The 111455-nt window shown below is 73.0% G+C and carries 112 protein-coding genes and 1 pseudogene (1 of these 113 running past the window's edge); 47 read left to right on the plus strand and 66 right to left on the minus strand.

Translation table 11 applies throughout. The features are described 5' to 3' along the window. A partial coding sequence (locus tag BAW75_RS32555) for a hypothetical protein (RefSeq protein WP_208635169.1) occupies positions 1–213 on the plus strand: 213 nt, incomplete at its 5' end. 34 nt (positions 214–247) lie between these two features. On the opposite strand, the gene tatC is transcribed toward BAW75_RS32555, so the two are convergent. The 5 genes from tatC to BAW75_RS02440 all read right to left on the minus strand — a co-directional run bounded on the left by tatC (position 248) and on the right by BAW75_RS02440 (position 4029). Next, the gene (gene tatC / locus BAW75_RS02420) at positions 248–1201 is read right to left on the minus strand and encodes a twin-arginine translocase subunit TatC (protein WP_104112470.1); all 954 of its coding nucleotides are present in this window, start codon (positions 1199–1201) and stop codon (positions 248–250) included. Between the two features lie 21 nt (positions 1202–1222). Next, positions 1223–1552: a Sec-independent protein translocase subunit TatA gene (gene tatA / locus BAW75_RS02425; RefSeq protein WP_104112471.1), complete on the minus strand. Its 330-nt coding sequence runs from the start codon at positions 1550–1552 to the stop codon at positions 1223–1225. A gap of 216 nt (positions 1553–1768) precedes the next feature. Next, positions 1769–2011: a hypothetical protein gene (locus tag BAW75_RS02430; protein ID WP_409073879.1), complete on the minus strand. Its 243-nt coding sequence runs from the start codon at positions 2009–2011 to the stop codon at positions 1769–1771. A 15-nt stretch (positions 2012–2026) separates the two neighbouring features. Continuing rightward, a complete protein-coding gene (locus tag BAW75_RS02435; protein ID WP_043324373.1) occupies positions 2027–3034 on the minus strand; it encodes a helix-turn-helix transcriptional regulator in 1008 nt (335 codons plus the stop codon). After that, positions 3031–4029: a helix-turn-helix transcriptional regulator gene (locus BAW75_RS02440; RefSeq protein ID WP_104112472.1), complete on the minus strand. Its 999-nt coding sequence runs from the start codon at positions 4027–4029 to the stop codon at positions 3031–3033. The genes BAW75_RS02435 and BAW75_RS02440 overlap by 4 nt, the downstream gene beginning before the upstream one ends. 104 nt (positions 4030–4133) lie before the next feature. Between BAW75_RS02440 and BAW75_RS02445 the strand changes: the two genes are divergently transcribed. Then, positions 4134–5123, plus strand: coding sequence for a cation diffusion facilitator family transporter (locus BAW75_RS02445; protein WP_043324375.1), 990 nt, complete (start codon positions 4134–4136; stop codon positions 5121–5123). A gap of 44 nt (positions 5124–5167) precedes the next feature. After that, positions 5168–6253 carry a DUF3866 family protein gene (locus BAW75_RS02450; RefSeq protein WP_104112473.1) on the plus strand — a complete coding sequence of 362 codons (1086 nt, stop codon included), beginning with the start codon at positions 5168–5170 and terminating at the stop codon, positions 6251–6253. Between the two features lie 12 nt (positions 6254–6265). Here the strand turns inward: BAW75_RS02450 and BAW75_RS02455 are convergent, their stop codons facing one another. Next, positions 6266–6814, minus strand: coding sequence for a carboxymuconolactone decarboxylase family protein (locus BAW75_RS02455; RefSeq protein WP_104112536.1), 549 nt, complete (start codon positions 6812–6814; stop codon positions 6266–6268). Between the two features lie 239 nt (positions 6815–7053). Between BAW75_RS02455 and BAW75_RS02460 the strand changes: the two genes are divergently transcribed. Further along, a complete protein-coding gene (locus tag BAW75_RS02460) occupies positions 7054–7998 on the plus strand; it encodes a hypothetical protein (protein WP_104112474.1) in 945 nt (314 codons plus the stop codon). Between the two features lie 7 nt (positions 7999–8005). Here the strand turns inward: BAW75_RS02460 and BAW75_RS02465 are convergent, their stop codons facing one another. The 8 genes from BAW75_RS02465 to arc form a co-directional block, all read right to left on the minus strand. Next, the gene (locus tag BAW75_RS02465; protein ID WP_030504132.1) at positions 8006–8224 is read right to left on the minus strand and encodes a hypothetical protein; all 219 of its coding nucleotides are present in this window, start codon (positions 8222–8224) and stop codon (positions 8006–8008) included. A gap of 62 nt (positions 8225–8286) precedes the next feature. Then, positions 8287–9645, minus strand: a complete 1359-nt coding sequence (gene pafA / locus BAW75_RS02470; RefSeq protein WP_030504131.1) for a Pup--protein ligase — start codon at positions 9643–9645, stop codon at positions 8287–8289. Between the two features lie 148 nt (positions 9646–9793). Next, a complete protein-coding gene (gene prcA / locus BAW75_RS02475) occupies positions 9794–10627 on the minus strand; it encodes a proteasome subunit alpha (protein ID WP_043324381.1) in 834 nt (277 codons plus the stop codon). A gap of 63 nt (positions 10628–10690) precedes the next feature. Continuing rightward, complete coding sequence (gene prcB / locus BAW75_RS02480) at positions 10691–11530, minus strand: proteasome subunit beta (RefSeq protein ID WP_030504129.1); 840 nt, start codon at positions 11528–11530, stop codon at positions 10691–10693. Continuing rightward, positions 11449–11931: an endonuclease VII domain-containing protein gene (locus tag BAW75_RS02485; protein ID WP_104112475.1), complete on the minus strand. Its 483-nt coding sequence runs from the start codon at positions 11929–11931 to the stop codon at positions 11449–11451. Before BAW75_RS02485 ends, prcB begins: the two co-directional genes overlap by 82 nt. A gap of 191 nt (positions 11932–12122) precedes the next feature. Further along, positions 12123–12329: a ubiquitin-like protein Pup gene (locus BAW75_RS02490; protein WP_030504127.1), complete on the minus strand. Its 207-nt coding sequence runs from the start codon at positions 12327–12329 to the stop codon at positions 12123–12125. A gap of 107 nt (positions 12330–12436) precedes the next feature. Then, positions 12437–13954, minus strand: a complete 1518-nt coding sequence (gene dop, locus BAW75_RS02495; protein WP_104112476.1) for a depupylase/deamidase Dop — start codon at positions 13952–13954, stop codon at positions 12437–12439. A 167-nt stretch (positions 13955–14121) separates the two neighbouring features. Then, positions 14122–15903: a proteasome ATPase gene (gene arc, locus BAW75_RS02500; RefSeq protein ID WP_043324384.1), complete on the minus strand. Its 1782-nt coding sequence runs from the start codon at positions 15901–15903 to the stop codon at positions 14122–14124. Positions 15904–16080: 177 nt separating this feature from the next. Here arc and BAW75_RS02505 point away from each other — a divergent pair, with 177 nt between their 5' ends. Continuing rightward, complete coding sequence (locus BAW75_RS02505) at positions 16081–16374, plus strand: ferredoxin (protein WP_043324386.1); 294 nt, start codon at positions 16081–16083, stop codon at positions 16372–16374. A 61-nt stretch (positions 16375–16435) separates the two neighbouring features. Here BAW75_RS02505 and BAW75_RS02510 read toward each other — a convergent pair whose 3' ends face one another. The 3 genes from BAW75_RS02510 to BAW75_RS02520 form a co-directional block, all read right to left on the minus strand. Next, positions 16436–17008, minus strand: a complete 573-nt coding sequence (locus BAW75_RS02510) for a hypothetical protein (protein ID WP_043330176.1) — start codon at positions 17006–17008, stop codon at positions 16436–16438. Between the two features lie 175 nt (positions 17009–17183). Next, complete coding sequence (locus BAW75_RS02515) at positions 17184–18128, minus strand: tRNA (adenine-N1)-methyltransferase (RefSeq protein WP_043324388.1); 945 nt, start codon at positions 18126–18128, stop codon at positions 17184–17186. Beyond that, the gene (locus tag BAW75_RS02520) at positions 18125–19267 is read right to left on the minus strand and encodes a M50 family metallopeptidase (protein WP_402927317.1); all 1143 of its coding nucleotides are present in this window, start codon (positions 19265–19267) and stop codon (positions 18125–18127) included. Before BAW75_RS02520 ends, BAW75_RS02515 begins: the two co-directional genes overlap by 4 nt. A gap of 118 nt (positions 19268–19385) precedes the next feature. Between BAW75_RS02520 and BAW75_RS02525 the strand changes: the two genes are divergently transcribed. The 4 genes from BAW75_RS02525 to BAW75_RS02540 all read left to right on the plus strand — a co-directional run bounded on the left by BAW75_RS02525 (position 19386) and on the right by BAW75_RS02540 (position 24898). After that, positions 19386–20300, plus strand: a complete 915-nt coding sequence (locus tag BAW75_RS02525) for a RecB family exonuclease (protein WP_043324392.1) — start codon at positions 19386–19388, stop codon at positions 20298–20300. Positions 20301–20639: 339 nt separating this feature from the next. Further along, the gene (locus tag BAW75_RS02530; protein WP_064446104.1) at positions 20640–21323 is read left to right on the plus strand and encodes a response regulator; all 684 of its coding nucleotides are present in this window, start codon (positions 20640–20642) and stop codon (positions 21321–21323) included. A 261-nt stretch (positions 21324–21584) separates the two neighbouring features. Continuing rightward, the gene (locus BAW75_RS02535) at positions 21585–22349 is read left to right on the plus strand and encodes an ABC transporter ATP-binding protein (protein WP_104112477.1); all 765 of its coding nucleotides are present in this window, start codon (positions 21585–21587) and stop codon (positions 22347–22349) included. Then, positions 22349–24898: an ABC transporter permease gene (locus BAW75_RS02540; RefSeq protein WP_104112478.1), complete on the plus strand. Its 2550-nt coding sequence runs from the start codon at positions 22349–22351 to the stop codon at positions 24896–24898. The genes BAW75_RS02535 and BAW75_RS02540 overlap by 1 nt, the downstream gene beginning before the upstream one ends. 43 nt (positions 24899–24941) lie before the next feature. On the opposite strand, the gene BAW75_RS02545 is transcribed toward BAW75_RS02540, so the two are convergent. Together BAW75_RS02545 and BAW75_RS02550 are read right to left on the minus strand one after the other, a co-directional pair. Next, positions 24942–25580 carry an HAD family hydrolase gene (locus BAW75_RS02545; RefSeq protein WP_104112479.1) on the minus strand — a complete coding sequence of 213 codons (639 nt, stop codon included), beginning with the start codon at positions 25578–25580 and terminating at the stop codon, positions 24942–24944. A 115-nt stretch (positions 25581–25695) separates the two neighbouring features. Then, a complete protein-coding gene (locus tag BAW75_RS02550) occupies positions 25696–26436 on the minus strand; it encodes a neutral zinc metallopeptidase (protein WP_104112538.1) in 741 nt (246 codons plus the stop codon). Between the two features lie 165 nt (positions 26437–26601). On the opposite strand from BAW75_RS02550, the gene BAW75_RS02555 reads away from it, so the two are divergent. Then, positions 26602–26967, plus strand: coding sequence for a hypothetical protein (locus tag BAW75_RS02555; protein WP_104112480.1), 366 nt, complete (start codon positions 26602–26604; stop codon positions 26965–26967). 9 nt (positions 26968–26976) lie between these two features. Here BAW75_RS02555 and BAW75_RS02560 read toward each other — a convergent pair whose 3' ends face one another. Next, on the minus strand, positions 26977–27156 hold the full coding sequence (locus BAW75_RS02560) for a hypothetical protein (RefSeq protein WP_043324402.1): 180 nt from the start codon (positions 27154–27156) through the stop codon (positions 26977–26979). Between BAW75_RS02560 and BAW75_RS31950 the strand changes: the two genes are divergently transcribed. From BAW75_RS31950 to BAW75_RS02590, 7 genes are all read left to right on the plus strand, one after another. Continuing rightward, a complete protein-coding gene (locus tag BAW75_RS31950; protein WP_146074789.1) occupies positions 27155–27334 on the plus strand; it encodes a hypothetical protein in 180 nt (59 codons plus the stop codon). The genes BAW75_RS02560 and BAW75_RS31950 overlap by 2 nt on opposite strands. A 79-nt stretch (positions 27335–27413) precedes the next feature. Then, positions 27414–27749, plus strand: a complete 336-nt coding sequence (locus BAW75_RS02565; RefSeq protein ID WP_104112481.1) for a YnfA family protein — start codon at positions 27414–27416, stop codon at positions 27747–27749. A 72-nt stretch (positions 27750–27821) separates the two neighbouring features. Then, on the plus strand, positions 27822–28823 hold the full coding sequence (locus BAW75_RS02570; RefSeq protein WP_420914975.1) for an RNA polymerase subunit sigma-70: 1002 nt from the start codon (positions 27822–27824) through the stop codon (positions 28821–28823). 5 nt (positions 28824–28828) lie between these two features. Next, entirely contained in the window at positions 28829–29509 is a 681-nt protein-coding gene (locus BAW75_RS02575; RefSeq protein ID WP_244205995.1) for a DUF6069 family protein, read from the plus strand. Between the two features lie 146 nt (positions 29510–29655). Then, positions 29656–30057 (plus strand): hypothetical protein, encoded by a 402-nt coding sequence (locus BAW75_RS02580; RefSeq protein ID WP_069089801.1) that lies wholly within the window; start codon positions 29656–29658, stop codon positions 30055–30057. A gap of 71 nt (positions 30058–30128) precedes the next feature. Continuing rightward, a complete protein-coding gene (locus BAW75_RS02585) occupies positions 30129–30530 on the plus strand; it encodes a hypothetical protein (protein WP_104112484.1) in 402 nt (133 codons plus the stop codon). A 110-nt stretch (positions 30531–30640) separates the two neighbouring features. Further along, positions 30641–30847, plus strand: coding sequence for a hypothetical protein (locus BAW75_RS02590; RefSeq protein WP_104112485.1), 207 nt, complete (start codon positions 30641–30643; stop codon positions 30845–30847). A gap of 115 nt (positions 30848–30962) precedes the next feature. Here BAW75_RS02590 and BAW75_RS32205 read toward each other — a convergent pair whose 3' ends face one another. After that, entirely contained in the window at positions 30963–31136 is a 174-nt protein-coding gene (locus BAW75_RS32205) for a hypothetical protein (protein ID WP_167435514.1), read from the minus strand. Then, positions 31133–31459, minus strand: coding sequence for a hypothetical protein (locus tag BAW75_RS02595; RefSeq protein WP_244205996.1), 327 nt, complete (start codon positions 31457–31459; stop codon positions 31133–31135). The genes BAW75_RS32205 and BAW75_RS02595 overlap by 4 nt, the downstream gene beginning before the upstream one ends. Positions 31460–31758: 299 nt before the next feature. On the opposite strand from BAW75_RS02595, the gene BAW75_RS02605 reads away from it, so the two are divergent. Continuing rightward, positions 31759–32001 (plus strand): winged helix-turn-helix domain-containing protein, encoded by a 243-nt coding sequence (locus BAW75_RS02605; RefSeq protein ID WP_104112488.1) that lies wholly within the window; start codon positions 31759–31761, stop codon positions 31999–32001. A 322-nt stretch (positions 32002–32323) separates the two neighbouring features. Here BAW75_RS02605 and BAW75_RS02610 read toward each other — a convergent pair whose 3' ends face one another. Next, on the minus strand, positions 32324–32635 hold the full coding sequence (locus BAW75_RS02610; protein ID WP_146074790.1) for a hypothetical protein: 312 nt from the start codon (positions 32633–32635) through the stop codon (positions 32324–32326). A 903-nt stretch (positions 32636–33538) separates the two neighbouring features. Here BAW75_RS02610 and BAW75_RS33400 point away from each other — a divergent pair. Then, positions 33539–34576 (plus strand): LPO_1073/Vpar_1526 family protein, encoded by a 1038-nt coding sequence (locus BAW75_RS33400; protein ID WP_409074271.1) that lies wholly within the window; start codon positions 33539–33541, stop codon positions 34574–34576. 49 nt (positions 34577–34625) lie between these two features. On the opposite strand, the pseudogene BAW75_RS02615 reads toward BAW75_RS33400, so the two are convergent. Next, a pseudogene (locus tag BAW75_RS02615) lies at positions 34626–35456 on the minus strand (IS5 family transposase); the annotation flags it as partial. A 667-nt stretch (positions 35457–36123) separates the two neighbouring features. Continuing rightward, a complete protein-coding gene (gene metH, locus BAW75_RS02630) occupies positions 36124–39639 on the minus strand; it encodes a methionine synthase (RefSeq protein ID WP_208635171.1) in 3516 nt (1171 codons plus the stop codon). Between the two features lie 241 nt (positions 39640–39880). Between metH and BAW75_RS02635 the strand changes: the two genes are divergently transcribed. Further along, entirely contained in the window at positions 39881–40750 is an 870-nt protein-coding gene (locus tag BAW75_RS02635; protein ID WP_030504102.1) for a PAC2 family protein, read from the plus strand. 115 nt (positions 40751–40865) lie between these two features. Beyond that, positions 40866–41657, plus strand: a complete 792-nt coding sequence (locus BAW75_RS02640; RefSeq protein ID WP_104112492.1) for a GntR family transcriptional regulator — start codon at positions 40866–40868, stop codon at positions 41655–41657. 431 nt (positions 41658–42088) lie between these two features. Here BAW75_RS02640 and mshC read toward each other — a convergent pair whose 3' ends face one another. The 4 genes from mshC to BAW75_RS02660 all read right to left on the minus strand — a co-directional run bounded on the left by mshC (position 42089) and on the right by BAW75_RS02660 (position 45591). Then, positions 42089–43327 (minus strand): cysteine--1-D-myo-inosityl 2-amino-2-deoxy-alpha-D-glucopyranoside ligase, encoded by a 1239-nt coding sequence (mshC, locus tag BAW75_RS02645; RefSeq protein WP_043324419.1) that lies wholly within the window; start codon positions 43325–43327, stop codon positions 42089–42091. A gap of 67 nt (positions 43328–43394) precedes the next feature. After that, positions 43395–44213, minus strand: coding sequence for an SCO1664 family protein (locus tag BAW75_RS02650; RefSeq protein WP_104112493.1), 819 nt, complete (start codon positions 44211–44213; stop codon positions 43395–43397). Beyond that, entirely contained in the window at positions 44210–44791 is a 582-nt protein-coding gene (locus BAW75_RS02655; RefSeq protein WP_104112494.1) for a DUF3090 domain-containing protein, read from the minus strand. Before BAW75_RS02655 ends, BAW75_RS02650 begins: the two co-directional genes overlap by 4 nt. A gap of 86 nt (positions 44792–44877) precedes the next feature. After that, on the minus strand, positions 44878–45591 hold the full coding sequence (locus BAW75_RS02660; protein WP_104112495.1) for a histidine phosphatase family protein: 714 nt from the start codon (positions 45589–45591) through the stop codon (positions 44878–44880). Positions 45592–46420: 829 nt separating this feature from the next. On the opposite strand from BAW75_RS02660, the gene BAW75_RS02665 reads away from it, so the two are divergent. Continuing rightward, positions 46421–47014: a hypothetical protein gene (locus BAW75_RS02665; RefSeq protein WP_104112496.1), complete on the plus strand. Its 594-nt coding sequence runs from the start codon at positions 46421–46423 to the stop codon at positions 47012–47014. A 56-nt stretch (positions 47015–47070) separates the two neighbouring features. Here the strand turns inward: BAW75_RS02665 and BAW75_RS02670 are convergent, their stop codons facing one another. Both BAW75_RS02670 and BAW75_RS02675 read right to left on the minus strand, forming a co-directional pair. Next, the gene (locus BAW75_RS02670; protein ID WP_043324430.1) at positions 47071–47907 is read right to left on the minus strand and encodes an undecaprenyl-diphosphate phosphatase; all 837 of its coding nucleotides are present in this window, start codon (positions 47905–47907) and stop codon (positions 47071–47073) included. Next, positions 47904–48956 carry an LLM class F420-dependent oxidoreductase gene (locus BAW75_RS02675; protein WP_043324433.1) on the minus strand — a complete coding sequence of 351 codons (1053 nt, stop codon included), beginning with the start codon at positions 48954–48956 and terminating at the stop codon, positions 47904–47906. The genes BAW75_RS02670 and BAW75_RS02675 overlap by 4 nt, the downstream gene beginning before the upstream one ends. Positions 48957–49119: 163 nt before the next feature. Here BAW75_RS02675 and BAW75_RS02680 point away from each other — a divergent pair, with 163 nt between their 5' ends. Continuing rightward, on the plus strand, positions 49120–50088 hold the full coding sequence (locus BAW75_RS02680) for an aldo/keto reductase (RefSeq protein WP_104112497.1): 969 nt from the start codon (positions 49120–49122) through the stop codon (positions 50086–50088). Positions 50089–50158: 70 nt separating this feature from the next. Beyond that, positions 50159–50350 (plus strand): DUF5703 family protein, encoded by a 192-nt coding sequence (locus BAW75_RS02685; protein WP_043324435.1) that lies wholly within the window; start codon positions 50159–50161, stop codon positions 50348–50350. Between the two features lie 54 nt (positions 50351–50404). Here the strand turns inward: BAW75_RS02685 and BAW75_RS02690 are convergent, their stop codons facing one another. Together BAW75_RS02690 and BAW75_RS02695 are read right to left on the minus strand one after the other, a co-directional pair. Then, positions 50405–51058: a hypothetical protein gene (locus BAW75_RS02690; RefSeq protein WP_030504008.1), complete on the minus strand. Its 654-nt coding sequence runs from the start codon at positions 51056–51058 to the stop codon at positions 50405–50407. Between the two features lie 62 nt (positions 51059–51120). After that, entirely contained in the window at positions 51121–52449 is a 1329-nt protein-coding gene (locus BAW75_RS02695) for a M20/M25/M40 family metallo-hydrolase (RefSeq protein ID WP_104112498.1), read from the minus strand. Positions 52450–52576: 127 nt separating this feature from the next. Here BAW75_RS02695 and BAW75_RS02700 point away from each other — a divergent pair, with 127 nt between their 5' ends. The 3 genes from BAW75_RS02700 to BAW75_RS02710 are packed head-to-tail and all read left to right on the plus strand — an operon-like array spanning position 52577 to position 54485. Continuing rightward, positions 52577–53194: a hemerythrin domain-containing protein gene (locus BAW75_RS02700; RefSeq protein ID WP_104112499.1), complete on the plus strand. Its 618-nt coding sequence runs from the start codon at positions 52577–52579 to the stop codon at positions 53192–53194. A 47-nt stretch (positions 53195–53241) separates the two neighbouring features. Beyond that, complete coding sequence (locus BAW75_RS02705) at positions 53242–54228, plus strand: LysR family transcriptional regulator (protein WP_104112500.1); 987 nt, start codon at positions 53242–53244, stop codon at positions 54226–54228. 20 nt (positions 54229–54248) lie between these two features. Beyond that, entirely contained in the window at positions 54249–54485 is a 237-nt protein-coding gene (locus tag BAW75_RS02710) for a hypothetical protein (RefSeq protein ID WP_043324442.1), read from the plus strand. Between the two features lie 47 nt (positions 54486–54532). On the opposite strand, the gene BAW75_RS02715 is transcribed toward BAW75_RS02710, so the two are convergent. From BAW75_RS02715 to BAW75_RS02720, 3 genes are all read right to left on the minus strand, one after another. Continuing rightward, a complete protein-coding gene (locus BAW75_RS02715) occupies positions 54533–54883 on the minus strand; it encodes a DUF3140 domain-containing protein (RefSeq protein ID WP_043324444.1) in 351 nt (116 codons plus the stop codon). Continuing rightward, positions 54883–55053 carry a hypothetical protein gene (locus BAW75_RS32210; protein ID WP_166456064.1) on the minus strand — a complete coding sequence of 57 codons (171 nt, stop codon included), beginning with the start codon at positions 55051–55053 and terminating at the stop codon, positions 54883–54885. Before BAW75_RS32210 ends, BAW75_RS02715 begins: the two co-directional genes overlap by 1 nt. A gap of 62 nt (positions 55054–55115) precedes the next feature. After that, on the minus strand, positions 55116–57665 hold the full coding sequence (locus tag BAW75_RS02720; RefSeq protein ID WP_104112539.1) for an ATP-dependent Clp protease ATP-binding subunit: 2550 nt from the start codon (positions 57663–57665) through the stop codon (positions 55116–55118). Positions 57666–57777: 112 nt separating this feature from the next. Between BAW75_RS02720 and BAW75_RS02725 the strand changes: the two genes are divergently transcribed. The 5 genes from BAW75_RS02725 to BAW75_RS02745 all read left to right on the plus strand — a co-directional run bounded on the left by BAW75_RS02725 (position 57778) and on the right by BAW75_RS02745 (position 62811). After that, on the plus strand, positions 57778–58155 hold the full coding sequence (locus tag BAW75_RS02725; RefSeq protein WP_104112501.1) for a hypothetical protein: 378 nt from the start codon (positions 57778–57780) through the stop codon (positions 58153–58155). Between the two features lie 174 nt (positions 58156–58329). Continuing rightward, positions 58330–58590, plus strand: a complete 261-nt coding sequence (locus BAW75_RS02730; RefSeq protein ID WP_030504016.1) for a hypothetical protein — start codon at positions 58330–58332, stop codon at positions 58588–58590. Between the two features lie 9 nt (positions 58591–58599). Continuing rightward, positions 58600–59478 (plus strand): hypothetical protein, encoded by an 879-nt coding sequence (locus BAW75_RS02735; RefSeq protein WP_104112502.1) that lies wholly within the window; start codon positions 58600–58602, stop codon positions 59476–59478. Further along, positions 59471–62143, plus strand: a complete 2673-nt coding sequence (locus tag BAW75_RS02740) for an FtsK/SpoIIIE domain-containing protein (protein ID WP_104112503.1) — start codon at positions 59471–59473, stop codon at positions 62141–62143. Before BAW75_RS02735 ends, BAW75_RS02740 begins: the two co-directional genes overlap by 8 nt. Continuing rightward, positions 62140–62811, plus strand: a complete 672-nt coding sequence (locus BAW75_RS02745) for an intermediate filament family protein (protein ID WP_104112504.1) — start codon at positions 62140–62142, stop codon at positions 62809–62811. The genes BAW75_RS02740 and BAW75_RS02745 overlap by 4 nt, the downstream gene beginning before the upstream one ends. An 83-nt stretch (positions 62812–62894) precedes the next feature. On the opposite strand, the gene BAW75_RS02750 is transcribed toward BAW75_RS02745, so the two are convergent. Beyond that, entirely contained in the window at positions 62895–64169 is a 1275-nt protein-coding gene (locus BAW75_RS02750; protein ID WP_104112505.1) for a cupin domain-containing protein, read from the minus strand. Between the two features lie 3 nt (positions 64170–64172). Next, on the minus strand, positions 64173–64475 hold the full coding sequence (locus BAW75_RS02755; RefSeq protein ID WP_026268594.1) for a hypothetical protein: 303 nt from the start codon (positions 64473–64475) through the stop codon (positions 64173–64175). Between the two features lie 187 nt (positions 64476–64662). Between BAW75_RS02755 and BAW75_RS02760 the strand changes: the two genes are divergently transcribed. After that, positions 64663–65406 (plus strand): PIG-L deacetylase family protein, encoded by a 744-nt coding sequence (locus BAW75_RS02760; RefSeq protein ID WP_104112506.1) that lies wholly within the window; start codon positions 64663–64665, stop codon positions 65404–65406. 77 nt (positions 65407–65483) lie between these two features. Here BAW75_RS02760 and BAW75_RS02765 read toward each other — a convergent pair whose 3' ends face one another. From BAW75_RS02765 to BAW75_RS02810, 9 genes are all read right to left on the minus strand, one after another. Then, positions 65484–65912: a DUF2267 domain-containing protein gene (locus BAW75_RS02765; RefSeq protein ID WP_064446508.1), complete on the minus strand. Its 429-nt coding sequence runs from the start codon at positions 65910–65912 to the stop codon at positions 65484–65486. Positions 65913–66208: 296 nt separating this feature from the next. Beyond that, positions 66209–67078 carry a DUF72 domain-containing protein gene (locus BAW75_RS02775; RefSeq protein ID WP_104112508.1) on the minus strand — a complete coding sequence of 290 codons (870 nt, stop codon included), beginning with the start codon at positions 67076–67078 and terminating at the stop codon, positions 66209–66211. Between the two features lie 47 nt (positions 67079–67125). Continuing rightward, on the minus strand, positions 67126–67524 hold the full coding sequence (locus BAW75_RS02780) for a TraR/DksA family transcriptional regulator (protein ID WP_043324464.1): 399 nt from the start codon (positions 67522–67524) through the stop codon (positions 67126–67128). 182 nt (positions 67525–67706) lie between these two features. Continuing rightward, positions 67707–68336: a nucleoside/nucleotide kinase family protein gene (locus BAW75_RS02785; RefSeq protein WP_069089814.1), complete on the minus strand. Its 630-nt coding sequence runs from the start codon at positions 68334–68336 to the stop codon at positions 67707–67709. Between the two features lie 95 nt (positions 68337–68431). Next, positions 68432–69037, minus strand: coding sequence for a winged helix-turn-helix domain-containing protein (locus BAW75_RS02790; RefSeq protein ID WP_030504027.1), 606 nt, complete (start codon positions 69035–69037; stop codon positions 68432–68434). A 291-nt stretch (positions 69038–69328) separates the two neighbouring features. Beyond that, entirely contained in the window at positions 69329–69898 is a 570-nt protein-coding gene (locus BAW75_RS02795) for a winged helix-turn-helix domain-containing protein (protein ID WP_043324471.1), read from the minus strand. A 51-nt stretch (positions 69899–69949) separates the two neighbouring features. Beyond that, on the minus strand, positions 69950–70444 hold the full coding sequence (locus BAW75_RS02800) for a rhodanese-like domain-containing protein (protein ID WP_069089869.1): 495 nt from the start codon (positions 70442–70444) through the stop codon (positions 69950–69952). Positions 70445–70482: 38 nt separating this feature from the next. Then, positions 70483–70935 carry a cysteine dioxygenase gene (locus tag BAW75_RS02805; RefSeq protein ID WP_104112509.1) on the minus strand — a complete coding sequence of 151 codons (453 nt, stop codon included), beginning with the start codon at positions 70933–70935 and terminating at the stop codon, positions 70483–70485. A gap of 106 nt (positions 70936–71041) precedes the next feature. After that, on the minus strand, positions 71042–71419 hold the full coding sequence (locus BAW75_RS02810; RefSeq protein WP_064446127.1) for a cupin domain-containing protein: 378 nt from the start codon (positions 71417–71419) through the stop codon (positions 71042–71044). Positions 71420–71489: 70 nt separating this feature from the next. On the opposite strand from BAW75_RS02810, the gene BAW75_RS02815 reads away from it, so the two are divergent. Both BAW75_RS02815 and BAW75_RS02820 read left to right on the plus strand, forming a co-directional pair. Beyond that, complete coding sequence (locus BAW75_RS02815; RefSeq protein WP_104112510.1) at positions 71490–71882, plus strand: ankyrin repeat domain-containing protein; 393 nt, start codon at positions 71490–71492, stop codon at positions 71880–71882. A gap of 47 nt (positions 71883–71929) precedes the next feature. Next, on the plus strand, positions 71930–72886 hold the full coding sequence (locus BAW75_RS02820; RefSeq protein WP_205796651.1) for a DUF3500 domain-containing protein: 957 nt from the start codon (positions 71930–71932) through the stop codon (positions 72884–72886). On the opposite strand, the gene BAW75_RS02825 is transcribed toward BAW75_RS02820, so the two are convergent. The 6 genes from BAW75_RS02825 to BAW75_RS02850 form a co-directional block, all read right to left on the minus strand. Further along, positions 72864–73616: a class I SAM-dependent methyltransferase gene (locus BAW75_RS02825; protein ID WP_104112512.1), complete on the minus strand. Its 753-nt coding sequence runs from the start codon at positions 73614–73616 to the stop codon at positions 72864–72866. The two genes, BAW75_RS02820 and BAW75_RS02825, sit on opposite strands and share 23 nt — an antisense overlap. Positions 73617–73668: 52 nt before the next feature. After that, entirely contained in the window at positions 73669–74172 is a 504-nt protein-coding gene (locus tag BAW75_RS02830; RefSeq protein WP_104112513.1) for a DUF2231 domain-containing protein, read from the minus strand. Positions 74173–74248: 76 nt separating this feature from the next. Beyond that, a complete protein-coding gene (locus BAW75_RS02835; protein ID WP_104112514.1) occupies positions 74249–74989 on the minus strand; it encodes a GAF and ANTAR domain-containing protein in 741 nt (246 codons plus the stop codon). Positions 74990–75157: 168 nt separating this feature from the next. After that, a complete protein-coding gene (gene secA2, locus BAW75_RS02840; RefSeq protein ID WP_043324478.1) occupies positions 75158–77452 on the minus strand; it encodes an accessory Sec system translocase SecA2 in 2295 nt (764 codons plus the stop codon). A gap of 158 nt (positions 77453–77610) precedes the next feature. After that, on the minus strand, positions 77611–78699 hold the full coding sequence (locus tag BAW75_RS02845) for a zinc-binding dehydrogenase (protein WP_104112515.1): 1089 nt from the start codon (positions 78697–78699) through the stop codon (positions 77611–77613). After that, positions 78692–79714: a Gfo/Idh/MocA family protein gene (locus BAW75_RS02850; RefSeq protein WP_104112516.1), complete on the minus strand. Its 1023-nt coding sequence runs from the start codon at positions 79712–79714 to the stop codon at positions 78692–78694. Before BAW75_RS02850 ends, BAW75_RS02845 begins: the two co-directional genes overlap by 8 nt. A gap of 202 nt (positions 79715–79916) precedes the next feature. Here BAW75_RS02850 and BAW75_RS02855 point away from each other — a divergent pair, with 202 nt between their 5' ends. The 5 genes from BAW75_RS02855 (at position 79917) to ctaD (ending at position 85619) form a co-directional block, all read left to right on the plus strand. Continuing rightward, positions 79917–80948, plus strand: coding sequence for a glucosyl-3-phosphoglycerate synthase (locus BAW75_RS02855; RefSeq protein WP_208635172.1), 1032 nt, complete (start codon positions 79917–79919; stop codon positions 80946–80948). A gap of 19 nt (positions 80949–80967) precedes the next feature. Next, positions 80968–82122 (plus strand): glycosyltransferase, encoded by a 1155-nt coding sequence (locus BAW75_RS02860; protein WP_104112517.1) that lies wholly within the window; start codon positions 80968–80970, stop codon positions 82120–82122. An 87-nt stretch (positions 82123–82209) separates the two neighbouring features. After that, entirely contained in the window at positions 82210–82662 is a 453-nt protein-coding gene (locus BAW75_RS02865; protein ID WP_043330186.1) for a DUF4383 domain-containing protein, read from the plus strand. A 134-nt stretch (positions 82663–82796) separates the two neighbouring features. Next, positions 82797–83528, plus strand: coding sequence for an ATP-binding protein (locus BAW75_RS02870; protein ID WP_043324490.1), 732 nt, complete (start codon positions 82797–82799; stop codon positions 83526–83528). Positions 83529–83615: 87 nt separating this feature from the next. Then, complete coding sequence (gene ctaD / locus BAW75_RS02875; RefSeq protein ID WP_104112518.1) at positions 83616–85619, plus strand: aa3-type cytochrome oxidase subunit I; 2004 nt, start codon at positions 83616–83618, stop codon at positions 85617–85619. Between the two features lie 103 nt (positions 85620–85722). Here the strand turns inward: ctaD and BAW75_RS02880 are convergent, their stop codons facing one another. The 4 genes from BAW75_RS02880 to BAW75_RS02900 form a co-directional block, all read right to left on the minus strand. After that, positions 85723–86856, minus strand: coding sequence for a SigB/SigF/SigG family RNA polymerase sigma factor (locus BAW75_RS02880; RefSeq protein ID WP_104112519.1), 1134 nt, complete (start codon positions 86854–86856; stop codon positions 85723–85725). A gap of 244 nt (positions 86857–87100) precedes the next feature. Then, positions 87101–88510 carry a hypothetical protein gene (locus BAW75_RS02885; protein WP_104112520.1) on the minus strand — a complete coding sequence of 470 codons (1410 nt, stop codon included), beginning with the start codon at positions 88508–88510 and terminating at the stop codon, positions 87101–87103. Positions 88511–88929: 419 nt separating this feature from the next. Continuing rightward, positions 88930–90678, minus strand: a complete 1749-nt coding sequence (locus BAW75_RS02895; RefSeq protein WP_104112521.1) for a thiamine pyrophosphate-binding protein — start codon at positions 90676–90678, stop codon at positions 88930–88932. Beyond that, on the minus strand, positions 90671–91795 hold the full coding sequence (locus BAW75_RS02900; protein WP_104112522.1) for a baeRF2 domain-containing protein: 1125 nt from the start codon (positions 91793–91795) through the stop codon (positions 90671–90673). Before BAW75_RS02900 ends, BAW75_RS02895 begins: the two co-directional genes overlap by 8 nt. 142 nt (positions 91796–91937) lie before the next feature. On the opposite strand from BAW75_RS02900, the gene BAW75_RS02905 reads away from it, so the two are divergent. Next, a complete protein-coding gene (locus BAW75_RS02905) occupies positions 91938–92486 on the plus strand; it encodes a hypothetical protein (protein ID WP_208635175.1) in 549 nt (182 codons plus the stop codon). Positions 92487–92522: 36 nt separating this feature from the next. Further along, the gene (locus BAW75_RS02910; RefSeq protein ID WP_104112541.1) at positions 92523–93413 is read left to right on the plus strand and encodes an alpha/beta fold hydrolase; all 891 of its coding nucleotides are present in this window, start codon (positions 92523–92525) and stop codon (positions 93411–93413) included. On the opposite strand, the gene BAW75_RS02915 is transcribed toward BAW75_RS02910, so the two are convergent. After that, a complete protein-coding gene (locus tag BAW75_RS02915) occupies positions 93394–93735 on the minus strand; it encodes a DUF3817 domain-containing protein (protein WP_104112523.1) in 342 nt (113 codons plus the stop codon). The two genes, BAW75_RS02910 and BAW75_RS02915, sit on opposite strands and share 20 nt — an antisense overlap. A 187-nt stretch (positions 93736–93922) precedes the next feature. Here BAW75_RS02915 and BAW75_RS02920 point away from each other — a divergent pair, with 187 nt between their 5' ends. Beyond that, entirely contained in the window at positions 93923–95401 is a 1479-nt protein-coding gene (locus BAW75_RS02920; protein WP_104112543.1) for a glutamate-cysteine ligase family protein, read from the plus strand. A 12-nt stretch (positions 95402–95413) separates the two neighbouring features. On the opposite strand, the gene bla is transcribed toward BAW75_RS02920, so the two are convergent. The 3 genes from bla to BAW75_RS02935 form a co-directional block, all read right to left on the minus strand. Further along, positions 95414–96319, minus strand: coding sequence for a class A beta-lactamase (bla, locus tag BAW75_RS02925; protein ID WP_409073982.1), 906 nt, complete (start codon positions 96317–96319; stop codon positions 95414–95416). A gap of 166 nt (positions 96320–96485) precedes the next feature. Then, on the minus strand, positions 96486–97094 hold the full coding sequence (locus BAW75_RS02930; RefSeq protein ID WP_104112525.1) for a DUF6518 family protein: 609 nt from the start codon (positions 97092–97094) through the stop codon (positions 96486–96488). A gap of 50 nt (positions 97095–97144) precedes the next feature. Further along, positions 97145–97435 (minus strand): helix-turn-helix domain-containing protein, encoded by a 291-nt coding sequence (locus tag BAW75_RS02935; RefSeq protein ID WP_069089831.1) that lies wholly within the window; start codon positions 97433–97435, stop codon positions 97145–97147. A gap of 66 nt (positions 97436–97501) precedes the next feature. Between BAW75_RS02935 and map the strand changes: the two genes are divergently transcribed. Continuing rightward, positions 97502–98275: a type I methionyl aminopeptidase gene (map, locus tag BAW75_RS02940; RefSeq protein ID WP_104112526.1), complete on the plus strand. Its 774-nt coding sequence runs from the start codon at positions 97502–97504 to the stop codon at positions 98273–98275. An 18-nt stretch (positions 98276–98293) separates the two neighbouring features. On the opposite strand, the gene BAW75_RS02945 is transcribed toward map, so the two are convergent. Then, positions 98294–98941, minus strand: coding sequence for a maleylpyruvate isomerase family mycothiol-dependent enzyme (locus BAW75_RS02945; RefSeq protein WP_104112527.1), 648 nt, complete (start codon positions 98939–98941; stop codon positions 98294–98296). A gap of 234 nt (positions 98942–99175) precedes the next feature. Here BAW75_RS02945 and BAW75_RS02950 point away from each other — a divergent pair, with 234 nt between their 5' ends. Then, positions 99176–99790, plus strand: a complete 615-nt coding sequence (locus BAW75_RS02950; RefSeq protein ID WP_104112528.1) for a calcium-binding protein — start codon at positions 99176–99178, stop codon at positions 99788–99790. A gap of 123 nt (positions 99791–99913) precedes the next feature. Continuing rightward, a complete protein-coding gene (locus BAW75_RS02955; RefSeq protein ID WP_104112529.1) occupies positions 99914–102730 on the plus strand; it encodes an AfsR/SARP family transcriptional regulator in 2817 nt (938 codons plus the stop codon). 4 nt (positions 102731–102734) lie between these two features. Here BAW75_RS02955 and treZ read toward each other — a convergent pair whose 3' ends face one another. From treZ to glgX, 3 genes are read right to left on the minus strand one after another with little or no spacing between them, the layout of a single operon-like run. Then, a complete protein-coding gene (gene treZ / locus BAW75_RS02960) occupies positions 102735–104468 on the minus strand; it encodes a malto-oligosyltrehalose trehalohydrolase (protein ID WP_104112530.1) in 1734 nt (577 codons plus the stop codon). Then, complete coding sequence (treY, locus tag BAW75_RS02965; protein ID WP_104112531.1) at positions 104465–106765, minus strand: malto-oligosyltrehalose synthase; 2301 nt, start codon at positions 106763–106765, stop codon at positions 104465–104467. The genes treZ and treY overlap by 4 nt, the downstream gene beginning before the upstream one ends. A gap of 3 nt (positions 106766–106768) precedes the next feature. Continuing rightward, positions 106769–108889: a glycogen debranching protein GlgX gene (glgX, locus tag BAW75_RS02970; protein WP_104112544.1), complete on the minus strand. Its 2121-nt coding sequence runs from the start codon at positions 108887–108889 to the stop codon at positions 106769–106771. Positions 108890–109202: 313 nt separating this feature from the next. On the opposite strand from glgX, the gene BAW75_RS02975 reads away from it, so the two are divergent. Next, entirely contained in the window at positions 109203–110600 is a 1398-nt protein-coding gene (locus tag BAW75_RS02975) for a glycosyltransferase family 4 protein (protein WP_104112532.1), read from the plus strand. A gap of 192 nt (positions 110601–110792) precedes the next feature. Here the strand turns inward: BAW75_RS02975 and BAW75_RS02980 are convergent, their stop codons facing one another. Further along, positions 110793–111455: the 3' portion of a citrate synthase gene (locus BAW75_RS02980; protein ID WP_069089839.1), read on the minus strand. 621 nt of this gene lie beyond the right edge of the window; 663 of the gene's 1284 nt are visible here — the last part of the coding sequence; its start codon lies off the right edge, out of view — the gene reads right to left on this strand; it ends in the stop codon at positions 110793–110795.

Here is a 111455-nt window from a genome sequence, read left to right on the forward strand (position 1 = left end):
GGCAGGAAGTGCATCGTCGCCGGCCCCGGCCCCGGCCCGGCGATCTTGCACTTCCTGCCCGGGCAAAGTGCGGAAACCGGTCATCCGAGGGGCAGCAAGTCCATGATCAACGTGAGGGCGGGCCGTCGCGCGGGCATCGAGTTCAAGGTCGGCGGAGGGCACTCGGCGCGGCGGCGAGGGGCGGCTGCGGAAACGCGGACGCCGCCCCCGTGAGGTGGGGACGGCGTCCGGAGGTGAGCGGGGTCGGTCAGGTCATGTCGTCGTAGCGGCGTTCGATCGGCTTCGGGGCGACGACGGGCTCGGGCGCGCCGATCGGCACGGACGCCTCGATCCGGCCCCCGGCGGGCACCGGCTCGGTCGACAGGTCCAGCGGTGACACCTCGTCGTCGGCGATGCCGGCGTAGACCTCACGCCCGCGACCGCGCCGCTTGTCGTTGATGAACGCCACCCCCACCGCGGCGAAGTAGAGCGCGCAGAGGCAGATCGCCAGCGCGGTCATGCCGAACGGGTCGGGTGTCGGCGTGACCACGGCGGAGAACGCGAAGAACACGAACACCGCCACCCGCCACCAGCTGAGCAGCCGCTTGGCGCTGGCCAGGCCGACGAAGTTGAGCATCAGCACGATCAGCGGGAACTCGAACGCCACCCCGAACAGCATGATCAGGTTCGTGACGAACGAGATGTAGCGGGTCACCTCGAGGGTGGTCGCGATGTCGTCGCCGGAGATGTCGAGCAGGAACTCGAGTCCCTTGGTGGTGACGAAGAACGCCAGCACCGCGCCGGCCGCGAACAGCGGGGCCGCCAGGGCGGTGAAGACATACGCGTACCGCCGCTCGTGCCGGTGCAGGCCGGGCGCGATGAACGCCCAGAGCTGGTAGAGCCAGATCGGCGCCGCGATGATCAGACCGACCCAGAGACCGATCTTGAGGTTCAGCAGGAAGACGTCGGCGACACCGAGCTGCACGAAGTTGCACTTGCCGGTGTCGGGGTCGAGCGACTGCGGCAGCTCGCAGTAGGGCTTCGACAGCAACTCCCGGACCGGCTCGGCCAGCCAGATGCCGAAGCCGAAGCCGACCAGGATCGCCAGCGACGCCCGGAACAGCCGGTTGCGCAGCTCACGGATGTGCTCCATGAGCGTCATCGAGCCGTCGGCGGCCCGCGCGAAGTTGCTCGGGCCGCGCTTCTTCAACCCGAAGGCCACGGTGGTTGGGGCCCTCTCGGATCAGTTCTCGCGGACGCGCTGCACCGGGTCGGCCGGCGGCGCGACCGGCTGCTGCGGCTGCGGCGCGTACGGCTGCTGCGTGTACGGCTGCTGCTGCGCGTACGGCTGCCCCTGCACCGGTTGCTGCGGCGGGAGCGGCTGGTAGCCGGCCTGCGCGTCCGCCTTCTCGGCGAGGTTACGGTCGTCGTCCTGCAGGCTCTTGGTCTCGGCCTTGATGATCCGCAGGGATCGGCCCAGCGAGCGGGCCGCGTCGGGGAGCCGCTTCGCGCCGAACAGCAGGATCAGCACGACCACGAGTACGGCGATGTGCCACGGCTTGAGGGCACCCATGGGAAGCTCCAGTCGCTCTGTGTCGGTGAGGGTGGGTCGCCGCCCATCGTACGTGCGTCGCAGCGGCTTGCCACCCCGGTGGGCCTGCTGGTGCGAGCCCGATCGGTGAAGTTTCGACCAACCCGAAGTGTCCCGTCAACCGTCCAGGTCCGCGCATTTCTGCGCGCAACCGCCCGGTTACGCGCAAACGACGCTCACCGGGCCGGGGGCCGTCGATCAGTCGCCGCGCTTGGCCTTGATCAACGTCATCCGCTCCTGCGCGACGACGATCCGTTCCTGGAGCGACTCGGCCCGCGCCTGCAGCTGTTCGGCGGCGGTACGCAGCGACTCCGCCTCGGCCGCCCGGCGCTGCAACGCCAGCGCGGAACGGCGCAGCCCGGACAGGCGGCTCACCACCGGACGGACCGCCAGCGCCAGGACGACAAGCGCGAACAGCACGACCCCGAGCACGATCCACATCACCACGCGGTCAGCCTATCGGGTGACGCCGGCGGCCGCCGGGTCGGCGGTGCCGGCCGGGGTCGCATACGCGTCGAGCGCGGCCACGGCCTGGGCGCGTACCTGCTCGGCCAGCTCGGCCGGGGCGACCACCGTCACCTCCGGGCCCAGCCCGAGCACGAACCGCCGGGCCCACCCGAGGTCGGTGACGCGCAGCGACACCAGCCACTGCTCGCCGTCGGCCTCGACGCGCTCGCACGGATAGTATTCGGTGATCCACCGCTCGCCCCGGCCGATCCGCAGCGTGATCAGCGGCAGGTCGGCCGACGGGCGGAACACGCCGTCACTGAGGTCGTGCGGGCGGGCCTGCGGCGGCACGACCGCCTGCTCCGGCAGCTCGGCCACCGCGTCGATCCGGTCGGCCCGGAACAGCCGCACCGCCTCGGCACGGCGGCACCACGCCTCCACGTACGCCCGGCCGCCGACCATCAGCATCCGCAGCGGGTCGATGGTGCGCTCGGTGGTCTCGTCCCGCGCCGCGGTGTAGTAGGTGATCCGCAGCGCCCGGCCGCGCTCGACGGCGGCGCGCAGCTCGCGTACCCGGGCGCTGTCGCCGGGCAGGCGGACCTCCACCGGCGCGCCGGCCAGGTCACCGGCGGCGTTCTCGATCTTGGCGAGCGCCCGCTCGACCGCCTCCCGGTTGGCCACCCCGGGCGTCTCGGCGATCATCCGCAACGCCACCACCAGGGCCAGCGCCTCGTCGGGGGTGAGCCGCAGCGGCCGGTCGATGCCGGCGTCGTAGGTGATGGTGACCCGGTCGCCGTCGAACGCCATGTCGATCAGGTCACCGGGGCCGTAGCCGGGCAGCCCGCACACCCAGAGCAGTTCCAGGTCCTCCCGGAGCTGCTTCTCGGTCACCCCGAGGTCGTGCGCCGCCTCGGCGATCTCGATGCCGGGGCGGGCCAGCAGGTAGGGCACCAGGTTGAGCAGCCGGGCCAGCCGGTCGGCGGAGGCACGGCCGGCGCGGGCGGCCGGGCGGGTCACCGGGCACCCCCCGCGGTCGCCAGCTCGTCGTGCCGGGCGGCGACCCTCTTCAGCCGCTGGATGACCGCCTCCCGTACCTCCGGTGGCTCCAGGACCCGCACGTCCGGGCCGTACCCGACGATCTGGCCGGCGAGGTAGTCGGCGTCGGCGTACGGCAGCACCAGCCGGTCGCCGTCCGGACCGGCCTGGCACTCCACCGCCCAGCGGCGCAGCCCGGCGGCGCGGCCCGGAGTGGCCAGCACCGTGGCCCGGCCGGTGCGCTCCACCGGCCCGGACCAGCGGGCCACGTGGCTGATCAGGTCGACGCCGACGGGCGGCTCGTAGGCGCCCGGCTCGCCGGTCGCCCGGACCGTGCCGACCACCCGGGACAGCCGGAAGCAGCGGGTCGCCGCGCGGTCCAGGTCGTGACCGACCACGTACCACCGGCCGCGCCAGCAGACCACGCCCCACGGTTGCACCCGGCGGCGGGTGGGCGCGTCCCGGTCCGGCACCCGGTAGTCGAAGCTGACCTCGCGGCGGTCCCGCGCAGCGGCGGTCAGCGGCGCGAACGCCGGGTCGACGGTGACCATCGGCTCCAGGCCCAGCGTGGCCTGCGGGTCCACGTCGATGCCGGCGGCGCGCAGCTTCGCCAGCCCGGACGACGCGGCAGCGGCCAGCCCGGCGTGCTGCCACAACCGCGCGGCGATGCCCACGGCCGCGGCCTCGTCCGGTTCGAGCGGGATGTCGGGCAGCGCGTACGCGCGCGGCGCGATCCGGTAGCCCGGCTCGGCGTCGAAGACGCTGGCCGTGCCGGTCTCCAACGGCACGCCCAGCTCACGGAGCTCGGCCTTGTCGCGCTCGAACTTGCGCTGGAACGCCTCGTGGTCCTTGGCGTCGTCCGGGTCGTGCTCGTAGCCGGGCACGGTCGCGGCGATCTGCGCGGCGGTCAGGAAGCGTCGCGTCGACAGCAGGCAGATCACCAGGTTGACCAGGCGTTCGGTACGGGTCCGGGACACGTGCAAACGCTAGCAGCCCGCGCATGGCGCGCGGGCACCCGCGCGGCGCGGCGCGGAGGTCTTCCCGACCGGCGACGGGCATCGACCGGTCATAGGGTGAGCGCATGGTGGAAGCGGAGGTCAAGACCGAGAGCGTCGGCACGGTCGTGGTGGCCGGCGCGGCGAACCTCGCCATCGCCGTCGCCAAGCTGGTCGCGGGCCTGATCTCCGGCTCCGCGGCGATGCTCTCCGAGGCCGCCCACTCGCTCGCCGACACCACCACCGAGGTGCTGCTCTATCTGGCGCTGCGCCGGGGCGCGCGGCCCGCCGACACCCGGCACCCCTTCGGGTACGGCAAGGAGAGCTACGTCTGGGCGTTCCTCGCCGCGCTGTTCACCTTCGTCGCCGGGGCCGGCTTCGCCATCACCCACGGCGTCACCACCATCCTGGTGCACGAGCACAGCGGCGAGTACCTCGTCGCGTACGTGGTGCTGGCGGTCTCGTTCGCCATCGAGTCGGTGTCGCTGGCCCGGGCGGTGCGGCAGGTGCGCGGCGAGTCGCGCCGCTGGGGCACCACCCCTCGCCGCTACCTGCGCCTGACCGCCGACACCACGGTCAAGGCGGTCTTCCTGGAGGACAGCGCCGCGCTGGTCGGCCTGCTGATCGCCGCCGCCGGGCTCACCCTGTCCCACCTCACCGGCGACGAGCTGTACGACGGGATCGCCTCGATCCTCATCGGCGTGCTGCTGCTCGTGGTCGCCGTCGTGCTGGCCCGCAGCAACATCTCGCTGCTGGTCGGCCGTTCCGTCTCCGACCGCCTGCACCGGCGCATCGAACGGGAGCTCGCGGACGTGCCGACGGTGGACCGGATCGACACGCTGATGACCATGTTCCTCGGCCCCGACGACATCCTCGTCGCCGCCAAGGTCGACTTCCACGACGACGCCACCGGCGCCGACATCGAGGCCGCCGCCGACGAGGCCGAACGCCGGCTCACCGGGCGCTTCCCGGAGATCGCGTACGTCTTCCTCGACCCCACCCGCTCCCGCACGGCCGGGCGGCCCGCCCGCACCACCCAGGACGAGACGGGTCGCCCGCTAGACGGCGACACCTGACCCGCCCCCGGCCCGCCCGCACCCCGGCCGATACCGTGCACCGCATGGTGCGATGGCGGTCCGGCACGGTTACGGCGGTACGGCGACGATGGGCCGGCGCCGTCGAACTCGACGTCGACCTGCCCGACGGCGTCCGGATGCGCGCCCTGGCCTACCCGGCGCTGGTCGGCGAGCCCGAGCCCGGCGACCGGGTGCTGCTCAACGCCGGGGCGCTGCTGATGGGCCTCGGCACCGGCGGCTACGCGCTGGTCGTCGCGCTGCCCGACCGGCTGCCCGCCGACCCGCCGCAGGCCGGCGACAGCCGCGACGCCGGGCACCTGGTCAAGGCCCGCTACACGCCGCTGCAGCCGATCCTGCTGGGCGTGGACGAGGAGGCGTCGCCGCACCACGAACTGCTCGCCGCCGCCGAGTCGGTCGACGGCATGCCGGTGGTCACCGCCGACCTGCACTCCGCGCTGCCGGCGATCCTGGCCGGGGTACGCGCCGCCGCGCCCGACGCCCGGGTCGCGTACGTGCTCACCGACGGCGGGGCGCTGCCCGCCTGGTTCTCCCGCACCCTGGCCGGCCTGGCCGGGCACCTCGTGGGCACGGTGAGCGTGGGTCAGGCGTTCGGCGGCGACCTGGAGGCGAGCACGCTGCACAGCGGCCTGCTCGCCGCCCGGCACGTACTCGGCGCGGACCTGACGATCGTCGCCCAGGGCCCCGGCAACCTCGGCACCGGCACCCGCTGGGGCTTCTCCGGCGTCGCCGTCGGCGAAGCCGTCAACGCGGTCGCCACGCTGGGCGGGCGCCCGGTCGGCTCGCTGCGCATCTCCGACGCCGACGCCCGGCCCCGGCACCGTGGCGTCTCCCACCACAGCCTGACCGCGTACGGCCGGGTCGCGCTGGCCCCCGCGGAGCTGGTGGTGCCGGACGGCCTCGACCCCGCCCTCGCGGCGGAGGTCGCCGCGGCGCTCGCGCCGCTGGCCGACCGGCACACGATCGTCACAGTGCCCACCGACGGCCTCGACGCGGCGCTGCGGGCCGGCCCGGTCGGCCTGTCCACGATGGGCCGGGGCCTGGACGCCGACCACGCCTACTTCCTGGCCGCCGCTGCCGCCGGCCGCCACGCGGCCCGCCTGCTGGGCTGAGCCCCGCCGCCCTCAGATCGCCAGGTAGCCGTTCGCGACCAGGTGGTCGGCGGCCCGCGCGAACACCTCGGGATCCTGCGGCGTCCACGTGCCCAGCCCGTCGACGTAGCGGTTGAACATGCAGAACGCCGCCGCGATCAGCACCGTGTCGTGGATCTCCAGGTCGGTGGCGCCCTCCGCGCGTGCCGCTTCCACCAGCTCGGTGGTGACCTCCCGGCCGCTGCGCCGGACCGCGGCGGCGATGTGCAGCAGCGCCCGCAGCTTCGCGCCGACCGGCGCGGTCGCCACGTCCGCGCGCACCCGGTCGACGAACTCCATCCCCGCGGGCAGCTGCGCGGCGGCGAACGCCGCGTGTGACGAACAGCAGAAGTCGCAGTCGTTGAGGCCGGAGACGTACGCCGCGATCAGCTCCCGCTCCCCCGGCGTCAAGGTGGGATGCGGAGCGCGCAACAGCACCTCCGCCAGCTCGCCCAGCGGCTTCGCCGTCTCCGGACGGAACCGCAGCGGCCCCTGGATGCCCGGATAGGCCTTCTCGTCCAGCCCGAGATCGATGTGTGCGATGACGTCACGCTCCCCTGTCCGTGCCGGCCCGGTCACGCCGGCGACCCGCCGTCCAGAGTGCCGCCACCCCCGCCGCCCGGGCCAGACACCGGAGACAGGTCAGCATGGTCGAAGAACCAGGGCCCTGCGCGGCCTCCCCATACTGTCCGGGAAATCGACTCCGGCCATCCCGTCACCGCCGTCCGCGCCAGGCAGCCGCGCGGGAAACGCGGCTGGCCGCCGTTAGGAGGCGACCCCCCATGGCACTGCGACAACTCCCGAACGCGGCCCCCGACGCCGGGATCTCCACCCACCGCCCGCCGCATCCCCTCCGACTCGCCCTGATCAGCGCGGCAGCCGGCGTGCTGCTGGCCGTCCTGTGGTCCTTCGAGCTCGTCGACAAGGTCATCGGCGACAACGTCGCCAACACCGTGCTCGGCCACGACGCCAAGGAGACCGCCATCACCGGCGCCGTCGCCGGGATGCTCTTCGCCTTCGTCTCCGGCTTCGCCGGCACCTTCACCGCCTGCAACATCGCCGTGGCGGCCTCGGTCGGGCCGATGAGCCAGGTCTCCGGCGCCGACCCCGCCGGCGGCACCCGGTCCGCGCTGCGCGCCCTGCTGCGCCCGGTCGGCTGGCTCGCGCTCGGCGTGGTCGTCGTCTCGGCCGCCTACGGCATCATCGGCGTCCTGCTCGGCGACCGGCTGCCCCAGCTGTCCACCGAGACGGTCGGCACCGTCCCGGTACGCCTCATCCAGTCCTCGGTCGTCTTCGGCGTCATCGGACTCGCCCTCACCTACCTCGGGCTCGCCGCGCTCAAGCTCGTGCCGGACATCTTCGCGCACCGGCCCGTCGCCCGGGTGATCACCATCGGCGCGCTCGTCGGCGGGTTCCTCGTCGGCCGCCCCTACCCGATGTTCAACAAGCTGTTCCACTGGGCCGTCGACACCGGCAACCCGCTCTACGGGGCGCTGGCGTTCACGCTGCAGTCCCTCGGGAACATCCTGCTCGTCACGGCCGTCTTCGCCCTGGCCGTGGCGATCAGCCGCGGACGCTTCCTCGCCTGGATGGCGGACCCCCGCCGCGCCGCCGCCGTCACCGGAGCGCTGCTCGTCGCGCTCGGCGTCTTCACCGTCATCTACTGGGACATCCGGGTGCCGGCCATGTTCGGCTTCGGCTGGTTCCCCCGGATGCCGTACAACTGAGCCGAACTCAGCCGAGCAGCAGGATCAACGCCAGCCACCCGCCGACGATCAGCACCAGCGCCGCCGCCAGCACCCACGTCGGGACCGTGTAGTCACCGCGCCGGTTGCGCTCGATCTCGGCCCGGATCTTCTCCCGGCGGCGATCGATCCAGTTGAGCTTCTCGCCGCCGTCGCGGCCGGAGGACGTCTCACGGTCGGGGCGACCGGCGGATTCGGAAGTGTTCATCGCGACGACAGCCTACCCGTGCCACGGGCGGCCGGTGCCGGGCACCGGCCGCCCGTGGGCGGTCACATGCTGGCGATCAGGCGCTCCACCCGCTCGTCGTAGGCCCGGAACGGGTCCTTGCACAGCACCGTGCGCTGCGCCTGGTCGTTCAGCTTCAGGTGCACCCAGTCCACCGTGAAGTCACGCCGCTTCTCCTGGGCGTGCCGGATGAACTCGCCGCGCAGCCGCGCCCGGGTGGTCTGCGGCGGCGTCTCCTTCGCCTCGAAGATCTCCGGGTCCGTGGCCACCCGGTCCACCTCGCGGCGACGCTCCAGCAGCCCGTACAGGCCGCGCCCGCGCCGCAGGTCGTGGTACGCCAGATCCATCTGCGCCACCCGCGGGTGCGACAGCGGCAGGTCGTGCTTGCGCTGGTACCGCTCGATCAGCTTCAGCTTCGTGACCCAGTCGATCTCCCGGGCCACCGGGTCCAGATCGCCGGTCTCGACCGCGCGCAGCACCCGCCCCCACAGATCGACCACCCGCTTCGCGGTCTGGTCACCGCCCCGGCGCTCCACGAACTCCGTCGCCTTGGCCAGGTATTCCTGCTGGATCTCCAGCGCCGAGACCTCCTTGCCGGCCGCCAGCCGCACCTTGCGCCGGCCGGTGATGTCGTGCGACACCTCGCGGATCGCCCGGATCGGGTTCTCCAGCGTGAGGTCCCGCATCACCACGCCCGCCTCGATCATCCGCAGCACGATGTCGGCGGTGCCGACCTTCAGCAGCGTGGTGACCTCGTTCATGTTCGAGTCACCGACGATCACGTGCAGCCGGCGGTACCGCTCCGCGTCCGCGTGCGGCTCGTCCCGGGTGTTGATGATCGGCCGGCTGCGGGTGGTCGCCGACGAGACGCCCTCCCAGATGTGCTCGGCCCGCTGCGACAGGCAGTAGACCGCGCCGCGCGGCGTCTGCAGCACCTTGCCCGCGCCGCAGATCAACTGCCGGGTGACCAGGAACGGGATGAGCACGTCGGCGAGCCGGCCGAACTCGCCGTGCCGGGACACCAGGTAGTTCTCGTGGCAGCCGTACGAGTTGCCGGCCGAGTCGGTGTTGTTCTTGAACAGGTAGATCTCACCCGCGATGCCCTCGTCGTGCAGCCGCTTCTCCGCGTCGACGAGCAGCCCCTCCAGGATCCGCTCACCGGCCCGGTCGTGCGCCACCAGGTCGGTCACCGAGTCGCACTCCGGCGTCGCGTACTCCGGGTGCGAGCCCACGTCCAGATAGAGGCGGGCGCCGTTGCGCAGGAACACGTTGCTCGACCGGCCCCACGACACCACCCGCCGGAACAGGTACCGCGCGACCTCGTCGGGGGACAGTCGACGTTGCCCGCGATAGGTGCAGGTGACGCCGTACTCGGTTTCGAGGCCGAAGATTCGCCGCTCCATGATGAGACATTAGCCGCCCGGAGCCTCCGATGGGCATCGCCGACGCTCACCGCTTGCGATCTCCCCCACGCGGACCGGGAAGCCGGCGGCCTCACGTACGCGAAAGACCCCGCCACCGCGGCGCGGCGACGGGGTCTGAGCGCAGGTGTCACTCGGCGGGCTTGTCCTCCGCGTTGCCCTCCAGATCGGCCGAGCCCGCCGACGTGGTCGGCTTCTTCGCCTCCTCCGTCGGCACCGTCGGCGTCTTCGCCCGGCCCGGCGCCGGCGCGGTGTCGGCCTCCGCGTCACCGTCCAGCAGCGCGGTCAGCGCCGCGCCGGTGACCCGCCGGAACGTACGCCCCACCCGGCGTCGGTCCAGGACCGCCACCTCCAGCTGGTTCGCGGCGATGGTACGGGCCGCCCCGCCCTCGCCGCCGACGCTGCTCAGCGCCTTCATGGCGGCGCGGACCGCCTCCGACAGCGACATCTCCGGCCGGTGCTCGTTCTTCAGCACCCCGCTGATCGCCTCGGCCTGGCCGCCCATCGCCATCCGGCCCGGCTCGTCGTTCACCGAGCCGTCGTAGGTCACCCGGTAGAGGGAGTCGTCCTCGGGCGTGGCGCCCACCTCGGCCACGCAGATCTCCACCTCGAACGGCTTCGACTGCTCGGTGAAGATCGCGCCCAGCGTCTGCGCGTACGCGTTCGCGAGCGCCAGGCCGGTCACGTCCCGCCGGTCGTAGCTCAGGCCGTTGAGGTCGGCCATCCGCACGCCCGCGCGGCGCAGGTTCTCGAACTCGTTGTACCGGCCGACGGCGGCGAAGCCGATCCGGTCGTAGATCTCGCTGACCTTGTGCAGCGTGCTGGACAGGTTCTCGGCGACGAAGAGCACCCCGCCGGCGTAGCTCAGGACCACCGCGCTGCGGCCCCGGGCGATGCCCTTGCGGGCCAGCTCGGAGCGGTCGCGCATGATCTGCTCGGGCGAGGCGTAGAACTGCATGGCCACGGCGGCGGTTCTCCTTCGGACCTGATGGTGCGGGACTGCTGAGTCGGTGGACGGGAAGCGGGATCAGCCGCCGGGGTTCTCCATCCGGCCGGCCACCACGCTCTCCGCGATCGCCGCCGTCTCGGCGTCGGTGAGCCGGTGCGTGCCCTCGGCGGTCGCGGTCATCACGACCGGGTAGATCCGCCGGGTCAGGTCCGGACCGCCGGTGGCGGTGTCGTCGTCCGCCGCGTCGTAGAGCGCCTCGACCGCCAGCCGCGTCGCGTCCTCGACCGACAGGCCGGTCCGGAACCGCTTCTTCAGCGCCGACTTGGCGAACAGCGAGCCGGAGCCGATCGCGTCGTAGCCGGTCTCCTCGTACGGGCCGCCGGTCACGTCGAAGCTGAAGATCCGCCCGGCCCGCGCCGGATCGCTCGCCGCCAGGTCGAAACCGGCGAACAGCGGGACCACGGCCAGGCCCTGCATGGCCGCGCCCAGGTTGCCGCGGATCATCGAGGCGAGCCGGTTGGCCTTGCCGTCGAGCGAGAGCATCGCGCCCTCGATCTTCTCGTAGTGCTCCAGCTCCACCTGGAACAGTCGCATCAGCTCGATGCCGATGCCCGCGGTGCCCGCGATGCCGACCAGCGAGTACGCGTCGGCCGGGTGCACCTTCTCGATGTCGCGCTGGGCGATCAGGTTGCCCATCGTGGCGCGCCGGTCGCCGGCCATGACCACGCCACCGGCGGCCGAGATGGCCACGATGGTGGTCGCGTGCGGCGCCATGTCGGCGGCCATGCCGGGCGGCAGCGGCCGACGGCCGGGCAGCATCTCGGGGGCCACCTTGCTCAGGAACGCTGTGAAGGAGGACGTCCCCGCGTTGGTGAACACATCTGGAAGACGCCCGGATGGATCAAAACCCGCTGCCACGTGGTTCCTCTCAGGTACGTGATCGCCCTGGCCAGGACTTCGGCGTTGTCCTTGAACTGGCCAAGACCACCGTTGCAGTTGAAGCAGAGTATCCCGCGCACCCATCCGGTGCGATGATCGTGGTCCAGATGTTCCGGATCGGGGCGCCGACAGATCGCGCACACGCCGCCCTGCTCGGTCAGGAGCTCCTGGAACTCCTTCTCCCCGACCCCGTAGCGGCGGCGCAGGTGGTACTCGCGATTGCCACCGTAGAGCCGCTGCTTCGTCTCGTTACCGCGGGCGATGTGGCACGGCTTGCAGTAGCTGTGCCGACCGCTGGCGTTGGTCGTTCGGGGGAAATCGTCAACGGGCTTGATCTGCTCGCAGTCGGGGCACCACTTGAGGCCGTCCGCTACCGGCACGGCAGCCCTTCGCTGCGGCGCGATGCCACGTTTCCGGCGACTCGCCTCTGAGCGAGCAGCGGCACACGTCTTGCAGTAGAACGCCAGCCCGTCTGGACGACGCCGATTACGGTGGAACGCCGACGCGGGAAGCGAGCGGCGGCACTGGGGGCAAAGCTTGTCCGAAGCCTCCGGCAAATCGGACATAAGCCTCATTGACCCCCCTTCTGCACATATCCCCTCACGAACTCCTCTGCGTTCTCCTCCAGGACGGAGTCGATCTCGTCGAGCAGGTCGTCGACGTCCTCGGTGATCTCGGCGTGCCGCTCGGCCACCTCGGGGTTCGCCTCCGCGGTGACCTCGTCGACCTCCTCGCGGGACTTGCCGGACTGGGTCTGCCCACCCTCTTGGGTCGCCATGGTGGTGCCTCCTCCACGATCGCCTGCGATCAACTTACCTCGCGGGAGCGACGAAAGGCCCGCCGCGCGCCCGGTTCCGGCACCCGACGGGCCTTCCGGCATCCGGGTCACCCGCCGGTGAGCGTCTCCAGCAGATCCTTGGCGCTCTCGCAGCGGTCGAACAGCTCACCGACGTGCGCCCGGGTGCCCCGCTCGGGTTCCATCATCGGCACCCGCACCAGCGACTCCCGGCCCACGTCGAAGATGACCGAGTCCCAGCTCGCGGCGACCACCTCGGAGGCGTACTGCGCCAGGCAGCGGCCCCGGAAGTAGGCCCGGGTGTCCTCCGGCGGCTCGGTCATCGCGGCGCGAGTCTGCTCGTCGCTGAGCATCGTCTTCATCGAGCCACGCTGCACCAGGCGGTGGTAGAGGCCCTTCTCCGGCCGCACGTCGGAGTACTGCAGGTCGACCAGCTGCAGCTTGTGCGAGCCCCAGCCGAGCTTCTCCCGCTCCCGGTAGCCCTCCAGCAGCCGCAGCTTCGCCACCCAGTCCAGCTCGTCTGCGCACTCGAACGCGTCGCGGCCGAGCCGGTCCAGCACGCTCTCCCAACGGCGCAGCACGTCGGCGGTCTGCGCGTCCACGTCCTTGCCGTAGCGGTCGTCCACGAAGGAGCTGACCCGTTCCAGGTACGCCCACTGCACGTCCAGCGCGGTGAGCTTGCGGCCGTCGCGCATCCGCATCAGGTGCTTCAGCGACGGGTCGTGGCTGACCGCGCGCAGCTCCCCCACCGGGTCGGCGATGCCCAGGTCCGCGCCGAGCGCCTTCTCCTCGATCATGGTGAGGATCAGCGCGGTGGTGCCGACCTTGAGGAACGTGGAGATCTCGGAGAGGTTGGCGTCGCCGATGATGACGTGCAGCCGGCGGTACTTGTCGGCGTCGGCGTGCGGCTCGTCGCGGGTATTGATGATGGGCCGCTTGAGCGTCGTCTCCAGCCCCACCTCGACCTCGAAGAAGTCGGCCCGCTGGGAGATCTGGAAACCGGTCTGGCCGCCGTCCTGGCCGATGCCGACCCGCCCGGCGCCGCAGACGATCTGCCGGGTGACGAAGAACGGCGTCAGGTACGCCACGATGTCGGCGAACGGCGTCTGCCGGCGCATCAGGTAGTTCTCGTGCGCGCCGTAGCTGGCGCCCTTGTTGTCGGTGTTGTTCTTGTACAGGTGGATCGGCTGGGTGCCCGGGATGGTCGCGGCCCGCCGGGCCGCCTCGGCCATCACCCGCTCCCCCGCCTTGTCCCACCGGACCACGTCGAGGGGGTTGGTCACCTCGGGCGTGGAGTATTCCGGGTGGGCGTGGTCGACGTAGAGCCGCGCGCCGTTGGTGAGTATGACGTTGGCGAGGCCGAGGTCCTCGTCGGCGAGCGCCTCGGCCGGGTCGTACGCGGCGCCGGAGTAGGTGAACCCGCGCGCGTCGCGCAGTGGCGACTCCTCCTCGTAGTCCCAGCGGGCCCGGCCGCCCCGGTTGAGTTCCGGCCGCGCCCCGTAGGCGTTTACCACCTGGGAGGAGGTGACCATCGGGTTGGCTCCGGCCTGACCGGGCACGGAGATGCCGTACTCGACCTCGGTGCCCATGATCCTTCTGACGCTCATCGACCTGCCCGCTCCCGCTCGCCGTCCCGGTCCCCGTCATGTCGAGCGTAGTCGGCGTGACGCGCCGAGGGGGCGTGGCGGCAGCGCCGGGTCCGGTGTGGCGGCTTCCCTGCGTACGCGCGAAGGCCCGTGGCGGGTGCGCCACGGGCCTTCGTCGCAGGGTCGGACTACAGGTACTGGCCGGTGTTGCTGGCGGTCTCGATGGACCGTCCGGCCTCGGCGCCCTTGCCGCCGGAGACGAGCGTGCGGATGTAGACGATCCGCTCGCCCTTCTTGCCGGAGATGCGGGCCCAGTCGTCGGGGTTGGTGGTGTTGGGCAGGTCCTCGTTCTCCCGGAACTCGTCGACGCAGGCGTCGAGCAGGTGCTGCAGGCGCAGCCCCTTGCGGCCGGAGGTGAGGAACTCCTTGATGGCCATCTTCTTGCCCCGGTCGACGATGTTCTGGATCATCGCGCCGGAGTTGAAGTCCTTGAAGTAGAGGACTTCCTTGTCGCCGTTGGCGTAGGTGACCTCGAGGAAGCGGTTCTCCTCGGTCTCGGAGTACATCCGCAGGACCACCGCGTCGATCATCGCCGCGACGGTGGCCTGGGCGTCGCCGCCGTGTTCGGCCAGGTCGTCGGCGTGCAGCGGCAGGCCGGCGAGGATGTACTTGGAGAAGATGTCCTTCGCCGCCTCGGCGTCCGGCCGCTCGATCTTGATCTTCACGTCGAGCCGGCCGGGACGCAGGATCGCCGGGTCGATCATGTCTTCCCGGTTGGAGGCGCCGATGACGATGACGTTCTCCAGGCCCTCCACGCCGTCGATCTCGCTGAGCAACTGCGGGACGATGGTGTTCTCCACGTCCGAGGAGACGCCGGAGCCGCGGGTGCGGAACACGGAGTCCATCTCGTCGAAGAACACGATCACCGGAGTGCCCTCACCGGCCTTCTCCCGCGCCCGCTGGAAGATCAGCCGAATGTGCCGCTCGGTCTCGCCGACGTACTTGTTGAGCAGCTCCGGGCCCTTGATGTTGAGGAAGAAGCTGGTGTGCCGCTCCTTGCCCTCCCGCTCGGCGATCTTCTTGGCCAGCGAGTTGGCCACCGCCTTGGCGATCAGCGTCTTACCGCAGCCGGGCGGACCGTAGAGCAGGATGCCCTTCGGCGGCCGGAGCTGGTGCTCACGGAACAGGTCGGAGTGCAGGAAGGGCAGCTCCACCGCGTCGCGGATCTGCTCGATCTGCGCCTGGAGGCCGCCGATGTCCTCGTAGTTGACGTCGGGCACCTCCTCCAGGACCAGTTCCTCGACCTCGCTCTTCGGGATCCGCTCGTAGGCGTACGCCGAGCGGGGCTCGATCATGAGCGAGTCGCCGGCCCGGATCGCGCTGCCGATCAGGGTCTCGGCGAGGTGCACGATCCGCTCCTCGTCGGAGTGCGACACCACGAGCGCCCGGTCACCCGGCGCGCCGTCCGGGCCCGCCAGGATCTCCTTGAGCATCACGACCTCGCCGACCCGCTCGAAACCGAACGCGTCGACGATGTTGAGCGCGTCGTTGAGCAGGACCTCCTGGCCACGGCGCAGCTCGTCGGCCTCCAGCGACGGCGAGACCGCCACCCGGAGCTTGCGCCCGCCGGTGAACACGTCCACCGTGCCGTCGTCGTGCTTGGCCAGGAAGACGCCGTAGCCACTCGGTGGCTGGGCGAGCCGGTCGATCTCCTCCTTGAGCGTCACGATCTGCGCGCGAGCCTCCTTGAGGGTGCTCACGAGCCGTTCGTTGTTCTCGGTCAGCCGCGCCAACTGGGCCTGGGTGGCCGCCAGCCGCTCTTCGAGCTGCCGGACGTGTCGAGGGCTTTCGGTCAACTTGCGCCGCACCAGAGCGAGTTCCTCTTGCAGGAACGCGACCTGCGTGGAGAGATCGTGGGCTTCCTTTTCCCACCGTGCGGCGCGCGAGTCCGCGTCGTCGCTGCGTGCCACGTCCCACCTCCCCGGGGGGCTTGAACGTTCTGACCTAACACTAGCCGCTATGAGCCCGATTCGGTCCACAGCAACGCGCTCGTCACCGAAGCTTGATCGCGAAGGGCTGGTCGCGGGGTGGGTACGGGCGTTCGGGTACCGTCGGAGCGTGGGACGGGAGAACATGGGGGGTGCTTCGTGACCGACGTCGCGACCGACCAGTTGCAGGTCTGGGTCGACCAGGACCTCTGCACCGGTGACGGGCTCTGCGTGCAGTACGCGCCGGAGGTCTTCGAGTTCGACGTCGACGGCCTGGCGTACGTCAAGGGCCCCGACGGCGAACTGCGGCAGGCCCCCGGCGCCCGGGTGGACGTGCCGGAGCACCTGCGCCTCGAGGTGATCGACTCGGCGAAGGAGTGCCCGGGCGAGTGCATCCACGTCGTGCGCGGCAGCGACGGCGTCGAGGTGGCCGGCCCGGAGGCCGACGACTGAGGCCCGGACAGCTGCACGACGGGCCGGGGACCACACGTCCCCGGCCCGTCGTTCGTCCGCCTCAGAGCAGGGGCCGGCCGACCACCGAGGCGACCAGCCGGGCGAACTCCTCCAGCCGGGCGATCTGCCCCGCCCCGCCGTCGTCGAGGGTCTTGCCGAAACGCAGCGCGTCGTGCCGGGGCGCGCCCGCCACCTCGTCGCTGGGCGGCGCCTCGTCCAGGGAGCTGAGCAGCAGGTACACGTCGATGCTGTCGACCCGTACGGTGCCGTTCTCGGCCCGCATGAGCCGCCGCCGGCAGCCGACCTCGGTGACGGTGGACAGCGGCACCACCCGCAGCGACGAGGTCATCGCGCCGGGCGGCCCCTCCCCCGGTGGCACGTCCTCGCCGTGCCAGAGCACCAGCCGGCTGCCGTCGCAGACGACGACCTCCTGCCACACGCCGTTCACCTCGTTGACGAACCGTTCCAGCGTGAAGCCGAGCACGGAGGCGCCGCGCAGCACGCCGTCGAGCGCCTCCAGCGCGATGTCCGGGTCGCGCAGGTACGCGCGGGCGGCCGACTCCAGGTCGGTGTAGGGCGACCAGTCCGGGAAGACGGCGGGCAGGTCACCGTTGCCGTAGCCGGGGTTGCTCACGCCGCCTCCCACCGGGCCGCGCCGCCGTGCTGCCACCGGTCCAGGTCACCGGCACGGGCGCGCCGCCCGACGCGCGCCCCGATCCGCTCGCTCATGCCACCGTCTCCACCCGCTCAGGTGTCGTGCCCACCGGCACACATGATCCGCCCGTACGCGCGCGCCCGCGCGTCGGGGGTCAGGACTCCTGCGGCTCCTGCTCCGCGCGGGCCGCGGCGGCGGCGCGCAGGGCGTCGCGGCGCTGCGCGTACGCCTCGGCGCCCTTGCTGGGCTTGCGGCGGCGCGGCGGCGCGGTGACCCCGGGGGCGAGCTTGCGGGCGGAGACCAGGAACGCGGTGTGGGCGATCATCCGGTGGTCCGGGCGGACCGCCAGCCCTTCGGCGTGCCAGTCGCGCACCAGCGACTCCCAGGCGCGCGGCTCGGTCCAGCCGCCACGCTCGCGCAGCGCCTCGACCAGCTCGGACAGCTGCGGCGTGGTGGCCACGTAGCCGATCAGCACGCCGCCGGGCACCAGCGCCCGCTCGACCATGTCGAGCATCTCCCACGGCGTCAGCATGTCCAGGATGATCCGGTCGAAACCGGTCTCGGCGCAGTCGGCGACGTCGCCGACGTGCAGGTTCCAGGCCGGGTGCGGGCCGTTGAAGAACGCCTCCACGTTGCGGCGGGCGATCTGGGCGAAGTCGTCGCGCAGCTCGAACGAGTGCAGCTCGCCCTCGGTGCCGACGGCCCGCAGCAGCGAGCAGGACAGCGCGCCGGACCCGGCGCCGGCCTCCAGCACCTTGGCGCCGGGGAAGATGTCGCCCATGGCGACGATCTGCGCCGAGTCCTTCGGGTAGATCACCTGGGCGCCCCGCGGCATGGAGAGCACGTAGTCCGACAGCAGCGGCCGCAGCGCCAGGAACGCGGTGCCGCCGCCGGCGGTGGTGACCACGCTGCCGTCGGGCAGGCCGATCAGGGTGTCGTGCTTGAGGATCCCCCGGTGGGTGTGGAACTCCTTGCCGGGCTCCAGCGTCACGGTGTGCATCCGGCCCTTGGGGTCGGTCAGCTGGACCCGGTCGCCCGGCCGGAACGGCCCGCGGTGGACCGGGGGCAACGCCGGGACGGTGGAGATCTCTACGGTCACGTGTTCGTCTTCCGTTTGGGTTCCAGGAGCTGGGCGAGATCCGCGATGTGCAGCACGCCGACCACATCTTCGCCTGCCGTCACGACGTACTGCGCGCCCGGGTGGGTGCGTACGGTCTCCAGGACCCGCTCGCCGTCCGCGCCGACCGGCAGGGCCGGCACCGCGGACAGGTCGCGGGCCACCTCGTCCACCGCGACCCACGGCCTCCGTTCCGGGGGTACGGCGGCGGCGCGCGCCGGGTCGACCACGGCGGTGGTACGGCCGGCGGAGTCGACGACGCCCAGCGCCGCGTGCGGGGTGGCCGCCTCGTCGCGGCGGCGCTGGGCCTCGGCCAGCGGCGTGCCGGTGGGCACCGGCAGCAGCGGGCGGGCCAGCCGGGCCAGGTCGACCAGGTGCAGGCGCCGGCCGATACGGGCCAGCCGGATGGACTGGCCGGCGCCGCGCCACAGCGTCAGCGCGACGAGCAGCAGCAGCGGCAGGGCCAGCGGGGCCAGCGCCCGGCGCATGGTGAGCACCACGACCAGCGCCAGCGTGCCCAGCGCGACGGCCCGGCCGACCCAGCCGGCCACCTCGGTGCCGCGGTGCCGGTCGCGGGTGAGCGCCCACACCGCGGCGCGCAGCGCCCGCCCGCCGTCCAGCGGCAGACCGGGCAGGCTGTTGAAGATCGCCACCACGACGTTGCTGACCGCGAGCTGGAAGGCGAGCTGGTGGCCGAGCGTGCCGGCGGGAAGCGCGAGGGTGGCGGCGACCGCGCCGGCGCCGAGTACGGCGGACACGGCCGGCCCGGCCAGCGAGATCAGCAGCTCGATCCGCGGCGTGGGTGCGTCGCGGTCCATCTCGGTGTACCCGCCGAGCAGTTCCAGCGTGATCCCGCGCACACCGATGCCGTAGCGGCGGGCGGTCAGCGCGTGCCCCAGCTCGTGCAGCAGCACCGAGCCGAGCAGCGAGACCACGAAGCCGAACCCGACCAGGTAGCCGCCGAGCGGGCCGAGGTCGAGCTGGCGGCGGGCCAGCGCCGCGTACAGCACCGTGACGACGACGGTGAGCAGCAGCATCGAGGCGTCGACGCGCAGCGGCACCCCGAGCACCCGGCCGAGGCTGAGCCCCGGCCGGCGGGGTCCTCGGCTCCGCTGCTGCACCGGCCCGATGCTACGTGAGCGTGCGCGGCGGGCCGCCGCGGTCACTGAGAGGGAGATCCGATCATGCTCCGGTGCGGCGACGGTGGCGGTGTCACAGGCGTGGCCTAACCTTCCGGGCATGACGGCGGAACCGATGATCGACAGCCACGGCGACCAGACGGCACCGGCGCCGGTCACGGTGCGGGCGTCGCTGTCGCCGTCCCGGGCGGCCGACTTCAAGACCTGCCCGCTGCTCTACCGGTTCCGCAGCATCGACCGGCTGCCCGAGCGGCCGACTGTCGAGCAGGCCCGGGGCACGCTCGTGCACGCCGTGCTGGAGCGGCTGTTCGACCTTCCGGCCGCCGCGCGCACCCCGGAGTCGGCCGGTGATCTGGTCGCGCCGCAGTGGGACCGGCTGGTCACCGAGGAGCCGGAGCTGGCCTCGCTGTTCGCCGACGGCGACACCGCCGGTCCGCAGGAGTTCCTCCGGTCGGCGACGGCGCTGCTGGACGGCTACTTCGCGGTGGAGGACCCGCGCCGGCTGGAGCCGGCCGAGCGCGAGGCGCTGATCTCCGCGGTGGTGGACGACGAGCTGCTCATCCGGGGTTATCTCGACCGGCTCGACGTGGCGCCCGACGGCGCGCTGCGAGTGGTCGACTACAAGACCGGCGGCGCGCCGCGCGAGGCGTTCGAGGCGCGGGCGCTGTTCCAGCTCAAGTTCTACGCCCTGGTGCTGTGGCGCACCCGGGGCGTGGTGCCGCGGGTGCTGCGCCTGCTCTACCTCAAGGACGCCGAGGTCTGCGACTACGCCCCCGACGCCGACGAGCTGGTGCGCTTCGAGCGCACAGTGGTGGCGCTGTGGCGGGCGATCGAGCAGGCCACCGCCCGGCAGGACTTCCGGCCCCGCCCGAGCCGCCTGTGCGACTGGTGCAGCCACCAGGCGCTGTGCCCGAGCTACGGCGGCACGCCGCCGCCGTTCCCGGTGGCCGCCGCCGCGCCCGACCCGCTGGTGGACGCCCGCTCCCGCCCGGTGGCGCCCGGCGCCGACGAGTAACCTCCGGCCCCAGCCGTCGAGTATTCGGCGCTGGCCGGAGGGCGCCCGGGCTGACGCCTGGCCGGACCGCCCCGGACCGGCGGGCCATTCCGCGCATGACCGGCGCGCAGACCGCCCGCTATCCCGCGCGGACCCGGCGCGCAGAGCGCCTGCGATCCCGCGCGGGCCTGAGCGCGCGGAGCCCGGCCAACCTGCGGGATCGGGGCGGCCTGATCGGCGACCGCGCGACCGGTGACCTCTACGGTGGTTACCGCGGCCCGGCTCACGCCGGGCGGATCGCGCGCGTGCCGGCGCCGACGGGTCCCGGCCGGACCGCCGCCCGGACGACGAGGGGGACGCATGACCGACGGCGCCGTGTCCCGGCCGGTGCGGGTTCTGCTCGCCGACGACCAGCCGCTGCTGCGTACCGGATTCCGGATGGTGCTGGGCGCGGAGGACGACCTGGACGTGGTGGGTGAGGCCGGCGACGGCGCGGAGGCGGTGGACCTGGCGCGGCGGCTGCTGCCCGACGTGGTGCTGATGGACATCCGGATGCCGCGGATGGACGGGGTGACCGCGACGCGCGCGATCGTGTCCGCGCGGCTACCGGTTCGGGTGCTGGTGCTCACCACGTTCGAGCAGGACGAACACGTCGTCGGGGCGCTGCGGGCCGGCGCCAGCGGGTTCCTGACCAAGGATGTGCCGGCCGAGGACCTGGTCGCGGCCATCCGCACGGTGGCGGCCGGGGACGCGGCGATGTCCCCGCGCATCCTGCGCCGACTGCTGGACCGCTTCGCCGAGTTGCTGCCCGACCCGGCCGCAGCGCCGGCGCGGGCGCTGGACCCGCTGACCGACCGGGAGCGGGAGGTGCTCACCCACATGGCGCGCGGTCTGTCCAACGCGGAGATCGCCCGGGTGCTGTCGGTCAGCGAGACGACTGTGAAAACCCATGTCGGGCACGTGCTGACGAAGCTACGGTTGCGCGACCGGGTTCAGGCGGTCGTGCTCGCGTACGAGACGGGTCTGGTTCGTCCGGGGCGGTGAGGTGGCGCGGGTCACCTACCGTGACCAGCGGCGGGGCTGATGTGTTGACCATCACGCCGGGTGAGGCTCTAGCGTCGGCGTCGCCGGCCGGTCAGGGGCCACCCTGAGCCCGGATGGGGGTCGACCCTCACCGGAAGATCGGCACGGATTCCACCCCAGGTCGGAGGGCTTTCGGGCTCGCGACCCCGAGGATGGATTCCGCCGCACCGACCAGCGGGGGCGGTGCGGCGTTGAGAACGACAGACGGAAGAGGTACATGACGTGACCGCGACGGTAGGCCAAGAGCAGGCCGCGGCCCGGGCGAACGATGTGTGGAAGGTGTACGGCAGCGGCGAGGCGCAGGTCGCCGCGCTGCGGGGGGTGAGCGCCGAGTTCGAGCGCGGCCGGTTCACCGCGATCATGGGGCCGTCGGGTTCCGGGAAGTCCACACTGATGCACTGCCTCGCGGGTCTGGACACGGTGACCAAGGGCACCGTGATGATCGGCGACACCACTGTGACCGGTCTCAACGACGCCGGTCTGACGAAGCTGCGCCGGGACAAGGTCGGCTTCATCTTCCAGCAGTTCAACCTGCTGCCGACGCTCACCGCGCAGGAGAACATCCTGCTGCCGCTGTCGATCGCCGGGCGCAAGCCCGACCCGGCCTGGTACGACGTCGTGATCGACACGGTCGGCCTGCGGGACCGGCTCGGGCACCGTCCGGCGCAGCTCTCCGGTGGCCAGCAGCAGCGCGTGGCGTGCGCCCGGGCGCTCGTGGCCCGCCCCGAGGTGATCTTCGCGGACGAGCCGACCGGCAACCTGGACTCCCGCTCCGGCGCCGAGGTGCTGAAGTTCCTGCGCAACTCGGTACGCGAGCACGGCCAGACCATCGTCATGGTCACGCACGACCCGACCGCCGCCGCGTACGCCGACCGGGTGGTCTTCCTCGCCGACGGGCAGATCGTCTCGGAGTTGATCGAGCCGACCGCCGAGACGGTGCTGGACACGATGAAGAAGCTGGACGCCCCGGTCGAGGTGGGCAACTGATGCTGCGGGCAACGCTCAAGAGCCTGCTGGCGCGCAAGCTGCGCCTGCTGCTGTCCGGGCTGGCGGTGGTGCTCGGCGTCATGTTCGTCTCCGGCGCGTTCGTGCTCACCGACACGCTCGGGCGTTCCTTCGACGCGGTCTTCGCCGACGCGTACGCCGAGGTCGACGTGAGCGTCGAGGCCAAGCCGAAGATCGACGTCTCCACGGCGGAGGGGATGCCGCTGAGCACTCCGATGCCGGCGTCGGTGCTGGACCGGGTCAAGGCGGTGCCCGGCGTCGCCGACGCCGCAGGCGTGGTGGCCGCCGAGGGCGCCCGGATGATCGGCAGCAACGGCAAGGTGGTCACCTCGTTCGGCCCGCCGCAGCTGGGCCAGAACTGGCTCGGTGAGAGCGACCTGCTGGAGCTGCGCGAGGGCCGCGGCCCGCAGGCCGACGACGAGATCGTGATCAACGCCGCGCTGGCCGAGGCGGGCAAGGTCAAGGTCGGCGACCGGGTCGGCGTGCTGACCCTCGCACCGAAGAAGGAGTTCACGCTCGTCGGCGTGTTCGGCTACAGCGGCGGCCGGGACTCGATCGGTGGCGCGAACGAGGTCTACTTCACCACCCCGGTGGCGCAGCAGCTGATGCTGGGCAAGCCGGACGTGTTCAGCAACATCAGCGTCCAGGCCGCCGACGGCACCACGCCGGCCGCGCTGCGCGACGAGCTGGCCCGCACGCTGGGCGCCGACTACCAGGTCAAGACCGGCGAGCAGCTCGCCGCCGACGCCTCGGCCGGCCTCAAGGAAGGGCTGTCGTTCTTCAACAAGATCCTCCTCGGGTTCGCCGCGGTGGCGCTGCTGGTCGGCACGTTCCTGATCCTCAACACGTTCTCGATCATCGTGGCGCAGCGCACCCGTGAGCTGGCCCTGATGCGCGCGATCGGGGCCAGCGGCAAGCAGGTCATCGGCTCGGTGGTGCTGGAGGCGCTCGCGGTCGGCCTGATCGCCTCGGTGCTGGGGCTCGCCGCCGGCATCGGCGTGGGCGCGCTGCTGGCGTACCTGTTCGGTCAGCTCGCCGGGGGTCTCACCCTGGCCGGGCTGGGCGTGCCCGCCTCGGCGGTCTTCGGCGCGTTCGCGGTCGGCATGCTCATCACTGTGGTCGCCGCGCTGCTGCCCGCGCTGCGCGCCTCGCGCATCCCGCCGATCGCCGCGATGCAGGACGTCGCCACGCCGGACCGGCCGCTGACCAAGGTCACCATCGGCGGTGCCGTGGTCACCGGCATCGGCGCGGTGCTGCTGTTCCTCGGTCTCGGCGGGCACGCCGGCGACAGCACCCTGGCGACCATCCTCGGCGGCGTGCTGTTCGCGTTCATCGGGGTGGCGCTGCTGACCCCGATCATCAGCCGGCCGGTGGTCTCGCTGCTCGGCGCGATGTTCTCCTGGTCGGTGCCGGGCAAGCTGGGCCGGCTCAACTCGGGCCGCAACCCGCGCCGTACCGCGATCACGGCCGCCGCGCTGATGGTGGGCATCGCCCTGGTCACCGGCGTGACGGTGATCCTGGACTCGGCCAAGGGCAGCATCGGCGCGCTGGCCGAGGACACCATCAAGGCGGAGCTGGTGATCTCCGGGTCCACGTCCGGGCCGCGTCCGGCGAGCTTCGACCCGGCGGTGCTGGAGAAGGCCGCGGCGATCCCGGGCGTGCAGATGGTCGACGGCGAGTACGGCGACATGGCAGTGGTCGGCGGCCAGCGGACCTGGGTGGCCGTGTCGAGCAACGTGGCCGCGCTGCAGCAGATCTTCGGGGCGAAGGCCGCCGCCGGTGACATCAGCAAGCTGGCGCCGGACCAGATGCTGGTCAGCTCGGACACCGCGAAGGCACGCAACCTCAGCGTCGGTTCGACGGTGCCGGTGCAGCTGTCCCGTGGCGACGCCCGCACCTACACGGTCAGCGGCATCTACGAGAGTTCTCAGCTGACCAACCCGGTGACGCTGCCGCCGCAGGCAGCGGCGGACTTCGCCATCCCGCAGCCGATCCAGGGTTTCCTGCAGCTCGCCCCCGGCACGTCGGTGGACGCGGTGCAGCCGCAGATCGAGCGGCTGCTGGCGGACAGCCCCGAGGTGTCGGTGGCCGACCGGGCCGGGTTCATCGAGCAGCAGACCGGTCAGCTGGACTCCCTGCTCCAGATGATCCAGATCCTGCTGGCGCTGGCCATCGTGATCGCGGTGCTGGGCATCATCAACACGCTCGCGCTGTCGGTGCTGGAACGCACCCGGGAGCTGGGCCTGCTGCGGGCGATCGGCCTGCGCCGCGCCCAGACCATGCGCATGATCACGGTCGAGGCGGTGGTGATCTCCATCTTCGGCGCGCTGCTCGGCGTGGTGGTCGGCACCGGTCTCGGCGCGGCGGTGGTGGAGGCGCTCAAGGACGAGGGCATCACCGACCTGATCCTGCCCTGGGGTCAGATGGTGACGTTCCTGATCCTCGCCGCGATCATCGGCGTGGTCGCCGCGGTGCTGCCGGCGATCCGCGCCGCGCGGATCAACGTCCTGGGCGCCATCGCCCACGACTGACACAGCAGGAAGGGGCCCCTCTCGGTCGAGAGGGGCCCCTTCGCTACCGGTTGAGCAGCGCCGCGAGCAACTCCAGGTCCGCCCCGAGCAGGCTCTCCATCTGGTGTACGCCGTCGGCGGGCGCGAGCGGCACCTCGGCCGGTACGGCCAGCACCGCCGCACCGGCGGCGAGGGCGCTCGCCACGCCGGTCGGTGAGTCCTCGATCGCCACGCACCGCTCGACCGGCACGCCCAGCAGACGCGCGGCGGTCAGGTACGGCTCCGGGTGCGGCTTGGCCGCGTCCACCTCGTCGCCGCAGACCACCGCGTCGAAGCTGTCCCGGCCCAGCGTGTCGAGGGCCACCTCGACCAGGGACCGGCCGCTGGAGGTGACCAGCGCGGTGGGGATGCCGGCGTCCCGTACCGCCCGCAGCAGCGCCAGCGCGCCCGGACGCCAGCGCAGCCCGGTGCGGAACAGCTCCAGGATCCGGGCGCTGATCCAGTCGGCGCTTTCCTGCACGTCCCGCTCCGGCTGGCCCAGGTCGTCGTGCACGATCCGCATGGCGTCGGCCATCCCGGTGCCGACGATCGCGCGGCGGGCGTCGTCGGACAGGACACCGCCGTACACGGCGGCCAGTTCCTGCAACGCGACGTCCCACAGTTTCTCGCTGTCGACCAGGGTGCCGTCCATGTCGAAGAGCACGGCGGCGGGGTGCTTGCTGCTCAGCGGGGGCCTCCTTCGATACGGGTACCCCGCCGATCCTGCCAGCCGCGCCGGGCCCGCCCGTCACCGTCCCCGCCCCTGGTGACCCGCGGCATCACCCGAGACCGCACGCGCCCAGCGACTTCTCGTATCCCCGGAAGAACGAATCGCTGCGCTGCTCGGCGGTGCCGTGCGAGCCCTCGGCGAACCACGGCTGGTCGGGGTCGTCGCCGACCGCCAGCAGCCCTTCCCGGAACTCCTCCAGGTCGCCGTCCTCCAGCTCCAGCACCCCGGCGCGCACGCTGTCCCCGAGGTACGCCCCGGCCATGCAGTCGGCCTGTAGCTCCTGCTGGATGGTGAAGTTGTAGCGGATGCCGAGCCGCACCTGCATGCCGTGGGCGTACTCGTGGCCGAGCAGGTAGAACAGGAACGCGTCGCCGATCTGCCGGAACGCCGCCACCGACCAGTTCACGTCGTAGGCGATGAAGTCGCCGGCCGAGCAGTACACCGCGTTGTTGCGCGGCAGGCCCTGCCCGGCACAGGCCACCTCGCCCTCCCGGCTGTAGGCCACCACCCGCCGGATCGGGGTGAACCGCTGACCGGAGGCGCGGAACTGCTGCGCCCAGTACCGTTCGGCCAGCCGGACCGCGTCCTCGATGTCCTGCTTGAACTCGGCGACGCTCGTGGTGCCGTCCGCCCGGGTGGTCTGCGACTCGGGCTGCGCGCTGCGCGGGGGTGCGGGCTGCTGCGGCTCGCCCTGGTCGACGCCGCCGGCCATGCAGCCGGCCGCGACCAGCGCGGCCACCACCAGCCCGACGATCGGCCCGCGCCCCTGACGTCCCGCCCTGTCCCCCACCATGACCTCCCGGTTTTCGTACCCGTGTCCCGCAGCAGTACCCCCGGCGGACGCCGGTGATGCTCACCGGCTCACACGCACGGCCGCCGGGAAACGTTCACCGGGCGACGGCGTCCCGGGCGCCCGCGCCGGTCACGCTGGATCGGCCCGGGTACCGTCGCCGGGATGGAGCCGCACCCGTCGTACGCCGGAATTGTCTACTGGCGACGTAGCCTCTGGAACGGCCTGCGGTGCGTGCCGGTGCTGATGACCCTCGACGAGGGCCGGCTGGCGGCCGGCGACCGGCGCGGCGCGGAGGTGTTCGCCGCGCCCGTCGGGCAGGTCGAGGCCCGGGGAACGATCTTCGGCACGATGCTGCTCACCGTCGGCGGCCACCGGTACGCCCTGGTCGGCGTGGGCGCCACCGTCTCACCGTCACCGAGCAGGGAACAACTGCGGCGGCTGGACGAGCTCACCGCCCGCGCCGAGCCGGTGCCCGACCTCGCGTCCTGGTGGGAGACGCTGGCGCGGGCCGGCGTGACGGTGCGCTGAGCGGCGTGGTCAGTCCAGGCCGCGCATGATGTGCGGTTCGCCGTCGTCGTCGCCGAAGCAGCGGTGCAGCACCTGGGCACGCGCCCACAGGTCCAGGCTGCTCGGCGGTCCGACCGGCCCGGTGCCGGCGGGCGCGCTCAGCACGGGAGCCGGGTCCGGCGGGACCTGCGACGTCACCTCGTCGGTCATGTCCGCCCCTTTCGTCGTACCCATGCTCGCCCTCGGGCGTTTCCGCCACGTCAACGCCGACGGCGGGGGCGTGGACGCCGCGCCTGATCCGGCGTCGGCCCGTACTCCGGTGACGGTAGTCCGCCGGGCCGCCGAGCACAGCCGTATTCCCGACGTCGCCGCAGGTGGCGGCCGGTGATCACGCCTGCGGACCGGGCGGGCCGCAGGTGTCGCCGCGCCGGGCGTCGCGACCCTCGCGCCCGGCTACGGTCTGACGCATGACTGTCGTCCGGTCCATCCTGCTGTTCCTGCTCGCCGCGCTCGCCGAGATCGGCGGCGCCTGGCTGGTGTGGCAGGGCTGGCGGGAGAACCGCGGCCTGCTCTGGATCGCCGCCGGGGTGATCGCGCTCGGCGCCTACGGATTCGTCGCCACGTTCCAGCCGGACCCGAACTTCGGCCGCATCCTCGCCGCCTACGGCGGCGTGTTCGTCGCCGGGTCGCTCGCCTGGGGCATGGTCGTCGACAAGTTCCGGCCCGACCGCTACGACCTCGCCGGCGCGGCCATCTGCCTGGTCGGCGTCGCGATCATCATGTACGCGCCGCGCGCGAGCTGACGGCGCGGTGATGAGTTTCCGCGCCCGTTCCCGTCACACAGACGACGGGACACGACGACGCGGGAGGATGACGTGATGGGTGCGGAGCCACGGCGGGCGGAGCTGGGCGTACGCGATCTGGGTGAGGTCGACGAGCCGGCGTTCGCCGGGCTGGCGCAGCGGCACCGGCGGGAGCTGCACGTGCACTGCTACCGGATGCTCGGATCGTTCGAGGACGCCGAGGACACCGTCCAGGAGACGTTCCTGCGCGCCTGGCGGCGGCGCGAGACGTTCGCCGGCCGCTCCACGTTCCGGGCCTGGCTGTACCGCATCGCCACGAACGCCTGCCTGGACCTGCTGGCCAAGTGCCGGCCCGAGCCCGCGACCGGCGGCGAGGTGCGGTGGCTGCAGCCCTACCCGGACCGGCTGCTCGACGAACTGCCCGCGGCCGGCGCGGACGAGCCGGAAGCCGTCGCGGTGGCGCGGGAGACGATCGAGCTGGCGTACCTGGTCGCGGTGCAGCACCTCGCGCCACGCCCGCGTGCCGTGCTGATCCTGCGCGACGTACTCGGCTGGCCGGCCAAGGACGTCGCGGAACTCCTGGGCGACTCGGTCAACTCGGTGAACAGCGCGTTGCAGCGCGCCCGCGCCGGCATGCGGGAACACCTGCCCGCGCAGCGGCAGGACTGGACCGGCGACGAGACCGACACCCGCACCCGCGAGCTGGTACGCCGCTTCACCGACGCCGCCGTCGCCAAGGACGTCGCCGCTCTCGCCGCCATGATGCGCGACGACGTGCGCTGCTCGATGCCCCCCACCCCGGGGCTGCAGATCGGCCGGGACGCGGTGGTCGCCGACTGGGTCGCGGACGGCTTCGAGAGCCTGGGCAGCATGCGGGCCGTGCCCACCGCCGTGAACCGGCAGCCCGCCGTCGCGTTCTACCTGTGGCAGGAGAGCGACGGCGCGTACCTGCCGCTCACCGTCGACGCCCTGCGCGTCACCGGCGGGGCGATCACCGAGATCGTCACGTTCCACGCCGACCAGTTCCCGCGCCTCGGGCTGCCCGAGCGCCTGCCGGCCGACCGTACCCCGTAGTGCCGGTGCGGACGCTCGCGCTGCCCGGCGGCGCGCGCGTCGCGGTGGTCGCGGCCCAGTGGCAGCACGCGTACGGCGTGGTCACACGCGGACGGGTGCAGCTGGAGCTACGCGACGGCGCGCCCGGGCCGGTCCTGCGCCGCGACGCCGGTTTCTGGCTGCGCGACACCGGAGTACGCGCGCTGCGCAACCCCGGCCGTCGTACCGCGACGGTACGAGTCCTGACCCCCGACTTCTGGAGGAGCGACATGATCAGCAGCACCGGCACCGGCGTGGGCTCTCGCCGTTCGCACGGCTTCCGGCGGCTCGCCGTCACCGGCGTCGTCGCCACACTCGGCGCGATGACTGCAACCACGCTCGGCGCGGCGCTCGCGCGGGCCGCCGGCGTCGACTTCGCGATCCCGGACGGCGGTGACGAGGCCATCCCGCTCGGCGGCTTCACCGTGGTGACCGGATTCTTCTCCCTCGTCGGGGTCGTCATCGCCGCCGTACTGCTGCGGTTCAGCGCGCGTCCCGCGTCGCGGTTCGTGTGGACGGCGGTGGCGCTGACCGCGCTGTCGCTGGCGCCGCCGTTCCTCGTCGGGGCCGCCGCCACGACGAGCGTCACGCTGGTCGCGCTGCACCTGGTCGCGGCGGCGGTGATGATCCCCGCCCTGACGCGAAGCCTGGGCGCGAGGACCGACTGACACTCCGCTCCCGGTGAGTGGGCTGGGCCACAAAACATTCTCGATTCGCAGGGTTCGATCGAAGACGTGCGGGCACTCCGATATGGACCGAACGCCGGGCGCCGCCAGTCGGCGCCCGGCGCCACGTTCGACCGAGAGGTGACACCATGACCTTCCGCGCCAGGCTCGTCGGAGCCGCACTCGCCGGGACGCTCGCCGCCGGTGCATCGGCACTGGCTGGGGCCTCCGCGGCCAGCGCGCAGGCCGAACCCTGCGTTCAGCGCATCGCCGTGGTGAACAACGCCGCCTTCGTGATGTCCTTCAGCGTTCAGGCGAGCAACGGTCTGGAGACGGCGAACACCGACAACTACCCGATCAACCAGTCGCGGACGATCGATCTCACCACCACGGCGCTGCCGGTCGGCGCCGACGTCCGCCCGGTGGTCGACGCGGTGGCCGGCGCGACGCGGACCCCGAGCAGCTTCGTGTCGTACTGCGAGAACGGGCAGACCGCCACGTACTCGGTGACCGGGACGACGTACGACTACTCGGTCACGCTGATCGGCTGACCGGCACGTCGACGCTTCGGGGCGTCCGCCGCCATGGCGGGCGCCCCGCGCTCGTACGCTACTTTGACCGGGTGCCCGTACCCCGGCTGATTCCCATCGCGCACGAGCCCGGCCACCGGACGGACACGATCGGCCGCTACGACGAAGGGCTGTTCCTCGCCTCGGCGTGGGACCACCACGCGTACGTGCACCTGTTCGACCACGACGGGACGTACCGGAACTCGACCATTACGCGGGTTCCGCATCGAGGCGCGCTGAGCGAGGCGCTCGACGGGCTGCTCGCGAGCCTGCCCGGCAGGTCGTACGGCGACATCGCCGTACGACCGTTCCAGACCCGTCAGGACGGCGTCGTGTTCGGTCTGGTCGACGAGTCCGGCGACCGGGCAGGCGACGGCAGCCACGTCGACTGGGTCGAGCTGTATCCGGATCGCCTCGGATTCCACGAGCCATGGGACGGCCTCTACGACACGTGACGGTTGGCGTTGTGGTCCTCACAGGTCGGAGCTCCGCCAACCGCTCGTTGACGCCGACCCGTTCGTCTTGCCGGTCAGGGTGCGAGGAAGAAGTACGCCACGACACCCTTGTGATCGGAGTTCGTGTCCCCGGCGGTGCGGGCGAGAACATCAAGGCGCTGTCCCTGTACCTCGACCACGCCGACCTAAGCTTCACGCTGCGGGTCAACACCTACCTACTGCCGACAAGCGAGGACCGCGCCCGCCGAGTGATTGAGCTTCTGCCGTGCCGGGTAACCATCGGTCACACATCGGGCATGGTGACCGCTTCGGTGTGAACTGTCGGCGAGCCGGTCGGATCAGATCCGATGCGACGTCAGGCAGCCTGTTGGTGTACTGCTCGGCCGGGTTCGGCTGGCACGGTTGCTGTACTTCGCTGCTGTACTGCTGGCCTCAGATCAGACGCTGGATGCGGACCTTCGGGCGCTCATTTCTGAGGTGGCCTTGCTTGTGCTGGCGGACCTGCTCCTCCCAGACCTCCTGGTCGTAGTCCAGGTCCGGCGGGGTCCACCTGTGGGAGCCGTCGCTGTAGTGGAACTTTTCGTCGCCGGGTCGCAGGATGCTCATCGGGTCCAGCCGAGAAATCGGTGGTGCAGGTGGCCGGCGGGAACGTGGGCCAGGTCCTGGGCGGCGTCGACGAGCTGGGCGGCAAGGTAGAGGGCCAGCGACACGGGGGCGCGGTCATAGTCAGCGCGCAGTTCCCGCCGCCGAGTTTGGCAGGGCCACTCTCCCGCACAACCGCCGCAGGTCCAGGCCGGTTTGATCGGGTGGTGGGTCGTCATCGCGGGCCGTCCTGGCTGGGCCAGTGGCCGCGGTTGATCGGGATGCGGTGGCGGCTTCGGCAGGGCAAGCTGCTTCCGCAGCGGCAGACGTGCTGCCAGTGCCGCCATGACCAGACGGGCCGATGACGGCGGGCGAGGGTGAGCGCCACCGCCGGGACGTACTCGTCATAGGAGACGCGCTTCATCGGCTTGCCGGAGCCGTTGGGGCGACTCTTCGCCGCGTCATGGGATCGGAAGGGAGCACTGCCGTCTCCTCGTGCCGCAGGTGTCCGGGGGCGTGGATGCCCGATCACGGGGGATGCGCCGGACATCCACGCCGGTGAGGACGGCCCACAGCGCCAACCGGGGGAATCGACCTCCTCGGCAACCTCCCACAGGTACCGTTGGGTAGTCAAGGGCTGACGTAGGTGGTCTACTCGTGTTGCCAACCGAGGGGAACACCGTGCCACCGCTACGAGCAGATCGCCGACGACCTCGCCGAACGCATCGCTACCGGCGAGTTCCCGCCGGGCTCCAAGCTGCCCAGCCGTCGAGAGTTGATCGAGCACTACGGCGTAACGGAGCCCGTGATCGACCGCGCCATGCAGGTGCTACGGATCAAGGGCATGACCGAGACCCTGCCGGGCGTAGGCGTCTTCGTCGCCGAATAATCGCCCAAGGTCCGCCAGCCGGCCTGGACCCCTCGCTTGTAAGTTCTGGGCGCTTCGTCTGGTGGCGTCCATCCGCGTACGCGACCTCGGGCGACTGTCCGCGCTCGGCAGCCGGCGGCCGTCCTCGTTCATCCCGTTGCTGTCACCGTTGCTGTCGCCGGCCGCTATGCCTCCGACTCGGGAGTCATAGTGTCGAAGCCCGCTTGCTCGGTGTAGAGGATCGCAGCCCACCGGTCGAAGGTGAGCCTGTGAATGGCTCGCACGATCGCCCAGTCCAGCAGGTAGCCAGACGTAGCGACCTCCGCGAGCGTGTCACAGAAGGTCAGGTCAACGGGCCCCCTTGGTCAAGCCCGTGATCGATGGCGCTCTTGACGGCATCGGGTTGGGTAACCAAACGCAGGACAATAGGAGACGTTTGCTCGCCGGCGGCCACGGCCGTCGGATATCGGTCGCGGGCTTCCGCAACAACGTCGCGGTCGCTGGACAGCTCGTACGATGCCCAACCGACACCATCCCCAGCCGGCGTAGCAGCCACCACCGGGTACCGCCTTCGAATCTCCGCGACCAGCTCGTCCAGGAGGCGCTGCGCCACTGGCTCGCCGGACCGCATGAACAAGGTCATCACTTCCGCCACGCAGACATCCTTGCTCAGCCTGCACACCACTGGCACGCAGACGAACCCACCCTCAGCTTGGGAATCCGGTTGAGTCGCCGCTCATGGTCCCGGTAAAGGCTGGTCGTGGGTGCTCGGGCGGTCCGACCCAGCGCTGCGACGGACCTCCGCTGGCCCGTGTTGACCGCTGTATCGGGCACGTATCGGGCACAGACTCAGGTGAAGCCATGCTTGAACCTCTGTCTTGCAAAGGCTGCTCGGGACCATGGAGGCTCGGCAATCGATGTCAAGGACTGACTGTGAGCATGGTGGGGCCGGCTCGGAAGTGGTGAGCTGCTAGTCGGCAGCGGTAGGGGTGACTCTAGGTCTGACTGGCTTTATCTTCAGGGACTTTGCTGTCCTGAACCAGCGGGCTGGTGTGCCGTTGTCGAACTTCTCGCCGACTTCCGCTGTCTGGCGACCGCCAGTCGCCCATCCCCCGGCCGAATCCCGCCGGGGTTGCGGACTGCACTTTTCGACCACTGCTGATGGCTGGCGACCCTCGTCGATGAGCAGATGCGGGGCACCGTTGGTTCACCCTGAGGGCCGGCCACATCGAGGCTCATGCTGCCTCCCTGCTGCATCGCTGCACGACGCCTAGCTGCTTACAGCTGCGGTTCCCACTATGCTGACCCTCTCAGGGTGCGTGGGAGGGATGAGGATGGACTGGCTTTTTCAAGGCCTCGGAACGCTGCTCGTGGGCATCATCCTCGGGGCTACCGGTGATCGGTTGTACATTAACGCAAGTCGCAAGAAGAGCCTACGGATGACCCAAAAGGCGGGCCGCAACTCAAACCTGTCCCAGGTTGGGCGTGACTCTTACACGTCCGTAGATCCCCAGTTTCAAAGGTCGGGCGGAAGTGAGCAAGATAGCGAGGTTTAGGAGTGGGGGATCGCCTAGTTCAGCGAGGGGGAGACAATTCCACACTCTATCAGGCAAGCGTTGCCCACTATGGGATTTCATACGCAGACGCAAAAGAGATCGCGCTCGACGTCTTTCAAAAGAACTTCCTTCAACTATCGGAAGAGGCTGCCGAAGTGGCGGCGCGTCGAGCCGAGGCGGCCACCGAAGCCTTTTTTAAGCAATTGCAAAGCAAATATCCTGAGGCTATCGCGGCAGCACGTGAGCCAGGCTTCCAGCGAGCGCTATTCTCAGTGCAACTCAATGCCGCATGTTCAGAAGACGGAGCAATGGATGGGCTGCTAGTAGAGGTCTTAGTAGAACGCGCAAACGAGATTGGGAAATCGCTCCGACGCATCGTCCTCGACGAAGCCCTCCTCACTATCCCCAAGATTACCACAGCCCAGATGGAGACGCTGTCACTATGCTTCTACCTGAAACAAGTTGCACACTCGGGCTTCTCGCACTCGCATGACAGTGCACTGGAAGCCTTGCACCAGATGCTTAGGATCTGCGTTGCACCCTTCCAAGATGCTGCAATTTCTCTGAAGGAACTTCGCCACTTACAGTACGCCGGGTGTATTTCTATATCCGCTGGCTCTTCCACTGTCGGCGAGACGTATGCGAGAACGTATCCTGGCTTGTTCTGCAATCCCATTAATCCCCATTCCGTCAAGGACGTACTGCGGCCTGCCTTTATTCCACATCCCGAACATCGTGCCAGCCTTCGAATACCGGTTGTCAAACGCGAGGATCTCGACCCCTACCTTGAAGGAAAGGGCATGATCGAGCATCGTTCCGACATCGAAAGCATTCTGTCCGCGAACTCAATGCCCCACAATCTTGTTCTCGACAAGTTGTGCGAGGCGGGCGGAGCGGTGGAGACAGTCCTTCGGAAATGGGAAGCCGACCCCCGCAACATGAGCTACGTTGAGCTAACGTCCGTAGGCACAGCGATCGGTCACGCCAATCTGGTACGTGCGACCGCATTCTCAACGCCGTTAGAAGTTTGGATTCCCTGAGAGGACGTCTGATTCGCGTATTTTGCATGTGTTGTGGTTTTAGGGGTTCTCGCCGGGTTGGGGTGGTTTCGGTGGTGAGGCGTTTGGCGAGGTTGTCGATCATGGCGAGGGTGATCATGCTGGCGGAGTTGTCGGGGCGGGTTTCGTAGTCGCGGACGAGTCGGCGGTGGTGCATGAGCCAGCCGATGGTGCGTTCGACGACCCATCGGCGTTTGACGACGCTGAAGCCTTTGATCTGTGGGTCTTTGGTGACGATCTCAACGTCGACGCCGAGGGCGGCGCCGTGTTCGACGACACGGTTTTTGAAGCCGGCGTCGACCCAAGTTTTGGCCAGGGTGGGGTAGGTGGTGGCCTGGTCGAGCAGGTCGATGCCGATGGTGTTGTCGCTGGCGCTGGCGGCGGTGACGATGACGGCGAGGAGCAGGCCGAGGGTGTCGGTGATGATGCCCCGTTTGCGGCCGACGATCTTCTTCCCTGCGTCGGTGCCTTGGGTGGACAGTGGGACGTTGGTGGAGGTCTTCACACTTTGGCTGTCCATGATGGGTGCGATGGTGCGGCCGTGGTGGTCGCGGACGAGGCCGGTGAGCTGGTAGTTGAGTTCGGTGAAGATGCCTTCCTTGCTCCAGGCGGCGAAGTAGCCGTAGACCGTCGCGTGGGGCGGGAAGTCGTGGGGCGGGAAGTCGTGGGGCAGGTAGCGCCAGGCGATGCCGGTGCGGTTGACGTACAGGATGGCGTTGAAGATGTCGCGCAGGTCGTGGCTGGGGGCGCGGCCGCTGACGCCGGCGTCGGTGCGGGCCTGCCGCCAGGCGGTCAGGCGGGGTGCGATCAGCGCCCACCGGGCGTCGGACAGGTCGGACGGATAGGGTCGCCGTGCGGTCATGACTCAGGCGTACGGTGCCGGGACGCGGGCTCGACGGACTTCATGTCCGTCGATGTCGGGGTAAAAGTGAATTAGACACGATCGCGGGCGGAATGCGCTGATTCCGGTCAGGGATGAATCGACCGGGATGCATCATTTCCCGGTCAAGTCGGGCACTTGCACCCCTCGATTACTCGAGACGCAAATCGGCCGCTACTGACGTGAAGATGAAGCAAACGTCCAGTAAGGGGTGCGGGCGGCGAAGTCGGCGCGGAGGGCGATGTAGACGTCGCGGACGATGTAGCGCCTGAGGTAGCGGAGGAATTCTTGCTTGTTGAGGCCTTCGGTGATGCGTCACTGCTGGTAGGCGTGAGTGCGTGGGTCGTAGCGCAGGCGGTAGAGGGCGATGGTGTGCAGGGCGTGGTTGGTGCCGCAGTCGCCTCCTCCGGATCGTGCAGCCGGGCCGGCAACGGAAGATCATCAACGGGCACGCCGATGAGGGTAGTCCGGGGTAAGCCTCCGAGCACCACGCTGCGCGTCTACACCCACCTCCTGCCGAGCAGCGAGGACCGCACCCGCCGAGCGATCGACGCCGCCTTCGGGCACGGCCCGACCGACCCCGACGGCCTGGCGACGGCCCAGCCGGGTGCCGGAAGAGTGTTTGCGCAGCTCAGGAAGGGTGACGGCGTCACTTGGCGTTGAAGTAGCTCGCCTCCGGGTGGTGCACCACGATCGCGTCGGTGGCCTGCTCCGGCACCAACTGGAACTCCTCCGACAACTGCACCCCGATCCGCTCGGCCCCCAGCAGCTCCACGATCTTCGCCCGGTCCTCCAGGTCCGGGCAGGCCGGGTAGCCGAACGCGTACCGGCAGCCCCGGTAGTCGGTGCGCAGCAGACCGGCCAGGTCGGCCGGGTCGTCGTCGGCCACGGTGCCGCCGCCGGGCAGCACCAGCTCGGCGCGGATCCGCCGGTGCCAGTACTCCGCGAGGGCCTCGGTGAGCTGCACCGACAGGCCGTGCACCTCCAGGTAGTCGCGGTACTCGTTGCCGGCGAACATCTTCGCCGTGTACTCGCTGATCGGCTGCCCGACGGTGACCAGCTGCAACGCCACCACGTCGAGCTGGTCGCCCTTGGGCCGGAAGAAGTCGGCCAGGCACAGCCGCCGCTCCTGCCGCTGCCGGGGGAAGGAGAACCGGGCCCGCTCGCTGTGCCCGTTCTCGTCCAGCACCACCAGGTCGTTGCCCTCGGAGTACGCGGGGAAGTAGCCGTACACCACGGCCGCCTCCAGCACCTGGTCGGAGATCAGGCGGTCCAGCCAGTACCGCAGCCGGGGCCGGCCCTCGGTCTCGACCAGTTCCTCGTACGACGGGCCCTTGCCGCCGCGGGCGCCGCGCAGCCCCCACTGGCCCAGGAACGTGGCCCGCTCATCCAGCAGCGCCGCGTAGTCGGCCAGCGGCACGCCCTTGACGACGCGGGTGCCGAAGAACGGCGGCTTCGGCACCGCCACGTCCACCGCCACGTCGGAGCGGACCGAAGCGTCGTCCAGTTCGGGCAGGGCCTCGCGCACCTGCGCGCGCTGCCGCTCGCGGCGCTCCCGGCGGGCCGCCAGCGCCGCCTCGCGCTCCGGGTCGACCACCGGCGCGCCGCCGCGCTTGGCCCCCATCACGCGGTCCATCAGGGACAGCCCTTCGAACGCGTCGCGGGCGTAGTGCACCTGACCCGGGTAAATCGACCGCAGGTCGTCCTCCACGTACGCGCGGGTCAGCGCCGCACCGCCGAGCAGCACCGGCCAGCGCTCGGCCACGCCGCGGGAGGCCATCTCGGCCAGGTTCTCCTTCATGATGACGGTGCTCTTGACCAGCAGGCCGGACATGCCGATCGCGTCGGCGCGGTGTTCCTCGGCCGCGTCGAGGATCGCGTTGATCGGCTGCTTGATGCCGATGTTGACCACGTCGTAGCCGTTGTTGGACAGGATGATGTCGACCAGGTTCTTGCCGATGTCGTGCACGTCGCCCTTCACCGTGGCGAGCACGATCCGGCCCTTGCCGTCGTCGTCGGTCTTCTCCATGTGCGGCTCCAGGTACGCCACCGCGGTCTTCATCACCTCGGCGGACTGGAGCACGAACGGCAACTGCATCTGGCCGGAGCCGAACAGCTCGCCGACCACCTTCATGCCGTCCAGCAGCAGGTCGTTGATGATGGACAGCGGCGTACGCCCCTGCGCCATCGCCGTGTCCAGGTCGGCCTCCAGGCCGTTGCGCTCACCGTCGATGATCCGCCGCTTGAGCCGCTCGTCCAGCGGCAGCGCGGCCAGTTCCTCGGCCCGGGTGGCGCGCGCCGCCGCCGCGTCCACGCCCTCGAACGCCTCGATGAACCGCTGCACCGGGTCGTATCCCTCGCGGCGCCGGTCGTACACCAGGTCGAGCGCCACCTCGCGCTGCTCGTCCGGGATCCGCGACATCGGCAGGATCTTGCTGGCGTGCACGATCGCCGAGGTCAGCCCGGCCTGGGCGCACTCGTGCAGGAACACCGAGTTGAGCACCTGCCGGGCCGCCGGGTTGAGGCCGAACGAGACGTTGGAGATGCCGGCGGTGAAGTTGACGCCCGGATAACGGGCCGCGATCTCCCGGATCGCCTCGATCGTCTCGATGCCGTCGCGGCGGGTCTCCTCCTGCCCGGTGGCGATCGGGAACGTCAGCGCGTCGATGAGGATGTCCTCCCGACGCATCCCCCACCGGCCGGTCAGGTCGTCGATCAGCCGGGAGGCCACCCGTACCTTCCATTCGCGGGTGCGGGCCTGGCCCTCCTCGTCGATGAGCAGCGCCACGACGGCGGCGCCGTGCTCCTTGACCACCGGCATGACCCGCGCGTAGCGGGAGTCGGGGCCGTCGCCGTCCTCGAAGTTGACCGAGTTGACCACGCACCGGCCGCCGAGCATCTCCAGGCCGGCCTCGATCACCGCCGGTTCGGTGGAGTCCAGCACGATCGGCAGCGTCGACGCGGTGGCGAACCGGCCGGCCAGCTCCCGCATGTCCTGCGTGCCGTCGCGGCCCACGTAGTCGACGCAGAGGTCGAGCAGGTGCGAGCCGTCCCGGGCCTGGCTGCGGGCGATCTCCACGCAGGCCTGCCAGTCCCCGGCGAGCATGGACTCGCGGAACGCCTTCGAGCCGTTGGCGTTGGTCCGCTCCCCCACCATCAGGATGCTGGCGTCCTGGGCGAACGGCACGTGGTGGTAGATCGAGGAGACCCCGGCCTCCGGCTTCGGCTCCCGCGCCACCGGCGCCCGCCCGCCGAGGCGCTCCACCAGCACCCGGATGTGCTCCGGGGTGGTGCCGCAGCAGCCGCCGATCAGGCCCACGCCGTAGTCGGTGAGGAACTGCTCCAGGGCGTCGGCCAGCTCGTCCGGGCTGAGCGGGAAGTACGCCCCGTCGGCCGTGAGCACCGGCAGGCCCGCGTTCGGCATCACCGAGATCGGGATGCGCGAGTGCTGCGCCAGGTAGCGCAGGTGCTCGCCCATCTCCGCCGGGCCGGTCGAGCAGTTGAGCCCGATCAGGTCGACGCCGAGCGGCTCGATCGCGGTCAGCGCCGCGCCGATCTCGCTGCCCAGCAGCATCGTGCCGGTGGTCTCCACCGCCACCTGACAGATGATCGGCACGTCCCGGCCCGCCTCGGCGCGGGCCCGCTTCGACCCGACCACCGCCGCCTTGACCTGGAGCAGGTCCTGGCAGGTCTCGATGATCAGCGCGTCCGCCCCGCCGGCGATCAGGCCGGCGGCGTTCTCCTGGTACGCGTCGCGCAGCGAGGCGTAGGTCGCGTGCCCGAGCGTGGGCAGCTTGGTGCCCGGGCCCATCGCGCCGAGCACGAACCGGGGGTGCTCCGGCGTCGCGTACTCGTCGGCGGCCTCCCGCGCGATCCGCGCGCCCGCCTCGGACAGCTCCCGGATGCGGCCGGGGATGCCGTACTCGGCGAGGTTGGGCAGGTTCGCGCCGAACGTGTTGGTCTCCACGCAGTCCGCGCCGGCGGCCAGATAGGCGTCGTGCACGCCGCGGACCACGTCCGGCCGGGTCACGTTGAGGATCTCGTTGCAGCCTTCGAGGCCGTCGAAGTCGTCAAGGGTGAGATCGGCGGCCTGGAGCATCGTCCCCATCGCGCCGTCCGCGATCAGGATCCGATCGGCCAGCAGGTCACGCAACGAAATAGGCACATGGCCCAGGTTAGTGCGCCCGAGTACGCCAGACTCACCCGAACCGGGCCTTCCCACATACTGCCCGGCCGACCGGCGTACGCCTTTGCGCCGGTTCGCCCGGGTGGTCACCCTCGGCGACCGGCGCGGCCGACGGGCCGGCCCCGTCGGCGGCACGTAGGCTGGCGGACGTGAAGGACAACAGGGGTGCGACAGTGCGACGGAGCGACGCCGCGCCCGACGAGCAGGGTGAGGTGACGGCGTGACCGAGTTCGACGGGCTGCCGGTACTGCGCTCGCCGGTCGCCATCGCGGCCTTCGAGGGCTGGAACGACGCCGCCGACGCCTCCACCGCCGCCGTGGAACACCTGGAGCAGGTCTGGCAGGCCCGGCAGGTGACCGAGCTGGACCCGGAGGACTTCTACGACTTCCAGGTCAGCCGTCCGACGATCACCATGGCCGACGGGGAGACCCGGCGCGTCGAGTGGCCCACCACGCGGTTCATGGTGGCCAGCCCGGAGGGCACCGAGCGGGACGTGGTGCTGATCCGGGGCATCGAGCCGAGCATGCGCTGGCGGACGTTCTGCGAGCAGGTGCTGGAGATCTGCCACAGCCTGGAGGTCGAGCGGGTGGTGCTGCTCGGCGCGCTGCTGGCCGACGTGCCGTACACCCGGCCGCTGCCGATCAGCGGCAGCGCGTCGGACGCCGACGCCGCCAAGCGCTACCAGCTCACCCCCACCCGGTACGACGGGCCGACCGGCATCGTCGGCGTGCTGCACGACGCCTGCACCCGCGCCGAGGTCGACGCGGTGTCGTTCTGGGTGCACGTGCCGCACTACGCCAACAACCCGCCCTGCCCGAAGGCCACGCTGGCGCTGCTGCACCGGGTCGAGGAGGTGCTCGACCTGCCGGTGCCGATGGCCGACCTGGCCGAGGAGGCCGCCGAGTGGGAGCAGCGGGTGCGCAGCGCCGCCGAGCAGGACGCGGAACTCGGCGAGTACGTGCGTGAGCTGGAGGAACGGGTCGGCGACGCCGGCATCACCCCGTTGACCGGGGACGAGATCGCCCAGGAGTTCGAGAAGTACCTGCGTCGCCGCGGCGGTTCCGCCGGGCCGACAGCGGGTTCCTGGTAGCCGTTTTCCGTCGAAGCCGGGTCCCCCTGCCGGGGCCCGGCTTCTGCGTGTCCGGGGTGGCGCGGTCACACCCTCTAGGGCATCCTAGGAACCTAGCTGTTCTGAGGAGGCCCGGATGCAGATCAACCCCGGCGCGGCCGAGTTCCCGCACCGGCAGATCGCCGCGCAGCTCAAGGCCCAGGTGCGCCGCGGCGACTGGGGTCCCGGCGAGCGGCTGCCGTCCATCCCGGCCATCGCCGAGATGTTCGGCGTGGCGAAGCAGACCGTGCAGCGCGCCGTCGACCAGCTGCGGGTCGAGGGCATCCTGATCACCAAACCCGGCTCCGGTACGTACGTCCGGGGCACCCGGCGCCGCCTCAACCGCCTGTCCCGGGGCCGGTACGGCGGCTTCCGCGGCTACCACACCGACCTGGCCGCCCGGTACCGCCAGCAACTCGTCTCGGTCGGCCGCTCCCCCGCCCCGGCCGAGGTGGCCGACGCGTTCGGCGTCGCCGACGGCACCGAACTGCGCCGGCGCCGGCACCTGGTACGCACCGACGACTCCCCGGTCGAGGTCGGGGCGTCCTGGTTCCTGCCCGCCGACACCGCCGGCACGTCACTGGAGCGGGCCGAGGCGTTCGGCCGGCCGCTCTACCAGGAGGCCGAGGAGGTCACCGGCCGGCGGTACGTCACCGCCACCGACACGATCAGCGCACGCCAGCCCAGCCGGGAGGAGGCGGAGATCCTCCAGATCCGACCCGACACGCCGGTGCTGCACCTGCTGCACGTGGCGTACGACGAGCGACGCAAGCCGATCGAGGTCGCGCAGGCGACCTGGCCCGGCCCGATGACCACGCTCACCGAGGAGTACAGGATCCCCGCCCCGGCTCCCGACCAGGACCCCGACCCCGGCCTGGTCCTGGGCTGACCGCTTTGCCCCCGCCCCGGCGATCTTGCACTTTCCGCCCCGGCAGACGGCGCATTTCCGACGCTCCAGGGGCCGCGAGTGCAAGATCGCCGAGGCGTGCCGGCCGGGCCGGCGCACACATGCTCCCGGAACGGCCACGCCCGGGCGGAGCCCCCGAGTCGCGTCGTGCCGGGTGGAACACCGTGGGTGTCAAACCGCCCTCGAGACACCCGTCACGTTCCACCCGCCCGCTGAGCGACGCGATCTTGCGGTTTCGGACCCCGCAAACTGGGGCGAAACGGCGATAACGTGGGCCGCAAGTGCAAGATCGGCGAGGCGAGGCGAGGCGAGGCGGGAGCGAGGCGAGGCGGGAGCGACGCGAGGACGAGGCGCGGCGCGGGGGCGGGGACGGGTGAGCGAGGGACGGGTGCGCGGGCGGCCGGGCGGAACGGCTACAGGGCGATGCCCAGGAGCGCGTCGACCGTGTCGGTGAACAGCACCGGGGCCTCCGGGTCGTCCGTGACGCCGTTCAACGCTCCGTCGGCCCAACGGTCAGCCGCCGCCAGAGCGCCCGGCGTGTCCAGATCGTCGGCCAGGCGCTCGCGTACCTCGGCCAGCAACGCCGCCCCCGACGGCCCGGCCGGCGCGGCGGCGGCCCGCCGCCAGCGGCCCAGCCGCTCCCGCGCCTCGGTGAGCAGATCCTCGGTCCAGGAGCGGTCGCTGCGGTAGTGACCGCTCATCAGCGCCAGCCGCACGGCCATCGGGTCGACCTTGTCGGCCCGCAGCCGGGACACGAAGACCAGGTTGCCCTGGGACTTCGACATCTTCTCGCCGTCCAGGCCGATCATGCCGGCGTGTACGTAGTGGTCGGCGAACGGCGCCTCGCCGGTGAGCCGCTCGGCGTGCGCGGCGGAGCACTCGTGGTGCGGGAAGATCAGGTCGTTGCCGCCGCCCTGCACGTCGATCCGGTCGCCGAGCAGGTTCAACGCGATGACCGTGCACTCGATGTGCCAGCCGGGACGGCCCGCGCCCAGTTCGCCGCCGGGCCAGGACGGCTCGCCCTCGCGGGCGCCGCGCCACAGCAGCGGGTCGAGCGGGTCGCGCTTGCCGGCGCGCTCCGGGTCGCCGCCGCGCTCGGCGAACAGTTCCAGCATCTCCTCGCGGGACAGGTTCGACTCGTAGCCGAAGCGCGGGGCGGCGGAGATGTCGAAGTAGACGTCGCCGGTACCGTCGTCGAGCCGGTACGCCGCGCCGTCCTTGAGCAGCACCAGCACCTTCTCGGCAATCTCCGGGATCGACTCGACAGCGCCGACGTAGTGCGCCGGCGGGATCATCCGCAGCGCCTCCATGTCCTCGCGGAACAGCGCGGTCTCCCGCATGGCCAGGACCTTCCAGTCCTCGCCGTCGCGCTCGGCGCGTTCCAGCAGCGGGTCGTCGATGTCGGTGACGTTCTGCACGTACCGCACGTCCAGGCCGGCGTCGCGCCACATCCGCTGCACCAGATCGAACGCGATCATGGTGGCGGCGTGCCCCAGGTGCGTGGCGTCGTACGGGGTGATGCCGCAGACGTACATCGAGGCCGCGCCCTCGGGCCGGCTGGGATGGGCGCCCTGCCGCGCCGAGTCGTACAACCGCAGCGGCACGCCCTCGCCGGGCAGCCGCGGCACCTCGTGTCCCGCCCAAGACTCCATGACCGCCAGCCTAACGATCCGTCAGACGCTCGGGTGCCGCCCTACGGGTGATCAACGCGACAGCGGCTCACATCGGCGGCCAGGGCATCGCCGGCCACTCCTCGGGAGGCAGCGGGAACCGGCCGGTCCCGCGCAGCCGCCGTACCCGGGTCGCCAGCGCTGCCGTCTCGCCGATCGTCAGGTGCTCGGCCAGTTCGTCGCCGAGCGGGCCGCGGAGCTGACCGGCCAGCCCGTCGAGCATCTCCACCGCGTCCGGCGGCAGCTCGCGGCCGGCCCAGCCCCACAGCACCGTACGCAGCTTCTCCTCGACGTGGAAGCTCACGCCGTGGTCGACGCCGTAGATCCGGTCGTCCGGGCCGACGAGCACGTGACCGCCCTTGCGGTCGGCGTTGTTGATCACCGCGTCGAGCACGGCGAGCCGGGCCAGACGCGGGTCGTCGGCGTGCGCCAGCGCGTACGCGGCGCCGTCGTCGTCGCGGGCCGCGGCCACCGGGAACCAGCGCGGCGGGATCTCCCGCGCCGGCACGAACCCGACCAGCGGCTCGGCGTCGTCCGGCTCGTCGATCCAGAGCTGGCAGGAGCCGGGGCCGAACGGGCCGTCCCGCAGCACCGTGGGGGGCACCAGGTCCCAGCCGGTGGCCCGGGACACCAGGTAGGCGGCCACCTCGCGGCCGGCGAGCGTACCGTCCGGGAAGTCCCACAGCGGGCGCTCACCGCGTACCGGCTTGTAGACACAGTGGGCGGTGACGTCGCCGAGCGCGACGACGGCGCGCAGCGTGGCGTTGGAGGCGTCGACAAGCCGCCCCTCCAGGGTCAGCTCACCGTCGGCGAGCAGCCGCAGCGCCTCGGCGCCGTCCTGTCGGGGCTGCAGTTCCGACGACGTCACCGGTGATAGCCGTTGTTCCGGGGGCAGAGGTGACCGGCCGGGTCCAGCGGCTGCCCGCACAACGGGCAGGGGGGACGGCCGGCGTTGACGACGCGCTTGGCCCGCTCGATGAACTCGCGGGTCGCCTCCGGGGTCAGCCGGACCCGGAGCCGGTCGAGGTGGTCGTCCGGCTCGTCCGGTTCCTCGTCGGCGTCGTCGTCCGCGTCGCCCAGCTCGACCTCGACCTCCGCCTCGCCCACAGCGATCGCCTCGATCACCACTGTCGCGGTGTCCACGTCGAAGGCCAGGCCCAGCGTGCCGACGCGGAACTCCTCGTCCACCGGGGTGTCGAGCGGCTCGTTGTCGCCGCCCGTCGGCGGCGCGGCCTCCGGCAGCTGCACGCCGAAGCGGCGCTGCTCCTCGGCGAGCAGCTCTTCGAGCTTCTCGGCGAGCAACGACACCTGGACCTTCTCCAGCGACACGCTGACCAGCCGGCCGCCGCCGCGCGCCTGGAGGAAGAACGTGCGCTCCCCCGGCGGGCCGACCGTACCGGCGACGAACCGCTCCGGCGGCTCGAAGGCGTGCACCTGGTGCGTCATACCCACGACCCTATCCGGCGCGTGGAAGTGCCGCGCAGCCCACCGACGCCGAATCCGCCCAGAGCGAACGCGCCGCGCCGGGCCGGCTATCCGGCCGCGCCCGCGCCCCCGCCGACCGCCGCGTCCGACTCGGCCGGCCGCGCCGCGCGCCGGCGCCGCTTGCGCGGCGGCGGGACCAGCGCCGACAGGTCGCCGCCGGTGTCGTTGAGCCGGACCAGGAACGGCCGCAGCGGCGTGTAGCGGATCGCGGTCACCGACGCCGGGTCGGCCACGATCCGCTGAAAAAGATCAAGGTGTACGCCGAGCGCGTCCGCCACGATCGCCTTGATCACATCACCGTGGCTGCACGCGAGCCAGACCGCCTCCGGTCCGTGCTCGGCGGTGACCCGCGCGTCCCACGCCCGTACCGCCGCCACCGCGCGCGCGGACATCGCCGCCATCGACTCCCCGTGCGGGAACGCGGCGGCGCTCGGGTGCTGCTGCACCACCGGCCAGAGCGGCTCCTTCGCCAGCTTCTTCAGCGACTGCCCCTCCCAGTCGCCGTACCCGCACTCGATCAGCCCGTCGTCCACCACGGGCTCGGCGTCCGGCAGCGCCAGTTCGAGGGTCTGCCGGCAGCGGATCAGCGGGCTGGTCACCACCGCCGCGAGCGGCAGTCCGGCGAGCCGCCCGCCCACCGCCGTCGCCTGCGCCCGGCCGGTGTCGTCCAGCTCGACCGGTTGCCGCCCGGCCAGGCCGCCGTCGGCGTTCGCGGTGGTCCGGCCGTGTCGCAGAAGCAGAAGGGTCGCCACGCAGACCACCCTAGGCGGTACGCCCCGACCGTGATCGTCCCGCCACGACGCCGACCTTTCCCGCCCTCACACCCCGTCCGCGTCGATCGTGATCGCCCGTCGCATTGCGCAGCTCGTTCGTCTCGCGCGGCACTCCGCCAGAGATCTTGGAAGATTTGGGCCCCTATGAGAGCCATTTCCTTCCAAGATCTCCTGAGGAAGCGGCGCACGCCGGAGATCTTGGTACGTTCCCGCCCTTGTAGGGGCCGTTCCGTACCAAGATCTCCGGCCAGCCCTGCCGTCGGCGACCCGACCTCCCAGTTGATCATGAGGTTGACGGCGACAAAACGGACACGAGGTGCCGCCAACTTCATGATCGACGCGGCAGGGAAGCCCGGGCGTTGGCGGACGCGACGTGGGCGCGACGTAAGCGGGCGCTACGTGAGCGGGGCGGAGATGGGCGTGCGCAGGTGGAGCGGTCGGCGGAGTGGGCCGGATGCGTCGGAACGAGAGAGCGGGGCGTGTCGGGGAGGGCGTGTCCGTTTGCGTCGGGTGTCTGATTTCGGGGTGGTCGGGGGACACCCGCACGGCGGAATCGCCTGCGGGGCCGGGGCGTTATACCTGGTGAACGACCGCAGCAGCGCCCCCGCAGCCCGAGAAGGCGGGCGGCAGCGTCCGGGAATGATCCCGGGCCGGCGGTCGTTGGACATGTCTCCGGCGCGACCAGCGAGCCCCGCACGCCACCCCCGGCGTCCGCGGTCCGTGTGAGCAGACGCCGGATCCCCCCAGACTTTTTGAGCGCCTGACGGTGCCCACGCACTCGCCCCCGGGTGCGTCGACCCCCGAATGGAGCCCCCTCATGAACACGATCCTGCGTAAGAGCATCCTCGGTATCGCCGGTCTGACCGTCGCCGGTGGCCTCGCCGCCGGCCCCCTCAACCACGACACCAGCACCCCCACCACCCGCACGGCCGCCGCGGTCACCACCTCCCAGGCCGCCGCGAAGCTGGACAGCGCCGCGCTGATCCCGCACGGCGTGCAGGGCACCCAGTCCCGCATCGACCTCGACGACGAGCAGACCGCCAACGTCAAGGCCATCATCGCCGCCACGAAGAAGGCCGGCATGGACGAACGCGCCGCCGTCGTGTCCATCGCCACCGCCCTGCAGGAGTCGAAGCTGGAAAACCTCGGCCACCTCGGTGACCGCAACGACCACGACTCGCAGGGCCTGTTCCAGCAGCGCCCCTCCAGCGGCTGGGGCACGGTCGAGCAGATCACCGACCCCGAATACTCGACCATGGCGTTCCTGAAGGGTCTGAAGCAGGTCGACGGCTGGCAGGACATGCCGCTGACCGTCGCCGCCCAGACCGTCCAGGTGAGCGCGTACCCTGACCACTACGCCCAGTGGGAGCAGCAGGCCGCCGACCTGGTCGCCGAGCACTGGAACAGCTGAGACAAGCGAAAGGCCGGCACCCCGAACATCGGGTGCCGGCCTTTCGCATGACAGCGTCAGGTGGCGCTGATCGTGCCGGTGGCCAGCAGGCAGATCACCAGGCTGCCCAGCGCGACCCGGTAGAGCACGAAGACGTACAGCGTGTGGTGTGCGACGTAGCGCAGCAGCCAGGCGATGGCCGCGTACCCGACGGCGAACGCGATCAGCGTCGCCACCACCATCTGCGCCACGCTCGGCGCGGCGGTGCCGGGCGCGGACGGCTCGAAGACGTCCGGCAGGCTGAACACGCCGGAGATCACCACGGCCGGGATGGCCAGCAGGAACGAGTAGCGGGCCGCGGTCTCCCGGGTCAGGTTGAGCAGCAGGCCCGCGGTCAGCGTGCCGCCGGAGCGGGACACGCCTGGTACGAGCGCCGCGGCCTGGGCGAAGCCCATCACCACGCCGTCGCGCATCCGGAAGTTCTCCAGCGTACGGGTCTGCCGGCCCCAGTACTCGGCGAAGGCGAGCAGTACCGCGCCGATGATCAGCGTGCAGGAGATCAGCCAGAGGTTGCGGCCGGCGGTGCGGATCTGGTCCTTGAAGATCAGTCCGAAGATGCCGATCGGGATGGTGCCGACGATGACGTACCAGCCCATGCGGTAGTCGAGGCTGGAGCGCACCGAGCGGTCGAACAGGCCCAGGCACCAGGTGCGGACGATCCGCCAGATGTCCTTGGCGAAGTAGATCAGGACGGCGGCCTCGGTGCCGAGCTGGGTCACCGCGGTGAACGACGCGCCCGCGTCCCGGCCGAAGAACAGCTCCGAGGTGATCCGCAGGTGCCCGGACGAGGACACCGGAAGGAACTCGGTCAGCCCCTGGACCAGGCCCAGGACGATGGCCTCGATCCAGGTCACTCCCCGACTCCGGACAGCTCCAGCGCCTCGGCGACGGTCCGCAGGGTCTGCACCCCGCTCTCCCGGTCGGCCACGAACAGCGACACCGACAGCGTGGTCACGCCCGCGGCGGCGTACTCCCGCATGCGCTCGGCGATGCGCTCCTTCGGGCCGAGCAGCGAGGTGCGGTCGATGAACTCCATCGGTACGGCGGCGGCCGCGTCGCGCTGCCGCTTGGCCAGGTAGAGGTCCTGGACCTCGCGGGCCGCGTCGCCGTAGCCCATCCGGGTGGCGAGCTGGTTGTAGAAGTTCTGCTTGCGGCTGCCCATGCCGCCGACGTACAGCGCGGCGTACCAGCGGACCAGCTCGGCGCAGGTGGCGACGTCGTCGCCGACCACCACCGGCACGGACGGCACCACGTCGAAGCCGGCCAGTTCCTTGCCGGCGGCGGCGCGGCCAGCCCGGACCGAGGCGAGGTGCTCCTCGGCGAACTCCGGGGAGTAGAAGACGGCCAGCCAGCCGTCGGCGATCTCGCCGGCCAGCTCCAGGTTCTTCGGGCCGACGGCGGCCAGGTAGATCGGGATGTGCTCGCGCGGCGGGTGGAAGCCCAGCCGCAGCGCCTTGCCCGGGCCGTCCGGCAGCGGCAGCGTGTAGTGCTCGCCGTCGTACGCGACCTCCTTGCGGGCGACCGCCAGCTTGACGATGTCCACGTACTCCCGGGTGCGGGCCAGCGGCTTGGCGAACCGCACGCCGTGCCAGCCCTCCGAGACCTGCGGGCCGGACACGCCCAGGCCGAGCCGGAACCGGCCGCCGGAGATCGTGTCGATGGTCGCCGCGGTCATCGCGGTCATGGCGGGCGAGCGGGCCGGGATCTGCATGACCGCCGACCCGACGTCGATCCGCTCCGTCTGTCCGGCGATCCAGGACAGGATGCTCGGCGAGTCCGAGCCGTACGCCTCCGCGGCCCACACCACCGAGTAGCCGAGCCGGTCCGCCTCCTGGGCCAATGCCAGGTGGTCGAACGGCGTGCTCCACGCCGTTTGGTATCCGAGGTTGAGCCCGAGTCGCACTGATCCTCCCGCCATCCGCACCACAGGTCGCATCAGGTTACGCAATGAGCGTGGCGCCCTCGACGTCCGGCTCACCCGAACATGTCACACCGGTCTGATGTCGCGCGGGAACTTGACTGCGGCGAGGATATCCGTGACGCCGGGTTCGAAATAAGGTTCACGCATGCAACAGCGACCGCTCGGCCGAAGCGGGCTGGCGGTATCGCGGCTCGCGCTCGGCACCATGACCTGGGGACGCGACACCGACGCCGACGACGCGGCCGCCCAGCTGAAGAGTTTCCTCGACGCGGGCGGCAACCTCGTCGACACCGCGGACGTGTACGCCGACGGCGACGCCGAATCGGTGATCGGCTCGCTGCTGGGCAGCCTGGTGGACCGCGACGAGCTGCTGATCGCCACCAAGGCGGGGCTGCGGCCGGGCAGCCGCCGCCGGGACGGCTCGCGCGGGCACCTGCTGCGCACGCTCGACGCCTCGCTGCGCCGGCTGGGCACCGACCACGTCGACCTGTGGCAGGTGCACGGGTACGACCCGGACACGCCGCTGGAGGAGACGCTCTCGGCCCTCGACCATGCCGTGTCGAGCGGGAAGGCCCGCTACGTCGGCGTGTCGAACTTCTCCGGCTGGCAGACCGCCCGCGCCGCCGCCTGGCAGGCCGCCTGGCCGGGGCGCGCCCCGGTGGTCGCCGCGCAGGTGGAGTACTCGCTGCTGGAGCGCGGCGTGGAGCGGGAGGTGCTGCCCGCCTGCGCCGGGATGGGGCTGGGCGTGCTGCCCTGGTCGCCGCTGGGCCGGGGCGTGCTGACCGGCAAGTACCGCAACGGCCGCCCGGCCGACTCGCGGGCGGTGTCGCCGCACTTCGAACGGTTCGTCGCCACCTACCTGGAGCCGCGCTGCTCCAGCATCGTGGAGGCGGTCGCCATCGCGGCCGGCGGGCTCGGCGTGTCGCCGCTGGAGGTGGCGCTGGCCTGGGTGCGGGACCGGCCCGGCGTGGCCGCGCCGATCCTGGGCGCCCGGACCGTCGGGCAACTGCTCGGCGCGTTGCAGGTGGAGCGGATGACGCTGCCGGAGGAGATCGTCACGGCGCTGGACGACGTGTCGGCGGTGCCGGTGGGCTACCCGGAGCGCGACGGCTGAGCCGCGGCGGGGCGGTCCGGGTCACCGTCAGGGGGTGGCGGAGGGCCCGCGACCTGGGCAGCATAGGGGCATGGACTACGAATACGCGCCGCTGCGGTTGCCTTCGAACGTCGATCGGCTGACCGCCGCGGCGCAGCTGGCGATCCAGGCCGAATTCTCCGGTTGGGAGCTGGCCCGGGTGCGGCTCTACCGGGACGGCACGCGGCAGGTGGTGCTGCGGCGCCGCCTGGTGAACAAGCCGCAGCCGGGCCTGTCGTACTGACGGGCCCGTCCCCGGGGCCGCGCGACGCGGCGCGGCCCCGGGGACGCGCACGGCCTAGTGCGCGTGGTCGTGCTCCTCGTCGAGCTCCATGAACGGGTGCTCGTCGAGCCGGCCGACCAGCCGGTCGTCGGCGGCGGGCTGGAACGGCCCGACCGGGTCGTCGTCGTCGAACGACTCCAGGTCGACCGGGGTGCCGACCTCGCTGACCATGACCACGCCGTCGAGCGGCTCCAGCTCCGGCACGTCCAGCGCGGACAGCGAGCCGTCGCCGCTCTGCAGCAGCTCCAGCACCGCCTCGCCGACGCCCTCCACCGGGGCCGGCTCGTCGTCCTCCGGGGTGCCGTCGCGGCGGGCCGCCTCGGCGGCACGCAGCAGCGCGGCGACGCTCGGCACCCGGTAGTCGCGCCGCTGCCGCACCGAGATGACCCGCGGGTGCGGGTCGGTGGGCTCGCCGCCCTCCACGGCGCCGAAGCGCTCGTCGGCCTCGTCCGGGTCGATCGACTCCACGTCCCAGGGCGTCACCTCGCCGAACGCGTCGAGCAGCTGCTCGTCGTAGGCGAACGAGGCGTTGTTCAACGCGACGTACGCCTGCCAGACGGCGTCGTCGTCGATCCGGCCCTGAGCGGCCCGGACGGCGGCCAGGTGGGCGCGAGCGGCGTCGATCACCCGCTCGAGGGCGGCATCCAGCTCACCGTGCTGGTCGGTCATGTGTGGCAGTCCCTTCGCGATGGGGGGAGGGTTCCGTGCCGACGGCGCCGCTGTGGGCGCGGTCAGCAGGTACGCAGGAAGCGGTCCAGAACCCGCACGCCGAACTGTAGTCCGTCCAGCGGAACCCGCTCGTCGATGCCGTGGAACAGGCCGGAGAAATTGAGGTCGGCGGGCAGCCGCAGCGGCGCGAAACCGAAGCAGCGGATGCCGAGCCGGGAGAACGCCTTGGCGTCGGTGCCGCCGGAGAGCATGTACGGCACCGAGTGGGCGCCCGGGTCCTCGGCGCGCAGCGCGGCCGACATGCCCGCCACCAGGTCACCGTCGAACGTGGTCTCCAGGGCCGGCTGGCGCTGGACGTACTCGATGGCGATGTCCGGTCCGACCAGCTCGCGCAGCTGCCGTTCCAGCTCCTCGCTCTGCCCGGGCAGGCTGCGGCAGTCGATGGTGGCGGTGGCCCGGCCGGGGATGACGTTGTCCTTGTAGCCGGCGGCCAGCCGGGTCGGGTTGGCGGTGTTGCGGATGGTCGCGCCGATGATGTTGGCGATCGGGCCGAGCTTGGCGATCGCGGTCTCCGGGTCGTCCGGGTCGATCTCGATGCCGAGCACGTCGGACACCTCGGCCAGGAACGCGCGTACGGTGTCGGTCATCACCACCGGGAAGCGGTGCCGGCCGATCCGGGCGACCGCCTCGGCCAGCGCGGTGACCGCGTTGTCGTCGTGCATCATCGAGCCGTGGCCGGGCCGGCCCTTGGCGTGCAGGCGCAGCCAGTCGATGCCCTTCTCGGCGGTCTCGATCAGGTAGAGCCGGCGCTGCTCGTCCACGGAGTAGGAGAAGCCGCCGACCTCGCCGATCGCCTCGGTGCAGCCGTCGAACAGGTCGCGGTGCCGCTGGGTGAGGAAGTGCGCGCCGTAGTCGCTGCCGGCTTCCTCGTCGGCGGTGAACGCGAGCACGATGTCGCGCCGGGGCCGGACGCCGGCGCGCTGCCAGCCGCGGACCACGGCGAGGACCATGGCGTCGAAGTCCTTCATGTCGATCGCGCCGCGGCCCCACAGGTAGCCGTCGCGGATCTCGCCGGAGAACGGGTGCACCGACCACTCGTCCGGGTCGGCGGGTACGACGTCGAGGTGGCCGTGCACGAGCAGCGCGTCGCGGCCCGGCTCGGTGCCGGGGATGCGGGCGACCACGTTCGCCCGGCCGGGGGCGGATTCGTGGATCTCGGCGTCGACGCCGGCCTCGGCGAGCTTCTCCGCCTCGTGCCCGGCGGCGCGCCGCTCCCCCACGCTGGTGTCGTTGTCGCCGGTGTTCGTGGTGTCGATGCGCAGCAGGTCGCGGCAGAGGTCCACGACCTCGTCGGTGGCGTCGGGCCGGGCGGGGAGGGCGTCGCTCGTCATCGCTTCCTTATATCAGCAGGCGGGGTCGTCGCGGCCGTCGGTGCGCGCCGCGGTTTCGTGGATCTCCCGGCCGGGTACCGGCGGAGGCGCCCGGGACATCGACCCCGGCCGTCACGAGGAGGGCCCCATGACCGTCCCGCTGCCGCCGCTGCCGCCCGCCGCCGACGACGCGTACCGGCCGGGTGGGCGAAGCGTGGCCGACCTCGTGGACACCGAGCACCGGGCGCTGCTGGGGCTGGCCGACCGGGTCAGCGACGCGGCGCTGGCGGCGGCCGAGCGGCGCGACGTGCTGGACGTGCTGACCGCCGCGGTGTCCCGGCACCTGTCGGCCGAGGAGCAGTATCTGTTCCCGGCGGCCCGGGCCGCCATGCCGGACGCCGTCGAGCTGGTGGAGCGGGAGATCGAGGCCGACGCCGGGCTGCTGACCGCGCTCAAGGAGCTGTCCGGCGCGGACGACCCGGCGGTCGCCGACGTGGCCGAGCGGGTGCGCCGGCACGTCAGCCGCGTCGCCGCGCTGGTCACGCCGTTGCGGGAGGTGGCGAGCGACGCGGAGCTGATCCGGCTGGGCAACCGGTGGGAGATCGCGGAGGAGGCGGCGCCGACCCGGCCGCACCCCGGCACGCCGGCCACCCCGCCCTGGAACAAGATCGTCGAGCCGGCGGTCGGGGTGCTCGACAAGGTGCGCGACGCGGTCTCCGGACGGCGTACCCGGCTGAGTGACCTGGAACACCGCCGCCAGAGCTGAGCCGATCGCCCCTTTCGCGTATCGGTTCGTGGTCCTACCGTCACGGTATGGATCTGGAGCTGCGACACCTGCGTGTGGTCTGCGCGATCGCGGAGACGGGGAGCGTCACCAAGGCCGCCTCGGCGCTCGGCCTGGCCCAGCCGGCGTTGACCGCCCAGCTTCAGCGGATCGAACGGGCGCTGGGCGGGCCGCTGTTCGAACGGGACCGCCGCGGCGCCCGCCCGACCGCGCTGGGCGAACTGGTGCTGGACCGGGCGCGGGTGCTGCTGCCGGCGATGAAGGGCCTGCGGGACGAGGCGGCCCGGATGGCCGGCGCGGGCGACCCGCTGCGCCGCTACCGCTTCGGCGGGGTGAACAGCCCGATCATGGGCCGGCTGGTGCACCGGCTCGCCGCCGAGCGGCCGGACGCGCAGATCACCACGTACGCCTCGTGGTCGGTGGACGAGCTGGCGCAGATGGTGGCCGGCGGCCGGCTCGACTTCGCCCTCACCGGGGTGTGCGGCGACTCGACGCCGTCGGCGGGGTTCGGGCTGAGCTGGCGGGAGGTGGCGGTGGAGCCGATCTGCGTGCTGCTGCCGCAGAGCCACCCGCTGGCCGGTCGCGCCGAGATCGACCTGGTCGACCTGAGTCACGAGCGGTGGGTGGCCGCGCCGGGCGACGGCTGCTTCGGCGACTGCTTCGCCGCCGCGTGCGCCCGCGCCGGCTTCACCCCCAAGAAGGTGTACGAGGCGGACGTGCGGGCCGCCCTGGAGCTGGTGGACGCGGGCGAGGCGGTGGCGTTGTGCCAGGCCACGTTCCGGCCGGTCGCCGGGCTGGTCACGCGGCGGCTGGCCGGTTCGCCGCTGCGCTGGCGGCTGCTGCTCGGCTGGCACCCGGACGTGCCGGCGGCCGCGGTGGCCGACCCGGTGCTGGCGGCGGCGGTGGCGGCGTACACGGACGCGCTGGCCAACCATCCCGACTATCTGGGCTGGTTGCTGGCGCACCCGGAGTTCGGCGTGCAGCCCAACGGCACCGGCGGGGTGCGAATCGCCTGAACCCGGGTAACACCGGCGACATGACTGATCTGTATCCGGCCGCCGACCAGCGGGAGCTGCTGCGTCAGGCGGCCACCGCGCACACCACCGCCGCCGCCGAGGTGGAGGCGTTCCTGCGACGGCTGCCGGAAGTGCCGGACCCGGCCGACGTCACCGAGTACGCCAACCTGCTCAGCCGTGCGGAGCGGGCCCGGGACGACCTGCTGGCCGCGGCGGACGCGGCCGGGCTGCGGCTGCCCAGCCTGGAGTCGGAGTAGACGCCGGCGCCCGGGTGGGTGACCCGCCCGGGCGCCGGCGTACCGGCTCATCGTTCGATCAGGACGTCGTGGCCGAGGTCGAGCAGGGCGTGCCGCCACTCGTCGTCGGCGTTGCCCCGGCGTGGCCGCTGCGCGGTCAGCTCCCGGATCCGGGTGATCGCCTCGCGCATCACCTCGATGTCCTCCGGCGTGAGGTCCACCTTGCGCTTGCGCAGCACGGCGAGGATCTGCCGGCCGGGTTCGGGCAGGTCGAGGTCCGGGCCGGGGCCGAACGCCTCCTCCCCCGAGCCGCGGGTCAGCAGCCACTGCCGCAGCGTCTCGGAGGACACGTTCACCTCGGCGTGGAAGTCGTCCCAGATCACCTCGACCTCGGGGTCGAGTCGCGCCTCGCGTGCCATCACGCCTCCTCTGCCGGCGGCGGCCCGGATGCCGGCTCGCCCTCGTTCGGTGTGTGCTGCTTCAGGCCCTCCGGCGGCACCCGCACTCGGGACGGGTTCGCCGTCGGGGCCGCCTCGATCGGCTCACCGGCCCCGATGTCGCCGTCGGGGACCTCCTCGGGTTCGGTCATGTCCGCCCTTTCGATCCGTCGGTGACGAGGCGGTCCGGCCCGTGGGAACGGACCGTCGCCGGTCATCGGGGATGAGACGTGGTGGCTGCCGCGTGCCCGCGTTCACCGGCGGTGACGTCGAATACCAGCTGGTCGTCGCGGGCGTCGACGGTGACCTTCTGCCCCGGGGATATCTCGTTCTCCAGCAGCATCCGGGACAGCCGGTTGTCGACCTCGCGCTGGATCACCCGGCGCAGCGGGCGGGCGCCGAACTCCGGCTGGTAGCCGTGCTCGGCGAGCCAGTCCACGCCGGCGGTCCTGAAGTCGACCTGGATGTCCTGGGCGTGCATGCGGCGGCGGGTCTCCTCCAGCAGCAGCCCGGTGATCTGGCGCAGCTGCTCGGCCTCCAGCCGCTGGAAGATGATCACCTCGTCGATGCGGTTGAGGAACTCCGGGCGGAAGTTCTCCTGGAGCCGGCGCATCAGCCGTTCCCGCAGCTCGTCGCTCTCCTGCTGGCCGGGCGCGCCGCTGGCGAAGCCGACGGTGCGCTGGGCGCCGGTGATCAGCTCCGAGCCGAGGTTGCTCGTCATGATCAGCACGGTGTTCTTGAAGTTCACCGTCCGGCCCTGGCTGTCGGTGAGCCGGCCGTCGTCGAGCACCTGGAGCAGGATGTTGAACACGTCCGGGTGTGCCTTCTCGATCTCGTCCAGCAGCACCACCGCGTACGGGCGGCGGCGGACCGCCTCGGTGAGCTGGCCGGCCTCCTCGTAGCCGACGTACCCGGGCGGCGCGCCGACCAGCCGGCTGACCGTGTGCCGCTCCTGGAACTCGCTCATGTCCACCCGGACCATCCGGTCCGCCTCGCCGAACAGCGCCTCGGCCAGCGCGCGGGCCAGCTCGGTCTTGCCGACGCCGGTCGGGCCGAGGAACAGGAAGCTGCCCATCGGCCGGTTCGGGTCGGCCAGCCCGGTACGGGAGCGGCGCACCGCCTCGGAGACGGCGCTGACCGCGTCGTCCTGGCCGATGATCTTCTCGTGCAGGTGCCCCTCCAGGCGCAGCAGCCGGTCGCGTTCCTCCTCGGTGAGCTGGGTGACCGGGATGCCGGTGGCCCGGGAGACCACCTCGGCGATCTCCGTCGGCCCCACCTCGGGCACGTGGTTGGGTCCCTCGTCGCCGCGGGCGCGGCGCACCTGGTCCTCCAGCTCGGCGACCCGGTCGCGCAGCGCGGAGGCCCGCTCGTACTGCTCGTCGGAGACCGCCTGTTCCTTGTCCCGGCGCGTGTCCTCGAGCTGCTGCTCCAGCTCGCGCACGTCCTCGGCGGGAGTGCGCGTCCGCAGCCGCACCCGCGCGCCGGCCTGGTCGATCAGGTCGATCGCCTTGTCCGGCAGGAACCGGTCGGTGACGTACCGGTCGGACAGCTCACCGGCGGCGATCAGCGCCTCGTCGGTGAACCGGACCTGGTGGTGCGCCTCGTACCGGTCGCGCAGCCCGCGCAGGATCGCCACGGTGTCCTCCACGCTCGGCTCGGGCACCAGCACCGGCTGGAACCGGCGGGCCAGCGCGGCGTCCTTCTCGATGCTGCGCCGGTACTCGTCGAGCGTGGTCGCGCCGATGACCCGCAGCTCGCCGCGGGCCAGGGCCGGCTTGAGCATGTTCGACGCGTCCATCCCGCCCTCGCTGCCGGCGCCGCCCGCGCCGACCAGGGTGTGGATCTCGTCCAGGAAGATGATCAGCTCGTCGCGGTGGGCGCGGATCTCGTCGATCACCTTCTTCAGGCGTTCCTCGAAGTCGCCCCGGTAGCGGGTGCCGGCGACCAGGCCGGACAGGTCGAGCTGGATCACCCGCTTGCCGATCAGCGTCTGCGGCACGTCGCCGTCGCAGATCCGTTCCGCCAGCCCTTCCACGATCGCGGTCTTGCCGACGCCGGCCTCGCCGATCAGCACCGGGTTGTTCTTGGTCCGCCGGGACAGGATCTCCACCGCCTGCTCGATCTCGTCGGCGCGGCCGATCACCGGGTCGATCTGGTCCATCCGGGCCAGCTCGGTGAGGTCCTGCCCGTACTGGTCGAGGGTGGGGGTGCCGCGGTCCGGGCGCGGCGTGCCGGCCGCGCCCCGCTCGGCGCTGGCCGCCTGCAACGACTCCGGCTGGATCCGGCCGGCGGCGAGCATCCGGCCGGCCGGCGACTCGGGGTTCAGCGGCAGCGCCATCAGGATGTGCTCGGGACCGATGTAGTTGGCGCCCATCGCGCGGGAGAGCTGGTGCGCGTCCAGCAGCGCCCGCTTCGCGGCCGGGGTCAGCGACAGGTTCGGCGGCACCTCGCCCCGGGGCGCGCCCTCACCCCGCCCGCCGAGCGCGTTGACGAGCGTGTCCGGGTCGGCGCCGGCCCGGCGTACCAGGTCGCGCAGCGGCTCGCGCTGCAACGCCGCCCAGAGCAGGTGGTCGGTGTCCAGGTCGTTGCTGTGCTTCTGGGCGGCCCGGCGGGCCGCGTCGGCGAGCATCTCCCGGGCGTCGGCGGTCATCAGTCGGGTGATGTCGACCCGGTGCGCCGGTCGGCGTCCCCCCTCGCCCCGGCCGAAGTATCGGGCCAGGAACTCGTCCCAGGGGTCGTTGCCGAAGTCACCCGGTCCCATCATCATCGTCCTCCGCAGTCGGTCGGCACGACCGGTACCCGGCACGCGCGGCACGGTCGGCGGTGGCTACCCGGCGGTCGGCGCGACAAACGCGACCGGATGGCAGGCTGAGGGCATGGAGAGCAGACCGCTGCTGGTCGTGGACGGCGCGAACGTGGTGGGCTCGCGCCAGGACGGCTGGTGGCGGGACCGGGCCGGCGCGGCCGCCCGCCTGCGCGACGCGCTGGCGTCCGTCGGGGAGGCGGGCCTGCCGCCGGAGCTACCCCCGCCGGTGCAGGTGGTGCTGGTGGTGGAGGGCGCGGCCCGGCACGTCACCTCGGCGCCCGGCGTCGAGGTGGTGTCCGCGCCCGCCTCCGGCGACGACACGGTGGTGGAGCTGGTGGCCGCCGCGCCGCAGCGGCGGCGGGTGGTGGTCACCGCCGACCGGGAGCTGCGCGAGCGGGTGACCGCGCTCGGCGCGGAGGTACGCGGCCCGCGCTGGCTCGGCCGCTAGATCATCCGGTTCCGTCAACGGGACCGGCGGGCTCGCCGACGGGACCGGCGGCGAGGTCTTCGCGCACGTCAGGGGCACAACCGGACACGCGGGCGACAACCGCCTGAGGGTGGATGCTCGCCCACTCGTTCCGATGGGTTGTAATGGAGATCTCTTTTGCCCCCAGGAGGTTCCGTGGCGAGCGTCGCCGAGCTGAAGGCCGCCATCGATGTCGCGCTCCAGCAGATCGGTGACGGCCAGACAGCGGTGCAGGCAGCGGGCGAGAAGCTGGCCGAGGCACAGCAGACCCTGGCCGGCGCGCTGGAGGGCAGCGGCCACGAGACGGTCGAGGCGGCCCAGGCCTCGCTGACACAGGCCAGCCAGGAGCTGGAGGAGTGTCTCGCCGCGACACTCGTCGCGGTCGAGCAGGCGCAACTCTACGTCGCGACGCTCTGAGGCCGGGCCGTGTCCATCGTCGAGGACATCGGCGCCCAGGTCCGCGCCGCCGCCGAGGACCTGCCCCTCGCCCAGCTCGCCGCCGCGCTGGAGAAGCTCGGCCAGGCGCAGGAGCGGCTGCGCTGGGTACGCCAGGAGTCGGCCGACCCGATGGGGGTGCCGGAGCTGTCCTCGGCCACCGAGCACGCCGAAACCGCCGGCTACGCGATGCGCGTGGCGCAGGAGCAGCTCACCGCGTACCTGGCCGCGATCGGGCTGGCCCCCGACGGCGCGCCGCCGGCCCCGCCGGGCGAGCGGCCACCCAAGCACGACACGCCGCGCGGCGAGGCGCCGCCCGCGCCGGGCGCCGCGCCCGAGCCGGGCGAGCAACCCGCGGTACGGCGCTGGTGGGCGGTACGGGTGGCGGAGCTGACCGGCGGCCGGGAGGGATCGCCCGACGAACCGGACGAGCGCGTCGGGGACTCCCGGGAGCTGCTGCGCCGGGTGGTCGCCGGGGTCCGCTCCGGTGACCGGGACCGCCTGCACCGCGACCTGCGCGGCGCGCACGCCGACGTGGGGCTGGGGCTGGCCGCGATCGCCCCGCCGCTGCTGCGCGAGCTGGCCGGTGAGCTGCTCGGCCACCCGCCCCGCGCGGACGACCTGCCCCGGCTGCGCGGCGCGCTGGAGTCCCGGGTCCGTGACCTGCTGCCCGGCCTGCCGCGGCCGGTGCTGGACACGCTGCTGACCCGGGTGTGCCGGATGCCCCCGCCGCGCCGCGACGACGACGCGGAGCAGCCGCACGCGGCCGACCCGGCGGTCACCGCCGGCGTGCTCACCGGGGTGCTGCTCGACCGGCTCGGCCGGGACCTGCCGAAGGACACCGACGAACGGGAGACGTCCCGTGGCTGACGTCCGCACGCAACTGGTGACGCGGGTCCGGGGGATGCTCTCCGAGGCGCTGGGCGCCACCCGTACCCGGCTCGCCGCCGCCGAGGCGGAACTGACCGCGAGCCGGGAGCGGCTGGCGCGTACCCGCAAAGCCGCCGCCGCAGTGCCCGCCCGGGTGGGCGCGGCCCGCGACCGGCGCCTGGCCGAGATCGACGCCCGGCACACCGCCCGCCTCGCGGAGCTGGCCCGCCGGGCCGCCGCCGCGGCGCAGCGGGAGGCGCCGGGCGCGGCGTCCGCGCCCTGGGACCGCTGGCAGGCCACGCCCGCCGGCCGGTCCGAGCCGCCCGGCGCGCTGCGGGTGGGCACGGTACGCCTGGACGGCGCCGAGCCGGTGCCGGCGCTGGTCCCGCTGCTCGACGCCGGGCACGCGCACCTGGCCGGCGGCGACCGGGACGGCCTCGCGGCGGTGGTGCCCGCGCTGCTGCTGCGCTCGGTCGGCCGCGCGGACCCGGGCGCGGTGCGGCTGTACGGCTACGACCCGGAGCACCTGGGCGGCGGGCTGGCCGGATTCGCCCCGCTCGGCACCGCCGGGCTGCTCACGTTCGTCGGACCGGGTGGCCTGGGCCGGCTGCTGGACGACCTGGTGGAGCAGATCCGCCGGATCAACGCCACGGTGCTGGCCGGTGAGTACGCCTCGCTGCGCGACCTGGCCGCCGCGACCGGACGCCGCCCGGAGCCGTGGCGGGTGGCGGTGCTGCTCGGCGGTGACGAGCTGTCCCGGCACGAGCGCGGCCAGCTCGACCGGGTGGTACGCACCGGCGCCGCGTGCGGCGTGCACCTGGTGGTCCGCGGCATCGAGCTACCAGGCGACCCGACCGTCACCCGGATCGTGGTCGAGCCGGACGACGCCCGGGTGGCCGGGCTGCCGGTGCGGCTCGACGCGCCGCCGCCACCCGCGCTGGTCACCGAGACCTGCCGCGCGGTTGCCTCCCGGGTCGCCGCCGGCCCTCCCCCGACGCCGTTCACCGACCTGCTCCCGCCGCCGGACGAGTACTGGCGGGAGGACTCGTCGCACGGGCTCAGCGCGCCGGTCGGCGAGGGCCCGCACGGGCGGCAGGTGCTGCTCACGCTCGGCGACTACCCGCCGCACGCGCTGATCGGCGGCCCGTCCGGCACCGGCAAGACCAATCTGATCTTCGCCTGGATCGGCGCGCTCGCCGCCCGCTACTCCCCCGCCGAGCTGGAGTTCTATCTGCTGGACTTCAAGGAGGGCGTGTCCTTCGCCCGGTTCGCGCAGGGCCGGCGCGACCCGAGCTGGCTGCCGCACATGCGGCTGGTCGGCATCAACGTCAACACCGACCGGGAGTTCGGCCTGGCGCTGCTGCGCTTCCTCGCCGAGGAGCTGCGCCGCCGCGCCGACGCGGCGAAGAAGCACGAGGTCACCAAGCTCGCCGAGCTGCGCGCGGTGGACCCGGACGGGCACTGGCCACGCATCGTGGCCGTGGTGGACGAGTTCCAGGCGCTGCTCGCCGGCCGGGACGTGGTCGCCCGGGAGGCCGCCGACCTGCTGGAGGACCTGGCCCGGCGGGGCCGGTCGCAGGGCATCCACCTGGTGCTCGCCTCGCAGGACGTACGCGGCATCGAGGCGCTGTGGGGGCGGCCCGCGCTGGTCGCCCAGTTCACGCTGCGGATCGCGCTGCCGAAGGCGCTGCGCATCCTGGCCGAGCGCAACGACGCGGCGCAGTCGCTGCCCCGCCACCACGCGGTCATCAACGCCGAGTCGGGCCTGGCCGAGGGGAACGAGGTGGCCCGCATCCCGTCGGCCAGCGACTGGGAGACGTGGAGCGAGCTTCAGCACCGGCTGTGGCGGATGCGCCCGCAGGACGCCGCGCCGGCCCGGCTGTTCGACGGCGACGCGATCCCGACGCTGGCCGACGCGCCGGACTTCCGCGCGCTGACCGCGCCGGAGCAGGGCGTCCCGCGCAACCCGGTGGCGCTGCTCGGCGAGATCATCGACGTGCAGGCCCGCTCGGCGGCGCTGCGGCTGCCCCGCGCCCCGGGCCGCAACCTGGCGGTGCTGGGCACCCGGGTGGACGAGGCGTGCGCGGTGCTCGACGCCGCCGCCCGCTCGCTGGCCCGGCAGTACCCGCCCGGCGCGGCCCGCTTCTCCATCGCCTGCCTGGACCCGGACGCCGACCCGGCCGCCCGCGCGCTCTACGAGGACCTGGCCGGGGACGCCTCCTGGTACGACGAGGAGACGGTGCCGGAGCTGATGGCCGAGGCAGGTGACGGGCTGGGCGCGCCGGGCGCGTCGCGTACCCCGCACTTCCTGCTGCTGTACGCGGTGGACGCGGCCGCGGCGGCGCTGGCCGGCAAGGCCGGTACGCGCACCGGGCTGGAGCAGCTGCGCCGGATCCTGCACGACGGGCCGGAACGGCGTACGCACGTGCTGGCGTGGTGGCGGGGCGTGGCCCGGATGCGGGCCGACCTGGGCGGCGCGGGCGCGCGCACGGATCAGATCGGCGCCTGGGTGGCCCTCGACGTGCAGGGCGGTGAGCTGGGCTCCTCGCTGTATCCGGGCAGCGGCGGGCCGGACTGGTATCCCCGGCCGTGGCGCGGTCTCTACTTCGACCGGGCGGTGCACCGCACCGGACAGGTGATCATCCCTTATGGTCCGTCCCGATGAACGAACCGGTTACCAGTGAGACGTACAGCGCGCAGATCCGCCGGCTCGCCGAGCTGACCGCCCGGGTGGCCGCCCAGCGGGCCGAGGCGCACACCTGGTACGACCAGCAGGTGGCCGCCGCGGACCGGGCGGTCACCGAGGCCGCCGAGCAGGTGCGGCAGGCCGAGACGGAGGTGGCCGAGGCGTCCCGGATGGTGGAGCGGGTCGACGGCGAGGTCACTCACCTGTGGACGCAGTTGCGGGCCCGGCTCGGTGTGGGCGCCCGGCGGCTGGGTGACCCGCCCGGCCCGGTACGCGGGGCCGCCGGTGACCCGGTGCCGCTGCTGCGCGCGGTCCGGGACCTGCTGGAGCGCACCGGCGCCCCGGGTGAGCTGCCCGGCTCGGTGAATCCGCTGCTGATCGCCTGCGGCATCGGCGGGGCGCTGGTGGCGTACGCGCTGGGGGTGGCGGCGCGAGCGCTGGCGGCCGGCGCCAGCGGTGACCTGGCGGTGGGTCTGCCGGTGCTGGCGCTGGTGGTGACGCTGCTCGGCCCGGTGATCGGGCTGGCACCCGCACGGCTGCTGGCCGACCGCCGCCACGCGGTGCTGACCCCACGCCCGATGATCCTGGTGGCCGTCTCCGGCCTGGCGACGACCCTGCTCCTGCTGACGGTGACCTACACCCGCTGACCGCCGCCCCTCACCCGCCGCCGATCATGAGGTTGGCGGCGCGACACGCCGTCGCGCCGCCGGTCAACCTCATGATCATCGGGTCAGGCGGGAACCAGGACTGCCTCCTTGAGCAGCCGGCGGGCCAGCACCAGGCGGTCGGCGTCGTCGTCGAGGCCGGGCAGGTCGCCGACCCTCGTCACCTCGCCGGTGAGCAGCGCGCGCAGCGCCGCCTCGCAGGTGCCGGGCAGGGTGAGCGTGCGGTCGGGCACGCGCAGCGTGACCCGTCCGTCGGCGGCCGGGGTGAGCTGCCAGCGCAGGCCGCCGCGCACCGCGACCTCGCTGTCCGCGTTCAGCCGGGCCAGCGCCTCGGCTTGGGCCAGCGGCCGGATCGGCGCCGGGCGGGCGGCCGGCCAGACCCGGGCACGCAGCCGGCCGGCGACCGCCGCCGGGTCGGCCCGCAGCAGCCAGTCGCGCAGCGCCTCGACGGTCTCGGTCAGCTCCGGCTCGATCGCGTCCGGGTCGGCCAGGTCCAGCCCGAACGGCAGGCTCGCGCGCAGCCGCGCGTCCTCGGCGGCCAGCGCGAGCAGTTCCTCGACCACCGCGTACCGGGTCAGCGCCCGGATGCCCACGGTCAGGTGCAGCGAGCTGGACTCCTGCGCCTGGGCGCTGTGCAGCCAGCCGCGCGGCAGGTAGAGCGCGTCGCCCGGAGAGAGCACCACGTCCAGCTCGGGGCGTCCTTCGGCGGTCGCGGAGACCTCGTCGGCCCGGCCGCCCCACGGCTGGCGCTCCAGCGGGTCGGCCAGCACCGGCGGGTGGATGCGCCAGTGCTTGCGCCCGTCGACCTGGAGCACGAACACGTCGTGGGTGTCGTAGTGGGTGGCGAAGCCCTGGCTGCCGGCCGGGGTCAGGTAGGCGTTGACCTGCAACGGCTGGGCCAGCGCGGCGCCCAGGTCGCGGGCGAAGTCGACGATCGCCGGCCAGGTGCGGTGCAGGCCCTGCAACACCAGCGTCGCGCCGTCGGCGTAGAGCGCCAGCACCTTCTCGTCGAGGACCTGGTCCCCGATCTCGGCGCCCGCGCCACCGCCGCCGGTGTACCGCGCCGCCGGCACGAGCCGGCCGTCCTTGGCGACCCGCAGGAACGGAGTACGCAGGCCGCGGCGGCTGAGCAGCTCGTCGGCGTCGGCGGGGCTGAGCAGGTCGGTGAAGCCGTCCGGGCTGGGCAGCTCCGCGGCGCGGGACAGCAGCGGGCTGCGCCCCCAGTGGTCGGCGGCGAACTTGGCCGGCTCCACCGCTACGCACCGGGCAAGCGCCTCGGCGGCGGAAAGCGGAACCGCCGGGCGGCCGTGGCCACCCGGCGGGTCGACGTGCGTGCTCATGTGTCAGGCGCTGCCGTCGGCGCCGCCGTCGTGCTGACCCGGCGTCGCGCCGCCGTCGGCCGGGCCCTCCGCGCTGCCGTCGGCGCCACCGTCGTGCTGACCCGGAGTCGCACCGCCGTCGGCGGGACCCTCGGCGCCGCCGTCCGCGCCACCGTCGTGCTGACCCGGAGTCGCACCGCCGTCGGCCGGGCCCTCCGCGCCGCCGTCCGCGCCACCGTCGTGCTGCCCCGGGGTGGCACCGCCGTCAGCGGGGCCCTCCAGGCCGCTGCCGCCGCTGCTCTGGATGTCGTCGTCGTTCAATGCCATGGGTGCTCCCTCGGTGTGCCGCCCCGCGTGGTGCCGGGGTCCGTGTGCAGCGGGTGGTACCCCACGCCCGATCTTCTCTAACCACACCGTAGACGCCCGGACACCGTCGTACGGACGGTTCGCGGGGCAAGCGTCCGGGACCGGCGGATGCCAGGATGACGGAAGGACGACGTGCGAGGAGGTCCACGTGACGCAGCCGGAGCCGCTCACCCCACTGGCCGAGGACTGGCAGCGGGCGCTCGCAGTGGTGGCGCACCCCGACGACCTGGAGTTCGGCGCCGCCGCCGCGGTGGCGCGCTGGACCGCCCAGGGCAAGGAGGTCGTCTACTGCCTGCTGACCAGCGGCGAGGCGGGCATCGACGGGATGACGCCGGAGCGCGCCCGGGTGGTACGCGAGGAGGAGCAGCGCGCCTCCGCCGCCGTGGTCGGGGTGTCAGTGGTCGAGTTCCTCGGCCTGCCCGACGGGCTGCTGGAGTACGGCGTGCCGCTGCGCCGCGCCATCGCCGCCGCGGTGCGCCGGCACCGGCCGGACGTGGTGCTGACGAACAACTTCCGGGAGACCTGGGACGGGACGTACGCGCTGAACCAGGCCGACCACATCGCCTGCGGCCGGGCCACGCTGGACGCGGTCCGCGACGCCGGCAACCGGTGGATCTTCCCGGAGCAGCTCACCGACGGCATCCAGCCGTGGTCGCGGGTCCGCGAGGTGTGGGCGGCCGGGTCGCCGGCCGCCCGGCACGGGGTGGACGTGACCGACACGTTCGACAAGGGCGTGGCGTCGCTGCGGGCGCACGGGGCGTACCTGACCGGACTCGGCGACGGCGGTTTCGACGCCGAGGAGTTCCTGGAGGGCATGGCCCGGCCGGCCGGGCGCCGGCTCGGCGCGCGGTTCGGCGCCACGTTCGAGGTGTTCCAGATCAACCTTCAGTAGGGCGCGGCGATGTTCCTGGTCGGGACGCCGTCGGCCCGCCCCGCCGAGGGGGCGGGACGGGCCGGGCCGGCGCCGGGTCAGGGAATGAGCTGACGCAGATCCTTCGGCATGGTGGACTTCACGTCCTGCCACTCGCCCTGGGTGACGTGCCGGCGCAACGTGTCCAGCACGACCTGCACCACCCGCTGCGCGCCGCCCTCGACGTCGTACGGGAAGCCCTGGCGCACCTCGTACAGGAAGTCGTCGCGGTTCAGCTTGATCGGCACGTTCTCCGGCTGCCAGCCGTCGAAGTAGACGCCCCGCACCAGCACCGGCAACTGCTGGGCGAACTCGACGCTCTCCTGCACCGGCATCCGGTCCCGCAGCAGGTGCAGCACCGTACGCAACGCGGCGTAGGACTGGTTGCGCTGCTCCTTGGGCCAGCCGTACGCGGACTCGATCTCCTTGAGGATCACGTTCGTCTTGTCCAGCGAGGACTCGAACGCGGACAACATCTGTTCGGCCATCGGGATCACCCCCGTGCGTCGGTCTCCCAGCGTCGGTCTTCGGCGCGGCGCGCCGGTCCGCTGGGCCCCCGCCACAACCGGGTCGGACGGAACCGGCCGGGCCGTTCGGCCCGCCGAGGCGCCTCGGAGCTGCCGACCACGTGCAGTACGCCACCGCGGCGTCGATCCGCCACCACCCGTACCGTCATGACCCACCTCCTCGTCGCGGCGCCTCCGCCCGGCCGGCGGAGCGCGTCCACGGTCATGCTGCGTCGCGGACGGGTGAGCCGGCCTCACCCGGAGCGGGTGAGGCCGGCTCAGGCGTCCAGCAGGTCGGCGAGGGTACGGGCGTTGCGCTGCGCGTAGTCCCGATAGCAGTTGTTCATCAGGACGTGTGTCTGCTCGGCCTCGCCGGCCAGCTCGCGCAGTTTCGGCGCCCAGTCGCGCAGCTCCCGCTTCGAGTAGTCGTAGCCGAACTTCTCGTGGATGTCCTTGCTGGTCCACTTGTCGCTGTGCCCGTGGAAGCGGACCATCGCGAGGTCCGCGGTGGCGGCCAGCACCGGCGGGACGGACGACTTGTGTCCCTGCGGCATGTCCACGCAGACGAACGGCAGCGCGTGCTCACGCAGGAAGCCCAGCGTCTCGTCGGCGTTGTCGCCGTCGAACCAGGAGGCGTGCCGGAACTCGAAGACCGGGCGCAACGGCGCGCACCGGCGGGCCACCTCCAGCAGGTACTGCTTGTTGTCCCGCTTGATGGTGAACCAGGGCGGGAACTGGAACAGCAGCGCGCCCAGCTTGCCCGCCTCGACGAGCGGGTCCAGGGCGGACAGGAACCGCGTCCACACCTCCTCGTACGCCTGCGCGGGCAGGTCGTCCGGGTAGACGTTGCGCTTGTCCGTGTCCGGGCGCAGGTCCTTGTAGAGCGCGGAGACGCGGGTGGGGTGGCCGGTCAGCAGGCTGAACGCCTTGACGTTGAACGTGAACCCGGCCGGGGTGCGTTCGGCCCACAGCCGGGCGGTGCGCTCGGCCGGCGGCGAGTAGTAGGTGGCGTCCACCTCGACCAGCGGGAACTGCCGGGCGTAGTAGGACAGCCGGCGCTCCGGCGTGTCGGCGCTGTCCGGATACCAGCCGGAGTCGAGCAGGGTCCGGTCGGTCCACGAGGCGGTGCCCACCTTGATCTCACCCATGGCAGGAGTTCATCGCGTCGGCGGACCGACCGGCAACCGCATCGGCGTCAGGCCGCCCGCCGCTCCCGGGTCTGCTTGCAGGCCACGCAGGAGGTGGCGGACGGGAAGATCTCCAGCCGCTCCACCGGGATCGGGGCGGTGCAGCCCTCGCAGAAGCCGTAGGTGCCCTCGTCCAGGCGGGTCAGCGCGTGCTCGAACTGCGCCCGCCGGTCCAGGATGGTGCGAAGCAGCGACTGCGCAGTGTCCCGCTCGGCGGTCTTGGTGCCGCTGTCGGCCTGGTCGTCGCCGGCGGTGTCGCCGACCTCGACCAGCCGCAGCACGTGGCTCTGCGCCAGCGTCTGCTCGTACTCGGCGGTCAGCTCGTCGTACCGCGACCGCAGGGACTGCCGGATCTGGTCGACCTCCGCCTGGGAGCGGCCGGTGGCTGTCGTGTCGTGGACGAGCATCGCTGCCTGCCTTCCTACGTCCTCATACCGGACCGGGGCGGCCAGCGCCCCGGACCCCGGTCCGACTGTGGATGCGCGGGCGACGAGATCACCCGTGCTCTGTGAGCCGGGCGATTACCCCCGCCCACGGCGGGCCAAACCGGCTGTTTCCTGAGTGTTTCCGGTGAGTCCGTAGCCGCTGGTCAGGCCGCCTCGACCAGCGCGGGGCGGCGCGGGTCGTCGGCCCGGACCACCACGTCGGCGAAGGACGCGGGGTCGACCTCGTCGGCGTAGCGGGCGAAGGCGGGCAGCGTCCAGCGCAGCGCCGGGTCGGTACGCCGGTCCAGCGCCGCCGGGGACAGCACGAGGTGGACCGTGACGTCGAACGGCAACGCGCCGCCGAGCAGCAGCGCGCCGCTGACCACTACCACCCCGCCGGGCGGCAGATCCACGTACGCGGCCCGGCTGGCCCGATCGGCGGCGGCGTCCCAGAGCGACGGCAGCAGCCGGCCCGAGCCGTCCGGGCCGGCCGGGTCGAGCACCTCGCGGCGCAGTCCGGGCTCGTCGAGCCAGCCCTCGTAGTACGCGTCGGGGTTGGTGCGGCCGTGCTCCAGGCGGACCGAGGCGGGGCGGAGGAAGTCGTCGGCGCGTACGTGCAGCACCGGCCGGCCGGCGGCGCGCAGCGGGGCGACGAGGGCTTCGGCGAGCGTGTCCGGTGCGGCGGCGGGCGGGCCGTCCACGGCGACCCGCAGCCGGCCGGGCGTCCCGGTGCGGGCGAGACGCCCGGCCAGCTCGGTGACGAGCCGGTCGGGGCTGATCGGGCGCACACGCATCGGACCATCGTGCCGCGCGGGCGGGCGGGTCACCACCTGATCCCTCCGGGCGGTCGGGGCTCCGTCCGGCGGCGATCGGCGCGTGGGTGTCCCGGTCAGCCGGTGCGGTCGATGGTGACGCGGGCGTCGTCGGCGAGCCGGTAGCCGACGCCGTAGACGGTGGTGACCAGCGGGACGTCCACGCCGACCTTGCCGCGCAGCCGGCGGACGTGCACGTCGACGGTGCGGACGCCGGCGTGCTCGTACCCCCAGACCGCGTTGAGCAGTTGCAGGCGGGTGAACACCCGGCGGGGGTGGGCGACCAGGTGCAGCAGCAGGTCGAACTCCAGCCGGGTCAGCGGCAGCGGCTCGCCGTCGCGCAGCACCGACCGGGACGAGGCCAGGATGTGCAGGGTCGGGATGGTCGGGGCGAGCGGCCGGGACGGCGCGCGGCCGGCCGGGACGGCGTCGGGCCGGCGCTCGGCCGGAACCGCGGCGCTGACCACCGCGTCGCCGCGTTCGAGCATCTCGCGGGCGGCGTCGAGCAGCCGGCGCGCGGCCGGGGTGAGCGACTCCTCACAGGCCAGTGGGATGTTCAGGGTGACGGTGAGCATGGGCGCGGCGGTGTTGGCGGGACGACGCTGGCCGCCGGGGGGACGACCGGGGACCGCGGGTTGGGACGTATGCCATCCGGCGCGCGACGAGGCGGGGCTGACCGACATGGTCCTCCTTGGGCTGGTCCGGGTATCTCCCCACGGCCCGGGACGCCGCCTCATCGATGCTTCCCGGCGTCTCTGCGAGGGTCAAGAGGCGGCTGCGTTGCATGAATGTGACATTTGACGAACACATCGGAGCCGTGCGCTCGCTCTGCGTGCGAGGCCCGTTGATTACAGCAGAGCGCCGTTTCGGGCTGGTACGGGGGGTCTCCCCGGCGGTTCACAATGGCGGATGCGTCCTGAACGTGAACGCGGCGCACCCGGTTCTCCGGGTGCGCCGCGTGCGGGAAGGGCGGGTCAGGCGTCGCGGTCGACGGTGATCGCGGCGTCGTCGGCGAGGCGGTAGCCGACGCCGTAGACGGTGGTGACCAGCGGCGTGTCCGGCCCGAACTTGGCCCGCAGCCGGCGGACGTGGACGTCGACGGTGCGGGCCACCGCGTGCTCGTAGCCCCAGACGTTGGCGAGCAGTTGCAGCCGGGTGAACACCCGGCGCGGGTGCTCGGCGAGGAAGAGCAGCAGGTCGTACTCGATGCGGGTGAGCGTGATCTCGGTGTCGCCGAGCCGGACCCGGCGGGTGCCGGTGAGGATGCGCACGCCGCCGCCGGCCGGTGGCGGTGGCGCGGCGGCGGCGCGGCGCAGGTCGAGCACGGTACGGGCGGCCCGGTGCTCGTCCGGGCTCACCAGCGCCTCGCCGGAGGCGGCGAGCTCGTCCAGCAGCTCGGCCAGGCGGGCCAGGCCCGGCGTCAGTGGGCCGGCGCCCAGGTCGAGGGTGATGGTCACGGTCGGCGCGGTACGCGGCCGGGGCGGCACTGCCCGGTCGGGGCGGCCCGATCGGGCCGGACGGGTGGTGAGGGCGACGACGGACATGGGAGCCTCCTGTGCGGGCGGTCGCCCCGCCCCGCCGGTGTGGCGGGACGGTCAGCGGAGCGCCCCACCGGCGGTGACCGGGGGCGCGGCGGACGAGGGTCGGGTCGGCGGGGTGGGACCGAGCGTGGGCAGGCCGGCGATGTGCCAGGCGGCGAAGCCGCCGACGACGTCGGTGGCCTTGTGCAGGCCGATGTCCTGGAGCGCGGCGGCGGCCAGCGACGAGGTGTAGCCCTCCTGACAGAGCACGATCACCGGCACGTCGTAGTCGACCGCCTGTGGCAGCCGGGCCGCGCAGCGCGGGTCGAAGCGCCACTCCAGCACGTTGCGCTCGACGACGAGCGCGCCCGGCACGGTGCCCTGTGCGGCGCGCTGGGCGGCCGGGCGGATGTCCACCAGCAGCGCCCCGGCCCGGCACGCCAGGTGCGCCTGCTCCGGATCGAGGCGGCGCAGGCGGGCCCGGGCGGCGGCGAGGATCTCGTCGATGCCCCGCGAGCCCGGCGGCGGAGCCGGACAGCGCTCGGTTGCGGTGGTGGGGATCTGCGCCATCGTGGCGTCCTTCCGTTCGTCGGGGTTGCGGGGGTGGGTCACCAGGCCACGCCGGCCTCGGCCACCTCGGCGACCCGGAGCCGGCCGGCGACGAGGCGGTAGCGGGTCATCCGGGTCAGCGCCGGCCGGTAGACGTGCACGCTCACGGCGGGCTGGTCGCCGTGGTTGGTGACCTGGTGCACGTGCCGTACGCCGAAGCGCCGCCCGGCGCCGGCGGCGAGCCGGTGCGGGCGCAGCCGCGCGCCGCTGACCGTCTCCTCGGTGAGCACGCCGGCCACGACCAGGAACGCGCCGGCGCTGCCGCCGTGGTCGTGCAGGCCGGTGCCCTGTCCGGGCAGCCAGCTCAGCGCCCACACCTCGTGCTCGTCGCCGACGTCCAGGCGGGCGTACCACCGCTCGGACGCGTCGAAGCACAGCGGCACCGGCCAGCCGTCCGGGTCGGCCCAGCGGGCGGCGACGGCGAGCAGATCGGCGGGAGCGGTGCTGGTCATCGGCGGGACGTCCTCACGGTGCGGAGCGGATGTACCCGCACAGCTTAGACGGCAAAGCCTATCGGTTAAGTAGGTAATACCAGATGCTGGGACGCCGGCTCGCGGCTCAGCGCAGGACCGGCGGATCCACCTTGTAACCGGGCACCGACGGCCAGCGGACGGTGAGCACCGTGGACTCCCGCTCGGCGTACCAGGAGTGGTCCACGCCCCGGCCCCACACCACGTAGTCACCGGGCGCGCGCAACACCACCGTGCGGTCCGGCAGCTCGATCCGGAACGCGCCGCTGATCAGCACCAGCAGTGCGGTGCGCCGCTCACCCGTGGCCCACCGGGACCGGCTCTCCCCCGCCGGGTGCACGCCCCACTTCACCTCGACGTCGGTGCTGTGCCGCACGTCCCCGGCCGGCTTGAAGTGGCCCAGCAGCCAGCCCGCGTCGGTCGCGCCGTCCACCGCCGCGTTGCCCACGTACACCCGATCGTCCATGCGCGCGCCTCCCGTGCCCGGCTGCGCAAGCTACCAGGCGCGTCCGGCCTGGACGCCATAGCCTGGGCGGATGCCCGACGAACTCGACGACGAGACCATCGCCTTCGCCCACCGGATGTTCGACCTGGCCCGGGCCGGCGCCACCGGGGAACTGGCCGCCAACGTGGACGCCGGGCTGCCGGTCAACCTCACCAACGCCAAGGGCGACACGCTGCTGATCCTCGCCGCCTACCACGCCCACCCGGACACCGTGGCCGCGCTGCTGGCCCGGGGCGCCGACCCGGCACGGGTGAACGACAGGGGGCAGACCGCGCTCGCCGCGGCGGTGTTCCGGCGTCAGGAGGCGGCGGTCCGCGCGCTGCTGGACGCCGGCGCCGACCCGGACCACGGCGGCCCGTCGGCGGTCGAGACCGCCCGGTTCTTCGAGCTGCCGGACATGCTGGCGCTGCTGCGCCGCGAGTGAGCCCCAGGCGGTATACAGAGACGGTGGAGGATCCCGTACCCGAGCAGATGCGCGCGGCCGCGGCGGCGTTCCTGGCCGCGCTGGACGAGCCGGCCCGCGACGCCGCCCGGCACGCCTTCGACGACGAACCGGCCCGGCGCTGGCTGGAGTACCGGCCACGGCCCCGGCCCGGCGTCGCGCTCGCCGGCCTGGACGTCGACGCCCGCAAGGCCGCCCACCGGCTGCTCGCCACCGCGCTCAGCCCGGCCGCGTACGCGCAGGCCATGACCGTGATGGCGCTGGAAGAGGTGCTGGACCGGGCCGAGGACTGGCGGCGCGGACGGCACAGCGGCGACTACTGGGTGGCCGTCTTCGGCGACCCGGACCGCGACGACGACTGGGCCTGGCGGTTCGAGGGACACCACCTGTCGGTGAGCATGACCGTCGCCGACGACCGGGTCTCCCCCGCGCCGGTCTTCCTCGGCGCGAACCCGGCCACCGTCCGGCACGCCGGCCGCCCGGTGACCCGGCCGCTCGGCCCGGAGGAGGACCTGGCCCGCGAGCTGCTCGACGCGCTCGGTCCGGGCGGCCGCTCCGCCGCGATCATCGCCGACGAGGCGCCCGCCGACATCATCAGCGCCACCCGGGCCACCGCCCCCGGCCGGCTCGACCCGCCCGGCGTACCCCGGGGGCGGCTGCGGCCGACCGGCCGGGCGCTGCTGGACCGGCTGGTCGCGCTCTACCTGGACCGGCTCCCGCCGGAGCTGGCGGCCCGGGAGGCCGACCGGCTCGACGGCGGCGAGCTGCACTTCGCCTGGGCCGGTCCGGTCGAGCCGGGCCGGCGGCACTACTACCGGGTGCAGGGCGAGGACCTGCTGATCGAGTACGACAACACCACCGACGACGGCAACCACGCGCACACCGTGCTGCGCCGCCCGGCCGGTGACTTCGGCGCCGACGTGCTGGCCGCGCACCACGCCGCCGCCCACCGGCCCGGCCCGCTCAGCCCCGGCGCGCCTCGATGAGGAAACGGCGGGCGTACGCGACGAACGGTCCGTCGGCGCGGATCCGCTCGTCCAGGCGGCGCAGCTCGTCGGTGTAGCGGCCCACGGTGAAGCCGGGCACCGTCCAGACCACCTTGCGCAGGAACCAGACCACCGCGCCGATGTCGTGGAAGACGGCACGCAGCGTGGCCTCGCGCAGGTCGACCACCGTCAGCCCGGCGGCCCGGGCGTCGGCGACCGCCACCTCCGGGTGGCGGTGCTCCGGCGGCGGCAGCGGCCCGAGGATCGCCTCGCTCAGCTCCCGCACCGTGCCGGGGCCGATCTGCTGGGACAGGTAGGCGCCGCCGGGCCGCAGCACCCGGGCCACCTCGTCCCACCAGGTGTGCACCGGGTGACGGCTCACCACCAGGTCGAAGGCGGCGTCCCGGAACGGCAGCGGCGGGCGGTCGCCCACCCGCACCACTGTCGCGCCGAGCGGGCGAAGGTTGCGCCGGGCCACCGGCACGTTCGGCGGCCACGCCTCGGTGGCGACCAGCAGCGGCGGCGGCGCGGGCACCTCGGCCAGCACCTCTCCCCCGCCGGTGTCGATGTCCAGCGCCGCCTTCACGGCGGCCATCCGCTCGCCGACCAGTCGCGCGTACCCCCAGGGCGGGCGCTCCTCGGTGGCGCGGCCGCGCAGCCAGTCGAAGCCCCAGCCCTCGACCGGCGCCGCCTCGGCTTCGGCTACCAGTTCCTCAAACGTCCCGACCATGCCCGCGAGCCTGCCGCTCCGCGCCGACCGCGGCAACGGAATTCGGCCGGCGTCAGTACGGGCGCGGGGGGGCGATCTCGACTGTGGAACCGGCGGGCACGTCGGCGAACGGCTCGAACCCGGCCGGCTCGGTGACCCGGTCGAACTGCTGCATCAGCCGCGCGCCCAGGGCCACGCCGACCGCGCCGACGGCGAGCGCCACGAGTTCCGCGGCGAGCAGGACACCGGTCGCGCCCCGCTGCGGCGCGCTCGCCCGGATCAGGCAGGAGAGCAGGAACAGCGCCGCCATCACGGCGTTGACGAGGTTGAACATCAGCACCGTCCGGCTGGTCCGGCCGGCCCGCACGTCCCACAGGTCGACCATTCCGGCGACGGTGGTGAGCCCGGCCGCGACGAGCGCGGCCACCGCGGTCCAGTAGCCCACCTCACCGAGGAACGCCGGACCGCCCGCCACGTCGGCCAGGTCGAAGACCGCGGCACAGACGAACAGGCCGAACGGGAACGTCACCAGCATCGGTTGGATGGGGTGCCCCTGCACCCGTAGACGGCTCTGCATCGCTTCCTCCCCAGGTCCGCGCAGCTCACCAGTCCAGAGTGCTACCCGAGGCGCCGCGGGGCGAAACGACTGTCGCTCAGTTGTCCCGGGGCCGGGAGACGGTCAGCACGAGCCGCTCGGCGACCTCGCGCAGCGGGATGTCCAGCGAGGACGCCGCGCTGCGCAGCACCCGCAGGGCCTCCGGGGCGGGACAGCCGCGCTGTGTCATGATCACGCCGACGGCCTGCCCGACCACCCCCTCGGCCAGCAGCGTGTCGTCGAGCTGACCGGCGCGGCTGGCCGCCCGCTCGCGGTCGCGCGCGGCGGCCAGCAGCAGCCCGGCGTGCTCGGCCAGGAGCATCGCGGTGAGCTGGTGCCGGGGCGTCAGCGCGTCGGGCGAGTCGGCGTAGAGGTTGATCGCGCCGATGACCTGTTCGTCGATGTCGACCGGCGCGGAGATCACCCCGTGCACCCCCAGGGCGCGGGCCCGTTCGTTCCAGACCGGCCAGCGCGGGTCGCCGGACAGCCCGCCCGCGGTGATCATCTCCCGGCGGCGGATCGCTGTCATCGCGGGCGTGTCCGGGCCGTGCCGCAGGTCGTCCAGCTCGGCCCGCTCCGGATCGGAGGCGGCCACGCCGGCGGGCTCACCGGCGCGCAGCGCGGTGAAGCCGCAGCAGTCCACGGCCGGTACGGCGTCGCGGGCGATGCGGACCAGGCGGTCCAGCGCCTCGTCGAACCCGGCCGCGCCGATCAGTCCGGCGGTCAGCTCGCGCAGCAGCGCGGCGGTCTCCAGCACACCAAGGTTGTCGATCATGGGTTGGCGCGTGTCGAGGTTCACCGGGCCGTGGCCTCCACCGTCCACCCGATGTCCCCGCTCGGCGCCGTTGCCTGTCCCATGTCCGTCCCTCCTGTGGCCGGGCCTCGGCCTACTACCCTCCCAGACCGCGGGCGAAACCGCGCAAAAAGGCCCCTCCCGGTCGCGCCGGGAAGGGCCTTTCCGCGCGGGTCAGCGCGACCCGGAGATGAGCCGCCGGCCCACCGAGGCGATCAGCCGGTCCAGCTCCGAGCCGAACGGGTTGTCGTGCACGAGGTACGTCCAGGTGGCGCTCGGCCGCACCAGCTTCGACGAGTCCGGCTCCCAGCCCTCGTCGAACTCGGTCTCCTCGAACGTGGCCACGGTCCGCGTCTCGATCTCGGGCACCAGCGCGTTGAACGCCGGCACCGCGCTGCGGTGGAACTCGTCGAGCGGGTCGAGCCGGCCCAGCGCCCGCAGGTGCACGCCCTCGCGGACCTCGGACAGCTCGGCCAGGTGGTCGGCCCAGAGCCGGTCCAGGTGGTAGAGGGCGATCTTGCGGGCCACGTCGGCGAGCAGGTCCTCGTCCATCTCGCCGGCCTTCTCCGGCACCCGCTCCAGCAGCATCAGCGCGGCGATGTCGCTGGTCAGCAGCCGCTCCCGGCGCTCGGCGAGCGCCTTGCGCTGCTGCTCGATCACCTGGCTGTAGCGCCACGTGTTGCGGTGGATCTCGTGGTTGACGCCCTCGGCGACGCGCTGGGCGTGCTCCACCGCGTAGTCGACCTGCGGGTCGGTGACCAGGCCGTCGGCGTTCATCCGGGGCGAGGCCGGCACGGTGTCGCCGGCGTGCCGGACCACCAGGTCGTCCTCCAGGCTGACGAAGAACACCGACCCGCCCGGGTCGCCCTGCCGCCCGGCCCGGCCGCGGAGCTGGTCGTCGACCCGGCGGCTGTCGTGCCGGCCGCTGCCGATCACGTAGAGACCGCCCAGCTCGGCCACCCGGTCCCGGTCGGCCTGGTCGCTGCCGCCCAGCCGGATGTCGACGCCCCGGCCGGCCATCTGCGTGGAGACCGTCACCGCGCCGTACGCGCCGGCCTCCGCGATGATCCCGGCCTCCTCGTCGTCGTTCTTGGCGTTGAGCACCACGCACGACACGCCGGCGGCGTTCAGCGCGGCGGCCAGCCCCTCGGACTCCTTGACGTCGAGCGTGCCGACCAGCACCGGCCGCCCCGCCTCGTGGCAGCGCGTGATCTCGTCGACCAGCGCCTCCTCCTTCTCGGCGCGGGTGGCGTAGATGCGGTCCGGCTCGTCCTCGCGGACGCAGGGGGTGTTCGGCGGGATCACCGCGACCTCGAGGCCGAAGAACTCCCGGAGCTGGTCGCCGACGAGCACCGCGGTCGCGGTCATCCCACAGACCGTCGGGTAGAGCGCGATGTACGCCTGCACGGTGATCGTGCCCAGCACCTCGCCCTCGGCGGTGGCGTCCAGGCCCTCCTTCGCCTCCACCGCGGCCTGCAGCCCGTCGGGCCAGCGGCGGCGCTGGGCGACCCGGCCGCGCATCTCGTCGATCAGCTCGACCGAGTCGTCCCGGACGATGTAGTCCACGTCGCGGTGCAGCAGGGCGTGCGCGTGCAGCGCCACGTTCACCGCGGAGAGCTGCCCGACGTGCTCCTCGTCGTACAGGTCGATGCCGCCGAGCTTGGCCTCGACGGTGGCCAGGCCGACCGAGGTGAAGGCGACGCTGCGGCCGTCCTCGGCAACCGTGTAGTGCTTGCCCTTGCGCAGCCCGCGTACGAGCGCGGCGGCGGCGTGCACCGGGTCCTGCTCGCCGCCGACCGCGCCGGCCAGCACCATCGGCACCCGGGCCTCGTCGATCAGGATCGAGTCGGCCTCGTCCACGATCGCGGTCTTCAGCGGCGGCTGCACCCGGTCGGCCAGGTCGGTGACGAGCTGGTCGCGCAGGAAGTCGAAGCCGGCCTCGCTGACCGAGACGTAGGTGACGTCGCAGGCGTACGCGGCGCGCCGCTCGTCGGGCGTGGACGCCTCGTTGACCCAGCCGACGCTGAGCCCGAGCAGGTCGTAGACCGGCGTCATCCACTCGGCGTCGCGGCGGGCCAGGTAGTCGTTGACGGTGAGCACGTGCACCGGGCCGTTGCCCAGCCGCACGTGGCCGTACGCGGCGACGGTCGCGGTGAGCGTCTTGCCCTCACCGGTGGCCATCTCGGCGACCTTGCCGGACAGCAGCGCCATCGCGCCGAGCAGCTGCACGTCGTAGGGGCGCTGGTCGAGCCCGCGCCGGGCCGCCTCGCGCCCGATCGCGCAGATCTCCTCGTACCCCGACGCCTGGCCGGCGGCCTCGGTCAGCTCGGCGTCGGAGAGCTTCTCCAGGTCAGCCTCGCGCGCCTCGATCGCCGGCAGCAGCTTCTCCAGCGGAGCCAGGTCGACAGTCGTCCCCGGGCGCTGGAGGAACCGGCGGAACCTGGTCTTCAACCGTTGCGACACACCCATGAGCGGCAACGGTACGCGAACCGGAGCCGATTGTGACCCCCGCCCGCCGCGCGCCGGGTTCCGCCCGCCCCGTCCGCTTCCGTCGATCATGAGGTTGGCGGCGTCCGGCGTCCGATTTGTCGCCGTCAACCTCATGATCGACGCCCTGGAAAAGGGAGTCAGGGGGTCAGGATTGCCTGGAGTTCTGTGCGGCGGCGTTGGGCCAGGTCGGTCAGCAGGGCGGGGGCCTCGTCCAGGGGGACCACGGCGGAGATCAGGTGCTTGCGGATCATGTCGCCGTACTGGCGCAGCAGCTCCACCGTCTCCGCGGACAGCCGCTCGCGGTCCCAGGTGGGGGCCAGGCCGCGCGGCACCCGGCCGATCTGCGCGCACCGCAGCGACAGCCCGTTGTGGTGGAACTCCTCGCCGAGCCGGACCGCGTCCGCGCCGGCCTGGTAGAACGCCAGGTCGATCACCGTGCCCTGCGGTCGCAGCAGGCGCAGCGCGAGTTGCAGCGCCCAGTCCTGGCCGCGGCACTGGAAGACCACGTCCGCGCCCCGGTCCCCGGCCGCGTGGTTCCACCGGGTCTTGAGCACCACCGCCGGGTCGTCCGCGTCCGGGTCGAGCGTGTCCAGCCCGAGCGCCTCGGCGACCTGCCGCCGGGCCAGCGTCGGGTCGACCACGACCACCGAGGCGGCGCCGTGGCGGCGGGCGAACAGCGCGGTCAGCAGCGCCACCACGCCGCCGCCGACCACCGCCACCCGGCGACCGCGTACGCCGTCGCCGAGCGTGCGCACGTCGGCGCCGCACAGGTCGGCGGCGGCGTGCAGCAGCCCGTTGGCGCAGATCGGGCCCATGTGCGCGACGTACACGCCGAGCAGCGGGTCCAGGTCGTCGGGCAGCGGCACGAACCGCTCGGTGAGCGGGTCGGCGACCCAGCCGCTGCGGTGCCCGTACGTCATGGCCCCGACCTCACCCACTGCGACGGCCGGGGTCCGGCTCTCCACCACCCGCCCGACCTGCATGTAGCCGAGCCGGGTCACCGGGTACGGCGTGCTCGCCTCCCCGGGCCGGAACAGCCCGAGCGCGGCGTCCCAGGTGACGTGCAGGTACGGGTTGGTGCCCTTGACGAAGCTCAGCTCGGTGCCGGCGGACACGCCGCTGTAGAGCGTCTCCACCCGGAACGTGCCCTCGCGCAGCTCCGGCGCGTCCAGTTCGGCCAGCTCGACCCGGCCCGGGCCGCCGACCACCACCACCCGGTCACGCATCGACGCCCACCCCCGCGTCCACGACCGGCGCGGTGAGCCGCGACGCCGGGCCGGTGGGCAGCGCCACCGGCCGGCCGGTACGCGCCGACTCGGCCACCGCCAGCGCCAGCCGGTGGGTGCGCAGCGCCTCGGCGTACGGCACCCGGACGTCGTCGCCGAGACCACGAACGGCGTCGACGAAGGCCCGGTCGACGGCGATCCGCGCGCCGTCCGGGTCGGCGGGCAGGTGCCGCTCGCCGTCGCCGTCCCGGACGGTCAGGCCGTCCTCGGCCAGCCACAGCGCCAGCCCGTCGGCGAGGATCTCCACGCCGGCCCGGTGCTTCCAGCCCAGCACGCACGACGCGGCGAGCGTGCCGACCGCGCCGGAGCCGAAGCGCAGCGTGGCCGCGGTCACCGAGTCGATGTCGGCGCCGTCGACCGGCGGCGGGCTGCCGTCGCCGTACGCGCTCACCTCGACCGCCTCGCCGGCCAGCAGCCGGACCAGGTCCAGCACGTGCGCGGCCTGCTCGACCACCGGGCCGCCGGAGCGGTCCCGCCGCGCCCACCAGGCCACCGGCGGCACCTTGTCCAGCCAGGCGCCGTTGACCATCCGCACCGGGCGGCCGGCGAGCAGCCGCCGGGCCTCCTCCACCACGTGCAGGTAGCGCCAGTGGTGCCCGACGCCGGTGAGCAGCCCGCGCTGCTCCACCAGCGCCGCGACCCGCTCGGCGGTCTCCAGGTCCAGCGCCACCGGCTTCTCCACGAACATCGGCACGCCGGCGGCGACCACCGCCTCCTCGACCGGCCCGTGGGCGAACGGCGGCACGCAGACGTACACCGCGTCCGGTCCGGCCGCGAGCAGCTCGTCCACGTCGCGGAACACCCGGCCGCCGTACGTGCCGGCGAGCGCCCGCGCCGCGTCCGGCGCGACGTCGGTGACGCCGAGCAGCTCCACGTCCTCGAAGCCGGTGAGCACCCGGGCGTGGCGTTGCGCCACCCCGCCGGCTCCGACAAGTCCCACCCGGCAGGTACGCATCCGACCAACCCTCTCGCCACGACTGGAAGACTGCGGTCACCACTCCCCGCGGCGGCCGCGCCCGAAACGCCGCCGAGGGGCGCAACGCAACGTTCATCTGCCCGGAACCGCCCGGTACGCACCTGGTGATCAGGTTGTCAGGCAAGATCCGGTTAGCGCGGATGCGGGATTGGGAAAAGCATGGTTCGCGATTCCACCACTAATGGGGGTGCCCGTGCGGGAATCAGATTCGACCGTCTCACCTGTGGTGGAGGCGTGGGCCACGTACCGCACCAGCACCGCCGCCGACTGGCCGGCGCAGCGACTGGTCCGGGCAAAGGGAAACAGCCGGGTCAGCGTGGTGCTGCCGGCGCGCAACGAGGAGGCCACGGTCGGCGCGATCGTGGCGACGGTCCGGGAGCACCTGATGGACCGGGTGCAGCTGGTCGACGAGCTGATCGTGGTCGACTCCCGGTCCACCGACCGGACCGCGCGGGTGGCGCGCGCGGCCGGCGCCGAGGTGGTCAGCCAGGACGCGATGACGCGCGGGCTGCCCCGGCTGACCGGCAAGGGCGACGCGCTCTGGGCCGGGCTGGCGGCGGCCGAGGGGGACGTGGTCGCGTTCGTCGACGCCGACCTGCGCGAGTTCCGGCCGCACTTCGTGACCGGGCTGCTCGGGCCGTTGCTCACCGATCCGAGCGTGGACTTCGTCAAGGGCTTCTACCACCGGCCGCTGGTCGGCGCCACGAGCGTGGAGCCCGACGGCGGCGGCCGGGTGACGGAGCTGATGGCCCGGCCGCTGCTCAACCTGTTCTGGCCGGAGCTGGCCGGCTTCGTGCAGCCGCTCGCGGGCGAGTACGCCGGTCGCCGCCAGGTGCTGGAGCGGGTGCCGTTCGTCACCGGGTACGGGGTGGAGACGGCCATGCTCATCGACCTGCTGGAGCTGGTCGGGCTGGACGCGCTGGCCCAGGTCGACCTGGGCGAGCGCAAGCACCGGCACCAGGACACCGCGGCGCTGGGCCGGATGTCCGCGCAGATCATGCTGACCGCCTGGTCGCGGCTGCAACGGCGCGGCTGGGCGGCGCCCGGGGTGATGCCGGGCGCGCTGCTGACCCAGTTCCGCCGCGGCGGCTCGGAGGCGCTGCCCAACCTGGACCGCGAGGTCGTGGTCAACGACGTGTCGGTGCAGGAGCGCCCGCCGCTGGCGCAACTGCGGCACCGCATCCCGCGCCGCCGCCGGGTCGCGGCCGCGTGAGCGCGAGGAGGAACAACGCATGACGCTCACCGTGCTGATGAACGCCGGTCCGTGGCTGTCCGTGCCGCCGCCCGGCTACGGCGGGATCGAGAACGTGGTGGCCACGCTCGTGCCGGAGCTGCGCCGGCTGGGCGTACGGGTGGTGCTGGCCTCGGTGGAGAGCAGCACGCTGCCGGTGGACGAGAAGATCGCGGTCTTCCCGGACGGCCAGTTCCACGCGCTGCAACGGCCGTACAACCAGGTGTGCGGCGTGTCCCAGGCGCACCTGTCCGGGGTGGTGCGGGCGCTGCACGCCCGCGACGACATCGACCTGGTGCACGACCACGTGGAGGCGGTCGGGCTGGCCACGCTCGCGGCGATGGGCCCGGACGCCCCGCCCGCGCTGCACACGTTGCACTGGGACCTGGCCAAGCACCCCGAGCTGTACGGCAACCTCGACGGCGGCGACCGGGTACGGGTCAACGGCGTGTCCGCGTCGCAGCTGGCCCGCGCGCCGGAGGCGCTGCGCGCGCACGCGGTGGGGCACGTGCACCTGGCCACCCCGCTCGCGGTGGACGCGGACCGGCAAGCCTCGGTGGCGAAGGGCGACCACGTGGTGATCCTCGGCCGGATCAACCCGGGCAAGGGGCAGGACCTGGGCGCGCGGCTCGCCCACGAGGCCGGTTTCCCGCTGGTGCTGGCCGGGCCGGTCGGGCCGTACCACCGGCCGGAGGATCTCGCCGCGGCCGGCGACGAGGCGCGGCAGAACCCGGACGTGCGCTTCTTCCACGACCACGTCGCGCCGTACGTCGACGGCGACCGGGTGCGCTGGGTCGGCACGGTGGCCGGGCGGGACCGCGACGACCTGGTCGCCTCGGCGCGGGCGTCGCTGTTCCCGCTGCGCTGGGAGGAGCCGGGCGGCACCGCCGTGGTCGAGTCGCTGGCGCTGGGCACGCCGGTGGTGGCCACCGCCCGGGGCTGCCTGCCGGAGCTGGTCGAGCACGGCCGCACCGGCCTGCTCACCGGCGTCGAGGAGGAACTGGGCGACCTGGTTCTCGCCGCCGGCGGCCTGGAGCCGGACGAGTGCCGGCGCGAGGCGGCCCGGCGGTTCACCCCGGCCCGGATGGCGCAGCGCTATCTGGAGCTGTACGAGCGGGTCCGCCAGGGCGCGGCGCAGCCGTTGCAGCCCGCCTGACGTACGCCGCCGGCCCGGCGTTTGCCCGCGCCGGGCCCGGGAAACCGTCGCTCCCCGCGTGGCGAGGAGGCCGGCGTGACGAACTCGATGGCGCACTCCCGGGCGCGCCGCAACCCGGCCGACGGCCGGGCGCCGGTGCGCCGGATCGCCTCCGGGTTCGCCGTGCTCCTGCTGCTGCTCGGCGCGCTGGGCTTCGTGCCCGGCATCACCAGCGACTACGCGGACCTGCGCTTCGCCGGCCCGGGGTCGGGCGCCCGGCTGCTGGGGCTGTTCCAGGTCTCGGTCGTGCACAACCTGGTGCACCTGGTCCTCGGGGTGGCCGGGCTGGCGCTGGCCCGTACCGTCGCCGGGGCCCGCGCGTTCCTGGTCGGCGCCGGGGCGGTGTACCTGGCGCTGTGGCTCACCGGCCTGGCGGTCGACCGGCGCGACGCGGCGAACGTGCTGGCGGTGAACCGCGCCGACGCCTGGCTGCACCTGCTGCTGGGCGCCGCCATGCTGGTCCTGGGGCTGCTCGCGTCGCGACGCGGCGACCGCCGCTGACCTGCGCCCCGGCGGCCCGGATGCCCGGTTTCGGGGGCCGGGGGCCCGGGTACGTCCGTAGTCCTCCGGCTGCGGGAGGCGGCGACCGCCGCGGCCGGGCGACCCTCCCCGACGAAACGGAAACGAGGACGGCGATGGTGACCCGGATCAGGTGCGAGGTCCGCGACGAGTCGCCGGTCACTGTCGTACGGCTGGCCGGCGCGCTCGACCTGGGCACGATGCGCGCGGTGCACGAGGTGCTGGACCGGTGCCTCGCCGCGCAGCCGGACGCCCTGGTGGTCGACCTGGAGGAGATCGAGGTCGGCGAGCCGCTGGCGCTGTCCGTCTTCGCCGCCGCCGCGCGGCGCGCAGCCGACTGGCCGGCGGTGCCGATGGTGCTCGCCGCGCCCTGCGCCGAGACGGCGGCCTGGCTGAACGAGACCACCGCCTGCCGGGTGGTGCCGGTGCGCCGGGACTGCGCCGAGGCGGCGGCGCTGGCCGGCGCGGATTCGGCGCCCCGGCTGCGGGCGCGGCTGGAGCCGGTGGCCGGGGCCTGCCGGCGGGCGCGGGAGCTGGTCACCGAGGCGTGCGGCAGGTGGAACGTGCCGGAGCTGGCCGGCCCGGCCTCGCTGGTGCTCAGCGAGCTGGTCGGCAACGTGGTGCGGCACGCCGGCACCCCGATGCAGGTGACGCTGACGCTGCGCCGGCCGTACCTGCGGGTGGCGGTGATGGACGGCAGCCCGGCCGACGCGCGCGCCGCGACCAGCCGCGACCCGCGCGCCGAGGGGGGCCGTGGGCTGATGCTGGTGCGGGAGCTGACCCAGCGCTGGGGAAGCACCCCGGTCGGCGCCGGCAAGGTCGTCTGGGCCATGCTCCCCGCTAATTGACCGAATTCTCCGCTCTCGCCTGGTTACATGGGCAGTGGGCCGGGTACGCCCGCCCGTCCTGTCTGTCGTCACACGGGGTGAGATGCCATGCCCAAGCGGGTAGTCACGGAACCGGCACGAGACCGGGGGCCCGCGATCCTCGCGCCGGCCCGGTTCGGGGGCTTCCCCGGGCCCGTACGGGAAGCGGTGAAGGGCAACGCGCTGTGGCGGTTGCTGCGCACCACCGACGCCAAGCAGATCGGCCTGCTCTATCTGATCACGTCGTTCGCGTACTTCATCGTCGGCGGGATCCTGGCGCTGGTCATCCGGGCGGAGCTGGCCCGGCCGGGGATGCAGATCGTCTCCCCCGAGCAGTACAACCAGATGTTCACCATGCACGGCACGGTCATGCTGCTGCTGTTCGCGACGCCGCTGTTCTTCGGGTTCGCCAACTACCTGGTGCCGCTGCAGATCGGCGCCGCCGACGTGGCGTTCCCCCGGCTGAACGCGTTCGCGTACTGGCTCTACTTCCTGGGCGCGCTGATGGTCGTGGGCGGGTTCGCCACCCCGGCCGGCGCGGCGGACTTCGGCTGGACCGCGTACACGCCGTTGAGCACCGCGCAGCACTCCCCCGGCGTCGGCGGGAACCTGTGGGTGGTCGGCCTGGCCGTGTCCGGCCTGGGCACGATCCTCGGCGCGGTCAACCTGATCACCACGATCGTGACGCTGCGGGCCCCGGGCATGACCATGTTCCGGATGCCGATCTTCACCTGGAACGCGCTGCTCACCAGCGTGCTGGTGATCTTCGTGTTCCCGCTGCTGGCGGCCGCGCTGATGGCGCTGGCCTCGGACCGGCTCCTGCACTCGCACGTGTACGACTCGACGACCGGCGGGCCGATGCTGTGGCAGCACCTGTTCTGGTTCTTCGGCCATCCCGAGGTCTACATCATCGCGCTGCCGTTCTTCGGCATCATCACCGAGATCATTCCGGTGTTCTCCCGCAAGCCGATCTTCGGCTACACCGGCCTGGTGCTGGCCACCATCGCCATCACGGTGCTGTCGATGACGGTCTGGGCGCACCACATGTTCGCCACCGGCCAGGTGCTGCTGCCGTTCTTCAGCATCCTGAGCTTCCTGATCGCGGTGCCGACCGGCGTGAAGTTCTTCAACTGGATCGGCACCATGTGGAAGGGACAGATCACGTTCGAGACGCCGATGCTGTTCGCCGTCGGCTTCCTGGTGACGTTCCTGCTCGGCGGCCTGACCGGAGTGCTGCTGGCCAGCCCGCCGCTGGACTGGCAGGTCACCGACAGCTACTTCGTGGTGGCGCACTTCCACTACGTGATGTTCGGGACCATCGTGTTCGCCGCGTTCGGCGGGCTCTACTTCTGGTTCCCGAAGATGACCGGGCGGCTGCTCGACGAGCGGCTGGGCAAGATGCACTTCTGGACCATGTTCGTCGGCTTCCACGCCACGTTCCTGGTGCAGCACTGGCTCGGCAACGAAGGCATGCCCCGCCGGTACGCCGACTACCTGCCCGGTGACGGCTTCACCACGCTGAACACGATCTCCAGCATCGGCTCGTTCGTCCTCGGCGCGTCCACCCTGTTCGTGATCTGGAACATCTGGAAGTCGTGGCGGTACGGCGCGATGGTCACCGTGGACGACCCGTGGGGTTTCGGCAACTCACTGGAGTGGGCCACCACGTGCCCGCCGCCGCTGCGCAACTTCGACCGGATGCCGCGCATCCGCTCCGAGCGGCCGGCGTTCGACCTCAAGTACGGCCCGCTCGTCTCCGACCTGGGCCGCGACCTGCCGCAGCGCACCACCAAGCCGCCGCAGACGTTCCGGGAGGAGCTGCACCACGAGCGGCACCTGCCGGAGTCCCCGTCGGCCGGCGGCGCGTACGGGGCGCCCGAGGCGGTGGACTACCAGCCCGCTCCGCAGTCCGGCGCCCGGCCGGTGGAGGTGCCGGTGCCGGAGGAGGTACGCCGGCCCAGCTTCGAGGAGACCGACGAGCCGGAGGACAGCGCGCTCAACGCCGAGCGCGACGACCAGCCCGACAACAGGTGGCGGCACCCGCGCGGGCACGGGGACACCCCGGAGAACTGAGACACCGGACGGGGGCCGGCGCCGTGCGGGCGCCGGCCCCCGTCGCGTACGCCGCGCGCCGGCTCCCGTGGTGGGAGCCGGCGCGGTACGTGCGTGCGGCGGGTCAGTCGGCGGCCGGCAGTCCGGCAGCGGTCAGCGAGCGGCGCACCGCCGGCCGCACCCGGGTCAGCCGCAGCGGCACCCCGGTACGCGCGGCGGCGTCCCGCCCGGCCATCAGCGCGGCGATCCCGCCGGCGTCGAAGCCACCCGCGCCGACCAGGTCCACCACCACCTCGCGGGGCTGCCCGGTGACCGCCTTGAGCACGGCCCGGCGCAGCTGGTCCGCGCCAGCCCGGTCGACCTCGCCGCCGACCTCGACCACCACCCGGTCGCCGTTCTGCTTCACCGAGATGCGGGCCTTCCCCGGCTCGGCCTCGGCGGCGCCGTTCTGCCAGGGCGCGGGCGCCTCGGCCAGCATCGCCTGGCGCAGCCAGGTCAGCGCCCGCGACAGCAGCCGGGACACGTGCATCTGCGAGATGCCGAACCGGGCGGCGATCTCCGCCTGGGTCTGGTTGCCGTAGAAGCGCATCGCCAGGATGCGGCGCTCCCGCCAGGGCAGCCGGTGCAGCAGGCCGCTGACCGTGACCCGGTCGTCCACCGACTCCAGCGCGTGGTCGGACTCGCCGACCAGGTCACCGAACTCGGCCGAGCTCTCCCCGCCGACCGGCGCGTTCAGCGACGCCGGGCTGTAGCCGGCGGCCGACTCCAGCGCGGCGAGGATCTCCTCCTCCGGCGTCTCCAGCCGGGCGGACAGCTCCGCCACCGTGGGGGCGCGGGACAGCTCGCTGGTGAGCGTCGCCGTGGCCTGCCCGACCTCGAGGATCAGGTCGCGCAACCGGCGCGGCACGTGCACGCCCCAGGTGCGGTCACGGAAGTGCCGTTTGATCTCGCCGACGATGGTGATCGCCGCGTACGCGGTGAACGAGCCCCGTTCCGGGTCGTACCTGTCGACGGCGTTGACCAGCCCGAGACGGGCCACCTGTTCCAGGTCCTCCAGCGGCTCGCCGCGTCCCCGGTAGCGCCGGGCCAGCCGGCCGGCGAACGGCAGCGCGAACCGGACCAGGTCGTCCCGCGCCTCCTGCCGCCGTTCCGGTGGCAGTCCCTCGATCCGGGCCGCGTACGCGAGCGCCGCGGCGTCCAGGTCCTCCAGACCCCGGTCGGTGGTCGGTGGTGTGGGTGTGGTGGTCTGTCCGAACATCCGCGCCCCCCTCGCCGAAGGTCCCCGCCCGGTCGTAACCGGTCGTGCGCGTGGTCGGACCACGCACCGGGTGAGGAAGTTGGGTTACGTGACGGAGTACGTCGAAGGCGGTGGCCGTCCGCCGCACGGCGTCGTGGGCCGTTCCGCGGCGAGCGGTCTTCCCGCTCCGTAGGTACTCAATCACGGACCGCCGGATCGCGAGGAAGTTTCGCCAGGTTGCCCGGCAGCCGGTCCCGGCGGCGGTTCAGCAGACGAGCAGCCCCTGGTGCGCGCCCGCGTCACGCAGCGCGGTGAGTGCCTCGGCCGCCCGCAGCGGCGGCGGCGTGGGCAGGTCGCAGGGCTGGTTGCGCAACACCTCCGTGGCACGTCGGGTGGGTACCGAGGCGACCGGGTAGCCGCGCGCGGCACCCCGGTCCAGAGCCCGCCGCTTGCGCCCGAAACCGGCCACCGCCAGCCACTGGGGCAGGCCCGCGTGCGCGGGCGAGCGCAGGCCGGGCGGCTCGGGCAGCACGTCCACCGAGCTGAACGGCTCGCTGCCGGCCAGCCACCACTCGACGCCGGCGACCCGGCGCGCGGTGGCGTTCTCGCACCAGTAGGGCACCAGGCCGGCCCGCAGCACCTGCCCCGGATCGAGCAGCCGCCCGCACTCCACCACCAGCCGGTCCCCGGTCTTGCCGGCCCGCCGCAGCCAGCGCCGGTACAGGTCGGCGGTCACCGCGCTCAGGGCGTCCGGCTGCGGCACCACGACCCGGTGCAGCGGGTGCCCGTGCCGGTCCCCCGCAGACCGGGCGTCGTGCTCGAAACCGGACTCCACACCGTGCTCGGCGAACGCGCCCGCGACGGTGACCTCCGGCGTGACCCAGCGCGACTCGTCCCCGCCGGCGGCGCGCAACACCTGACCCAGCGCGCGGGCGTCCGGGTGGAAGTCGACCGGGTCCAGCCCGCCGGCCGGGCAGCCGGTCTGGAAGCTGTGCCCGTCGCCGCCGTCGCGCACCGGCCAGGTGCGGGCGTCGTGCAGCAGCAGCACCGGCGCGGCCGGTTCCAGCCGGTCGGCCAGGAAACGCGCGTACGCCTTCGGCAGCGTGCGCCAGCGCACCGCGAACGTCACCACCGCGCCCGCCGCCGCGCCCCGGCTCGCCGGGCAGTGCACCTGGCGTACGTGCACGCGCGGATTGGCGTCGAGCAGCCGGGCGGCCAGCGTGGCGCCGTGCGCGTACGCGGCGTCCGGGCGGTCCACCGCCCCCCGGCTCCACCGGGCGGTGATCTCGAAGCCGGCCGGCAACCACGGCACGCCGAGCGCCACCGCGAGGTGGGCGGCGGCGCCGTGCGGTGAACCGAGCACCACGCCGGGCCAGCGCCGGTCCGGGTACTGTCCGGTGAACCATCCGGCCACGCGCTCGGCGTCCACGGCGGCGATCTGGGCGGCGGTGAGCGCGGCCCGCCCGGCGGCCCGCGACGCGGCGGCCCGGCGTACCGGCTCGGGCGCGCCACCGAGGCGCGACAGCGCGCCCGGGTGGCCGAGGTCGCCGCAGTCGTCGCCGCGCAGCGCCCGGGCGGTCGCGGCGACCAGGGTCCGGGCGGCGCTGCCGGCCGCCACCACCCGCTCGGCGGGCAGTCCCGCGCCGCCGTCCCGTTCGACTCGTTCGCTCACCACGCGGCCCGGCTTCCCGTCCCTCTGGGGTCTAAACGGGGCATCTCCCCACGGGGCAGGACCAAGGCCCGCCCGGTGGCCGCACCGCCCGCGGCACCCAGGTACGCCGTCGCGCCGCGCGCCCGCCGTCACGGGCGGGTATGGGCCGGACCGGGACGGGCACTGCAGGGCGCATGCCCGACGACGGGAGCACCCCGGCGGCGACCATCACCCCGTACCGGGACGGACCGCCGCTGGAACGCAACGACTTCGCGCTGGTCACGCCCGAGGGCACGCCGAGCGGGCGACCGCGCGCGCTGACCCCCTGCCACCTCCCCCGCGATCTTGCACTTCGGTCCCCGGAAAACCGTCCTGAACCGGGCACTCGGGGGGCCGGAACTGCAAGATCGCGAGGGAAGAGAGGGTGCGCCGCCCGGATGCCGCTAGACGATCTCGTCGGCCGCGATGGCCTCGGTCTGGATCACCCGTTCCCGCACCCGGCGGGCGGCGTCCCCGTCGGCGACCAGGCCGCGCAGGTCGGCCAGCGCCGGCTCGGGCACGTCGAGCGGCGTGGACGGATCCACCACCGCCTCCAGCACGGCGGGCCGGTCGGCCGCGAGCACCTCGTCCCAGGCGGCGCCGACCAGATCCGGCCGGTCCACCCGTACGCCGTGCAGCCCGAGCAGGCGCGCCCACCCGGCGTACGGCACGTCGGAGCGTCGTCCCCCGGGCGTACGCCCGCCGCCCACACCGGACTGGTCCCTGTTGTTCAGCACCAGCACGATCAGCCGCGGATCGCGCCACCCCGTCCAGTGGTGTGCCACCGTGATCAGCTCGGCCAGGCCGTTGAGCTGCATCGCGCCGTCGCCGAGCAGCGCGATCACCGGCTCGTCCAGGACCAGCAGCTTGGCCGCGACCGCGTACGGCAGCGCGCAGCCCATCGAGCCGAGCGTGCCGCACAGCCGCGCCTGCACCCCCGGTGGCAGCTCCAGGTGCCGGGCGTACCAGTAGACGACCGAGCCGACGTCGACGGCGACGGAGGCGTGCCGGGGCAGCCGGGCGGACAGCTCGCGGAGCACCAGCCGCGGGTTGACCGGCTCGGCGGGCGTCGCGGCCCGCTCGGCGGCGGTCTCCCGCCACCGGTCCACCATCTTCTCCACCATGCCGCGCCACTCGCGGTGGGGCTGGTCGGGCACCCGGGTCAGCAGTGCCCGCAGCGTCTCGGCGGTGTCGCCGACGAGCGGCACGTCCACCGGGTAGCGGGTGCCGACGCGCCGGCCGTCGATGTCGATCTGGATGGTGCGTACCTGGCCGGGCATCGGGAACCAGTCGGTCCACGGATCGTTGGTGCCGATCATCAGCAGCGTGTCGCAGCCGCCCATGAGCTGCGCGGCGGCGGTGGTGCCGACCTCGCCGAGCACGCCGGTGTGGAACGGCAGCCGCTCGTCCAGCACCGGCTTGCCCAGCAGCGACGTGGCCACGCCCGCGCCGAGCCGGTCGGCGAGCGCGACGATCTCCTCGGCCGCGCCGTGCGCGCCCTGGCCGACCAGCATCGCCACCCGCTGCCCGCTGCCCAGCAGCGAGGCGGCGGCGTCCAGGTCGGCGTCGTGCGGCAGCACCCGGGCCAGCGGCTCGCCGGGCGTCGCGGTGACCACTCCGGCGGTCTGCGGCAGCAGGTCCGGTACGGCGGTGACCTGCAACGCGCGCGGCAGCACCACGCAGGTCGGGCTGCGCGTCGCGGCGGCGGTACGGAACGCCTGGTCCAGCAGCGCCGGCACCTGCTCCGGGCGGCGGCCGTAGCGGACGAACTGGTTGCACACGTCGCCGAAGAGCCGGCTCAGCCCGATCTCCTCGTGCGCGCCGCCGAGCGGGCCGGTGACGTCCTCGCCGACGATCGCGACGACCGGCTTGCTGTCCAGCTTGGCGTCGTAGAGCCCGTTGAGCAGGTGCACCGCGCTGGGCCCCTGGGTGGCCAGGCACACCCCGACGCCGCCGGTGAACTTCGCGTGCCCGGTGGCCATGTACGAGGCGGTCTCCTCGTGCCGGGCGGGGACGAACGCCGGGTCCCCGCCCGCGTCGTCGAGCGCGCCCACGAGCGGGGCGATCGCCGCGCCCGGACAGCCGAAGACCCGCGGCACCCGCCAGGCCCGCAGGCGTTCGACCACCAGGTCGGCGACGATGCGCTCAGCCATTACCCCGCCCGGGCGTGCTCGCGTCGACGTAGCGCAGCACCGCGCCGACCCCGTCGGTCAACTCCGGCGCCTCCTCGGGCGCGAGCACCGTCAGGTCCGCGCCGGTGCCGATCAGCGCGCGCAGCAGCGCGGCGTCGGCGCGTACCCGCTGGGGGTCGGCCACCGCCATGTCCGACAGCTGACCCGGGTCGGTGGCGATCTCGGTCGGCTCGGGGCCCACCCACAGCTCGCCGTCGGCGGACGGGTCGTCCACGATGAGCATGGTGTCGACCTGGTTGCGTTGCAGCGCGGAGACCACGGCGTCGAGGCCCGCGCCGACGTCCTCCTGCACGCCGAAGCGGTCCAGGGCGGCGGTGACGCGCCGGTCGGCGACCTCGGCGACGGTCTGCGCCGTGATGTCGTCCATCAGCGTGTCGTCCGCGCCGACGTCGCGGGCGCCGGCGTCGGTGCGGACCAGCACGTCCTGCCACCGTTCCGGCAGCTGGGCGGCGATCATGCCGGTGGCGCGGATGTCCCCGGCCACCACCACGACGTCCGCGCCGACCCGCTCGGCCAGGTCTGCGGTTGCGGCGGCGGCGTCGCCGGCGTTCTGGTGCCACGCCTCCATGGCGGCGCGCTGGTAGCGGGACTGTGACCAGCCGCCCGGCTGTACGCGCCGCAGCTGCCGGCTCTGTCCGCCGGTGACGTGGGCGCGGCGCGGCACGCCGCCGGCGCTCACCGCCATCGCGTCCGCGCCGGTACGGTCGGCCAGGACCCGCACCCAGGCCACCTGTTCGCCGCGCTGGGCCACGAGCGGCATGGTGTGCGGCAGCGCCGACCAGCTCGCCAGGTCGCGCAGCGGCGGCGCGGACAGGTACTCGGTGAGCACCACGCGGCCCCGGGTGGCGAACACGGCGATCCCGTAGTCACCGGGCATCGGCTGGTGCCGGCGGACGACCTCCTCCACCGCCTCGACGGTGACCGGGTCGGCGCCCTGGCTCAGCAAATCGCCCTTGAGGGCCCGCCAGCGCAGGTCGACCTGCGCTCGCGCGTCCTGGGTGTCGCGGGAGGCGTCCATGTACACCGAGCACCAGGGCCCGGGACGGTTGTAGAGCGGGCGCAGGAAGGACAGCTGCATGCTCGACCCCTTTCCGGCTCGGCCGCACGCATACCCGCGCCCCGGCGGAGTTCACCTGCCGGCCGCCCGGGCGTGACCGGTGTTCATTCACGTCGTTCAACTCCACGGGCCGATACCATCTGTGCACGGATCAGAACTCTCGGTGGTGAACATGGACACGGAGCTGCATACCCGTCGCGTCGTCCACCCGACGGAGCGCGTCGTCACCGGACGTCTCGTCCGGTTGATGGAGGGCTACGCCCGGGAGGTACGGGTCGGGCAGCCGGCGCTGGTCGCGGTGCTGACCGCCGCGGGGGTGGTGGGGCTGCTGCTGAAGGTGGTGCGCGCGTTGCTCAGCAACGGTGGCGGCGGGGCCCGGCGCAGCTTCAAGGAGCTGAAGAAGGGGCCGGAGTTCCTGGTCACCCCGGTCCGGGTCCGCGACGCCGCCGGCCGGCTGGTCGAGGTCGAGCTGCACGGCCACCTGCCGCAGAGCGCGCTGCACCCCGGCGACCACGTCCAGCTCACGCTGCGGGCGCAGCGCGACGAGGATCTGCCGCCCCGGATCGAGCGGATCGTCAACCTGACCACCGGGCAACTGCTCACCCCGCGTACCGCCACGCTCTGGTCGCACCTGGGTCCGGCGCTGCTGCTCCAGGCCGTGCTGGGCGCCGTGCTGCTGTTCGGCGTGGCCGCCTGCTCCGCGCTGACCTAGGTTTCCCCGTCGCCGGTGGCGGGCACCGCTGCGGCCATGTTCGCCGGATTCACGCTCACCGAGATCGACGTCGGCGCGGTGCGCCTGCGCGTACGCCACGGCGGCTCCGGGCCGCCGGTGGTGCTGCTGCACGGGCACCCGCGTACCCATGCGACCTGGCACCGGGTGGCGCCGCGGCTGGCCGCGCGGCACACGGTGATCTGCCCGGACCTGCGCGGCTACGGCGGCTCGTCGAAGCCGCCGAGCGACCCGGAGCACACCGTCTACTCCAAGCGGGCGATGGCCGCCGACGTGGTCGGGCTGCTCGACGCGCTCGGCCACCGCCGGGCCGCCGTCGTCGGGCACGACCGTGGGGCGTACGTGGCCATGCGCACCGCCCTGGACCACCCGGACCGGGTGAGCCGCCTGGGCGTGCTGGACGGGGTGCCGATCGGTGAAGCGCTGGCCCGCTGCGACGCCCGGTTCGCCGCCCGCTGGTGGCACTGGTTCTTCCTCGGCCAGCTCGCCAAACCGGCCGAGCGGGTGATAAACGCCGATCCGGACGCCTGGTACGGCGGCTCACCGGAGGAGATGGGCGAGCAGGCGTACGCCGACTACCGGCGCGCCATCCACGATCCGGCCACCGTGCACGCCATGTGTGAGGACTACCGGGCCGGGCTCGGTCCGGACCGGGCGGCGGACGACGCCGACCGCGCCGCCGGACGCCGGATCGGCTGCCCGGTGCTGTTCGCCTGGTCCGAGCACGACGACATGGTCGACCTGTACGGCGAACCGGCCGCGATCTGGCGGGACTGGGCCGACGACGTGCGGACCGCCTCGATCCCGTCCGGGCACCACATGGCCGAGGAGGCGCCGCGGGAGCTGACCGACGTGCTGGCCGGTTTCCTCGCGGAGGACCTTGCCTCGGTCAGCGACCGGCGGGGGTGAGCGGTCGCTCGAGCGGGGCCGGCGCGTCGAGCAGGCCCCGGCGGCGCGCCCAGCGCTCGAACAGCACTGTGGCGAACGGGGGCACCGCGCTGACCAGGGCCAGCCCGGTCTGCACGAGCGTCCAGCGGCGCCGTCGGGCCACCACGAGCGTCAGCAGTCCGTAGACCACGAACAACGCGCCGTGGATCGGGCCGAAGATCTTCACGCCGATCTCGTTTCCGGGCGGCCCGTACTTGACCGCCATGCCGGCCAGCAGCGCCGCCCACGAGCAGCCCTCGGCGAACGCCGCCACCACGAACGCCCGGATCCACCCGTCGCGCATCAGCTACTCCCCTTCGCCGTCGGCGGCCATGCTAGCCGCCCGGGCCGGGCGGCCCGGACGGAACCCGCTGCCCCGCGACGGGGATCACCGGGGCCGCCACGGGGTACAGAAAAGGGTCTGGCGGACCTTTCCTGACCCGCCACTCCGTGCGAGGTTGGGAAGAACCAACGGTGACAGGGTGGTGACCATGGGCGAGGACGTCGGCGTGCGTACCTTCAGCCGGGAGGACCGGGCCCGCTATCGCGAGAAGGTCCGGCGGTGCCTGGACGTGTTCGCCGAGATGCTGCGCGAGTCCCGGTTCGACGTGGAGCGGCCGATGACCGGCCTGGAGATCGAGCTGAACCTGGTCGACGACGACTTCGACCCGGCCATGCGCAACGCCGACGTGCTGGAGGCGATCGCCGACCCGGCGTTCCAGACCGAGCTGGGCCAGTTCAACGTCGAGATCAACGTCGAGCCGCGCCGGCTGGCCGGCACCGGCACCGCCGCGTTCGAGGAACACGTGCGGGCCAGCCTGAACGCCGCCGAGTCAAAGGCCCGCACGGTGGGCGCGCACATGGTGATGGTCGGCATCCTGCCGACGCTGCGCCCGGAGCACCTGACCGCCGAGACGCTGTCGGCCAATCCCCGGTACGCGCTGCTCAACGAGCAGATCTTCGCCGCCCGGGGCGAGGACCTGCCGATCGCGATCAGCGGGGTGGAGCGGCTGGCCACCACCGCCGACACGATCACCCCGGAGGCGGCCTGCACCAGCACCCAGTTCCACCTCCAGGTCAGCCCGGCGCAGTTCGCCGACTACTGGAACGCGGCCCAGGCGATCGCCGGCATCCAGGTGGCGCTCGGCGCGAACTCGCCGCTGTTCTTCGGCCGGGAGCTGTGGCGCGAGACCCGGGTGCCGCTGTTCCAGCAGGCCACCGACACCCGGGCGGAGGAGATCAAGGCCCAGGGCGTACGCCCGCGGGTGTGGTTCGGGGAACGCTGGATCACCTCCGTGTTCGACCTGTTCGAGGAGAACGTGCGCTACTTCCCGGCGCTGCTGCCGGTCTGCGACCCGGAGGACCCGGCCATCACGCTGCACAGCGGCGGCGTGCCGAAACTGGCCGAGCTGCGGCTGCACAACGGCACCATCTACCGGTGGAACCGGCCGGTCTACGACGTGCTGAAAGGCCGCCCGCACCTGCGGGTGGAGAACCGGGTGCTGCCGGCCGGGCCGACGGTGCTCGACACCGTCGCCAACGGCGCGTTCTACTTCGGCCTGGTGCGGGCGCTCGCCGAGTCCGACCGTCCGCTGTGGTCGCAGATGTCGTTCAGCGCGGCCGAGGAGAACTTCAACGCCTGCGCCCGGCACGGCATCGACGCCCAGGTGTACTGGCCCGGCCTGGGCTACCTGCCGGTGACCGAGCTGGTGCTGCGCCGGCTGCTGCCGATGGCCCACCACGGGCTGGACCGGTGGGGCCTCGACCCCGCCGAGCGGGACCGGCTGCTCGGCATCGTCGAGCAGCGCTGCCTGACCAGCCGCAACGGCGCGACCTGGCAGGTGGAGACGCTGCACCGGCTGGAGTCGGCCGACCACCTGGACCGTCCGGCGGCGCTGCGCGAGGTGGTCCGCCACTACGTCGACCTGATGCACAGCAACCGGCCCGTGCACGAGTGGCCCATCCCCTGAGCCGGCCGCCCGTCAGCGCAACGCGGTCACTGTCGCCCGCGCGGCCTGGGCGACCAGGGTGTCGTCGGGCTTAGCGTCGCGTCTGTCCCGGCTGGACATGACCGCCAGCACGATCGGCGCGGAGTCCGGCGGCCACACCACGGCGATGTCGTTGCGGGTGCCGTACCCGCCGGTGCCGGACTTGTCCGCCACCTGCCACCCGGCCGGCACGCCGGCCCGGACCAGCCCGCTGCCGGTGGTGCTGGCCCGCATCCAGCTCAACAGCAGGTCCCGGTCCGCGGGCGGCAGGGCCTCACCCAGCGTGTACGCCCGCAGCGAGCCGGCCAGCGCGCGGGGCGTGCTGGTGTCGCGCTCGTCGCCGGGCGTGGCCGCGTTCAGGTCCGGCTCGGTACGGACCGGCCGGGTGACCGAGTCGCCCACCTCCCGGAGTGCCCGCGCGAAGCCGGCCGGGCCGCCGAGCGCGTCGAACAGCAGGTTGCCGGCGGTGTTGTCGCTGTACCGCACCGCCGCCTCGGCGGCGTCCCGCAGCGTCATCCCGGTCTCCACGTGCCGTTCGGTCACCGGTGAGTGCGCCACCAGGTCGGCGCGCCGGTAGCGGACCACCCGGTCCCGGTCGGCGTCGGACGTGGCGGCCAGCATCGCGCCGGCGGCGAGCGCCTTGCACGTCGAGGCGTACGCGAACCGCTCGTCGGCCCGGTGCGCGAGGGTGCGGCCGGTGCCGGTGTCGACGGCGTAGACGCCGATCCGGGCGCCGAAGCGCCGCTCCAGCGCCGCCAGCTCGGCCGGCGCGGGCACCGGCTCGGCGTTCGGCGTCGCCGACGCGGCGGGTGCGGTCGGAGCGCTGGTGGGCGACGCGGCTTCGGGCCGGTCCTTTGTGCAGCCGGCCACCAGGGCCGTCGCCGTGAGCATCGCCGCCATGAGCACCTGCCGTCGGATCATCCGTTTCCTCCCCCGTCATCCGGACCACGCCGTTCTCGGGTCATTGTCGCCGATCCCGTCGGGCCGGTGGTCCGCCGCCTCGGCCGACGCGGTGGCCCGCATCCTCGGCCGGCGGGGTGGCTCGCAGCCTCGGCGGCCGGGCAGGTCAGCTCCCCGCGACGGCGGCGAACGTGAGCGCGCCCGCCGCAGCCAGCGGCAGCGCCACCGCGGCGGCCAGCAGCCGTACCCGGGCGGACCGGCCGATCAGCGCCACGAGCAGCACGGCCAGCCCGAGGTCGATCGCCACGTTCCACCAGGCTCCGGGGTAGGACCCGGACTTCAGCGCGAACCGCAGCGCCTCCTCCACGAACACGGCCACCGGCAGCGCGGTCCCCACGACGCGCCGCCATCCGTCGGTCCGCGCCCAGATGCCGGCGACGCCGAACACCACGCCCGCCACCACGCCGAACGCCATCCAGACGAACGAGGTGAGCGCCCAGATCACGGCGAGGTCGTCGCCCTGGAGCAGCGTCGCCGCCAGGTAGTAGCTGGGTACCGCGACGATCAGCAGGACGCTGGCGGCCACGGCGGCACGCACCGCGCCCGACCGGATCCACCAGCCCAGCGCGAACGCGGCCACCGCCCAGGTGGCTGTGGAGTTGCCCAGTTCGGCGAACGGGAACGGCACCCACTTGATCCAGACGAAGTCCAGGAAGCCGAGCAGGAAACCGGCGACGGGAACGACAAGCGCGACGGCGCGACGCGAGGGTGGCATGCGCGGAATCTTACATACTCGGTATGCTCGACCCCGTCGAGAGGGCTGCCCTACGAGGCGAGGCGCCGCTCGGACGGCGCGAGACGCGCCACGTCGTCGGAGTGGTTGATCTCCGACCAGACCGCATCCAGGGAGAGGCCGAGGACGTCGGCGATGGCGGCGATGGTGGGAAACGCCGGGGTGGCCACCCGGCCGGACTCGATCTTGCGGAGCGTCTCCGGGGAGACACCCGCGTCGAGCGCGGTGAGCAGCATGGATCGCTCGCCCCGGGCGCGGCGCAGGAGCGCGCCGAGGCGCTGCCCGCGCTCGACCTCGGCGGGAGTGAGGGGCAACCGGACCATGCCGAGATACTAATACCGGGATAACATGACCGGGATACTTATTGGTCGCGTGAGGAAGGCGCCCGCATGATCGAGATCCTGAGCCCCACCGACGTACGGCGGGCGCGGGACACCGGCGCCCTGGTCGCCCACATCCTGCAGACCCTCCGGAGCAGCACCACTGTCGGCACCAACCTGCTCGACATCGACAGGCAGGCCCAGCGCATGATCGTCGAGGCCGGGGCGCAGTCCTGCTACGTCGACTACGAGCCGTCCTTCGGGCGCGGGCCGTTCGGCCACTACATCTGCACGTCGGTGAACGACGCGGTGCTGCACGGCCTGCCGCACGACTACACGCTCGCCGACGGCGACCTGCTGAGCCTCGACCTGGCCGTCAGCCTCGGCGGAGTGGTGGCCGACTCCGCGATCAGCTTCCTCGTCGGTGACGCCCGGCCCGCGGAGAGCGTCGCGCTCATCGACGCGACCGAGCGGGCGTTGCAGGCCGGGATCGCCGCCGCCGGTCCCGGCGCCCGGATCGGCGACCTCTCGCACGCCATCGGATCGGTCCTCACCACGGCCGGATACTCGGTGAACACCGAGTTCGGCGGGCACGGCGTCGGGTCCACGATGCACCAGGACCCGCACGTGTCGAACACCGGCCGCCCCGGACGCGGGTACAAACTGCGCCCCGGGCTGCTGCTGGCGCTGGAGCCGTGGGTGATGGCGGACACCGCCACGCTCGTCACCGACGCCGACGGATGGACGCTGCGCAGCGCGACCGGCTGCCGCACCGCGCACAGCGAGCACACCATCGCCATCACCGACGACGGCGCGGAGATCCTGACGCTGCCGAAGCCGTGACCCGGGCACCCGCCGTGGTCACACGGGCGTGCAGCGCTCCCGCAGCGTGGGGACACCGGGCCCGGTGAGGTCGTCGCAGTACGCGGCCCGCCCGGCCATCGCCATCGTCAGCGCCACAGTGGTGCCGCTGACCAGCGGGCCGTCGCCGGCGGTGAACGGCCCGTCGGTCGCCTCCACCCGCAGGCCGTCGATCGCGCTGCGCCCGGCCACCGTGAAGTCCCGCCCGGCGTAGAACCGGGCGACCGGCGTCACCGCCTCGACCAGGGGCGTCCGGGCCAGGCCGAGCGGCCGCCGGATGTCCTGGGCGTGCACGACCACCTCACCGAGCCACGCCTCGGTCGGGCCGAACGTCGACGTGGTGCTGCCGATGATCCGCCGGAACCGGTCGAGCGTCTCCCCCGGGTCGGCGCCCCGGTGCTCGGCCAGCCGGCGGTCGTTGTGCAGGTCGAAGTCGAACCGGGCGCCGAGCACGCTGGCGACCCAGCGCGCCCGGCCGACGCTCGCCGCCGCCGTCATGTGCGCGAGTGTCTCCTCAACGGTCCACCGGCCGCACAGCGAGCGCCGCGCCCACTGCGCCGCGTCGATTCCGGCGAGGTCGTCGGCCAGGGCGGCGCGCTCGGCGTGCGCGAGCGCCCACAGCTCACGGCGGGTCAGCGTGTCGGACATGAAACCTCCAGGGTCGGCCTTAGGAGGTAGGACCGCGCTGCCTGGACGAACTCACCGCTCCCACCCCGCCGATCTTGGAGTTGTGGTGGTTCGCAAACCCGGCATGCGCGACCTTCGAGGCGCCACAACTCCAAGATCGGCGCCGAGGGCGGGCGGGCTGCACGTTTGCTGCACGTCCGCTGAACGCTCGCCGGTGACGCTTCTCGCACACATCAACCGCAAGGGAGAAGCGTCATGTCACACAGGTTCCTCTTCACCCCGCGTACCGTCGCTTCGGCGATCGGGGCGCTCATCCTGGCCGCCGCGGGCCTGGCCGGCGGCGCCACCCGGGCGTCCGCGGCCTACATCGTCCCCCCCGACTGCGGCCCCTACTCCGGGGCGCCGGTGCCGGCCGGATACACCCTGAGGTTCGCCATCGCGGCCTACGTCAGCAACAACGCCAACGGTCCGGAGTTCATCGTCGGCACGAACCTTCGCGACGTGATCGTCGGAAGCGTCTACGACGACGTCATCTGCGGCCTCCCCGGCAACGACGACATCCAGGCCAACAGTGGCGACGACATCGTCTACGGCGGGCTGAACGGCGACGACATCTGGGGCGACCTGGGCAACGACAACCTCCACGGCGACGGCGGCGCCGACACCATCCACGGTGACCGCTTCATCGGACCCAGCGCCCTGGACGGCAACGACCGCGTGGACGGCGGCAGCAACGACGACCACCTCTTCGGCGACAAGGGCGCGGACACCCTGGTCGGCGGTCCCGGCTTCGACGACGGCGACGGAGGCCCGGACGTCGTGTTCGACGACTGCCGTACCAGCGTGGAAATCGTGGTCAACTGCCCGTGATCCAGTCGGCACGGCGGTCCGCGGGGCTCGGACAACGGGGCCCCGCGGACCGCGCGCTGCCGCCTGTCGGATCGTCGTCACGCCCGGTCCGACCACCACCGCACGCGGCTACCGTGACACTCCGTGGCGGTGGAGTTCCGGGTGCTCGGCGACCTGGACGTCCGGGTCGACGGCCGGGCGGTCCGGATCGGTCACGCCCGTCAACAGTGCGTCCTCGCCGCTCTGCTGGTCGAGCCCAACCGGGTCGTCGCGACCGGGCAGCTGATCAGCCGGGTCTGGGGCGACGAGGTGCCGGACGGGGCCGCCGCCACGCTGCGTGGCTACCTGTCGCGGCTGCGGCACGCGCTGGCCGGCGTGGACGACGTCCGCATCGTCCGGCGCCATCCCGGCTACCTGCTCGCCGTCGACCCGGACCACGTCGACCTGCACCGCTTCCGCGCGCTGACCGAGCAGGCCCGGCGCACCGCTGACGACGCGACGGCGATCGGCTGCCTGGAGCGGGCGCTCGGGCTCTGGCGCGGCGACGCGTTCGGCGGGCTGACCACGCCGTGGCTGGCGGCCTACCGGCAGACCCTCGACCGGCAACGGCTCGCGGCCACCCTCGATCGCAACGACATCGCGCTGCGCCGGGGCGCGCACGCCCGGCTCCTTCCCGACGTCCTGGATCTGAGCGGCCGGTACCCGTGGGACGAGCGCCTGGCGGCGCAGGCGATGCTCGCGTTGTACCGGTGCGGGCGGCAGGCCGACGCCCTCGAACACTTCCACCGGATGCGCCGCCGGCTGGCCGCCGAGGTCGGCGCCGACCCCAGCCCGCCGCTGGCCCAGCTCTACCAGCAGATTCTCACCGCCGACGCGGCCATCGCGCCGCCGGACCCGCCGGGCGGCGGCGAACCGAGCTCGACGGCCACCGGCACGGCACGGAATGCGGGCACCGTGCCCCGGCAGTTGCCCGCGTCACCGGGGGTCTTCGCCGGCCGTACCGCCCAGCTCGCGCGCCTCGACGAGCAGCTCGCCGACGCGGGCCACCCGGACGGCGCCGGGTCACCGGTGGTGATCTCGTCCATCGGCGGCGGCGGTGGCGTCGGCAAGACCTGGCTGGCGCTGCGCTGGGCGCACGCCAACGCCGGCCGCTTCCCCGACGGGCAGCTCTACGTCAACCTGCGCGGCTTCGACCCGACAGCGGACCCGGTGACGTGGCCGGTCGCGGTGCGCGGCTTCCTCGAGGCGCTCGGCGTCGAACCGGCGCGCGTACCGGCCGATCCGGAGGCCCAGGCGTCGCTGTACCGCACGCTCGTCGCCGGACGTCGGCTGCTGGTGGTCCTCGACGACGCCCGCGACGCCGCCACAGTGGTCCCGCTGCTGCCCGGCACCCCCACCAGCGCGGTCCTGGTGACCAGCCGACGGCAACTGGCCGGCCTCGTCACCACCCACGGCGCGCGACCACTGCCGCTGGACGTGCTGCCCGACGACGAGGCCCGCGAGCTGATCGTCCGGCAGGTGGGCGCCGCGCGGGTGGCCGGGCAGCCGGACGCCGTCGCGGCCATCCTGCGGTTCTGCGGGGGTCTGCCGCTGGCTCTCGGGATCGTGGCGGCCCGTGCCGCGCTCAACCCGGAACTTGCCCTGTCATCAGTCGCGGCCGAGCTGACCTCAGCGGCCGGCCCGCTGGACGCGCTGACCGGCGACGAGGTGACGACGAACCTGCGGGTGGTGCTGTCCCGCTCTCTGGCGGCGCTCACGCCGGCCGCCGCGGAGGTGTTCGCGCTGCTCGGCCTCGCCCCGGGCCCGGACATCGGCCGGGCCGCGGCGGCCAGCCTGACCGCCCGTACGCCGGCCGAGCTGCGCCCGCCGTTGCGCGAGCTGGTCGACGCGCACCGGGTGGAGGAGCACGTCGCGGGCCGGTACCGCATGCACGACCTGGTCCGCAGCTTCGCCGTCGAACGGGCGAGCGGTGACCCGGCCGGTTCCCGGTCGGCGATGCGCCGGCTGGTGGACCACCACCTGCACACGGCACACGCGGCCGCGCTGCTGCTGTCCCCGCAGCGCGACCCGCTGACCCTGGCACCCGCCGCGCCGGGAGTGACCGCCGAGCGGCTCGACGACCTGCCGGCGGCGCTGGCCTGGTTCACCGACGAACACCAGGTGCTCCTCGCGACCATCGAGCACGCCGCCGGCAACGGCCTCGATGTCGCCACCGGGCAGCTCTCGTGGACCCTGGCCACGTACTTCGACAGGCAGGGCCACTGGCACGACTGGGCCGCTGTGGCCCGCCGGGCGGTCGAGGCGACCGGGCGCTCGGGTGACCGCCCGGCGCAGGCGCAGGCGCACCTGCCGCTGGCCGGGGCCTGCTCGAACCTCGGCCGGCACGCCGAGGCGCAGCGCAACCTGTTCGCCGCGCTGGACCTGTTCGCCGCGCTGGGCGACGACGAGGGGCGGGCGCACACCCATTTCGACCTCAGCATGCTGCACGACCGGCAGCGGCAGCCCCGGGAGGCGCTGCCGCACGCGCGGCGCAGCCTCGCCCTCTACGAACGGGTCGGGAGCCCGCTCAAGCAGGCGGTCGCGCTCAACGCGATCGGCTGGTACCACTCGCAGCTCGGCGAGCACCACGACGCGATCACGTTCTGCCGCCGTGCCCTCGCCCTGGCCGAGCGGGCCGGGAGCGCGTACGGGCAGGCGAACACGTGGGACAGCATCGGCTTCGCCCACCACCACCTGGGTGAGTACGAGGACGCGGTGGACTGTTTCCGGCAGGCCCTCGCGCTGTTCGCCGAGATCGGTGACCGGCATGCCGAGGGCATCGTGCTGGACCACCTCGGCGACACGTGGGCCGCGGCCGGGCGGGCGGACGCGGCCCGGGACGCCTGGCGGCGGTCACTCGCGTTGTACGAGGAACTCGGTCACGCCGACGCCGAGGCGGTACGGCGCAAACTTCACCGGTGAACGGTCAGAGCGCCGCGATCGCGGCCGACTCCGGCGGCAGCTCGATTCCGTCGCGCATCACCGTGACGCCCTCGGACGTGGCGAGCAGCACCCGGCGTACCACCCCGGGCAGGTTGATCCGCTGCGCCCGGCCGGCCAGGTTCGCCACCACGAGCGTGTCGCCGCGCCGCATCACCAGGAACCGGTCGCCGTGGCGGACGTCGACCCGGTCCAGCCGGGGGTCGGACAGGTCGGCCCGGGAGCGGCGCAGCGCGATCAGCCGCCGGTAGAGGTCGTACGTCTCGCGGTGCTCGGGCTTGTCCAGCTCGGCCCAGTCCAGCCGGGACCGCAGGAACGTCTGCGGGTCCTGCGGGTCCGGCACGTCGTCGGTGGCCCAGCCGTGGTCGGCGAACTCACGTCTGCGGCCGGTGGCGACAGCCGTCGCCAGTTCCGGCTCGGGGTGGCTGGTGAAGAACTGCCACGGCGTGGCGGCAGCCCACTCCTCCCCCATGAACAGCATCGGCGTGAACGGCGCGGTCATCAGCAGCGTCGCACCGACGCGCAGCAGGCCGGGCGACAGCGTGGCGGAGATCCGGTCGCCGGTGGCCCGGTTGCCGATCTGGTCGTGGTTCTGCAGGTACGCCACGAAGCGGTGGCCGGGCGTGCGCTGCCTGTCGACCGGGCGGCCGTGGCTGCGGCCGCGGAAGCTGGACCAGGTGCCGGCGTGGAAGAACCCGCCGGTCAGCACGTCGGTGAGGCACTCCAGGGAGCCGAAGTCGCCGTAGTAGCCCTGCCGTTCGCCGGTGAGCAGCGTGTGCAGCGCGTGGTGGGCGTCGTCGTTCCACTGGGCGTGCAGGCCGTACCCGCCCGCCTCGCGCGGCGTGATCAGGCGCGGGTCGTTGAGGTCGCTCTCGGCGATCAGCGACAGCGGCCGCCCGAGGTGCGTGGACAGCGCCTCCACCTCGGCGGCGACCTCCTCCAGCCAGTGCACGGCCCGGCCGTCCGGCATGGCGTGCACGGCGTCCAGCCGCAGCCCGTCGACGTGGTAGTCGCGCAGCCAGCCCAGCACGCTGTCGGCGATGTAGCGGCGTACCCCGTCGGAGTGCGGGCCGTCCAGGTTGACGGTGCGGCCCCAGGTGTTGCTCTGCTCGGTGAGGTACGGCGCGAACCGCGGCGCGTAGGCCCCGGAGGGCCCGAAATGGTTGTAGACGACGTCGAGGATCACCCCCAGGCCCTTGGCGTGGGCGGCGTCGACGAACCGTTTCAGGCCGTCCGGGCCGCCGTACGGCTCGTGCGGCGCGAACCAGCAGACGCCGTCGTAGCCCCAGTTGTGCTCGCCGTTGAACGCGTTGACCGGCAGCAGCTCGACCATGTCCACGCCGAGGTCGACCAGGTGGTCGAGCCTGGCGATCGCCCCGTCGAACGTGCCTTCCGGGGTGAACGTGCCGATGTGCATCTCGTACAGCACGCTGCCGGGCAGTTGCCGGCCGGTCCAGGCGGCGTCGGTCCAGGCGAACGCGGCGTGGTCGTAGAGCCGGCTGGGCCCGTGCACCCCGGCCGGCTGCCAGGCCGAGCGGGGGTCGGGCAGCGCCTGGGCGTCGTCGTCGAGCAGGAACGCGTAGTCGGTGCCGGGCCCGGCGCCGGGGACCTCGACCCGCCACCAGCCGTCCGGCGCCTGACGCATCGCGTGGTCGGCGACGCCGGGCTGGATCAGCCGCACCCGGGCGGCCTCGGGCGCCCACACCGTGAACTCGGTCATGCGGCGGCCTCCACAGAGTCGGTGGGTGCGAGGAGGGCGACGGGGTAGGTGCTCAGCAGATCATGAAGGAGCAGCTCAGAACCACTGTAGACCCGTCCGGTGAACAAGTCGGTGCACTCGTGAACGGGAAGTGACAGCGCCGTGTCCCGCCAGCCGCCGGAGCGGGCCAGCCGCAGCGGCAGCCGGGTCGCCACCGCGACCGCCCCACCCCGGTCGAAGGCCACCGCGTGCGCGGCGGCCGGGCCGCGCGCGGGCACCGGCCGGTAGCCGCCGAACAGGTCCGGGCGGTCGCGGCGCAGGCGCAGCGTCCGGGACACCACGAGCAGCTTGGCCGCGCCGCCGGCGGCCACCGCGGGCCGCCAGCCGGCGTCGAGCCGGGCCAGCAGGTCCCGGCGTACGGCGAAGTCGACCGGCCGCCGGTTGTCCGGGTCGACGAGCGAGTTCTCCCACAGCTCGGTGCCCTGGTAGACGTCGGGCACACCGGGCATGGCGAGCTGGACCAGCTTCTGCCCGAGCGCGTTCGACCAGGCGGGCGGCGTGATCTCGGCGGCGAACGCGGTGATCTGGGCGTGCAGCTCCGGGTCGTCGTACATCCGGTCGACCAGGGCGTGCAGCTCGTGCTCGAAGCCCGGGTCCGGGTCGGCCCAGCTGGTGGTGACGGACGCCTCCCGGGCGGCCTTCTCGGCGTACCCGTGCAGTCGTTCCCGTTCGATCGGCCACGCCCCGACGGCGGTCTGCCAGAGCAGGTGGGCCAGCGCGGGGTCGGCCAGCGGCGCGCGGGACATCCAGTCGGTGACCCGTTCGGCCCAGCGGCCGGGCAGCTCGGACAGCACCGCGAGGCGGGCGCGGACGTCCTCGCCGCGCTTGGTGTCGTGGGTGGATAGCGCGGTCATGCCCGCCAGCCAGCGCACCTGCCGGGCGGCGGCGAAACGGTGCAGCTCGGCCGGCGGCACACCGAAGTGGGCCGGGCTGCCGCCGACCTCGTTGAGCGCGACGAACCGGCTCCACCTGTAGTACGCGGTGTCCTCCACGCCCTTGGCCATCACCGCGCCGGTCAGCTGCGGGAACCGGGCGGCCAGCTCGTGGCCGGGGTCGCGCAGCCGGGCGGTGACCTGGTCGAGCACGCCGGTCAGGTCGGGACGGCGGCGGCCTGCCTCGCTGCGGGCGGCGGCCAGGTGCCGGGCGCCTTCGGGCGGGTATCCGCGGTAGACCGGGAAGCACGCGGCCAGCTCGGCCAGGGCGGCGCGGACCTGCTCGCCGGGCAGCTCCGGCACGAGCGCGGCCAGCCGGGTCAGCTCGGCGGCGAGCAGCCGGGTGGCGGCCTCCAGCTTGGTGGCGTGCGTCAGGTCCGCCCAGGACGTGTGCCGGCCGGTGAGCCGGCCGTCGAGTGCGGTGAAGTCCGCCTCGGCGTCCGGGTCGACGAACAGCCCGGACACGGCGGCCAGCGCGTCGTAGCCGGTGGTGCCGTCGACCGGCCAGTCCGGCAGGTCCTCGCCGTACTCCAGGATCTTCTCCACCACGAGCCAGCTCTGCGGCGCGGCGGCGCGCAACCGGGCCAGGTAGCCGGCCGGGTCGCGCAGCCCGTCCGGGTGGTCGACGCGGATGCCGTCGACCTCCCCGGCGTCGACCCAGCGCAGGATCTCCGCGTGGGTGGCGTCGAACACCTCCGGGTCCTCCACCCGCAGGCCGGCCAGGTCGGACACGGCGAAGAACCGGCGGTACGTCAGCTCGGCGTCGCCGCGCCGCCAGTTCACCAGCTCGTAGTGCTGCCGGTCGTGCACCTGCCGGGGCGTGCCGTCGCCGGTGCCGTCGGCGACCGGGAAGCGGTGCTCGTGGTAGCGCAGCTCCCCGTCGACGAGCTTCAGGTCGTCGAGCGCGTCGGCGCTGTCGGCGAGCACCGGCAGCAGCAGCCGCCCCCGGTCCCAGTCGATGTCGAACCAGCGCGCGTACGCCGAGTCGCGTCCGGACCGCAGCACGTCCCACCAGGCCGGGTTGGCCTCGGGCCGGGCCACCCCGGCGTGGTTGGGCACAATGTCCACGACCAGGCCCAGCCCGGCCGCGCGCAGCGCCCGGACCAGCCGCGCCCGGGCGGCCTCGCCGCCGAGCTGCGGGTTGACCGCGCGGTGGTCGACCACGTCGTAGCCGTGCGTGGAGCCGGGGGTGGCGGTGAGCAGGGGCGCGGTGTAGAGGTGGGTGACGCCGAGCGCGGCGAGGTAGCCCGCCAGCTCGGCCGTGGCGTCCAGGTCGAAGCCGGGACGCACCTGGACCCGGTACGTCGAGCGGGGGGTGTCGGGCATCGGTCAGGCCGTCCTCTCCAGGACCAGCAGCGAGCGGTCCGGCACGCAGACCGTGCCGCCCGCCTCGACGAGCGTCGTCTTCTCCGGATCGGGTTCCGCGGTGCTGATCACCAGCTCCCACCGGGTGCCGAACTCCTCGCCGGGCAGCGTGAAGTCCAGCGGCGCGTCGTGCGCGTTGAACAGCAGCAGGAACGAGCTGTCCCGGTGCCGCTGGCCGTACTGGCCGCGTTCGCCGATGCCGTCGCCGTTGACGAACAGGGCCACCGAGCGGCCGAAGTCGTTGCCCCAGTCCTCGCCGGTCATCTCCCGGCCGTCCGGGGTGTACCAGGCCAGGTCCGGCAGTCCGGAGCCGGCGGCCCGGCCGCCCACCGGCAGGCCGGTGAAGAACCGGCGGCGGCGGAACACCTGGTGCCGGTTGCGGAAGTCGGTGAGCCGGCGGACGAAGTCCAGCAGCTCGTCGTCGGCCCGGTCCCAGTCCACCCAGGCGATCTCGCTGTCCTGGCAGTAGGCGTTGTTGTTGCCGTGCTGGGTGCGGCCCAGCTCGTCGCCGTGGCCGAGCATCGGCACGCCCTGGGACAGCATCAGCGTGGCCAGGAAGTTGCGCCGCTGCCGGGCCCGCAGCGCGCGTACGCCCGGGTCGTCGGTCTCGCCCTCGACGCCGCAGTTCCAGGACCGGTTGTGGCTCTCCCCGTCCCGGTTGTCCTCGCCGTTCGCCTCGTTGTGCTTGTCGTTGTAGGAGACCAGGTCGGCCAGCGTGAACCCGTCGTGGCAGGTGACGAAGTTGATGCTGTGGAACGGGCGGCGGCCGTCGTCCTGGTAGAGGTCGGCGGAGCCGGAGATGCGGGAGGCGAACTCGGCGAGCGTGGCCGGCTCGCCGCGCCAGAAGTCGCGTACGGTGTCGCGGTACTTGCCGTTCCACTCGGTCCACTGCGGCGGGAAGTTGCCGACCTGGTAGCCGCCGGGGCCGACGTCCCACGGCTCGGCGATGAGCTTCACCCGGCCGACCACCGGGTCCTGCTGCACCACCTCGAAGAACGTGGACAGGCGGTCCACCTCGTAGAACTCGCGGGCCAGCGTGGCCGCCAGGTCGAACCGGAACCCGTCGACGTGCATCTCGGTCACCCAGTAACGCAGCGAATCCATGATCAGTTGCAGCGAGTGCGGGCTGCGCACGTTGAGGCTGTTGCCGGTGCCGGTGTAGTCGACGAAGTAGCGCCGGTCGTCCTCGGAGAGCCGGTAGTAGCTGGGCGTATCGATGCCCTTGAAGCTCAGCGACGGCCCGAGGTGGTTGCCCTCGGCGGTGTGGTTGTAGACCACGTCGAGGATGACCTCGATGCCGGCCGCGTGCAGCGCCTTGACCATGCCCCGGAACTCCTGCACCTGCTGGCCCAGGCGGCCCAGCGCGGAGTAGCCGTGGTGCGGGGCGAAGAAGCCGATGGTGTTGTAGCCCCAGTAGTTGCGCAGCCCCAGGTCGGCCAGGCGGTGGTCGTGCACGAACTCGTGCACCGGCATCAGCTCCACCGCCGTGACGCCGAGCCGCTTGAAGTGCTCGATCATCACGGGTGAGGCGATCGCCGCGTACGTGCCGCGCAGCTCCTCCGGGATGCCCGGGTGGCGCATGGTCAGCCCGCGCACGTGGGCCTCGTAGATCACCGAGTGGTGGTACGGGGTGCGCGGCGGCCGGTCGTTGCCCCAGTCGAAGTACGGGTTCACCACGACCGACTTCGGCATGTACGGCGCGGAGTCCTCGGTGTTCATCCGGTCCGGGTCGCCGCCGACCTCGTAGTCGTAGACCGACGGGTGCCACATGATCTCCCCGTCGACCGCCTTCGCGTACGGGTCGAGCAGCAGCTTGTGCGGGTTGCAGCGCAGCCCCTCGGCCGGGTTCCACCGCCCGTGCACCCGGTAGCCGTAGCGCTGGCCGGGCTCGACGCCGGGGATGTAGGCGTGCCAGACGTACGCGTCGACCTCGCGCAGCTCCACCCGGCGCTCGGTGCCGATGTCCCACTCGTCGAACAGGCAGAGCTCGATCTTCTCCGCCACCTCGGAGAAGATCGCGAAGTTGGTGCCCATCCCGTCGTAGGTGGCGCCGAGGGGGTAGCTCTCGCCCGGCCAGACCTGCATGTCGCTCCTTCGGCCCATGATCGTGAGCGCACCGGACAGGGGGCCGCCGATGCGCACGCCGGTGATGCCCAGTCGTACGCCTCGTCAATCCACCCGTTCGGACCGTAACCGAATCCGCCCTCGTGCGAACGGATAGATGTTCGGGTGTCATCCGTCACGATCGCCCTTTTCGAGATGCGCGCCGGCCGCCTATGGACTTTCCTGGATGCGGACCTGCGCCCGCGGGCCAGCCCGGCCGTTCGGCCATCCCTCACCACCGCTCGACGCCGCCACCGCTGCCGGCGTGCCTCACCCTGCATGGACGGAGATCGACGTGACCACTCTGCGGGTCGGCGCGCAGCCCGCCACCGCGACGGACCGGCTCCACCGGCCCACTCTCACCTCCCGGCCGGCCCCGCCGTCGCCGGCCGGGGCCGCGCCCCGGACCCGGCGCATCCTGATGCTGTCGTGGGAGTACCCGCCGGTGCTCGTCGGTGGCCTCGGCCGCCACGTCCACGCGCTGTCCGTCGCGCTGGCCGCCGCCGGGCACGAGGTCACGGTCGTCACCCGCCACGCCGAGGGCGCTCCCCTGGAGGAGTACGCCGACGGCGTCCGTATCGTCCGCGCCGCCGAGGACCCGGTCACCTTCCCCCTGGCGACCGGGTCACTGCTGGCCTGGACGATGGCGTTCAACCACACGCTGACGCGGGCCGCGCTGCGCGCCGCCTCGTCCGGCGCCTACGACGTGATCCACGCCCACGACTGGCTCGTCGCGCACACCGCGATGACGCTGCGCGAGCACCTGGACGTGCCGCTGGTCAGCACGATCCACGCCACCGAGGCCGGGCGGCACCAGGGCTGGCTGCCGGAGGAGATGAACCGCACCATCCACGGCGTCGAGCACTGGCTAGCCGGCGAGTCCGGCCGCGTGATCGTGTGCTCCGGGTACATGCGCGACGAGGTGGGCGCGCTGTTCGGCGTGGACGCCGCCCGCGTCGACGTGGTGCCCAACGGCGTCGAGCCGCACCGCTGGCGGGTGCCCGCGTCGGCGGTCGCCGCCGCCCGGGCGCGGTTCGCCGCCGACGGCCCGCTGGTCACGTTCGCCGGCCGCCTGGTGTACGAAAAGGGCGTGCAGCACCTGCTGGCCGGGCTGCCCCGGCTGCGCGACCGGCACCCCGGGCTGCGCGCGGTGATCGTCGGCGACGGGCCGTACCGGGCGGACCTGGAGGCCGAGGTGCACCGCCTCGGGCTGGGCGGCACCGTCAGCATGCCCGGGTTCCTCGGCGGCGCCGACCTGCCCGCGGTGATGGCCGCCTCGGACTGCTTCGCGGTGCCCAGCATCTACGAGCCGTTCGGCATGGTGGCGCTGGAGGGGGCCGCCGCGGGCGCGCCGCTGGCGGTGGCCCGTACCGGTGGGCTGGCCGAGATCGTCGAGCCGGGCGTCACCGGGATGACGTTCGCCCCGCACGACCCGGACGGGCTCGCCGAGGCGGTGCACGCGTTGCTGTCGGACCGGGACCGGGCCCGCGTGCTCGCCCGGCGGGCCCGCGCCATGGTCCACGAGCGGTACGGCTGGGCGGCCATCGCGTCCCGCACGGCTGCCGCGTACGCCGCCGCGATCGCCGGCGACCCGTCGTTCACCGCCGCCCGCGCCCAGCACCGCATGACACACGGCCGGCCCACGCCGCGCGTCCCCGAGGGCAACCTCCTCACCGCCGCCGGCCTCCGCTAGCCCTCCGCCCTCGCCCCTTCTCCCCCGCGATCTTGCACTTAGCGCCCTCAGTAGGGCCGCAATGCCCGAGATGCCGGGGCACTGAGTGCAAGATCAACGGCAGCTAGGGCGGGAGCGAGGCGAGGCGGGGGGCGCGTACGGGAAAGGCCGCCGGCCCCCGGGTGGGGGCGGCGGCCTTTCGCCGGGGTTGCGTCAGCGCTTGTCGGCGGGGACGTACGCCCGCTCGGTGGCGCCGGTGTAGATCTGCCGCGGGCGACCGATCTTGGTCTCCGGGTCGTTGATCATCTCGCGCCACTGTGCGATCCAGCCGGGCAGGCGGCCCAGCGCGAACAGCACCGTGAACATCTTGGTCGGGAAGCCCATGGCCTTGTAGATCAGGCCGGTGTAGAAGTCCACGTTCGGGTAGAGCCGGCGGGACACGAAGAAGTCGTCGGCGAGCGCGATCTCCTCCAGCTGCACCGCGAGGTCGAGCAGCGGGTCCGGCTTGGACATCCGGCCGAGCACGTCCTGGGCGGCCTTCTTCACGATGGCGGCACGCGGGTCGTAGTTCTTGTAGACCCGGTGCCCGAAGCCCATCAGCTTCACGCCGTCCTGCTTGTCCTTCACCTTCTGCACGAAGGAGCGGACGTCGCCGCCGTCGGCCTGGATCTTCTGGAGCATCTCCAGCACGGCCTGGTTGGCGCCGCCGTGCAGCGGGCCGAACAGCGCGTTCACGCCGGCCGAGACCGAGGCGAACAGGTTGGCGTTGCTGGAGCCGACCAGCCGCACGGTGGAGGTGGAGCAGTTCTGCTCGTGGTCGGCGTGCAGGATGAACAGCATGTCCAGCACCCGGGCCACCACCGGGTCGACCTCGTA

Origin of the sequence: Micromonospora chalcea (assembly GCF_002926165.1) — a bacterium.
In the GTDB taxonomy this organism is placed as follows: Bacteria; Actinomycetota; Actinomycetes; order Mycobacteriales; family Micromonosporaceae; genus Micromonospora; species Micromonospora chalcea.

Coding starts and splice junctions, on each gene's coding strand:
- secA2 (WP_043324478.1), bottom strand. CDS start 77,452: ATGGGTGTGTCGCAACGGTTGAAGACCAGGTTCCGCCGGTTCCTCCAG.
- BAW75_RS02755 (WP_026268594.1), bottom strand. CDS start 64,475: ATGGCATTGAACGACGACGACATCCAGAGCAGCGGCGGCAGCGGCCTG.
- BAW75_RS02725 (WP_104112501.1), top strand. CDS start 57,778: ATGGAGAGCAGACCGCTGCTGGTCGTGGACGGCGCGAACGTGGTGGGC.
- BAW75_RS02950 (WP_104112528.1), top strand. CDS start 99,176: ATGTCACACAGGTTCCTCTTCACCCCGCGTACCGTCGCTTCGGCGATC.
- BAW75_RS02810 (WP_064446127.1), bottom strand. CDS start 71,419: ATGGACGATCGGGTGTACGTGGGCAACGCGGCGGTGGACGGCGCGACC.
- BAW75_RS02560 (WP_043324402.1), bottom strand. CDS start 27,156: ATGACCGACGAGGTGACGTCGCAGGTCCCGCCGGACCCGGCTCCCGTG.
- BAW75_RS02785 (WP_069089814.1), bottom strand. CDS start 68,336: ATGCGTGTGCGCCCGATCAGCCCCGACCGGCTCGTCACCGAGCTGGCC.
- map (WP_104112526.1), top strand. CDS start 97,502: ATGATCGAGATCCTGAGCCCCACCGACGTACGGCGGGCGCGGGACACC.
- BAW75_RS02795 (WP_043324471.1), bottom strand. CDS start 69,898: ATGTCCGTCGTCGCCCTCACCACCCGTCCGGCCCGATCGGGCCGCCCC.
- tatA (WP_104112471.1), bottom strand. CDS start 1,552: ATGGGTGCCCTCAAGCCGTGGCACATCGCCGTACTCGTGGTCGTGCTG.
- BAW75_RS02665 (WP_104112496.1), top strand. CDS start 46,421: ATGAACACGATCCTGCGTAAGAGCATCCTCGGTATCGCCGGTCTGACC.
- BAW75_RS02695 (WP_104112498.1), bottom strand. CDS start 52,449: ATGACGAGCGACGCCCTCCCCGCCCGGCCCGACGCCACCGACGAGGTC.
- BAW75_RS02935 (WP_069089831.1), bottom strand. CDS start 97,435: ATGGTCCGGTTGCCCCTCACTCCCGCCGAGGTCGAGCGCGGGCAGCGC.
- BAW75_RS02685 (WP_043324435.1), top strand. CDS start 50,159: ATGGACTACGAATACGCGCCGCTGCGGTTGCCTTCGAACGTCGATCGG.
- BAW75_RS02490 (WP_030504127.1), bottom strand. CDS start 12,329: ATGGCGACCCAAGAGGGTGGGCAGACCCAGTCCGGCAAGTCCCGCGAG.
- BAW75_RS02775 (WP_104112508.1), bottom strand. CDS start 67,078: ATGGGTGAGATCAAGGTGGGCACCGCCTCGTGGACCGACCGGACCCTG.
- ctaD (WP_104112518.1), top strand. CDS start 83,616: ATGCCCAAGCGGGTAGTCACGGAACCGGCACGAGACCGGGGGCCCGCG.
- BAW75_RS02540 (WP_104112478.1), top strand. CDS start 22,349: ATGCTGCGGGCAACGCTCAAGAGCCTGCTGGCGCGCAAGCTGCGCCTG.
- BAW75_RS02710 (WP_043324442.1), top strand. CDS start 54,249: ATGACTGATCTGTATCCGGCCGCCGACCAGCGGGAGCTGCTGCGTCAG.
- BAW75_RS02915 (WP_104112523.1), bottom strand. CDS start 93,735: ATGCGCGACGGGTGGATCCGGGCGTTCGTGGTGGCGGCGTTCGCCGAG.
- BAW75_RS02750 (WP_104112505.1), bottom strand. CDS start 64,169: ATGAGCACGCACGTCGACCCGCCGGGTGGCCACGGCCGCCCGGCGGTT.
- BAW75_RS02815 (WP_104112510.1), top strand. CDS start 71,490: ATGCCCGACGAACTCGACGACGAGACCATCGCCTTCGCCCACCGGATG.
- BAW75_RS02460 (WP_104112474.1), top strand. CDS start 7,054: ATGGCACTGCGACAACTCCCGAACGCGGCCCCCGACGCCGGGATCTCC.
- BAW75_RS02820 (WP_205796651.1), top strand. CDS start 71,930: ATGCGCGCGGCCGCGGCGGCGTTCCTGGCCGCGCTGGACGAGCCGGCC.
- pafA (WP_030504131.1), bottom strand. CDS start 9,645: ATGGAGCGGCGAATCTTCGGCCTCGAAACCGAGTACGGCGTCACCTGC.
- BAW75_RS02530 (WP_064446104.1), top strand. CDS start 20,640: ATGACCGACGGCGCCGTGTCCCGGCCGGTGCGGGTTCTGCTCGCCGAC.
- BAW75_RS02430 (WP_409073879.1), bottom strand. CDS start 2,011: ATGTGGATCGTGCTCGGGGTCGTGCTGTTCGCGCTTGTCGTCCTGGCG.
- BAW75_RS02880 (WP_104112519.1), bottom strand. CDS start 86,856: ATGTTCGGACAGACCACCACACCCACACCACCGACCACCGACCGGGGT.
- BAW75_RS02720 (WP_104112539.1), bottom strand. CDS start 57,665: ATGATGGGACCGGGTGACTTCGGCAACGACCCCTGGGACGAGTTCCTG.
- glgX (WP_104112544.1), bottom strand. CDS start 108,889: ATGCAGGTCTGGCCGGGCGAGAGCTACCCCCTCGGCGCCACCTACGAC.
- BAW75_RS02700 (WP_104112499.1), top strand. CDS start 52,577: ATGACCGTCCCGCTGCCGCCGCTGCCGCCCGCCGCCGACGACGCGTAC.
- BAW75_RS02825 (WP_104112512.1), bottom strand. CDS start 73,616: ATGGTCGGGACGTTTGAGGAACTGGTAGCCGAAGCCGAGGCGGCGCCG.
- BAW75_RS02580 (WP_069089801.1), top strand. CDS start 29,656: ATGACCTTCCGCGCCAGGCTCGTCGGAGCCGCACTCGCCGGGACGCTC.
- BAW75_RS02780 (WP_043324464.1), bottom strand. CDS start 67,524: ATGCTCGTCCACGACACGACAGCCACCGGCCGCTCCCAGGCGGAGGTC.
- BAW75_RS02525 (WP_043324392.1), top strand. CDS start 19,386: ATGACGGCGGAACCGATGATCGACAGCCACGGCGACCAGACGGCACCG.
- BAW75_RS02765 (WP_064446508.1), bottom strand. CDS start 65,912: ATGGCCGAACAGATGTTGTCCGCGTTCGAGTCCTCGCTGGACAAGACG.
- BAW75_RS02555 (WP_104112480.1), top strand. CDS start 26,602: ATGGAGCCGCACCCGTCGTACGCCGGAATTGTCTACTGGCGACGTAGC.
- BAW75_RS31950 (WP_146074789.1), top strand. CDS start 27,155: ATGTCCGCCCCTTTCGTCGTACCCATGCTCGCCCTCGGGCGTTTCCGC.
- BAW75_RS02945 (WP_104112527.1), bottom strand. CDS start 98,941: ATGTCCGACACGCTGACCCGCCGTGAGCTGTGGGCGCTCGCGCACGCC.
- BAW75_RS02445 (WP_043324375.1), top strand. CDS start 4,134: ATGGTGGAAGCGGAGGTCAAGACCGAGAGCGTCGGCACGGTCGTGGTG.
- BAW75_RS02595 (WP_244205996.1), bottom strand. CDS start 31,459: ATGGCGGCACTGGCAGCACGTCTGCCGCTGCGGAAGCAGCTTGCCCTG.
- BAW75_RS02930 (WP_104112525.1), bottom strand. CDS start 97,094: ATGCCACCCTCGCGTCGCGCCGTCGCGCTTGTCGTTCCCGTCGCCGGT.
- BAW75_RS02850 (WP_104112516.1), bottom strand. CDS start 79,714: ATGCGTACCTGCCGGGTGGGACTTGTCGGAGCCGGCGGGGTGGCGCAA.
- BAW75_RS02655 (WP_104112494.1), bottom strand. CDS start 44,791: ATGACGCACCAGGTGCACGCCTTCGAGCCGCCGGAGCGGTTCGTCGCC.
- BAW75_RS02895 (WP_104112521.1), bottom strand. CDS start 90,678: ATGGCTGAGCGCATCGTCGCCGACCTGGTGGTCGAACGCCTGCGGGCC.
- BAW75_RS02745 (WP_104112504.1), top strand. CDS start 62,140: ATGAACGAACCGGTTACCAGTGAGACGTACAGCGCGCAGATCCGCCGG.
- BAW75_RS32210 (WP_166456064.1), bottom strand. CDS start 55,053: ATGACCGAACCCGAGGAGGTCCCCGACGGCGACATCGGGGCCGGTGAG.
- BAW75_RS02800 (WP_069089869.1), bottom strand. CDS start 70,444: ATGGCGCAGATCCCCACCACCGCAACCGAGCGCTGTCCGGCTCCGCCG.
- BAW75_RS32205 (WP_167435514.1), bottom strand. CDS start 31,136: ATGAGCATCCTGCGACCCGGCGACGAAAAGTTCCACTACAGCGACGGC.
- BAW75_RS02705 (WP_104112500.1), top strand. CDS start 53,242: ATGGATCTGGAGCTGCGACACCTGCGTGTGGTCTGCGCGATCGCGGAG.
- BAW75_RS02865 (WP_043330186.1), top strand. CDS start 82,210: ATGGCGCACTCCCGGGCGCGCCGCAACCCGGCCGACGGCCGGGCGCCG.
- BAW75_RS02465 (WP_030504132.1), bottom strand. CDS start 8,224: ATGAACACTTCCGAATCCGCCGGTCGCCCCGACCGTGAGACGTCCTCC.
- BAW75_RS02830 (WP_104112513.1), bottom strand. CDS start 74,172: ATGCAGAGCCGTCTACGGGTGCAGGGGCACCCCATCCAACCGATGCTG.
- BAW75_RS02565 (WP_104112481.1), top strand. CDS start 27,414: ATGACTGTCGTCCGGTCCATCCTGCTGTTCCTGCTCGCCGCGCTCGCC.
- BAW75_RS02640 (WP_104112492.1), top strand. CDS start 40,866: ATGCAGATCAACCCCGGCGCGGCCGAGTTCCCGCACCGGCAGATCGCC.
- BAW75_RS02715 (WP_043324444.1), bottom strand. CDS start 54,883: ATGGCACGCGAGGCGCGACTCGACCCCGAGGTCGAGGTGATCTGGGAC.
- BAW75_RS02450 (WP_104112473.1), top strand. CDS start 5,168: ATGGTGCGATGGCGGTCCGGCACGGTTACGGCGGTACGGCGACGATGG.
- BAW75_RS02805 (WP_104112509.1), bottom strand. CDS start 70,935: ATGACCAGCACCGCTCCCGCCGATCTGCTCGCCGTCGCCGCCCGCTGG.
- BAW75_RS02900 (WP_104112522.1), bottom strand. CDS start 91,795: ATGCAGCTGTCCTTCCTGCGCCCGCTCTACAACCGTCCCGGGCCCTGG.
- BAW75_RS02910 (WP_104112541.1), top strand. CDS start 92,523: ATGTTCGCCGGATTCACGCTCACCGAGATCGACGTCGGCGCGGTGCGC.
- treY (WP_104112531.1), bottom strand. CDS start 106,765: ATGCCCGACACCCCCCGCTCGACGTACCGGGTCCAGGTGCGTCCCGGC.
- BAW75_RS02860 (WP_104112517.1), top strand. CDS start 80,968: ATGACGCTCACCGTGCTGATGAACGCCGGTCCGTGGCTGTCCGTGCCG.
- BAW75_RS02845 (WP_104112515.1), bottom strand. CDS start 78,699: ATGCGTGACCGGGTGGTGGTGGTCGGCGGCCCGGGCCGGGTCGAGCTG.
- treZ (WP_104112530.1), bottom strand. CDS start 104,468: ATGACCGAGTTCACGGTGTGGGCGCCCGAGGCCGCCCGGGTGCGGCTG.
- BAW75_RS02790 (WP_030504027.1), bottom strand. CDS start 69,037: ATGTCGGTCAGCCCCGCCTCGTCGCGCGCCGGATGGCATACGTCCCAA.
- BAW75_RS02870 (WP_043324490.1), top strand. CDS start 82,797: ATGGTGACCCGGATCAGGTGCGAGGTCCGCGACGAGTCGCCGGTCACT.
- dop (WP_104112476.1), bottom strand. CDS start 13,954: ATGAGCGTCAGAAGGATCATGGGCACCGAGGTCGAGTACGGCATCTCC.
- BAW75_RS02855 (WP_208635172.1), top strand. CDS start 79,917: ATGGGGGTGCCCGTGCGGGAATCAGATTCGACCGTCTCACCTGTGGTG.
- bla (WP_409073982.1), bottom strand. CDS start 96,319: ATGGCGGCGATGCTCACGGCGACGGCCCTGGTGGCCGGCTGCACAAAG.
- mshC (WP_043324419.1), bottom strand. CDS start 43,327: ATGGAGTCTTGGGCGGGACACGAGGTGCCGCGGCTGCCCGGCGAGGGC.
- BAW75_RS02680 (WP_104112497.1), top strand. CDS start 49,120: ATGCAACAGCGACCGCTCGGCCGAAGCGGGCTGGCGGTATCGCGGCTC.
- BAW75_RS02920 (WP_104112543.1), top strand. CDS start 93,923: ATGGGCGAGGACGTCGGCGTGCGTACCTTCAGCCGGGAGGACCGGGCC.
- BAW75_RS02690 (WP_030504008.1), bottom strand. CDS start 51,058: ATGACCGACCAGCACGGTGAGCTGGATGCCGCCCTCGAGCGGGTGATC.